The organism is Pseudomonas iranensis (assembly GCF_014268585.2).
Lineage (GTDB): Bacteria > Pseudomonadota > Gammaproteobacteria > Pseudomonadales > Pseudomonadaceae > Aquipseudomonas > Aquipseudomonas iranensis.
Window position 1 is genome coordinate 2115902 of the sequence record NZ_CP077092.1, and the last position, 115343, is coordinate 2231244.

Consider the following 115343-nt stretch of genomic DNA (forward strand, 5'->3'; position numbering starts at 1 on the left):
TAGAAAGATGGGCAGACGTTACCCACCGCCGCAGGCCAGGTAAAGCGCCGTGACTGACCTGTCAGTCACCGTTTTGCGCTTCGGCCAGCGCGCCACGCGTGTTGCCCCCTATAAGGAAGCGCGTCGATAACCTGAGATTGGCGGGTTTGCCATCGCTCCTCTCGGATGAAAGCATCGCGCTCTCTTAAGCGCATGAAAATTCTGAAAAAAAGTTTGCCATCGGAAAAGCTTTCGACTACATTAGCGCGCCTCGACAGACAGAACATGTCTGCAGAGATACGGTGAAGTGTCCGAGTGGCTTAAGGAGCACGCCTGGAAAGTGTGTATACAGGAAACTGTATCGAGAGTTCGAATCTCTCCTTCACCGCCAAATTTGAAACGACAAAACCCCTGAAAACGTTAAAGTTTTCAGGGGTTTTGTGTTTCTGGAAGCCAAAAAACGACTAATAAAACGAACCCGACTCAGTGTCGGTTTTTTTGTGTCTTGGATGGTGCGCCAAGAGCACAGCTCCCTCACCTTTTTCTCGCCAAAATATCTGTGCTATATCGCGGTTCCCCAATTCTGGTACTCGGAAAAGAACTCTGCCTGTCGGAAACGGAAAAGTCGCTCTTCCTCACACAACTCCGAGAATTTGCCTACAACCGCGCATTGAGTCTCTCGTTATCCTGATGCCGTACCAGTCTGCAGCGACTTCATCAGGAAATACGTTTCTCGCAGAAAGCAGGCTTTCTCCTCGTAATTGCGGTTTGCCCCAGTTGCCCTACCATCGCGGTATCATGATCTAATACCATGAACAACAAACAGCGCGGCACGCTCAAAGCTATTTTTTCAAGGCCGGTCCCGAATAACTTGGAGTGGGTGCGTATGGAATCGCTCTTCGGCGCAGTGGGCGCCCAGACCATTGAAGGCAATGGTTCAAGAGTGCGCTTTGAATTGAACGGTGTGGTGGTGACTTTTCACCGGCCCCACCCAGACAAAGAAGCAAAGCCCTATCAGGTGCGCGACGCTCGGGCTTTTCTTGAGCAAGCAGGAGTCATCCCGTGAACGTAATGAACTACAACGGCTATGCCGCCCGTATTGAATACAGTGACGAAGACGGCCTCTTCGTCGGCCATATCGCCGGTATCAAGGACGTCGTCGGATTCCATGGTGAGTCGGTCGCAGAGCTGCGGAACGCGTTCCAGGAGGCCGTGACTGATTATCTCGATACCTGCGCCAGGCTCGGTCGCGCACCGCAGAAACCCTATTCGGGGAATCTCAGCCTGCGCTTGGCGCCAGCGCTGCATGCGACGGTCGCTGTGAAGGCGCAGCTAGCCCATAAGAGCATCAATCAATGGGTTGCAGACGTGCTCGATCGTGAGGTCCACGCGTAGTGGCGAAATCTGACTCTCAGTAGAAGTTGTACAAAACCCTGTCACCCGTCGAAATCTCCTACACGCCTCATTGACCCCCCGAACCGTCCCGAGTTTACTGTATGTGCATACAGTAAATTCACTATCAGGTTCGTATCATGAGTGTCACCATCCTCGGCCCTTTGTCAGGCGCGGGCGAAAAGCTTGCGCTGTATTCGTTTCGGATTCCCGCCGGTTTTCCTTCGCCGGCGGCTGATCACATTGAAAAGCACATCTCTCTGGACGAGGTTTTTGATATTCGTGCACCGCACGTTTATCTGGCGAAGATCGAAGGCGAGAGCATGCAGGACGCGGGGATATTTTGCGGTGATCTGGTGATCGTCGATCGCAGCCTGAATGCCGAGCACGGCGATATTGTCATCGCCGGTCTCAACTCCGAACCCATCTGCAAGCGTCTGCACATGCGCGACAACACCATCATCCTTCTTTCGGCCAACAGCAAATATCCGCCTCGCTACGTGATGGAAGGGGATGAGTTGGTGATCTGGGGTGTGGTCACTTACAGCGTGCGCGACCATGGCAAATCGTGAGCAGGTGTTCGCGCTGATCGATTGCAACAGCTTCTATGCCAGCTGTGAGCGAGTGTTCCGGCCCGATCTGGCGAAGACGCCGATTGTCGTGCTGAGCAATAACGATGGCTGCGTGATTGCGCGCAGTTATGACGCCAAGCCCTTTGTGAAAATGGGCGCGCCGTACTTTCAGATTCGTGATGATCTGCGCCGCCACGGCATTCAGGTGTTCAGCAGTAATTACGCCTTGTACGGCGACATGAGCGAACGGGTGATGACGATCATCGAATCCATGGTGCCGGCCGTCGAGGTGTACAGCATTGATGAGGCGTTCGCCGATCTCAGCGGCATCCCTGGGGACCTGACCGCGTTTGGCCGCACCATCCGCTCTGCTGTTTATAAGCGCACCGGCATCCCTGTGGGCGTCGGCATCGCCCCCACGAAAACGCTGGCCAAGCTCGCCAACCACACTGCCAAACGCTTGCAAGCGCATACCGGCGGCGTGGTCGACATCTGCGATCCGTCCAAACGCGACTGGGTGCTGCGCAATACCGATGTCGGTGAAGTGTGGGGCGTCGGGCGGCGGATGAAAGCTCATCTGGAAAGCATGCAGATCAGAAGCGCGATGGACCTGGCGAAGGCCGATCCGTGGACACTGCGGCGCAAGTTCAGCGTGGTGATCGAGAAGACCGCGCGCGAACTGGGTGGCACATCCTGTCTGGAACTGTCGGAAACAGAACCGCCGAAGCAGGAAATTTGCAGCAGCCGCATGTTTGGCAACCGTTTGACTACCATCGAACCGATCAAGGAAGCCGTGGCGACTTATGTGCATCGAGCGGCGGAAAAGCTGCGTGCGCAGAATTCGCTGTGCAAGAAAATCCGCGTGAGTATCCGCACCGGCATGTTTAATCCCGAGGAGGCCAAGTACGCCAACGGCGCGCTGATCGAGCTGCCTTATCCGACCAATGATGTGCGATTGCTGAGCAAGGTCGCGAGCGAAGCGATCGATCGATTATTCCGGCCGGGGTTCAAGTACAGCAAGGCTGAGGTGCTGTTGATGGATCTGCGACAGCCCGGAGAATTTACCGAAGACCTGTTTGCTCAAACGCAACCCCAAGCGGCGGAGAGGGTGATGGTCGTGCTGGACCAGATCAATCAGCGCTGGGGGCATGGAACGTTGCGAGCGGGGAGCGTGCCGGCGGATCCTGCCTGGGGCATGCGGCGGGAGATGATGAGTTCGAGTTTTACAACGAAACTGGATCAATTGTGGGTGGTTAAATCTAATTGAGGCACGGGTGCCAGGCCTGGTGCCGCGTTACAATCGCCGCCTTCACTTTTGCAGTAAAAGGACGACTTTCATGATCATTTCCACCACTCATTCCGTCGAGGGGCGGCAGATCACGGCCTATCTGGACATTGTCAGCGCCGAGTCTGTGCAAGGGGTCAACGTGATCCGCGATATGTTCGCCGGCATGCGCGACTTTTTTGGCGGGCGCTCGCAGACGTTGGAGCGGGCTCTTAAAGAAGCACGCATTCAGGCAACCGACGAACTGAAAGATCGAGCGCGGGCATTGCAGGCTGACGCGGTGGTCGGCGTGGATTTTGAGATCAGCATGCCGGCAGGCAAGGGTGGCATGGTCGTGGTGTTTGTCACCGGAACGGCGGTGAAGCTGCGTTGATCATTGCTATGAAGACAAAGCCCACTCGCACGAGGAATGGGCTTTTTTCGCGTCAATCAGCCTTGAGGCTTGAGCAACACAGCGCCTCTTGAGTCATAGGTCAGCGGTGTATCGATGGCAACGAGGGGCGGTGTCCCGTCAGGCTGCGCCGATGGTGCGGGCTCGCTGGGATGGTAGACGACGCCCGGCTGCAGAAGCGGTTTGTCCGGGTATTTGATGGTGATTTCACCCGAGGCGATCTTTTCCTTGAGTTTTTCCGCACCGGCCTTGCCGGCAGCGATCTGCTCGTCCGTGAGTTTTACGACTGGCATGTTCGGGAATCCATTGATCTGCATGATCTCTCCTTGAGATTCATTGGTAGGAATAAGGGCAGCGGCCGTTCGATGGAAATCTTTAGCGAATGATCGCTCGCGACACTTTTTTCCATTCGTCGGTGATCAGCCTTTCTGGACGGCAAGTCCAGTAGTGACCAGCTAGTCTCAAAAACGCTGAGGGACGATATTTTCCAGGCAAAACTGTTTTGCCGGTGTCGGCCCGGTTGCGTAGGGGAGAGTCTATGTCAGGTCCATTTATCGAAGATGATGGCGCTGAGTTTTCATTCAACAACTGTGTGCGCTGCGGTCAGTCGGAGTATCAGTCGGGGTTTGGCGAGGATCCGGTCAGCATCGGAAAAATCAAATCTACAGCCCCGAAAGGGCCGAAAGCGAAATTCCTGCCCAAGGTCACGGCAAGGACCAGAAAGTGATTTCATCCAGTACCCCGTCACTGAACGGGGTTTTTTATGGGCGCAAGAATGAGGGGGCGGGCGTTGACATTAATGTCGGTTTTTTTTCACAAACTTTTCACGTTGGCCAACGTAGTGTGAAGCCATCCGTTAGAAAGCAAGTCTCCAGCCCGTCTCCCCAGCGGGCTTTTTTTTGCCCGGCATAAAACCTTTTCCCTGATCGCGGTCCAATCGACGCTGCCGCCGGCGTCTGGACTTTCCTGCGCCGAGGGCATTAAATCCCGCTCCTTTTCGTCATCCCGTTTATTTGAGGTTTTCGTCATGCGTTTAACACTGCCTGCTCTGGTTCTTGGCCTTCTGGTTGCTCAAGGTGCGATGGCTGCCGGTGATGGCACCGCGGCGCTGGGCGGTGGCCTGGGTGGCGCGCTGGGTAACGTGGTCGGTCAGAAAATGGGCGGCAGCACCGGTGCCGCCATTGGCGCTGGCGTCGCGGGCGCAGCGGGCAGCGCAGTCGCCGCACGCAAGGGCAGCCGCACCAAAGCGGCGATCGGCGGCGGTGTCGGTGCAGCCGGTGGCTCGGTGATCGGCAACAGCCTGGGCGGCCGCAACGGCGCCACCATCGGTGCAGGTCTGGGCGGCGCGGCCGGCGGTGCCGTCGGCAGCAACCTGGGCAAAGGTCACAAGCGCCACTGAGGCTGATGGCATGTCAGAAAAAGCCCGACTCGATGTCGGGCTTTTTCATGGCTGAACGTTTCGTGCGAAATCATCTCCAATCTGCATACGCCCCGCTTGGGCGGATTGTCCCGTTTCGGGAACTGCGAGGTTCATATGCGATTGTCATTATCTGCACTGTTTTTTGGCTTGGTCGTGGCGCAGGGCGCGATGGCGGCCGGAGATGGCACCGCTGCCGTAGGCGGTGGTCTCGGCGGTGCGCTGGGTAATGTGGTTGGCGGACAACTCGGCGGCAGCACGGGCGCAGCGGTCGGCGCAGGTGTTGGCGGCGCGGCGGGCAGTGCCGTCGGCGCGAACAAACGCAACCGCACCGAAGCCGCGATCGGCGGCGGTCTTGGCGCGGCAGGCGGCTCGGTCGTCGGCAACAGCCTCGGCGGCTCCACCGGCTCCGCCATCGGCGCGGGCCTGGGCGGTGCAGCAGGCGGCGCGGTAGGTAACAATCTTGGCGACGACGACGGCGGATCTCATTCCGGCGGCCACAAGCACAAGAACAAACACAAAAATAAACATCGCTGATTGATCAACGACAACCCGGCCTGGCGCCGGGTTTTTTGTGTCTGGCCGTCAGGCAGCGGAACGATTGGCGATAGGGCTTTTCGAACGTCATATATCCCACACGAGCAAGAGGTGCGCCATGACTCCTGAAACCGAAGGCAAAGAAGAGAAGGGCCCGAGTGGATTGCCATTTATCAATGATCCGGGGAATGAAGATCCCGGGTCGCTGATGGATGATGCGACGGTGCCGTTGAATGATGCGGATGAGGCGGATATGGAGTATGAGGAGGATGGGGATGAGCAGTGAGGGGAGTAGGGTGGATTGAAAGTTTCGATTTGGTTTTGAGGGCCTGAGTGAGCAGGCCCTTTTTGTGGTGAGGTCTAATCGATTTCTTTTGAGTCGGCTAATACATATAGGTTACTTATGGCTGACAATTTTTTTATTTTTTTTAGATTTATATATTCTTCTAACTCTTTTTCGATAATTTTTTTGTCGCAATATTTTTTATATTTTGATGGTCTCTCGCGAGCGAAGTTGTATAGCCGCCAAACATCAAATCCATTGATTTCACCATTGGGGCCATAGTTAAAATCTACACTTCCGGTCGATAAGTTGATTCGGCAGCCAATGCCATGCAATTCATATTTAACGCCTCGAGTGACCCTCCCGCATCGCTTTATTGCCTTGGTGCGCCAAAGCCTTCGAATATCTCGAGTGCCAAATTTTCTCTCAAATACCAGAGTGCTGGACTCAACCATAGCGATAAAATCATTTATCAGGATCTCCAAAGTTTCACTTTGTTCACTCATCTTCTTCTGCGATGCTCCAATCTGTCTAAACCTACGTTGTTTGCTGACTCTAGTACATCTTCAATGCTGTTTAGAGTTCTGTCGTATTTTATGAGATCGGTTATGAGTCTGATTGTCACATTGGTCGAAGTTTGCCGTGCAGCTGCTGCGCGATGGTGTCCGTCCAGAATGTATAAATTCCCGTCATGTTCTATGACGTCGATAGGTTCCACTGAGTCGTATCCGTTACGCATTTGGCTTTTATAGTCCTCGACTGTCTTGGTTGAGGTCTTTCCCTCGATTGTATGTACTCTCTTCAAAGTTTGTGGATCTATATCGTGAGCAATGGCCGGTAGGTCCGGCTCCCCCTCATCAACTTTAACCCCATCACTCGCCCCCGGCACCTCACACCCAGGCTTCTTCGGCGGCGGGCAATTGGACGTCAATCCCAACGGATCCACCCACCCCGTCGGATTCGGCACGTACTGGTACTGATTCAACCCACCCGCAAGCTTCACCGGATCCGGGGTCAGATACCGCCCTAGCCTCGGGTCGTAATACCGATGGCGGTTGTAATGCAGCCCACTTTCAACATCGAAGTACTGCCCCTGAAAACGCAACGGTTGGTCGAGGTAGTCTTCGCCGGCCAAGGTCACAGCAGCGACTTTGCCGTAGGCGTCGTATTGCGCGGACCAGACGATTTCGCCGCTGTAGTCGGTGAGTTCCTGCGGGGTGCCGAGGTGGTCGAGTTGGTAGTAGAACGGGCAGGCTTTTTTCGGGCCTTTGCCATCGAGCATCGCCAACGGGCGGAAGGTGCCGGGTTCGTAGAGGAAGCTGCGGTATTGCGTGGCGCTGCTTTCGGCGACGAGGTGTTCGCCTTGCCAGAAGAATTCAGTGACGGCGCCGTCGACGGTTTTGCGGATGCGCCGGCCGAAGGCGTCGTATTGATAAGTGGCGGTCTGGCCGTCGGGGCGGGTCAGGCCGATCAGGCGGTGCTGGCAGTCGTAGCGGTACTCGGTGACCAGGGTCTGGCCGTGGCCACGGCGTTCGCGGATCAGGTTGCCGAAGGCGTCGTAGTCGTAATGACGGTCACCCTGCATCAGCAGGCGATTGCCCTTGATCTGCGCAGGGCCGGGGCGGTCCTGCATCAGCAGGTTGCCGGCCGGGTCGTGGGCGAAGGATTCGGGCAGTTCGTCGCGTGAGTGACGTACGCGGATCAACCGGTCGAGGGCGTCGTAGCCATAGGTGCGCTGGCCGTGGCGGCTGTCGGCGATGTGCTCGAGATTGCCGTTGGCGCTGTAGGCATAATCGCGGCGGTACAGCGAAGCGTGGCGATGACCTACAGCGTGGGCAAGCAAGCGGCCCTGATCGTCGTAGGAGTATTCGCTGAGCAGCAGACCTTGCTGGCGTTGCTGCTCGCGACCGGACTGATACACATGCCGGGTCAGCGGCGTGCCATTAAGGTCGATGGCCGACAGCGCACCGCCCTTGGCGTAGTGATAATCGAGCTTGCTGTTGTCCGGCAGGCGCAGGCGTTTGAGCTGGCCGCACGCGTCATAGGCGTAGCGCAAGGTGCCCCAGCCCTGATGCTCGGTGATCAAGCGATCCTGACGGTCATACTCGAAGGCCAGCGGATGGTTCTGGCCGTCGTCAACGGCAACTAACCGGCCAAGGCGATCATAGTCATAACGTACCTTGATCCCATCGGGCAGGGTTTTGACCAGCAAACGCCCGGCCTTGTCGCGCTCGTACCGGGTGACCAGCGATAAACCCTGCTCGCCGAACTCGGTCTTCTCCAGCAGATGCCCGTTGGGGTCGTAGGCATAAGCCGTGCGCCGCCCATCAAACCCGATTTCCTGTCGGATCAATCCGGTCGGCGTGTAATCCAGTCGGTATTTTTCGCCCGATTCGTTTTCAATCTCGGTCAGCAACAGCCGCGCATGGTCATAGCGATACTGCACGCGGGTGCCGTCAGGATTGATCCGCCGCGAGACCAGGTGCAGGTCGTCGTCATATTCGTAGCGGGTGATGCGCCCGAGCTCGTCGCGCTCAGCGGTGATCTGGCCGTAGGCGCCGTAGCTGTAGGCGCGCGTGCTGCCCGTAGGAGAAGTCGTCAGGATCAGTCGGCCGGCCGCGTCCCACTGCTGACGACTGACAACACCAAATTCGTCCTGGGTGGTAATCCGCCGTCCCAGCGCATCGTAGGAAAAGCGCCGCACGCCGCCATCGGGCAGGGTTTCTTCGATGAGCTGACCCAGCTCGTTCCACACCCAGCGGTGGCGGCTGCTGTCCGGATAACGCAGCGACAGCAACTGCCCGCGCAGGTTGTAGTAGTAATGGGTGACCTGGCCGTCGGGATCGACTGCTTCAGTAACGGCGCCTTCAGCGTTGCGCCGGTAGATCCACACCGCATCACCACGGCAACGCTTGTAGAGAAAACCGTTGCGGTACTCGTAGGACGTTGGTGCATCGTCCGGTGGAATCAGCGCGATCAGCCGTCCGAGTTCGTCGTAGCGGTATTCGGTAACCGCGCCCAACGCATCCTGCTCAGCGATCAACCGGCCCTGCTGGTCATAGGCCTTGAGCTGCTCACCGCCATCGGCCGCGACCTGCCGCACCAGCCGCGCGCGCTCGTCGTGGACGTAGACTTCTTCGGTACCGTCGACGTAATGCACGGTCACGCTGGCGTCGTCATCGTTCCAGACGTAACGGGTGTTCATCTGCGAGAACGAAGCCCAGTGCCTCACGCAGCGGGCGGCTTTGCCCTCGCGCTGCCACTCCCAGAAGAAGCTCGCGCCGCCAGTCAACTGGCGCTGGAGGATGACGTGGTGGTCGTCATAGTCGTAGCGCTCGCTGTCGCCGACCGCGTTGGTCGCGACCAGCAGGCGTTGCCGCGCATCGAAGCTGTAGGTGGCAAGGTTTTGTTCGGTGGTCCACTCGCCCTGGACGAACACCTGATAATCGACCGCCACCAGTTGCGCGCGGTCATAGCGCAACAGCAGCGCGCGCCCGGCGCCGTTGTCCAGACGCTGTATGCGGTCGGAGCGATCGCGTTGCAGGGTCAGACGATTACCGTAGACATCGCTGATCGCGGTCAGTCGGCCGGCGCGAAAGTGATAGAACCGTGCGCTGTCACCGGCCAGGGCGAGGATCAGTTCTTCCGGCTCATCGCCGAGAAAGATCGCCGCCCGCGACAGGCTGTTGTGAATCGCTGGGCGCGTGACGTTGGGCAGGGGAAAGCGGGTGCGGCGGTTTTCGTGGTCGATCCAGATCACGCCATCGCCGTCGAAGGACAGGCGATGCGCGAGCGTATGGCTCCAGCCGAACCCCAGGCCGATGTCGATCTCGACCGCGCTGCTGCGGTACAAGCGGGTGAATTCGAAGGGCAACACGCCATCGAGCACGGCGTCGGTCAGGGTCAGCAGTTCTTCGCCGGTGACCATCGACACCGGGCAGCCGTTTTTGCAGGTATTGGGGACGCAGTCGGCGGCATCGCCGTTGGGGTTCTTTGCTTGGTCGGGGACGTCGTCGTGGGGCTCGTGGCGCTCAAGCCGTGCCATGCCTTGGGATTTTTCCCGCGCGAGTGGTGCCGGATTCGGCACGCTCAATACCACCGCGTCGGCCTGGCGAATGTTCAGCGGAATCGACGGCGTCGGCTTCAGCTCAACCTCGCGCGCATGAAACATCAGCGGCTTCAGTGTGCTGGCGTGCTGCGTGAGTTCCGGCGTTGAGGTCAGTTCCGCCAAGCGTAAAGCAGAAGCTGCCAGCCACTCCCGCGCCCGTGGCGACTTGACTTTCGCCAGGACATTGCTGCTCAAACGCAGCGATACGCCGGCACCGCCCGCCACGCGCATCAACAGGAAGCTGATCAGCAACTCGGTGCGAACTTCGGCCACCACCTCGGCGAGGTATTGCGGCGGCAGCATCTTCAGCCAACTGGTGAACGCGGCCAGATGAATGAACAGCAACGGCTCGTCGCTGAGCATCAACAAGGCGTTGGCGATCGCTTCGTTTGAAGCGGCAAGCAGCGCCTCGAGTTCGACTTCGCTCAGATATTCGAGGAGCTTTGCGCTGTGCTCCTGCAGGTCGGCGAGGAGGGCAAACAGCTGTTGAATGTCATCCCAGACGCCATTCAGGGCTTTTTCCAGACCGCGCCAATCGGCCCGTTGCAACTGCCCGTAACGATCAAGAAAACCGGCGCTGGAAAACTCCGTCCATTGCGGTTGGAAGCCTGTCCATTCGCTGCGCAGCCAACCTTCAAGACCGGCAATCACGCCTTCATATGAGGCATACAGGGTGCGGACATGGTCGGTAGAAACATCGGGAAAGAAGGTGACGCGATAGCGCTGGCCGCGCATGCAATCGGTCACCTCGAGGATCCCGCTCGGGCCAATGGTGTAGCGCTTTGGTTCGCCGAAGGTCTGTACGCCGTCGACGTCGCTGAGTAGCGGTTCGAGGGTCACCGGGGTGTCGCCGATCGGCACGAAACGCGCGGTTTCGAACAGATGCACCAGGGTCAGCGGCCCGTTGGCCGAACACATGACCACCGATGAACTGACAGGTGCGCGCGAGGTGATCGGCGCGCTCAGTTGTACGTCATTGCCAACCTTGAACACCTGCTCGATGTCCAGCGCGGTCCCGGTCCAGAACTGCTCGGCCCAGGCGTCGTAGTTATTCAGGCACAGGCGGAACTCATCGATCAGCGCTTCGAAATCGGGCTGCTGGGGATTCAGGGCGGCCACAACCAGCAGTCCGATGCTGTTGTTCAGGGCCAGGAGCTGATCGGGTTGAAACATTCGCAGTCGCTCGCGCATATGAAGAAACGGGAGCGCGGACTTTGCGGGGGATCAAAAAGGAAAGAAGTCGGGGAAGTAGGCAGTGTCTGTAGGAGTTTTCGCTAAATGCGAAAAGGCGTCGATGGCATTGCCCGTTGCTCAATGTCCACCGGCCTCGCTATGCTGCTGAACCCATTAATCAGATCCGCGTTGCGGCACGTAGCCTGTCGCCCGGGATGTCTTTGTTAACGGATCCGATGATGAATGCACCGCTGAAGACGTTCGGCCCGATCAAGGCCGTGATTTTCGATATGGACGGTTTGCTGCTCGACACCGAGGGCATTTACACCGAGGTCACCTCGCTGATTGCCGGGCGCTACGGGAAAACCTTCGACTGGAGCGTCAAGCAGAACATCATTGGTCGCGGTGCCAATGATCTGGCCAACTACGTGGTGCAGGCGCTGGAGTTACCGATCACTCCGGAAGAATTTCTGCAGATCCGCGAGCCGCTGATGCGCGAGCGTTTCCCCATAGCGCAGGCGATGCCGGGGGCCGAAGCGCTGGTGCGTCACCTCAAGGCGCACAACATCCCGATCGCGGTGGGCACCAGTTCGTCGCGCCAGTCGTTCGGGCAGAAAACCACTTTGCATCGCGACTGGTTTGCGCTGTTCGATTTCATCGTCACGGCGGACGATCCGGAAGTCGGCGCGGCCAAACCGGCGCCGGATATTTTCCTCACCGCTGCCAGGCGTTTGGGCGTCGCGCCCGGGGATTGTCTGGTGTTCGAGGATTCGCCCTTCGGCGTCACCGCCGCGAAAGCGGCAGGCATGACCGCAATCGCCATCCCCGACGCGGCGATGGCCGATGAGAAATATGCTCACGCTGACGGCATTATTCGTTCGCTGAAAGCATTTATGCCCAGCGCCTTTGGCTTGCCGACGCTGGAGCTGGCTTGACCGTTCACGCGAAAACGCCGCCCTTGCTATAAAGAAGGGCGGCGTTTTTTCTTGCCGGTCTGTCAGGCGCCGAAACCACCGTCGATGGTCAGGCTGGCACCGGTGATGTAACCGGCTTCCGGCCCGGCCAGGTAGGCGACGAAGCTGGCGATTTCTTCGGCGGTGCCGTAACGACCGACGGCCATCAGCGGGATCAGGCTGTCGGCGAATTCGCCGTGGGCCGGGTTCATGTCGGTGTCGACCGGGCCAGGTTGCACGTTGTTGATGGTGATGCCCCGTGGGCCGAGATCGCGGGCCAGGCCTTTGGTCAGGCCGACCAGTGCCGATTTGCTCATCGCGTACACGCCGCCACCGCCGAAGGGCATGCGGTCGGCGTTGGTGCTGCCGATGTTGATGATCCGCGAGCCTTCGCCCATGTGTTTCGCCGCTTCCTGCGAAGCAATGAACACGCTGCGCACGTTGATGGCCAAAGTCTGATCGAAGTCTTCCAGTTTGAAATCTTCCAGCGGCGCGATGGCCAGTACGCCGGCGTTGTTGACCAGAATGTCCAGCCGGCCAAACGCTTCGACGGTGGCGCTGACGGCGTGGCGAATCGCGCTGGCATCGGCGCTGTCAGCCTTGATCGCCAAGGCTTTGCCGCCGTTGCCGGTGATGCTGTTCTGCAGTTCTTCGGCTTTGGCGGCGGAGCTGACGTAAGTGAAAGCGACGGCGGCGCCTTCAGCGGCCAGGCGTTTGACGATGGCTGCGCCGATGCCGCGCGAACCGCCTTGAATCAGAGCGACTTTGCCGCTGAGGTGTTGAGTGGTCATGTTCGATCTCCAAGTGTTCAAGGCGGAATGCCTTGGTGTTGGTGCCGAGTATCGGCGTGGCATCGACAACCGGGTAGACCATGATTGCTATAGTCTGTGTAAACCAGAAGTTTATAGTGGCGACCATGGAAACATTCAGCAGTATCGAATGCTTTGTGCGCAGCGCCGAAGTCGGCAGCTTTGCCGAAGCCGCGCGACGCTTGAGCCTGACCCCGGCGGCGGTCGGCAAGAGCGTGGCGAAACTGGAGGCGCGGCTTGGCGTGCGGCTGTTCCAGCGTAGTACACGCAGCCTGACCCTGACCGAAGCGGGGCAGCTGTTTTTGAGTGAAGTCAGCGCCAGCCTGACCACCATCCAGAATGCCGTGGCCAATCTGGCCAGTGCCGGCGGGCAACCGGCTGGCACGCTGAAAGTCAGCATGGGTACGGTGTTCGGCCGTCTGTATATCGTGCCGCTGCTCGGTGAGTTTCTGCAGCGTTATCCAGCGATCAACCCGGACTGGCATTTCGATAACCGTCAGGTCGACCTGATCGGGCAGGGCTTCGACGCGGCGATTGGTGGCGGCTTTGAACTGCCACAAGGCGTGGTTGCGCGCAAGCTGACGCCGGCACATCGAGTGTTGGTGGCATCGGAGGACTATCTGCAAAAACATGCGCCGATCAGCCACCCCGATGACCTCAGGCAACACGACGGCATTCTGATTCGCTCACCGCAGACCGGGCGCGTGCGTTCCTGGCAACTGACTCACCGCGATCAGCAACACAGTCCGCTGACGTTGCGGGCGCGGATGACCATGAGTGATTCCGAGGCTGCCTGTGCAACGGCGATGCAAGGTTTGGGCATTGCGCTGGTGAGCATGCCGTTTGCGGTCGCGTATCTCCAGGCAGGGACGTTGCAGCGGGTGCTGCCGGACTGGTTTGTCGATGACGGCAACATTTCGATTTATTACGCCGAGCACAAATTATTGCCGGGGAAGACCCGGGCGTTTGTGGATTTCGTGATTGAACAGTTTGCTGAGCAGGGACTGGGGCGGCGGTTTAGTGCCATCTAAGTAAGGCTTGGGACCGAGTCGTTTGCATTCGCGAGCAGGCTCGCTCCCACAGGGAGACGCGGTGCAAATGTAGGAGCGAGCCTGCTCGCGAAAAGGGCAACTCGGTTTCGAATGGATAACTCAGCGAGCAAACCGCCCCGGCCAGCCAACAATATTCTTCGGCCGTGGCGTCGCATAAGTGCGCACCTTCGACGTCGATAACTTCAAGCGCACCAGCGATTCGGCAATTGTCACCGCCGCTGTCACGCCATCCACCACCGGCACGCCGGTGCGCCGACGGATCTGTTCATCCAGCCCGGCCATGCCGCCGCAGCCCAGGCAAATCACCTCGGCCTTGTCCTGGGTCACCGCCAGTTCGGCCTGCTGCACGATCGCTTCCAGTGCGCGCTGCGGTTCGTGTTCCAGCTCCAGAACCGCCAGACCGCTGGCGCGCACCGAGGCACAGCGATCCCACAGGCCGGACAATTTCAGCCGATCCTCGATCAGCGGCACGGTGCGATCCAGCGTGGTCACCACCGAGTAGGCATGGCCGAGAAACATCGCGGTGCTGGCCGCCGCATCGGTGATGTCCACCACCGGCACGTTGAGCAATTCCTGCAAGCCTTCGCGGCCATGTTCGCCGTAGCCGGCCTGAATCACGGCGTCGAAGGGTTGGTCGTAAGCCATCACCCGATCCATAACGGCGATGGCGGCCAGGTAACTTTCGAAATTGCCTTCAATCGATTCGGCGCCGAAGTACGGGGTCAGGCCGACGATTTCGGTACCGGGTGAAGCGACGGCCTGCGCCGAGCGGGCGATGGCGTCGGTGATGGATTCGGTGGTGTTGACGTTGACCACGAGAATACGCATGGAAAATCCTTATTGCGGGCAGTGGTGCGGCCCGAAAACCGGGCCGCGAAGGGATCAGTGGCTGACGTTATCCACAGCGATGCATTCGCCGCTGACTTCGGCGTAATGCGTCTGGCGTTTGGCGATGATCAGGTAAAGCATGCCGGCGATACCGGCACCGATCAGCCAGGAGAACGGCGAAACACTGTGGAAACCAGGTACCAGGGCCAGGACGATGGCGATCAGCGCTGCAGGAATAAACGCCGCCACCGCGCGGAAATTGATGCCACGGCTGTAGTAATAAGCGCCGTTGGGATCTTCGCTGTAGAGCTGCGGCACGTTGATCCGGCCTTTGCGGATCAGCCAGTAGTCGACCATGATCACCCCGTACAGCGGGCCGAGCAGGGCGCCGAGGCCCGACAGGAAATACACGATCACCAGCGGGCTGTTGTAGAGGTTCCACGGCAGAATCAGTACAGCGATGGTCGCGCTGATCAACCCGGCGCGGCGGAAGGTCAGGTACTTCGGCGCCAGGTTGCTGAGGACGAACGCCGGGGCGACGAAGTTGGCCATGATGTTCACCGCGACGGTGACGATCAGAAAAGCCAGGCAGCCGAGCACCAGAAAGAATGTGTTGGGGATCGAGGCGATGATTTCGGTCGGGCTTTCGATGATCCGCCCGTTGATCTGGAACTGCGCGCCACAGAGCAGCACGGTAATCGCGGCGAATACCAGAATATTCACCGGCAAACCCCAGAAATTTCCCACCTTGATGGTTTTGCGGCACGGCGAAGAACGGGCGAAATCGCAGAAGTTGAGGATCAGCGTGCCGTAGATCGCCAGCCACAACGCGCCGCCGGCGAAGATGTTGCGCCACATCTCGCCACCGGTCAGCGGCTCGCGGATCGACCAGGCAATGGTCGCGTTGGCCTGGAAGTACATCCACCCGGCGAGGGCAGCAACGGTCAGCAGAATCACCGGCCCGGCAAACGCCTCGTAACGGCGCACCATCTCCATGCCGTAGGCGAGGATCGCCAGTTGCACCAGCCAGATGGCAACGAAGCACACCCAGCCCAGAGTCGACAGGCCGAGAATCGAGTTGTGATCGTATTCGGCAAAGCCCGGATGCACGGCGGTCAGCAGGACGCGGAATACCACCGAGGCGAGGTACGTCTGAATACCGAACCAGGCGATGGCGATCACCGCCCTGATCAATGCAGGAATTTGCGCACCGTGAATGCCGAAACTGATCCGGCTGATCACCGGAAAAGGCACCCCGGTTTTCTGCCCCATGTACCCGGACAGGTTCATGAGGAAGTACACCAGCGCCGCGCCAATCCCCAGCGACAACAGAATCTGCCAGCCGCCCAGGCCCAACGCATACAGGCCGATGGCGAACGAGTAGTTGGCGATGTTGTGCACATCATTCGTCCACAGGGCGAAGATGCTGTACTGGCCCCAGCGTCGCCCTTCGGCTTTGGTCGGCGCCAGATCGCTGTTGTGCAGGCGCGGGCTTAGTTGCAGCGGCTCGCTCAGCCCGTCATCGGGCAGCGGTTGATCGAGCGTGGAGGAGGGCAGATTCAGCGCGATGTTATTCGAAAGACTTGTACGCATTCCGGCAGGCTCCTGACGTTCGCCACCGCGATGACTGTGCATGAGCGCTCAGGCTCGACAAATCTTCGTCGCGGCGGTGAAAACATCACTGGTTACGGGGCATCTGCAGCCTGTACGGGATAGGGCGCTTCAGGCTTGCGGATCGAAAGTGTGCATGTTTTGCAGTTTTGTATACAAAACATGTATGCGATAAAGCCAGATTTGTGCCAGTTGCCAATCTATATGCGGCAGGGCTCATTTCGAATAGTTATCAATGCGGCATAAGTGGCTGAAAAACAGGCGATATAAATTGATCGATTGGACAGGAATTTTTTTCAGGGGAGGGAATTTGCAGAGGGGCAAGCAGATGGGGATTCTGCTGGGGAGTGTAACTTTTTAGGGCGGCAGAACTGAAAGTGCACACATAAATGGCACCGATGGTGACAACCTTGTGTACACCTTTTGAGTGCCTGGCACATATCAATGTGGGAGCGAGCCTGCTCGCGAAAGCGGCGGATCAGGCAACTGAAACGTTGACTGGAACTGCGCTTTCGCGAGCAGGCTCGCTCCCACAGGTCTTTCTATAAATGGGGGATCAAACCTTGCTCTTGCTGATGATATTCCCGGCATGCAGTCCGCATTCTTTCTGCGTGGCTTCTTCCCACCACCAGCGGCCTTCGCGCTCGTGCTGGTTCGGCAGCACCGGGCGGGTGCAGGGTTCGCAGCCGATGCTGATGAAACCGCGCTCGTGCAGGCTGTTGTACGGCAGTTCGAGCATGCGGATGTAGCCCCAGATCTCCTCGCTGGTCATCTGCGCCAGCGGGTTGAACTTGTACAGGGTGCGTTCCGGTGTCGAGAAGGCTGTGTCGATTTCCAGCACCGCCACAGCGCTGCGGGTGCCCGGGCTCTGGTCGCGGCGCTGGCCGGTGGCCCAGGCTTTGACGTCGGACAGCTTGCGCCGCAGCGGCTCGATCTTGCGGATGCCGCAGCATTCGCCGTGGCCATCTTTATAGAAGCTGAACAGGCCTTTTTCCTTCACGAACGGCTCGAGTTTCGTGTAGTCCGGCGAGACAATTTCAATATCGATCTGGTAATGCTCGCGCACCTGCTCGATGAAGCGGTAGGTCTCCGGATGCAGGCGGCCGGTGTCGAGGCTGAACACTTTGACGTTCTTGTTCAGCTTCCACGCCATGTCCACCAGCACCACGTCCTCGGCGCCGCTGAAAGATATCCACAAGTCATCGCCGAACTCGGCGAAGGCGAGCTTGAGGATGTCCTGGGCGGATTTGTTGGCATAGGTCGTGGCGAGTTCCACGACGTCGAACGTTGGGCTCATCAGGGCGGCTTCCTACAGGTCAATGGCGCTCGGGCGCTCTATAGGGGGCCGATGGTAACAAAAAGCTGCCGCGCCCGGGGCGTCCTCTGCGTTGCGCGCCTCGGGTGCAAACGCTAGAGTTCGGCCTCGCTCGACTCAATAATCACTACAAACGGGAGTGTCTTGTGGAAATTGCTTGCCTGGATCTTGAAGGGGTACTGGTACCGGAAATCTGGATCGCCTTCGCCGAAAAAACCGGAATCGACTCCCTCAAGGCCACCACCCGGGACATTCCCGATTACGACGTATTGATGAAGCAGCGTTTGCGCATCCTCGATGAGCACGGCCTCAAGCTCTCGGACATTCAGGAAGTCATCGCCACACTGAAACCGCTGGATGGCGCGGTGGAGTTCGTCAACTGGCTGCGCGAGCGCTTTCAGGTGGTGATTCTCTCGGACACTTTTTATGAATTCTCGCAGCCGCTGATGCGCCAGCTGGGCTTCCCGACCTTGCTCTGCCATCGCTTGATCACTGACGAAAACGGTCGGGTGACGGGCTATCAACTGCGCCAGAAAGATCCCAAGCGTCAGTCGGTGCTGGCGTTCAAGAGCCTGTACTACCGGGTAATCGCGGCGGGGGATTCATACAACGACACGACCATGCTCGGCGAGGCGGACGCAGGGATTCTGTTCCATGCGCCGGACAACGTGATTCGCGAGTTTCCGCAGTTTCCGGCGGTGCATACCTTTGAAGAGCTGAAACAGGAATTTCTCAAGGCCTCTAATAGAGAGTTGAGTTTGTAGTCTGGAAGGACGTCTTCGCGAGCAGGCTCGCTCCCACATGATGATCGTTCCCACGCTCCGCGTGGGAATGCCTCAACGGACGCTCCGCGTTCGGCTTTGGATGGGACGCGGAGCGTCCCGGGCTGCATTCCCACGCAGGAGCGTGGGAACGATCGGTGTGGGAGGCTGCTCGCGATGCTTCAGAGGTTTTGCAGGGTATCGAGCAGGATCCGCACTTTGGTCATCGACTCCTGATACTCCGCCTGCCAGTCCGAATCGGCGACGATCCCGCCGCCGCCCCAGCAGCACACCTGACCATCCTTGACCAGCAGACTGCGAATGGCGATGGAGCTGTCCATCTCGCCGCGCACGTCCAGATACAGCAACGAGCCGCAATACAGACCGCGCCGGGTCGGCTCCAGCTCGTCGATGATCTGCATCGCCCGAATCTTTGGTGCGCCGGTGATCGAGCCGCCGGGGAAGCTGCCAGCGATCAGGTCCAGCGCATCACGATCCGCCGCCAGTTCACCGGTCACGCTGCTGACCAGGTGATGCACGTTCGGATAGCTCTCCAGACTGAACAACTCCGGCACCCGCACCGAGCCGATGCGGCAGGTGCGCCCGAGATCGTTGCGCAGCAGGTCGACGATCATCAGGTTTTCCGCGCGATCCTTGGGGCTGGCCAGCAGTTCGGCGGCGTTGGCCGCGTCCTCGGCTGGGGTGACGCCACGGGGGCGAGTGCCCTTGATCGGACGGGTTTCGACTTGGCGCTGGCTGACTCTGACGAAACGTTCCGGTGACAGGCTCAGCACTGCGCCGCCGTCGGGCAGGCTCTGGAACCCGGAGAACGGCGTCGGGCAGGCCTGACGCAAAGCGCAGTAAGCCAGCCACGGATCGCCCTCGCATTCAGCACGAAAGCGTTGCGCGAAGTTGACCTGATAGCAGTCGCCAGCCTGGATGTAGTCCTGAATGCGTACGAACGCCTGATGGTAATCGTCGGCCGAGAGGTCAGCGGCCATCGCGGCGTTCAGTTTGAATGGCGCCAGCGCGTCAACTTGAGGCTGAGTGAACAGCGCGACCAGTCGCTGCCGTTCACTGTCGACAAGCGATGGATGAAAGACCAATTGGCTGGTTTGCCCGTGGTGATCACTGATCAGCGCCCAGTCGTACAGGCCAAAACGCGCATCGGGCAGTTGCAGGTCATCCAGTGCCTGACTCGGCAGGTTTTCCAGATGCCGGCCGAAGTCGTAGCTCAAATAGCCGATCAATCCGCCGGCAAACGGCAATCCATACCCGGCAGGCAACTGCGCTTCGCCCAAGCGGCTGAGGTGGTCACGCAGGCGCTGCAGAAAGTGCGCACCGCTTTCCTCCGGCAACACCGCCAGTTGTTCCAGCGGCCAGGCGCTGAGCAAGTCATAACGGCCGCGTTCGGCGCTCGGCCGGCCGCTGTCGAGCAGTACGGCGCCGGGGGCATTGCGGATGGCCGCGAAGTAGTCGGCGGGATTGGCACGGTAGGGCAGTGGGTGTACGGAGCAGGTCAGCATGGGCGGGGCAGATCGGCCGTTGAGGCGGGGTGGGGATTGTAGTCCTCTGCGCTGCCAGATCAAAGTCAAAAGCCTACCCCCTCACCCCAGCCCTCTCCCCCAAGGGGGCGAGGGGGAAAGGGAGCCGATCTTCATGCTTTTGCAAGATCCGAGTTCCGCTCGTTATTTCGGGATAGGGAGCCGATTTTCATGCATTTCAAGGCCTGAGTTCGACCAGGTATTTCAGGTCGGCGTAGCTCTGGCATCCAACACGGTCAGTCCCCTCTCCCTCTGGGAGAGGGCTAGGGTGAGGGGCTTTTCAGCTTTTAGCCCTCAACCGCAGGAATATGCCCAAACATCTCCTGGGTAAACGCCACCCGCTCTTCTACCGATTCCTTAACGCCCCGCGCCTTCAGCTCTTCCAGCCGCGCTTCAACCGCGTGAGTGCGCAAGGTCAGGCCGCAATCGTTGGCGATCTGAATGTTCAGCCCCGGCCGCGCATTCAGTTCGAGAATCAACGGACCCTTTTCCTGATCGAGCACCATGTCCACGCCGATATAACCCAGCCCGCACAGCTCATAGCAGCCGGCGGCGAGTTTCATGAAACCGTCCCAATAGGGCAGTTGCACGCCGTCCACCGCGTTGGTGGTGTCGGGGTGTTTGGTGATGATGTTGTTCAGCCAAGTGCCGCGCAGCGTAAGGCCGGTCGCCAGATCGACGCCAACGCCAATGGCGCCCTGGTGCAGGTTGGCCTTGCCGCCTGACTGACGGGTCGGCAGACGCAACATTGCCATCACCGGGTAACCCATCAGCACGATGATGCGGATGTCCGGCACGCCTTCGTAGCTGATGCTTTTGAAGATCTGGTCCGGGGTTACGCGGTATTCGATCAGCGCGCGGTCGCGGTGGCCGCCCAGCGAGTACAGGCCGGTGAGGATGCTGGAGATGTGATGCTCCAACTCTTCGTGGGCGAGGATCTTGCCCGACACCGTGCGATAACGGCCTTCGAAGCGGTCGGCGATGACGATGATGCCATCGCCACCCGCGCCCTGCGCCGGTTTGATCACGAAGTCGCTGCGCCCGCCGATGATCTCGTCGAGCTTGTCGATTTCCTTCTCGGTGGAGATCACCCCGTACAGCTCCGGCACGTGAATGCCGGCGGCGATGGCGCGTTCCTTGGTGAGGATCTTGTCATCGACGATCGGGTACAGGCTGCGCTTGTTGTACTTGAGCACGTAGTCCGCGTTGCGGCGGTTGATACCCATGATGCCGCGCGCCTCGAGGGCCTTCCAGGTCTTCCAGAAACCGAACATCAGGCGTCAGCCTTCTTCAGGAAGGCCTTGAAACGCACCAGTTCGGTCAGGCGGTAGCCGCGATAGCGACCCATCGCCAGCATGAATCCGACCAGAATCAGCAGGATCGCCGGGAAGGTAAACACGAAGTACACCAGCTCTGGCACGGTCATGATCAGGTGCGCCAGGGAGGCGGCGAACAGCGTGCCGATCGCGACTTTCAGCGCATGGTTGGCGCCGCGTTCTTCCCAGGTGATCGACAGGCGTTCGATGGTCATGGTCAGAATCACCATCGGGAACAGCGCCACCGACAAGCCACGCTCAAGGCCGAGCTTGTGGCTGAACAGACTGATCGCCGCAATCAGCACCACCACGAACGTCAGCACCACCGACAGGCGCGGCAGCATTTGCAGCTTCAGATGTTCGAGATACGAGCGCAGCGACAGGCCCAGCGCGGTGATGACAGTGAACAGCAGAATGCCGAAGCCCAGCTGCGTTTCGCGGAAGGCGAGGGCGATCAGCACCGGGGTGAATGTGCCCAGGGTCTGTAGGCCGACGAGGTTGCGCAGGATCAGGATCACCAATACGCCGATCGGGATCATTACCATGATCATGAAGGTCTGCTGGGTCTGCAGCGGCAGGCCGTACAGCGAGTAATCGAGGAAGTTGGCGTCAGTGTTTTCGTCGGTCAGCTTGGCCAGACGAATCGCGTTCATCTCGCTGTTGTTCAGGCTGAAGGTCACGTTGGCTTTCTTGCCGCCGTCGACGGTGATCAGGTTTTCGTCACCGGTCCACCACAGCAGGCGGTCGGTTGGCAGGCCTTGCTCACCGGTTTCCGGGTTGAAGTACAGCCAGTCGTTGCCGTTGAAGCTGCGCAGCCACAGTTCGGGTGTCTGGGGCTGATCGGCGACGAGGCGGATGGTGTGGACTTTTTCTACCGGAACGTGGGCGATCGACAGCAGCAGTTCGACAATCTTGGCTTTGTGCGAGGTCGACGGATCGCCGGCCAGCAGCAACTTGACGTTGTCGTCGTTGACATTGTTGACGCGCTTGATCGCCTCGCCAATAAAGGTTTCGACGTCGGCCGAGTGTTGGCGGATCGGCGCGAGCAGGGCTTCGGCGGCGATTTTTTCCGGGCCTTCGATGACCATGCTGTCACGGAAGGTCGGGCCTTTGACCTTGGATTTTTCCGCGGTGTAGCGCTTGGTCAGCACCAGACGGTAATACAGCGTCTGGTTGCCCTTGGCGCGACGGGCCGACCAAGTCACCTTGCGGTTGCCGTCGATGCGGTTGACCGCGACGCCGTAGTTATTGGAGATGAAGCTTTCGTTGAGGCTCACATAATCGCGGCTCAGCGGCGGCACGAACATCTGGATCTTCACCGGGTCCTTGGTGCTGGCGACGAACTCGACCTTGGCGTCGATGTTCCACAGGTCGTCGGTGGCGTCTTCGGTCACCGGGATGCCGAGCACGAAAATCTGATAGGCCGTAACCGAAACGCCCAGCAGCACCAGCACGGCGATCAGGATTTTCAGGTGGAAGGTTAGAGAACGCATGGAAATTACTCGGCGGTATGAGCGGCGATGGTGCAGGCAGGTTTGCCGGCAGCGTATTTAAGACTGGGGTCGACCAGCGCGTCGAAGCGTTTCAGCGCCTCGGAGCCGATCAAAAGCGGGTATTGGAACGCACTTCGGTCGGTGAGGTTCACTTCGATGCTGCGCATTGCCGAACCCATGCAGATATCCAGCTCGATCACCGGACGGGCGGTGTACTGCTTGCCTTCTTCCGGATCGTAGTCGCCGGCGCGGCGCTTGATCTTGCTGACGCGAGCCAGCGGCCGTTCGATGGGGTGCGAATGCGCGGTGTCGATCGCCAGGTAGAAACGTACCCAGGATTCACCGTTGCGTTTGAAGCGTTTGATGTCGCGGGCGCTCAGCGAGGCGGTTTTCGCCCCGGTATCGAGTTTGGCCGCGACTTCGAGATTGATGCCGTCAAGCGAAGCGTATTCGTTGAGGCCGTACACGGTTTTTTCCCCCGCGGCGGCGAGGCCGGGCAGGCAAAACAGAGCAAAAAAGGTGGGGAAAGGCTTGAGTCTCATAAATCCTGGTGCGCAGCGTTCCGTTATCGGTTCAGGTGCCCGCACAACCGTGCGCAAGCCCCCGCGTGTGCCTGGCAGCTTTTTATGGCAAGCCGTACAAAGACCCGCAAATGCGGGCGGCATTCTAGCACGGTGGTTTTATGGCGCCAGCGCTTGCGCCGACCCATAGGCGTTGAGCAATTATCCTTGTGGCAGCCCCTATGGGAGCGAGCTTGCTCGCGAAGGCGGCGTGCCATTCGAAGCCACGTTGACTGACATTCCGCTTTCGCGAGCAAGCTCGCTCCCCTACTGGCTGAGTGCCCCGTAGATTGCGGTTATTAGACGATTGTCGACAATACCTATTTATCCTTTGACTCATCGGGCCAGATTGGCTAGTTTTTGCCGCATTGGATTTAAAGGTGTCGACAATCATGCTGGATCAACTCGATCCCCCGGTCATCAGCGGCGACGATTCCGAGACGCTGTCGGAAAACGTCTTCCGGCGCATTCAGGCGGCTATCGTCAAAGGCGAAATCGCCCCGGGCAGCAAGATCTCCGAACCGGAGCTGGCGCGCACCTATGGCATCAGTCGGGGTCCGCTGCGTGAGGCGATCCATCGTCTGGAAGGCCAGCGCCTGCTGGTGCGCGTGCCGCACGTCGGTGCGCGGGTGGTCTCGCTCAGCCATGCCGAATTGATTGAACTCTATGAAATCCGTGAATCCCTCGAAGGCATGGCCTGCCGCCTCGCCGCCGAGCGCATGAGCGTTGAGGAAATCGACGAACTGCGCCGGGTTCTGGAAACCCACGAGCGCGATGCGGCGTTTCAGGCCGGCGTCGGTTACTACCAGCAGGAAGGCGACTTCGACTTTCATTACCGGATCATCCAGGGCAGCGGCAATCGCACGCTGACGCAGATGCTCTGCGGCGAGCTGTATCAACTGGTGCGCATGTACCGCATCCAGTTTTCCACCACGCCGAACCGCCCGCACCAGGCCTTCGCCGAACACCACCGCATTCTCGATGCCATCGCCGACCGTGACGGCGAGCTCGCGGAATTGTTGATGCGCCGCCACATCGGCGCCTCTAAACGCAACATCGCCCGTCACTACGAGGACGGCGCCCACAACAAGACAGCCACTGAACGAGGTGATGCATGACTTCCAACCTGAACACGCCGGGCCAGCGCTTCCGCGATGCGGTCGCCAGCGAGCATCCTTTGCAAGTGGTCGGCGCGATCAACGCCAACCACGCGCTGCTGGCCAAGCGCGCCGGTTTCAAGGCGATCTACCTGTCCGGCGGCGGCGTGGCCGCAGGCTCGCTTGGCGTGCCGGATCTGGGCATCACCGGGCTGGATGATGTGCTGACCGACGTGCGCCGTATCACCGACGTTTGCGACCTGCCGCTGCTGGTGGATGTCGACACCGGTTTTGGCTCGTCGGCCTTCAACGTGGCGCGTACGGTCAAGTCGATGATCAAGTTCGGCGCGGCGGCGATTCACATTGAGGACCAAGTCGGCGCCAAGCGCTGCGGCCATCGCCCCAATAAAGAAATCGTCAGCCAGCAGGAAATGGTCGATCGTATCAAAGCCGCCGTCGATGCCCGTACCGATGACAGCTTCGTGATCATGGCGCGTACCGACGCACTGGCAGTGGAAGGTCTGGAATCGGCACTCGATCGTGCGGCGGCGTGCATCGAGGCCGGCGCCGACATGATCTTCCCGGAGGCGATTACCGAACTGGACATGTACAAGCTGTTCGCCAACCGTGTGAAAGCACCGATCCTGGCCAACATCACCGAGTTCGGCGCAACGCCGCTGTACACCACCGAACAACTTGCCGGCGCCGACGTCTCGCTGGTGCTGTATCCGCTGTCGGCGTTCCGCGCGATGAACAAGGCAGCGGAAAACGTCTACACCGCGATCCGCCGCGATGGCACGCAACAGAATGTCATCGACACCATGCAGACTCGCATGGAGCTCTACGATCGTATCGATTACCACACGTTCGAGCAGAAGCTCGATGCGTTGTTTGCACAGAAAAAAGGCTGAACAAAACCCTGTGGGAGCGAGCCTGCTCGCGAATGGGCGCCAACGATAACGCGGTGTCCCTGATGCACTCTTCGCGAGCAGGCTCGCTCCCACAAGTTTCCCCATACAAATTCAAGAAGATTGGAGAACACAATGGCCGAAGCAAAAGTACTCAGTGGCGCCGGGCTCCGTGGCCAGGTTGCCGGGCAAACCGCATTGTCCACCGTGGGCCAGGCCGGTGCCGGGCTGACCTATCGCGGCTACGACGTGCGTGAACTGGCCGCCGACGCGCAATTTGAAGAAGTCGCCTATCTGCTGCTGTACGGCGAACTGCCGACCAAAGCGCAACTGGCCGACTATCAAAGCAAACTGAGCAAGCTGCGCGACCTGCCGCAAGCTTTGAAAGAAGTGCTTGAACGCATTCCCGCCGACGCCCACCCGATGGACGTCATGCGCACCGGTTGCTCATTCCTCGGCAACATCGAACCGGAGAAAGACTTCTCCGAACAGCGCGACAAGACCGACCGTCTGCTCGCCGCGTTCCCGGCGATCATGTGCTACTGGTATCGCTTCAGCCACGACGGCAAGCGCATCGACTGCGTCAGCGACGAGCCAACCATAGGTGGCCACTTCCTGCACTTGCTGCACGGCAAGAAACCGAGTGAACTGCACGTCAAAGTGATGAACGTGTCGCTGATCCTCTACGCCGAACACGAATTCAATGCCTCGACCTTCACCGCACGGGTTTGCGCCTCGACGTTGTCGGATCTGTACTCGTGCGTGACGGCGGCGATCGGTTCGCTGCGCGGCCCGTTGCACGGCGGCGCCAACGAAGCGGCGATGGAAATGATCGAGCGCTTCGGTTCGCCGGAAGAGGCGATCAAAGGCACCCTCGGCATGCTCGAGCGCAAGGACAAGATCATGGGCTTCGGCCACGCGATCTATAAGGACAGCGACCCGCGCAACGAGGTGATCAAGGGCTGGGCGAAAAAACTCGCGGACGAGGTCGGTGACAAAGTGTTGTTCCCAGTCTCGGAAGCCATCGACAAGACCATGTGGGAGCAGAAGAAATTGTTCCCTAATGCCGACTTCTACCATGCCTCGGCGTACCACTTCATGGGCATCCCGACCAAGCTGTTCACGCCGATCTTCGTCTGCTCGCGCCTGACCGGCTGGGCCGCGCACGTGTTCGAACAACGCGCCAACAACCGCATCATCCGCCCAAGCGCCGAATACACCGGCGTCGAACAGCGCAAGTTCGTGCCAATCGAACGTCGCTGAATGGTGAGCTGACCCGGAACCAGAGAGCCCCGCTAGACCCTGTGGGAGCGAGCCTGCTCGCGAAGACGGACTGGCATCCACCAAGGATGTCGACTGATCTACCGCTTTCGCGAGCAGGCTCGCTCCCACAGTGGACGGTGTGCAACTCAGGTGTCTGGCCTCACCCTTTGCAACCACCGTGACCCGAGTCCTGACCCGATGAACACAGAATTCCGCAAGAACCTGCCCGGCACGCCGCTGGATTACTTCGACACCCGCGCGGCGGTCGAGGCGATTGCGCCTGGCAGCTACGACACCCTGCCGTACACCTCCCGCGTGCTGGCGGAAAACCTCGTGCGTCGCTGCGACCCGGCCACGCTCACCGATTCCCTCAAGCAACTGATCGAACGCAAGCGCGATCTGGATTTCCCGTGGTTCCCGGCGCGGGTGGTCTGCCATGACATCCTCGGCCAGACCGCGCTGGTCGACCTTGCCGGCCTGCGTGATGCCATCGCTTTGCAGGGCGGCGACCCGGCGCAGGTCAATCCGGTGGTGCCGACGCAGTTGATCGTCGACCACTCTCTGGCCGTTGAGGCGGGCGGTTTCGATGCCCAGGCCTTCGAGAAGAACCGCGCCATCGAAGATCGCCGCAACGAAGACCGTTTCCACTTCATCAACTGGACCAAAAAGGCCTTTAAGAACGTCGATGTGATCCCGCCGGGCAACGGCATCATGCACCAGATCAACCTGGAGAAAATGTCGCCGGTGATTCAGGTGCGCGAAGGCGTGGCGTTCCCCGACACCTGCGTCGGCACCGACAGCCACACGCCGCACGTCGATGCGCTCGGTGTGATCGCCATCGGCGTTGGCGGCCTCGAAGCCGAGAGCGTGATGCTCGGCCGTGCGTCGTGGATGCGTCTGCCGGAAAGCGTTGGCGTCGAACTGACCGGCAAGCTGCAACCGGGCATCACCGCCACCGACATGGTCCTGGCCCTGACCGAATACCTGCGCAAGCAGAAAGTCGTTGGCGCATGGCTGGAATTCTTCGGTGAAGGGGCGGCAGCGCTGACCCTCGGTGACCGCGCGACCATCTCCAACATGGCCCCGGAATACGGCGCCACGGCGGCGATGTTCTACATCGACCAGCAGACCATCGATTACCTGAAACTGACCGGCCGTGAAGACCAGCAGGTTCAATTGGTCGAGCAATACGCCAAGTTGACCGGGCTTTGGGCTGACAGCCTCAAAGGTGCGCAATACGAGCGCGGCCTGACCTTCGATTTGTCCTCGGTGGTGCGCAACATGGCCGGCCCGAGCAACCCGCACGCCCGCGTTGCGGTGTCCGATCTGGCGGCCAAAGGCATCTCCGGCCAGTGGGATGACGTGCCGGGGCAAATGCCCGACGGCGCGGTGATCATCGCCGCCATCACCAGTTGCACCAACACCAGCAACCCGCGCAACGTCATCGCCGCCGGCCTGTTGGCGCGCAATGCCAACAAGCTCGGCCTGGCCCGCAAGCCGTGGGTCAAATCTTCGCTGGCGCCGGGCTCGAAAACCGTGGCGCTGTACCTCGACGAAGCGGGGTTGACCACTGAGCTGGAACAACTCGGTTTCGGCGTCGTGGCGTTTGCCTGCACCACTTGCAACGGCATGTCCGGCGCCCTCGATCCGCTGATCCAGCAAGAGATCATCGACCGCGATCTGTACGCGACCGCTGTGCTTTCCGGCAACCGCAACTTCGACGGCCGCATTCACCCGTACGCCAAACAGGCATTCCTCGCCTCGCCGCCGCTGGTGGTTGCCTACGCGATCGCCGGGACCATCCGTTTCGATATCGAAAAGGATGTGCTGGGCGTGGTCGATGGTCGGGAAATTCGCCTGAAAGACATCTGGCCGAGCGATGAAGAAATCGATGCGGTGGTGAAGTCTTCGGTCAAGCCTGAGCAGTTCCGTCAGGTCTATATTCCGATGTTCGCCGTGCATGAAGACACCGGGCCGAAAGTCGCGCCGCTGTACGACTGGCGTGAGATGAGCACCTACATCCGCCGTCCGCCGTACTGGGAAGGCGCGCTGGCCGGCGCCCGTCCGCTGAAGGGCATGCGCCCGCTGGCGGTGCTGCCGGACAACATCACCACTGATCACCTGTCGCCATCGAACGCGATCATGCTCGACAGCGCCGCCGGCGAATACCTGGCGAAAATGGGCCTGCCGGAAGAGGACTTCAACTCCTACGCCACCCACCGTGGCGACCACCTGACCGCCCAGCGCGCGACCTTCGCCAACCCGAAACTGTTCAACGAAATGGTCGTGGAAAACGGCAAGGTCAAGCAGGGTTCGCTGGCGCGTGTCGAGCCGGAAGGCCAGGTCATGCGCATGTGGGAAGCCATCGAAACCTACATGCAGCGCAAGCAGCCGCTGATCATCATCGCTGGCGCTGACTACGGTCAGGGGTCGTCCCGCGACTGGGCGGCGAAAGGCGTGCGCCTGGCCGGCGTCGAGGCGATTGCCGCTGAAGGTTTCGAACGCATTCACCGCACCAACCTGGTGGGCATGGGCGTGTTGCCGCTGGAATTCAAACCCGGCACCAACCGCCACACTCTGGCCATCGATGGCAGCGAAACCTACGACGTGATCGGCGAGCGCAAGCCGCGTGCGGATCTGACGCTGGTGATCAATCGCAAGAATGGCGAGCGCGTCGCAGTGCCGGTGACCTGCCGTCTCGATACCGCTGAAGAAGTGTCGATCTACGAGGCCGGCGGCGTGTTGCAGCGCTTTGCTCAGGACTTCCTCGAAGGATCGGCGGTAGCCGTTTAAATCAACGTTTGGGCATGGGATTTCAAGTCCCATGCCTTCGGTAAGGAGCACCATGGCTCACGCACCACAAATCAGAATCCCTGCGACTTACATGCGCGGCGGCACCAGCAAAGGCGTGTTCTTCAGCCTCACCGATCTGCCCGAAGCAGCGCAGGTTCCAGGCCCGGCGCGCGACGCTTTGTTGCTGCGAGTGATCGGCAGCCCCGATGCCTACGACAAGCAGATCGACGGCATGGGCGGCGCGACGTCGAGCACCAGCAAAACCGTAATCCTGTCGAAAAGCACCCGCGCCGATCACGACGTCGATTACCTGTTCGGCCAGGTGTCGATCGACAAGCCGTTCGTCGACTGGAGCGGCAACTGCGGCAATCTCTCGGCGGCGGTCGGTTCGTTCGCCATCAGCAACGGTCTGGTCGACGCCAGCCGCATTCCGCACAACGGTGTGGCGGTGGTGCGCGTGTGGCAGGCCAACATCGGCAAGACCATCATCGCCCACGTGCCGATCACCAACGGCGAAGTGCAGGAAACCGGTGATTTCGAACTCGACGGCGTGACCTTTCCGGCGGCCGAAGTGCAGGTCGAATTCATGGATCCGGCGGCGGAAGAAGAGGGCGGCGGTGGCTCGATGTTCCCCACCGGCAATCTGGTCGATGAACTCGAAGTGCCGGGTGTCGGCACGTTCAAGGCGACCATGATCAACGCCGGGATCCCGACGATATTCGTCAACGCCGAAGACATCGGTTACACCGGCACCGAACTCCAGGGCGCGATCAACGGAGATCCAAAAGCGCTGCTGATGTTCGAGACGATCCGTGCCTACGGTGCGTTGCGCATGGGCCTGATCGCCAATCTGGAAGAAGCCGCCAAGCGGCAGCACACGCCGAAAGTAGCATTCGTCGCCAAGCCTGCGGATTACGTAGCGTCGAGTGGTAAAGCGATTGCCGCTGGTGATGTCGATCTGCTGGTGCGCGCGTTGTCGATGGGCAAGCTGCACCACGCAATGATGGGCACGGCGGCAGTGGCGATCGGCACGGCGGCAGCGATTTCCGGCACGTTGGTCAATCTTGCTGCTGGTGGGATTGAGCGCAATGCGGTGCGTTTCGGCCATCCGTCCGGGACGTTGCGCGTGGGCGCCGAGGCGACGCTGGAGAACGGCGAGTGGGTGGTGAAGAAAGCCATCATGAGCCGCAGTGCGCGGGTGCTCATGGAAGGTTACGTCCGCGTGCCTGCTGACTCGTTCTGACTCGACATTTTACCCTCACCCCAGCCCTCTCCCTGAGGGAGAGGGGGCTGACCGAGGTGTCTTGCGAGGTACATCGACCTGAGAGATCGAGACGATTATGGATTCAGCGATGGACTTTCAGGTCGGTGAACCTCCACGGCATCCCCCAATCGGTCCCCTCTCCCTCGGGAGAGGGCTAGGGTGAGGGGCTACCCTCTGACACAACACAAAGAAACCAGACACCACGAACCATAAACCAGCCAAGCCCCTGAGGAAGACCCAACCACTCATTTCCCCGAACAGGAGAACCACCGTGAGCGCCAACGTCGACCTGAACAACCGCCCCGATTACGACGCAGTCCTGCAGGACATCGCCGACTACGTCCTCACCTTCAAGCCCGAATCCGCCGAGGCGCTGAACACCGCGCGCAACTGCCTGATCGACACGCTGGGCTGCGGTCTGCTGGCCCTGCGTTTCCCCGAATGCACGAAACACCTCGGCCCGATCGTCGAGGGCACGGTTGTACCGTTCGGTGCACGAGTGCCAGGTACCCCTTATCGTCTCGATCCGGTCAAAGCCGCGTGGGATATCGGCTGCATTGTCCGCTGGCTCGACTACAACGACACCTGGCTCGCCGCCGAATGGGGCCATCCATCGGACAACCTCGGCGCCATCCTCGCCGTTGCCGATCACCTGTCGCAAAAACGCGTCGCCAACGGTGAGGCGCCGCTGACGGTCCGCGATGTGCTGGAAGCAATGATCATGGCCCACGAGATTCAAGGCGTGATCGCTCTGGAAAACTCCTTCAACCGGGTAGGACTGGATCACGTCATTCTGGTGAAAGTCGCATCAACTGCCGTCAGCGCCCGACTGATGGGCGCCAATCGCGAGCAGCTGTTGTCGGCACTGTCCCACGCCTTCGCCGACGGTCAGGCACTGCGCACTTATCGGCATGCGCCGAACGCCGGCTCGCGCAAATCCTGGGCGGCGGGGGATGCGGCGAGTCGCGGCGTGCGTCTGGCCGACATCGCCATGCGCGGTGAGATGGGCATTCCCGGTGTGTTGAGCGCGAAGCAGTGGGGGTTCTATGACGTATCGTTCAGCCACACCAACAACGATCTGGCGCTGAAGCCCGAGGACAAACGCGCTTTCAGCTTCTCCCGGCCGTTCGGCAGTTACGTGATGGAAAACGTGCTGTTCAAGATCAGTTTCCCCGCCGAATTCCATGCGCAGACGGCATGCGAGGCGGCGGTGACCTTGCATCCGCTGGTTCGCAATCGCCTGCATGAGATCGACCGCATCGTCATCACCACCCATGAATCGGCGATCCGCATCATTTCCAAGGTCGGCCCGCTGGCCAATGCCGCCGACCGCGACCACTGCCTGCAATACATGACCGCCGTGCCGCTGGCATTCGGCAATCTGGTGGCTGAGCACTACGAAGACGCCTTCCACAAGGCGCATCCGATCATCGACGTGCTGCGCGAAAAAATGGTCATCGTTGAAGAACCGCGCTTCACCCGCGAATACCTTGAGCCTGACAAACGCTCGATTGCCAACGCCGTGCAGGTGTTTTTCAAGGACGGCAGCAGCACCGACAACGTCGTGGTGGAGTACCCGATCGGCCATCGCCGCCGCCGCGCCGAAGGCATTCCGTTGCTGGAAGACAAGTTCAAGGCCAACCTGGCCACGCGGTTTGCCGGCCAGCGTTGCGCTGAGATATTTGCGCTCTGTGAGGATCAGGCGCGGCTGGAAGCCACAGCGGTGAATCGATTCATCGATCTGTTTGTGCTCTGACAGACCGCGTTATCGTTCTTCGCGGGCAGGCTCGCTCCCACAGTCGTTACGATGCAGGTCCACTGTGGGAGCGAGCTTGCTCGCGAAGGCGCCAGATCAGGCAACGCCGGACTACTTGAACCGCCGCTCAACGCCTTTTTCCACGAGAATCTTCGCCGAAATCTCTTCCACCGAGAAATGCGTGGAATTGATGTGCGGAATGTTCTCGCGGCGGAACAGGTTCTCCACTTCGCGCACTTCGAATTCGCACTGGGCGTAGCTCGAATAACGGCTGTTGGGCTTGCGCTCGTTGCGAATCGCAGTGAGGCGGTCGGGGTCGATGGTCAGGCCGAACAGCTTGTGCTGATGGGCGCGCAGGGCCGTCGGCAGGGTCAGGCGTTCCATGTCGTCTTCGGTCAGCGGATAGTTGGCCGCGCGGATGCCGAACTGCATGGCCATATACAGACACGTCGGCGTTTTGCCGCATCGCGACACGCCCACTAGTATCAGATCGGCTTTGTCGTAATAGTGGGTGCGCGCGCCGTCATCGTTGTCGAGGGCGAAGTTCACCGCCTCGATGCGCTCCATGTAATTGGAGTTGTGCCCGATGGAATGGGACTTGCCCACGGTATAGGAAGAATGCTCGGTGAGCTCCTGTTCGAGCGGCGCGAGGAAGGTCGAGAAAATGTCGATCATGAAACCATTGGACGTTGCGAGAATCTCACGAATGTCCTGATTGACGATGGTGTCGAAGATGATCGGGCGAAAGCCGTCGGTTTCAGCGGCTTTGTTGATTTGTTGTACCATGGCCCGCGCTTTTTCCACGCTGTCGATGTAGGGCCGCGTGAATTTGCTGAAGGTAATGTTTTCGAACTGCGCCAACAGGCTTTGACCCAGGGTTTCGGCGGTAATGCCGGTGCCATCGGAGATGAAGAAAGCAGATCGTTTCATTTGCACCTTGGGCCTTAAGCTAGTAACGAATCTTGGATATGATAGGCGCGATTTGCCGGCCGCCATTGGCCCGCATTCTCACTTATTTTCCAGGTCCAGGCCATACAACCGGCCAAGGCTCCCCCGGGCCGCCGGTTTCTGAGCTTTTCCAACACAGTTAGTGGAGAGATCACCTTGGTAGAGTACGTAGTTTCCCTCGATAAGCTCGGCAAACACGATGTTGAGCATGTGGGGGGCAAGAACGCATCCCTGGGCGAGATGATCAGTAACCTGGCAGGCGCCGGTGTTTCGGTCCCCGGCGGCTTCGCCACGACGGCTCAGGCCTATCGTGACTTCCTCGAACTGAGCGGCCTGAACGATCAGATCCACAAGGCCCTCGACGCGCTCGACGTCGACGACGTCAATGCCCTGGCCAAGACCGGTGCGCAGATCCGTCAATGGATCATGGACGCCGAATTCCCTGAAAAGCTCAACACCGAGATCCGCACCGCGTTCGCCGCGCTGTCGGCCGGCAACCCTGACGTGGCCGTGGCCGTGCGTTCTTCCGCCACCGCCGAAGACTTGCCGGACGCGTCCTTCGCCGGTCAGCAGGAAACCTTCCTGAACATCCGTGGTGTGGAAAACGTTATCCGCGCCGCCAAAGAGGTGTTCGCTTCGCTGTTCAACGACCGTGCGATTTCCTACCGCGTGCACCAGGGCTTCGACCACAAACTGGTCGCCCTGTCGGCTGGCGTGCAGCGCATGGTGCGTTCGGAAACCGGCACCGCCGGCGTGATGTTCACCCTCGATACCGAATCCGGTTTCCGTGACGTGGTGTTCATCACCGGCGCTTACGGCCTGGGCGAAACCGTCGTACAAGGCGCGGTCAACCCGGATGAGTTCTACGTACACAAAGGCACCCTGGAAGCCGGTCGTCCGGCCATCCTGCGTCGCAACCTGGGCAGCAAAGCCATCAAGATGATCTACGGCGACGAGGCCAAGGCCGGTCGTTCGGTCAAGACCGTCGATGTAGACAAGGCCGAGCGCGCGCGTTTCTGCCTGACCGACGCCGAAGTCAGCGAGCTGGCCAAGCAGGCGATGATCATCGAGAAGCACTACGGCTGCCCGATGGACATCGAGTGGGCCAAGGACGGTGACGACGGCAAGCTGTACATCGTTCAGGCGCGTCCGGAAACCGTGAAAAGCCGCACCCAGGCCAACGTGATGGAACGTTACCTGCTCAAGGAAACCGGCACCGTGCTGGTGGAAGGTCGGGCGATCGGCCAGCGCATCGGCGCCGGTAAAGTACGGATCATCAAAGACGTCTCGGAAATGGACAAAGTCCAGCCGGGCGACGTTCTGGTATCCGACATGACCGATCCGGACTGGGAACCAGTGATGAAGCGCGCCAGCGCCATCGTCACCAACCGTGGCGGGCGTACCTGCCACGCGGCGATCATCGCCCGTGAGTTGGGCATCCCGGCGGTGGTAGGTTGCGGCAACGCCACCCAGCTGCTGAAGGATGGCCAGGGCGTGACCGTGTCTTGCGCCGAAGGCGACACCGGCTACATCTTCGAAGGCGAACTGGGCTTCGACATCAAGAAGAACTCCGTCGACGCCATGCCGGAGCTGCCGTTCAAGATCATGATGAACGTCGGCAACCCGGACCGCGCCTTCGACTTCGCCCAATTGCCGAACGCCGGCGTCGGTCTGGCGCGTCTGGAATTCATCATCAACCGCATGATCGGCGTGCACCCGAAAGCGCTGTTGAACTACGACGGCCTGCCGCAGGAAATCAAGGACAGCGTCGACAAGCGTATTGCCGGTTACAGCGACCCGGTCGACTTCTACGTCGACAAGCTGGTTGAAGGCATCAGCACCCTGGCTGCAGCGTTCACGCCGAAAAAAGTCATCGTGCGTCTGTCGGACTTCAAGTCCAACGAATACGCCAACCTGATCGGCGGCAAGCTCTACGAGCCGGAAGAAGAGAACCCGATGCTGGGCTTTCGTGGTGCTTCGCGTTACATCAGCGAATCGTTCCGCGACTGCTTCGAACTCGAATGCCGCGCGCTGAAACGTGTGCGCAACGAGATGGGCCTGACCAACGTTGAAATCATGGTGCCGTTCGTCCGTACTCTCGGCGAAGCCAGCCAGGTCGTCGATCTGCTCGCCGAAAACGGCTTGAAACGCGGCGAGAATGGTCTGCGCGTGATCATGATGTGCGAACTGCCATCCAACGCGATTCTCGCTGAGGAATTCCTCGAATTCTTCGACGGTTTCTCGATTGGCTCCAACGACCTGACCCAGCTCACTTTGGGTCTGGACCGCGATTCGGGGATCATCGCTCACTTGTTCGACGAGCGTAATCCAGCGGTCAAGAAGCTGCTGTCGAACGCGATTCAGGCGTGCAACAAGGCCGGCAAGTACATCGGCATCTGCGGTCAGGGGCCTTCCGATCACCCGGATCTGGCCCGTTGGCTGATGGAACAGGGCATCGAAAGCGTGTCGTTGAACCCGGACACCGTGCTGGAAACCTGGTTCTTCCTCGCCGAAGGTCAGGCTTGATCAGTATGTAATTGGCCCGCGCCCCATGTGGGAGCGGGCCTTGAGATTGAAGTAGGGCGGGCTCCAGCGGATGCCGCCCTTTTTTGTGCAAGAGCATTATGCAAAGCAGCAGCAACCTGTTTCCTGTCGCGCTGATCAGCGCCGAGCGGCGCGGCGATCTGAGCGAAGACGTCTATCGATTGAAACCCGGCAATAGCCCGGACTGGTCCGTGGAGATCGCCGTCACCCGCCTGGGCATGGCCGATGACATGGCGCCACGCGGCGTGCCGGTGATTCTGTTGCACGGCAGCTTTTCCAATCGGCGCTTCTGGTTTTCCCCCAAAGGCCTCGGGCTCGGCGCGTATCTGACGCGGCTGGGCTTCGACGTGTGGATTCCGGAAATGCGCGGTCACGGCCTGTCCCAGCGCAATGAGGACTACCGGCGCAACCGCGTGGCCGACTACGCCCGCTACGATCTGCCGGCGATTGCCGCGTTCGTGCGTGAGCAGAGCGGACAGATCCCGCACTGGATCGGCCATTCCCTGGGCGGCATCACCTTGGCGGCGGCACTCGGCGGCGAATACCTCGGCGAACCGGCCGTGGCTTCGGCGGCGTTTTTCGGCACTCAGGTCAGCCGCACCTACTGGCCGTTGAAAATCCCACCGGTGGAGTGGGGCGGGCGCTTCATTCTCAAGCGGTTCGCGCAGCTGTCCGGCTCACGCCTCAAACGCGGTCCGGAAGACGAGCCGATCGGCCTGGCCATCGAAAGCATGCGCTGGTACGGCTTGTTCGGACGCTTCGGCGACAAGGACAAGGACTGGTGGGCCGGGCTTGCCGATGTTCAGCTGCCGGTGCTGGCCGTGACGGCGGCGGGCGATCATCAGGATCCGGCGTGGGCCTGCCGCAAGCTGTTCGAGCAGATCGGCTCCGAGCACAAGCAGTTCATCAACTTGGGCCGCGAGCAGGGCTTCTCGGATAATTTCGGCCATGTCGAAATGTTGGTGAGCAAAGCAGCGCAGGCTGAGGTATGGCCGCTGGTGGCGCGCTGGTTGAACGATCAGCAGACGCCATTGCTGGCGCAGACGACGGATCTGGCCGCTGCGGTGTGAGGGGCGTTCCGTTCAGCCTGGCTTGCGGCTAAGATATGACGCATTGTGCGGTTCTGGTCATATTTCGTGACTGTTTAGCGATAACGTTTCAGCCGCGGTTCAGGTTCGCTCAGCGACCATGGCATGGACTAAGGTAAACAGCGACCGCCGGAACTCGTCTCATCAGAATGCGGCATCCTTGATCGTCTTCCTTGTTACAGGAGTTTTTCGATGGAACATTACCTTACGCCTGACCTGTGCGACGCCTACCCGGAGCTGGTGCAGGTGCTGGAACCGATGTTCAGCAATTTCGGCGGCCGGGATTCCTTCGGCGGCGAAATCGTGACCATCAAGTGCTTCGAAGACAATTCGCTGGTCAAGGAGCAGGCCGAACTCAACGGCAAAGGCAAAGTGCTGGTGGTCGATGGCGGCGGTTCGCTGCGCCGCGCCCTGCTGGGCGACATGATCGCCGCCAAGGCTGCGCAGAACGGTTGGGAAGGGCTGGTGATCTACGGTTGCATCCGTGACGTCGACGTCATCGCCCAGACCGATCTCGGCGTGCAGGCGCTGGCCAGCCACCCGATGAAAACCGACAAGCGCGGCATTGGCGACCTCAACGTCCCGGTGACTTTCGCCGGCGTGACGTTCCACCCGGGCCAGTACATTTATGCGGACAACAACGGCGTGATCGTGTCGCCGAGCCCGCTGAAAATGCCTGAATAAGCTTTTCGACAAGGGATGCGGATGTTCGAGGAAGAAAACGCGCAATGGGGGCTGGTGCATGCCCTGGTGCTGGACGGCAAGGGCGGTGCGCGTTCGATAGCCCGGACTGAGCTCGACGATTTGCAGCTGCAGGCCCATGAAAGCCTGTGGCTGCACTGGGATCGCAGCCATCCGCAGACCCAGACCTGGCTGCGTAAATCCAGCGGGCTCAATGAATTCACCTGCGATCTATTGCTGGAAGAGAACACCCGCCCGCGTCTGTTGCCATTGCCCGACTTTGAGCTGTTGCTGTTTCTGCGCGGGGTCAATCTCAATCCCGGCGCCGAGCCGGAAGACATGGTCTCGGTGCGGATTTTCGCCTCCGCTCAGCGCGTGATTTCCCTGCGTTTGCGCCCGTTGCGGGCTACGGATGAGTTGCTGGCGCTGCTGGTTGAGGGCAAAGGGCCGAGAACTTCCTCGGAATTGATGCTGTATCTGGCGCAGTTCCTCACGAATAAAGTGCAGGATCTGGTCACATGCCTGTCGGAAGTGGTCGATGAGGAAGAAGAAAAGCTCGACGCCGACGAACGGTATACGCCCGAGCATGGGGCGATTTTGCACATCCGTCGCAGAGCGGCCGGGCTGAAGCGTTTTCTCGCCCCACAGCGGGATATTTTCGGCCAGCTGACGCGGATCAAACTGCCGTGGTTCGTCGAAGACGACGCCGACTACTGGAACGAGTTGAACAACAGCCTGACCCGTTATCTGGAAGAGCTCGAATTGACCCGAGAGCGCGTGGGGCTTGTGCTGGAGGCCGAAGACCGGCGTTTGAGCGTGCACATGAACCGCACCATGTACCGCTTCGGCATCATTACCTGCATCTTTTTGCCGATGAGTTTCATCACCGGTCTGCTCGGCATCAATGTCGGCGGTATTCCGTTCGCCGAAAGCCCGTATGGCTTCCTGATCGCCTGTCTGACGGTGCTCGCCCTGGCATTCGGCCAGTGGTGGTTGTTCCGTCGATTGCGCTGGGTGTGAACATGGCGCATGTGACCCGAGCAAATCTGCCCGCGTCTTTCACAGACATCACGAGAGGTGCGTATGCACGATCCGTTTGAACAGTCTTTGCGCGACATGCTCAACGCTTCGCCGTCCAGCCGCGACGACGATGCGTGCCTGGGCCGCGTACTCAAAACCGCCAACCGCCAGGTCGGCGCCGGTGATCTGTTCAGCCTGCTGGGCCGCTGGCTGCCCGCGCTGATGATCGCCCTGAACAATGGCTCGGCGCATGTCTCGCCGGTTTCCCGTCTCCGTAAAACCACTGCTCGCACTGCTGATAAGGCTGATTGAATATGGAACTTGATCTCTGGACTCAGAGCCTCGTCACTGCAATGACTGCGTTGTGGACCAAAGTCGCTAACTTCATTCCGAACCTGTTCGGCGCACTGGTTGTGCTGCTGTTGGGTTTCGTCGTGGCCAAGCTGCTCGACACCTTGCTCTCCAAATTGCTCGCCAAACTGGGCCTCGATCGCCTGATGGGCGGCACCGGGCTGACCAAGCTGATGTCGCGTGCCGGGCTGCAGGTGCCGATCTCGACGCTGATCGGTAAAATCGTCTACTGGTTCGTTCTGCTGATTTTTCTGGTATCTGCGGCAGAATCCCTTGGCCTTGAGCGAGTTTCAGCTACGCTGGACATGCTGGCGTTGTATCTGCCGAAAGTGTTCGGCGCCGCGCTGGTGCTGCTGGTCGGTGTCCTGCTGGCGCAACTGGCCAACGGGCTGGTGCGCGGCGCAGCAGAAGGCGTAGGCCTGGACTACGCTTCGGGGTTGGGGCGGATCGCGCAGGGGCTGGTGATCATCATCAGCATCTCGGTGGCGATCAGCCAGCTCGAGGTCAAGACCGACCTGCTGAACCATGTGATTGTCATCGTTTTGATTACCGTTGGTCTGGCAGTTGCGCTGGCCATGGGTTTGGGAAGCCGGGAAATCGCCGGTCAGATTCTTGCGGGAATCTATGTGCGTGAGCTGTATGAGGTTGGGCAACAAGTGCGTGTTGGCGAGGTCGAAGGCCAGATCGAAGAGATCGGCACGGTTAAAACCACATTGCTGACCGATGAGGGTGAGCTAGTCTCTCTCTCCAATCGGATCCTGCTGGAACAGCATGTGAGTAGCCGCTAAACCGGCAAACCCTGCTAATGTATGCCGCCGCAAAATGCCAGCCGAGGCTGGTTGTGGCGGACATTGACCTGACTGTCGGCACGACTTGTTTTGAATAAAGCCCAACCGCTATCCACGCGCTACGACCCCCGCGAGCTCTCTGATGAGGAGTTGGTCGCGCGCTCGCATACCGAGCTGTTTCACGTAACGCGCGCCTACGAAGAGTTGATGCGGCGTTACCAGCGAACATTATTTAACGTCTGCGCGAGATATCTTGGGAACGATCGCGACGCAGACGATGTCTGTCAGGAAGTGATGCTGAAGGTGCTGTACGGCCTGAAGAACTTCGAGGGGAAATCGAAGTTCAAAACCTGGCTTTACAGCATCACTTACAATGAATGCATCACGCAGTATCGGAAGGAACGGCGTAAGCGTCGCTTGATGGACGCTCTCAGTCTGGACCCTCTTGAAGAAGCGTCTGAAGAAAAGGCGCCGAAGCCGGAGGAGAAGGGTGGGCTTGATCGCTGGCTGGTGTATGTGAATCCGATTGACCGCGAAATTCTGGTGCTACGATTTGTCGCAGAGCTGGAGTTTCAGGAGATCGCAGACATCATGCACATGGGTTTGAGTGCGACAAAAATGCGTTACAAACGCGCTCTAGATAAATTGCGTGAGAAATTTGCAGGCATTGCTGAAACTTAGTTCAGCGCAAATATCTCTTACGTGTAGGCAAGTTCTGATAGACTTGCCGCCGAGTTGTCCCCCGGTTTGCGGGACTGCTTCACAATCACCAGATGGGGATTTAACGGATGAAACTGAAAAACACCTTGGGCTTGGCCATTGGTTCTCTGATTGCCGCCACTTCGATCGGCGCTCTGGCACAAGGCCAAGGCGCAGTTGAAATCGAAGGCTTCGCTAAGAAAGAACAATTCGACAGCGCTCGTAACTTCAAGAACAACGGCAACCTGTTCGGCGGTTCGATCGGTTACTTCCTGACCGACGACGTTGAACTGCGTCTGGGCTACGACGAAGTGCACAACGTACGTGCCGACGATGGCAAGAACGTCAAAGGCGCTAACACCGCTCTGGACGCTCTGTACCACTTCAACAACCCAGGCGACATGATTCGTCCATACGTTTCGGCCGGTTTCTCTGACCAGAGCATCGACCAGAACGGTTCGAACGGTCGTAACCGTTCCACCTTCGCCAACGTTGGCGGCGGTGCCAAGCTGTACTTCACCGAGAACTTCTACGCCCGTGCCGGCGTTGAAGCTCAGTACAACATCGACCAGGGCGACACCGAGTGGGCTCCTAGCGTCGGTATCGGTGTGAACTTCGGTGGCGGCTCCAAGCCAGCTGCTGCTCCAGTTCCAGCACCTGCTGAAGTCTGCTCCGACAGCGACAACGATGGCGTTTGCGACAACGTTGACAAGTGCCCGGACACCCCAGCCAACGTAACCGTTGACGCTGATGGCTGCCCAGCAGTTGCTGAAGTTGTTCGTGTTGAGCTGGACGTGAAATTCGACTTCGACAAGTCGGTAGTCAAGCCAAACAGCTACGGCGACATCAAGAACCTGGCTGACTTCATGAAGCAGTACCCATCCACCACCACTACTGTTGAAGGTCACACTGACTCCGTCGGTCCTGACGCTTACAACCAGAAACTGTCCGAGCGTCGTGCAAACGCCGTTAAGCAAGTTCTGACCAACCAGTACGGTGTTGAATCGTCCCGCGTTCAGTCTGTTGGCTACGGCGAATCCCGCCCAGTTGCTGACAACAAAACTGACGCTGGCCGCGCTGTAAACCGTCGCGTAGAAGCGCAGGTTGAAGCTCAAGCTAAGTAATTAGCTGCCGCTGATGGAAAAGCCCGGCTCAGGCCGGGCTTTTCTTTGTCTGCGATTTGGCTTCGCCGCTTAAAGCGCCTGCGCGTTGTACGCCGACCCGGAGCTACCGAAAGCTGCGATCTTTTGTTCTTGAGCAACGGCCGCCACCGCACCAATCACCAGAATCGCCGGGCTCTTCAATTCAAACGCCGAGGCATCCTCAGCCATCGCAGTCAAATCACTGCGACATTCACGCTGATGCGCCAAAGAGGCGTTTTCGATCATCGCCACCGGCGTATCCGCCGCCATCCCTCCGGCCAGCAGCTGATCACGAATCTCGCCCAGCTTGGCCACGCCCATGTAAACCACGAGCGTCGTCCCGCCTTGCGCCAACGCCTGCCAGTTCAACTGGCTGTCATCCTGCGTGTGCGCAGTCACCAGCGTCACCCCGCGCGCCACGCCACGCAGCGTCAGCGGAATATCGCACTGCGTCGCCCCGGCCAGCCCAGCGGTGATGCCATTGACCAATTCCACTTCAACCCCGCGCTCGCGCAACCACTGCGCTTCTTCGCCACCGCGGCCGAAAATGCACGGATCGCCGCCCTTCAGGCGCACCACGCATTTGCCCTGGCGGGCATAACGCAGCATCAGCCGATGGATAAACGCCTGCGGGGTCGAACGGCAGCCGCCGCGTTTGCCCACCGGGATCACCCGCGCAGCCGGGCAGTGCTCCAGCACGGCGTCATTGACCAGATCATCGATCATCACCACATCGGCCTCGCGCAATGCGCGCACCGCTTTGAGCGTCAGCAACTCCGGATCGCCAGGGCCTGCGCCCACCAGCCAGACTTTCGCATTCATGGTGTTGTCCTCGTTAAATGACCGCGACCGGCCGCGCTTCGGCAGCCAGCAGACGCTTGATTTCCGGCACGCAGGAGCCGCATTGCGTACCGCATCGGAGAGTTTTTTTCAGGCCTTGCAGATCCAGGCCTTGGCGAATGCCGGCGCAGACTGCGTTGAGGCTGACGTTTTCGCAATTGCACAAGGTCTTGTCGGTGGCGATCGCTCCGACAGTGCCCGGCGGCGCGCTCATCGGCGCGAGCAGCCAGCGCCGCAGTTGTTGGTCGGCGCGGCCCTCCAGCCACAGGCTCTGCAACCAGTGTTGCGCAAGGGTTTCCCCGGCCAGGCGAATCGCAGTGATACGGCCGTTTTCGATGCGCACCCGCTTGCCAATGGCGCGACGCGGATCGTCATAGGCCAGAACCGGGCCATCCAGCAGTGACAGACACTGGTCGATCTCACCCAGCAGCTGTGGATCCGGCGCCTGGCCGTGTTCAGCGCGTATCAGCAACGCTGGCCGCTCACGCCCGACAAGGCTGAGGCTAACGTAGGAAAACGCCTCGCACAGCGGTCGTAGCGTCTCGAAATGCCGTTGAACATCACCCTCGATCAAGGCGAACAGTTGCCAAGGCAGATTGACTGCCTCCAGACGCACGCCGCTGTGCTTGAGCTCCGGTTGTTTGGACAGCGGATCAAACGCCGGCAAGGTCAGCGTGTTGACGCCGCCCTTGAGATAGCGATCGCCCCAGTGCATCGGCAGGAACGCCTGGCCCGGACGCACGCTGTCGTCGCTGCCGACCGCAACAATCACCGCGCCACGGCGGCTTTTCAGATTGACCAGATCGCCGGGCTGCAAGCGATGCCGGCGCATCTCGTCCGGGTGCAGGCTCAGCACGGCTTCGCTGACGTGGCCGAACAATTGCGCGGCGGTGCCGGTGCGGCTCATGCCGTGCCACTGGTCACGCAGGCGACCGGTGATCAAAGTCAGCGGAAAGCGCGCGTCGCGTTGTTCCTTGGCGGCGCGGTACGGATCGGCAATGAACTGCGCGCGACCATTGGCTGTAGGGAAAATGCCGTCGCCGTACAAGCGTGGCGTGCCTTGGCGGGCGCCGGCAGGGAAGGGCCATTGCTGCGGACCGATCTCGTCGATCAAGGCATGACTGATCCCGGACAGATCCAGGTCTCGCCCACGGGTCAGCGCTTTGAATTCATCAAACAACTGCGAAGGTCGATCGAAAGCGAACAGACTTGGCTGCCGAGGACGCAGACGTTTCTCCAGACGCTGTGCGAAATCCACCGTGATTGCCCAGTCCGGCCGCGCTTCGCCCGGTGCGACAACCGCTTTGCGCACGTGGGAAATGCGCCGCTCGGAGTTGGTCACCGAACCTTCTTTCTCGCCCCAACTGGCGGCGGGTAACAGCAGGTCGGCAAATGCAGCGGTTTCGGTGGTGCGAAAAGCTTCCTGCAATACCACAAAAGGGCAGGCCTCAAGCGCTGCGCGGACTGCGCTCTGATCAGGCATCGATTGCGCCGGATTGGTACAGGCAATCCACAGTGCTTTGATTTTGCCGCTGCGCAGGTTTTCGAACAGTTCGATGGCGCTCAGGCCCGGCGCCTCGGGCAAGCTCTCCACGCCCCAATACGCCGCCACCTCGGCGCGATGCTCCGGGTTGGCGGCATCGCGGTGACCGGGCAGCAAATTGGACAGACTGCCGGTTTCCCGCCCGCCCATGGCGTTCGGCTGACCCGTCAGGGAGAAAGGTCCTGCACCGGGCCGGCCGATTTGCCCGGTGGCCAAGTGCAGATTGATCAGCGCGCTGTTTTTCGCGCTGCCGGCGCTGGACTGATTCAGGCCCATGCACCACAGCGACAGGAAGCTCGGCGCAGTGCCGACCCATTCTGCGCATTGCTGCAGTTGCTCGATGCTGATGCCGCACAGTTGCGAAACCATTTGCGGGGTGTAATCGCGGACCAGCGTCTTGAGTTCGGCGAGGCCTTCGGTGTGCGCCTTGATGAAATCGCGATCGATCCAGTCTTCCCACAACAGCAGATGCAAAATCCCATGGAACAAGGCGACATCGGTGCCCGGAAGAATCGCCAGATGCAGGTCAGCCAAATCGCAGGTGTCGGTGCGACGCGGGTCGATCACGATGACTTTCATCTGCGGGCGACGGGATTTGGCTTCCTCCAGTCGACGGAAAAGTACCGGATGGGCGTAGGCCATGTTACTGCCGACGATCATCACGCAGTCGCTGAGCTCCAGGTCTTCGTAACTGCACGGCGGCGCGTCGGCGCCGAGGCTGCGTTTGTAGCCGACCACCGCCGAGGACATGCACAGCCGCGAATTACTGTCGATGTTGTTGGTGCCCACCAGCGCCCGCGCCAGTTTGTTGAAGGCGTAGTAGTCCTCGGTGAGCAACTGCCCGGAGATGTAGAACGCCACGCTGTCCGGGCCGTGTTCGGCGATGGTTTCGGCAAACACGTTAGTCGCGTGGTCGAGGGCGGTATCCCAGTCAGTACGGCTGCGCGCCAGGCCTTTGCCCAGGCGCAGTTCCGGGTACAAGGCGCGGGCGGCGAGGTCGCCGGTCAGGTGCAGCGTCGAGCCTTTGCTGCACAGTTTGCCGAAGTTGGCCGGGTGCGCCGGATCGCCGCTGACGCCGAGGATGCGCTCGCCGTCATGCTCGATCAGCACGCCGCAGCCGACCCCGCAGTAACAGCAGGTCGAGGCGGTCGTCTGGCGGTTCATCAGATGGCGTCCCGCAGGGCCAGTTGCACCCGGCCATTCTCGACCCGCGCCGGATGGTGATGGGCACAGCCGATGTCCGGCGCCTGGGCTTCGCCGGTTTCCAGGTCGATCTGCCAGTTGTGCAGCGGGCAGGCCACGCGCTTGCCGTAGATCAGACCCTGCGATAGCGGCCCGCCCTTGTGCGGGCAGCGGTCATCGAGGGCGAAAACCTCGTCGTCGCTTGTACGAAAAATCGCGATGTCACCTTTCGGTCCGGCAATGATCCGCGAACCGAGGGCGTTGATCTCTTCCAGCGCACAGATATCGAGCCAGTTCATGCCGGCACCTCCAGGTTTTTCACGGGGATCACGTCGAATTCTTTCTTCAGTTGCGGCTGCGCCAGGCGTTCTTTCCATGGGTCCTGTTCGAACGACAGGGAGAATTGCAGCCGCTCGTTCAGGGCCTTGCGCCGCTCGGCGTCTTCGAGCACGTTCTTCTTGATGTGCTCCATGCCGACCCGTTGCAGGTAGTGCACGGTGCGTTCGAGGTAGAAGGCTTCTTCGCGGTAGAGCTGCAGGAACGCGCCGTTGTATTCACGGACTTCCTCGGCAGTCTTGAGCTTGACGAAGAACTCGGCGACTTCGGTCTTGATCCCGCCGTTGCCACCGATGTACATCTCCCAGCCGGAGTCGACGCCGATAATTCCTACGTCCTTGATGCCCGCTTCCGAGCAGTTGCGTGGGCAGCCGGACACGGCCAGCTTCACTTTGTGCGGCGACCACATGTTGAACAGGTCGTGCTCGAGTTCGATGCCCAGTTGCGTCGAGTTCTGCGTGCCGAAGCGGCAGAACTCGCTGCCGACGCAGGTTTTCACGGTGCGGATGGATTTGCCGTAGGCGTGGCCGGACGGCATGTCGAGGTCTTTCCAGACGCCGGGCAGATCCTGTTTCTTGATCCCCAGCAAGTCGATGCGCTGACCGCCAGTGACCTTGACCATCGGCACGTTGTACTTGTCGGCCACATCGGCGATACGCCGCAGTTCCGACGGATTGGTCACGCCGCCCCACATGCGCGGCACCACCGAATAGGTGCCGTCCTTCTGAATGTTGGCGTGGGCGCGTTCGTTGATCAGACGCGATTGCGGGTCGTCCTTGGCTTCGCCCGGCCAGGTGGAAATCAGGTAGTAGTTGAGCGCCGGGCGACAGGTCGCGCAGCCATTGGGCGTGCGCCAGTTCAGGTAACTCATGGTCTCGGCGATGGTCAGCAGGTGTTCCTGGCGGATCGCCTGACGAATCTGCCCGTGGTTGAGGTCGCTGCAACCGCAGATGGCTTTTTCGCTTTTCGGTTTGACGTCGGCCGCGCCACCCACCGTATTGATCAGGATCTGTTCAACAAGGCCGGCGCAGGAACCGCAGGAGCTGGCAGCCTTGGTGTGTTTCTTCACTTCATCGACGCTGAACAGGCCGTGTTCCTGAATCGCCTTGACGATGGTGCCCTTGCACACACCGTTGCAGCCACACACTTCGGCGCTGTCGGCCATGACCATGGCTTTGTCCTGGCCCTGATGTCCTACGTCGCCTAAAGCGTTTTCGCCGAACATGAGGTGATCGCGGATCTCGCCGATGGCGTGATTCTCACGAATCTGCCGGAAATACCAACCGCCATCTGCCGTATCGCCGTACAGACAGGCGCCGACCAGCACGTCATCCTTGATCACCAGTTTTTTGTACACGCCGCCGATCGGGTCGGAGAGGGTGATGGTCTCGGTGCCTTCGCCGCCCATGAAATCGCCGGCGGAGAACAGGTCGATGCCGGTGACTTTCAATTTGGTCGAAGTCACCGAGCCCTGATAGCGAGCGAAACCCAGTTGCGCGAGGTGATTGGCGCAGACCTTGGCTTGTTCGAACAGCGGCGCAACGAGGCCGTAGGCAATGCCGCGATGGCTGGCGCATTCGCCGATTGCGTAGATGCGCGGGTCGTAGGTTTGCAGGGTGTCGTTGACCAGAATCCCGCGATTGCACGGGATGCCGGCCTTTTCTGCCAGTTCGGTGTTGGGGCGGATGCCGGCGGCCATCACCACCAGATCGGCAGGAATGATGTCGCCGTTCTTGAACTGCACCGAGCCGACCCGGCCATTGCCGGCATCGTGCAGGGCTTGGGTCTGTTCGCATAGGCGGAAGTGCAGACCACGGGATTCCAGCGCCGATTGCAGAAGCTGGCCGCTGGTCTTGTCCAGTTGCCGCTCCAGCAGCCATTCGCCGAGGTGCACCACGGTCACGTGCATGCCGCGCAGCATCAGGCCATTGGCCGCTTCGAGGCCGAGCAGGCCGCCGCCGATGACTACGGCGTGCTTGTGGGTCCTGGCGGTGTCGATCATGGCCTGGGTGTCGGCGATGTCGCGATAGCCGATCACGCCCTGCAAAGTGTTGCCGGGGATTGGCAGGATGAACGGGGTCGAGCCGGTGGCGATCAGCAGGCGATCGTACTCGGCTTCGGTGCCGTCCTCGGCAATCACTCGGCGTTTGACCCGGTCGATCTCCACCACTTTGCGGTTGAGCAGCAGCTTGATGTTGTTTTGCAGGTACCAGTCGAGGTCGTTGAGGACGATCTCTTCGAAAGTCTGCTCACCGGCCAGCACCGGCGACAGCAGGATGCGGTTGTAGTTGGTGTGCGGTTCGGCGCCGAAGACGGTGATGTCGTAGAGCTCGTCGCTCAGCTTGAGCAGTTCTTCCAGGGTACGCACCCCGGCCATGCCATTGCCGATCATCACCAGTTTGAGTTTTTTCATCAGGTTCTCCGGGAGCTGCGGCTGGCCTCTGGTGGGCCGTCGGGCCTTGCTCGACAAATTTTGCGCAAACAAAAAAAGGCGTCCCGCTAGTTGCCTAGCGAGGACGCCTTTGTCCTTGTCCCGTTCTCTCGGGAAGCGCAGCCTTCGTCGTTGAAGGTTGGGCTTTATGTATGGTGAAAAGGGTAATGCAGTGGTTGTGCCAACTCGGAGGGGACGCGGATTTATTGGGGATTGGGGTTGTGACAGAAGATTTTTTTGCACCGAATCGAGGCGTGTTGCTCGTTCGTGGCGCGTTAATTCTTGGGGTTATGCGGTGTAACGCCGAATGCCTTCGCGAGCAGGCTCGCTCCCACAAGGTGTCTGCGAACGATACCAATCCCCTGTGGGAGCGAGTCTGCTCGCGAATGGCGCAACTCAATCTCAGCCATGAAACAACAAAACCAGCAGCACCACATTCCCCAGCAATGCCAGAAGCGCCATGGTCCGCCAGACCTTCAACGGCTCCCGTTCCAACAACGGCCGGGGTCGCACACTCAAACTTTGCCGCTCGCCCTGTTCCAGCACCAGCAACCACTCTTCAGCGGTTTCGAAGCGTTGCTGCGGATCGGCTGCAACGCCACGTTCCAGACTTTGCGCCAGCCAGTCCGGCAGGTCCGGGCGATAGCGACTGGCATTCACCGGTACGCCGAATCGGGGCCGCTGAAACGCTTCGATCTCGCCATAGGGGAAATGCCCGGTGAGCAGGTAATAAAAAGTGACGCCGACTGAATACAAATCCTGCTGCGCACTCGGTGGTTCGCCGCGAAACGCTTCCGGGGCGATGAAACCAGGCGTTCCCGGCAGGGTCGACGGCGCGTCCTCCGACAGTCCCGAGCAATAAGCCAAGCCGAAATCCAGCAGGCGCAGCTCGCCGTCGTCACCTAGCAGCAGGTTTTCCGGTTTGATGTCGCGGTGCAGAATCTGCCGTCGATGCAGCAGCCCGACCGCGCGCAACAGCCGCTCGGCGATGTCCTGCCACTGCGCCAAAGGCAACGGGCCGTTGTGTTGAAACACGTCGGCCAGCGTCGTCCCGGCGTATTCGCGCATCACGTAGTACAAATGCTGACGCTGAGTGCAGGCATGGATTTGCGGAAAATGCCGGCCGGCCACGCGCTTGAGGAACCATTCTTCCGACAGCAGCGCCTGCCCGGCCTGCGGGTCGTCGGCGAGCCGCGCCGGCAAGGTCTTCAATAGCCAAGGCTGGCCCTGACTATCGAGCACGCGATACAGCAATGATTGCTGGCTCTGGCCGATGATGCCTTGCACCTGCCAGCCTTCAAACGCTTGCCCGGGTTTCAGCGTTGGCGGCAGTGGCCATTGCTGCAATTGCACCAGCGCATCGCCGATGCTCGCTTCGCCCAGCGCATCGACGCGCACCAGCAGGGCACTGGCGTTGTCCTGACTGCCGGCCAGATGCGCGGCGTTGACCAAGGTTTGCGCCGCGCTGGGCAGATCCGCTTGATCGCGCAGAATCGCCGCGATCGCGGTATCGCCCAGGGTCGACCAGACGCCGTCGCTGAGCAGCACGAAGCTTTCGCCCTCACGCAGTTCGCCGTCGAGGAAATCCAGCACCAGATGCTGATCGAGCCCGAGCGCACGCTTGAGCACGTGTTGCATGCCCGGTTGCTCCCAGACGTGATCCTCGCTGATGCGCTGCAAGCGCTCGGCATCCCAGCGATAGACCCGGCAATCGCCGACGTGGGCGAGGGTGAAGCGTCGACCGCGCATCACCAGCGCGCTGACTGTGGTCAGCAGCGGTTGCCCGCCGCCGTTGGCCTGCAGCCAGCGATTTTGCGCGAGCAGCAGGCGATCCAGCGCCTGGGCCACGCTCCAGGTTTCCGGCGTCGCGTAGTAGTCCATTGCCAGCGCCTGCAAGGTCGAACGCGCGGCGAGGCCGCCATCGGCGCACTGGCTGACGCCGTCGGCGATGGCGAATAGAAAGCCCTTGCTCAGCGCCAGTGCCGGCGCCGGTGTCACCGAACGCAGGGCGTCCTGATTCTCCGCGCGCGGGCCGGTGGCGCTGGCTTCGGCGAAGCTCAGTTGCAGAGCCATTGAGGCCTCAGACCCGCGCCGCCGTCACCGCCGCCGAACCCCAGGTGGTTCTCCAGCGACGCTTGACGCCGTGCAGGCCAAACCACGCCAACACACCGAGGCTGGCGAACAACCACAGCGCCAGTTGATAACTGCCGGTGCTTTGCTTGATCGCGCCCATGCCGGCCGCGAGGGCGAAGCCGCCGATACCGCCGGCCATGCCGATCAGCCCGGTCATCACGCCGATCTCCAGACGAAAACGCTGCGGCACCAATTGGAAAACCGCGCCGTTGCCGGCGCCCAAGCCGAGCATGGTGCAGACGAACAGCGCCAGCGCCGCGTAGGAACTTGGCAGATTGAAGCCGACGGCGGCGATGCAGATGGCAGCGACGGTGTACATCGCCAGCAAGGTGCGGATGCCGCCGAAGCGATCGGCCAGCGCGCCACCCAACGGCCGCATCAGGCTGCCGCCGAACACGCAGGCAGCGGTGTAGTAGCCGGCGGTTACCGGGCTCAGACCGTATTGATCGTTGAAGTAACCGGGCAGGGCGCTGGCCAGGCCGATGAAGCCGCCGAAGGTGACGCTGTAGAAAAACATGAACCACCAGCTGTCGCGATCACCGAGGGCCTTGAAGTAGTCGGCCATGGCTTTCGGTTTCGGCCGCTGCGGGGCGTTTTTTGCCAACAGGGCGAACAGCACCAAGGTCAAAACCAGCGGGATCAGGGCGAAACCGAAAACATTGCTCCAGCCGAACGCGGCGGCAATCACTGGCGCCAGCAGCGCGGCGAACACGGTGCCGGAGTTGCCCGCACCGGCGATGCCCATGGCTTTGCCTTGGTGCTCTGGCGGGTACCACTGCGAGGTCAGCGGCAGCGCCACGGCAAACGACGCGCCGGCCATGCCGAGGAACAGGCCGAGGATCAGCGCCTGTTCATAACTGTGGATGCCGAGTTTCCACGCACCGAACAGCGCGCAGATGACGATGACCTGGCCGATCAGCCCGGCGGTCTTGGGCGACAAGCGATCAGCGAGCATGCCCATGGCGAAGCGCAACACCGCGCCGGCGAGAATCGGCGTGGCGACCACGAGACCGCGCTGCTGGGTGGTCAGGTGCAGGTCGGCGGCAATCTGCACCGCCAGCGGGCCGAGCAGGTACCAGACCATGAAGCTCAGGTCGAAATACAGGAAGGCCGCGAACAGGGTCGGGGTATGGCCGGATTTCCAGAAGCTTGAATTCATCGCGCACCTCGGCTGAAAAGATTCTCGAAAGGAGTCATGCACAGCAGGTGGAGCGCCTCACGGCCGCACCACCGGCCCCGCTCTGTGGGGCCAAAACGCAAAAACGCCGCTACCTGATTCGCCGAGGGGCGAACGGGGTGAGCGACGTCTTTGTCGTAGGTGGGGCAACCGCCGTTGGTTACCTGTGCGGTTCACTTTGCGAGATTTGTGCCAACAGCTGAAAAGCAAAAGCCCCTCACCCTAGCCCTCTCCCAGAGGGAGAGGGAACCGAGCGGGGGATGGCCGAGTCACTTGCCGATCTGAACGATTTCGAGTGAATCCATAATCGACTCGGTCGTTCAGGTCGGCGGACAGCGCAAGACAACGCGGTCGGTCCCCTCTCCCTCCGGGAGAGGGCTAGGGTGAGGGGGCTCTTGATTTGCAGCGAAGATTTCAGCCCAGCAACTCGCTCATGGCAATGATCTGCTCCGCCACCTGGATCAGCTTCTGCTGGCGGCTCATGGCCTGGCGGCGCATCAGCGTATAGGCCTCTTCCTCGTTGCAATCCTTCATCTTCATCAATAAACCCTTGGCCAGTTCAATGCGCTTGCGCTCGGCCAGTTGCTGGTCACGGGCCTGCAGTTGCGCGCGCAAAGCCTGGTCACTCTCGAAGCGCGCCATCGCCACGTCGAGAATCGGCTGTAACCGTTGTGCGTGAATGCCCTCGACGATGTAGGCACTGACCCCGGACTTGATCGCCTGACGCATCACCCCCGGGTCATGTTCGTCGGTAAACATCACGATCGGCCGGGGCTGGTCGCGGCTGACCAGCACCACTTGCTCCATGACATCGCGGCTCGGTGACTCGGTATCGATCAGGATCACGTCCGGGCGCACCGTTTCGACGCGCGCCGGCAGGTCGATGGTCAGGCCGGACTCGTCGATTACCTCGAAGCCGGCCTCGGTCAGCGCCGCTTTCAGGCGTCCGACTTTTTTTGCGGTGTCGTTGATCAGCAGAATGCGCAACATGTTCGCGGTCTCCTGTCAGCGGCGGGCGAGAAGGGGTGCATCGTCGTTCAACGCGTGCAGCTTGAAACTGCGCGCATAGCCCGCCGGATCGCTGCCGTCCCAGACCTTGCCATCGAGCAACTGGCTGCTGCGCAGGTCTGCGCAGGAAGACGCGACGCCAACAGCGCTCGCTGCCTCGCGATACAGATCCAGGCGCTGAACCTGGCGGGCGACGGCCAGATAATCCGGATCCTCGCGCAACAGACCCCAGCGACGGAACTGGGTCATGAACCACATGCCGTCGGAAAGGTAGGGCAGATTGACCTCGCCATCGCCATGAAAACGCAGCGCATGCGGATCCTGCCAGCGATTACCGAGGCCATCGGCGTAGTCACCCATAAAACGCGGCTCGATGCACGCGGCGGGGGTGTCGAGGTATTCGGCGGCGCTGAGCAATTGCGCAGTGCTGCGGCGGTTTTCCGGGCTTTCTTCGATGAAGCGGCTGGCCTCAAGAATGGCCATGACCAGCGCCCGCGCGGTGTTGGGATATTGCTCAACGAATTCGCGGGTGCAGCCGAGGACTTTTTCCGGGTGGTCGGGCCAGATGCTCTGGCTGGTCGCCAGGGTGAAGCCGAGATCCTGCTGCACGGCGCTCGCCGCCCACGGTTCGCCGACGCAAAAGCCGTCGATGCGCCCGGCTTGCAGGTGCGCAACCATTTGCGGCGGCGGCACCACCACACTGTCGACGTCCTGCAACGGATGAATGCCCTGGCTCGCCAGCCAGTAATAAAGCCACATCGCGTGGGTGCCGGTGGGAAAGGTCTGGGCGAAGGTCAGTTTTGCGCGGCTTTGGTGCACATACCGATCGAGCGCTTCAGGACTGTTCACGCCAGCCTGTTGCAAGCCATGGGACAGATTCAGGCTCTGGCCATTCTGGTTCAGGCCCATCAGCACCGCCATGTCGGTCGGCGCGACGCCGCCGATGCCCAGGTGCACCGCATAAATCAGCCCGTACAGGCTGTGCGCGGCATCCAGTTCGCCGCTGACCAGTTTGTCGCGCAAGTTGGCCCATGACGCCTGCCGCTTGAGGTTCAGGGTCAGGCCGTAGGGCTGGGCGAAGCCCTGGGTGGCGGCGACCACCACCGAGGCGCAGTCGCTCAGCGCCATGAAGCCTAGATCGATCGCGCTCTTTTCCGGCGCATCGCTGCCATTGACCCAGGCCAGAGGCCCCAAGGACGTTTCGTTCATACGCTACCTCAAAAAAAACGTCGTCCCGGATTCTGCGCAGGCAAAACCCGGGGACGACGCCATTGTCCTGGTCTGCGCGCCGTCATTGGTCGGCAGACTGATGAGCGGGGTGGTGCAAGGCATATGCCAGTCGCCTGATTCGCGCAGGCGCCTCGCGCCGGGGGACGATGCCCGGCTATAATCGCCGCCTCTTTTCGCCGCCCGAGTCATTGCCGCCCATGTACACCCTGGCCCGTCAGCTGTTGTTCAAACTTTCCCCGGAAACCTCCCACGATCTGTCGCTGGATCTGATCGGCGCGGGTGGACGTTTGGGCCTCAACGGCTTGCTGTGCAAGGCGCCGGCGAAAATGCCGGTGACCGTCATGGGGCTGGAGTTCCCGAACCCGGTGGGGCTGGCGGCAGGCCTGGACAAGAACGGCGCGGCTATCGATGGCTTTGCGCAACTGGGTTTCGGTTTTGTCGAAATCGGCACCGTGACCCCGCGTCCGCAGCCGGGTAACCCGAAACCACGGATCTTCCGCCTGCCGGAAGCCGAGGCGATCATCAACCGCATGGGCTTCAACAACCTCGGTGTGGATAACCTGCTGGCGCGGGTCGCTGCGGCAAAATACCAGGGCGTGCTGGGCATCAACATCGGCAAGAACTTCGACACTCCCGTCGAGCGTGCGGTCGACGATTACCTGATCTGCCTGGACAAGGTCTACGCCCACGCCAGCTACGTCACCGTCAACGTCAGCTCGCCAAACACCCCGGGCCTGCGCAGCCTGCAGTTCGGTGACTCGCTCAAGCAATTGCTCGCTGATCTGGCCACCCGTCGCGCCGAACTGGCCCTGCGTCACGGCAAGCATGTGCCGCTGGCGATCAAGATCGCGCCGGACATGACCGACGAAGAGACTGCGCAGGTTGCCCAGGCATTGATCGAAACCGGCATGGACGCGGTCATCGCCACCAATACGACTTTGAGCCGTGTCGGCGTCGAAGGCATGGAGCACGGCGACGAGGCGGGCGGTCTGTCCGGCGCGCCGGTGCGTGAGAAGAGCACCCATACCGTGAAAGTGCTGGCGGGCGAATTGGCCGGGCGTTTGCCGATCATTGCTGCGGGCGGGATTACCGAAGGCAAGCACGCGGCGGAGAAGATCACTGCCGGTGCAAGCCTGGTGCAGATCTATTCGGGCTTCATCTACAAAGGCCCGGCGCTGATTCGTGAATCGGTAGACGCCATCGCCGCGTTGCGCTGAGGATTGCCGAGGCGTTGGGGGGCCTTTGTGGCGAGGGGATTTATCCCCGCTGGGCTGCCCAGCAGCCCCAAACCTTGCACATTGATATGCCGGGTAAATTGAAGTTCGGACTTCGCGACTTCTGCGCAGCCGAGCGGGGATAAATCCCCTCGCCACGTGGAACCGGTTAACCCTTTTTGCAGGCATTAAAAAGGGCTCCTCGAAGGAGCCCCTGGGCCGTAGCCCGCCGTCCGGGAAGGACGTGCGTGGTTAATTCATTGCAAATTCAGATTGTCGTGTCGGAATAAATGCCCTGTGTCAGCCGACGGCGTGAAGTTCGTTGAGTCTGTGGATTCCCGCAGTGCCGGTCATACCGTCCCAGTTGTCGCCGCGTCCTTCTCGCCAGCCGTTGATCCAGGCTTGACGTACCGACGGTAGAGTAAATGGGCAAAGCTCACGGGATTTGCCACCAACGCCATATTGATATCCGCGCAAAAATGCTCTTTCCAACGGATCACGCTTAAGTCTTCTCATAGGGTGTTTCCCTCACTTGTTGACTGTAGTGTCGCGTTGACCTCAATTGAGGTCTGGCAGAAAAAACCTGCCATCGTGCGGCTCGCTGCCGGCGTGGCGAGCCAAGGTGTTGACGCCGTTGCGACGTCAACCTGTGCTCAGTTCTAACCAATGAGTCACATAGAGGGAATGATCGTTTTGTCATAAGCACGTAACGTAAAGGATGCTATGGCGATAAGTAACCGCGTATTTATTCAACGTTCAATGCGCAAACCCCGGTATGATCGGCGCCCCGCTGACTCAGGGGGTTAATCCTTTAGTGAGAATGACCCACGTTTGCGCTTGGGTAATATTCGACGAAGGGTCGCTTTCAGTCTTTTTGTTGCACCAACTTTTTTATCTGTCCCGGCATCTAAGCTCTTTTAACCCGAGCAGCGGGGATGGAACAGCACACCTTCGTGCCACGCGGGCGCTCTTTCAGAAAAGCGCCTGATTGAAAACCGGGTCGGCAATGCGTTGCCGGCCCACTAGCCAAAGGCTCTGGAATTACCATGTCCGATCGTTTCGAACTCTTCCTCACTTGCCCCAAAGGCCTTGAAGGCCTGCTCATCGAGGAAGCCGTCGGGCTTGGCCTTGAAGAAGCGCGCGAGCACACCTCCGCCGTGCGTGGCATGGCGACCATGGAAACCGCCTATCGCCTGTGCCTCTGGTCGCGTCTGGCCAACCGTGTGTTGCTGGTGCTCAAGCGTTTCCCGATGAAGGACGCCGAAGACCTCTACCACGGCGTGCTCGACATCGACTGGCAGGATCACATGCTCAGCGACGGCACCCTGGCCGTTGAATTCAGCGGCCACGGCTCGGGCATCGACAACACCCATTTCGGCGCGCTGAAAGTCAAAGACGCCATCGTCGACAAACTGCGCACGCCGCAGGGCGATCGTCCATCCATCGACAAACTCAACCCGGACCTGCGCATTCACCTGCGTCTGGATCGCGGCGAAGCGATTCTGTCCCTCGACCTCTCCGGCCACAGCCTGCACCAGCGCGGCTATCGCTTGCAGCAGGGCGCGGCGCCGCTGAAGGAAAACCTCGCGGCGGCAATCCTCATTCGTTCCGGCTGGCCGCGTATTGCTGCCGAAGGCGGCGCGCTGGCTGACCCGATGTGCGGTGTCGGTACGTTCCTCGTCGAAGCCGGGATGATTGCCGCCGACATGGCGCCGAACCTGCGTCGCGAGCAGTGGGGCTTTACCGCGTGGCTCGGTCACGTGCCGGCACTGTGGAAAAAACTCCATGAAGAAGCCGTCGAGCGTGCCGCCGCCGGTCTGGCCAAACCGCCGCTGTGGATTCGCGGTTACGAAGCCGATCCACGATTGATTCAGCCAGGCCGCAACAACGTTGAACGCGCCGGCCTCAGCGAGTGGATCAAGATCTACCAGGGCGAAGTGGCGACCTTCGAGCCGCGCCCGGATCAGAACCAGAAAGGTCTGGTGATCTGCAACCCGCCGTACGGCGAGCGTCTCGGTGACGAAGCCAGCCTGCTGTATCTCTATCAGAACCTCGGCGAGCGTCTGCGTCAGGCCTGCCTGAACTGGGAAGCGGCTGTGTTCACCGGCGCCCCGGATCTGGGCAAGCGCATGGGTATCCGCAGCCACAAACAGTATTCGTTCTGGAACGGCGCGCTGCCGTGCAAACTGCTGCTGATCAAGGTTCTGCCCGATCAGTTCGTCACTGGCGAACGTCGCACTCCGGAACAGCGTCAGGCCGAGCGCGAGCAAGCGGCTTACGATCAGACCCCGGACGAGCCGCAAGAGCGCAAGTTCAACAAGAACGGCAACCCGATCAAGCCGACGCCAGCCCCGGCGCCAGTGATTGAACAGCCGCGCTTGAGTGAAGGCGGGCAGATGTTTGCCAATCGCTTGCAGAAAAATCTCAAGGCGATGGGCAAGTGGGTCAAGCGCGAAGGCATCGATTGCTACCGCGTCTATGATGCCGACATGCCGGAATACGCGATGGCCATCGACCTGTACCACGACTGGGTGCACGTTCAGGAATACGCCGCGCCGAAATCCATCGACCCGGAAAAAGCCTCGGCGCGCATGTTCGATGCGCTGGCGGCCATTCCACAAGCGTTGAACGTCGGCAAGAACCGCGTGGTGGTCAAGCGCCGCGAGCGGCAGAGCGGCACCAAGCAGTACGAGCGTCAGGCTGCGCAGGGCAAGTTCGTCGAGGTCAATGAAGGTGGCGTGAAGTTGCTGGTCAACCTCACCGACTACCTCGACACCGGCCTGTTCCTCGATCACCGGCCGATGCGCATGCGCATTCAGAAAGAGGCGGCCGGCAAACGCTTCCTCAATCTGTTCTGCTACACCGCGACCGCCAGCGTGCACGCGGCCAAGGGCGGCGCGCGCAGCACCACCAGCGTCGACCTGTCGAAAACCTATCTGGACTGGGCGCGGCGCAACCTGTCGCTGAACGGCTTCTCGGACAAGAACCGTCTGGAGCAGGGCGATGTGATGGCGTGGCTGGAAAGCAGCCGTGACGAATACGACCTGATCTTCATCGACCCGCCGACGTTCTCCAACTCCAAGCGCATGGAAGGCATCTTCGATGTGCAGCGCGATCAGGTGCAGTTGATCGATCTAGCGATGGCGCGGCTGGCACCGGGTGGCGTGCTGTATTTCTCCAACAACTTCCGCAAGTTCCAGTTGGAGGAAAACCTCGCCGAGCGTTATGCGGTCGAGGAAATCAGTGCGCAGACCATTGATCCGGATTTCGCCCGCAATACCAAGATCCACCGCGCCTGGAAAATCACGGCTCGTTGACGCTTTCACTGGTTGGATCCACAGAGCGTTGATTTTTAACGGCTCGGTGGATCCAGCGGCGCTAGCTAAATTAGTGGCTAATAGCTATAACTCACACACCGCCAATGGGGTTTTTCCCGGGAATCTGGCGGAGTGAGTCGTGCTTATGCCGTTACACCCCGTGCGCCCGAAAATCCTCGGTTTCATCAGTGAAGACGTCTCAGCCTGGCTGGTCGCTTTGCTGGTGTTGCTTGCCGGCGGGATTCTCACCGGGCTGCTCGCATGGGGCACCTTCAACCAGTTTCAGCAACAATCGCGTCAGCGCTTTCAACTGCTGGCCAACGAACGCTACAGCCGCATCGCCGAACGTTTTCAGGACCAGGAGCAACGTCTCGATAGTCTGCGGCGGTTCTTCGCCAACTCCGAATCAGTGTCCCGCGCCGAATTCGACGGGTACTCCCGACCCTTATTGCTGCGCACCCAAGCCTATACCTACGCGCCGCGAGTCAGCGGTGCCGAACGGACCGCGTTCGAACAGCAGGTGCGTGATGAGGGCCTGAGCGAGTTCACCATTCGCGAACTGGACGCCAAGGGCGAGCTGCAACTGGCGGCGCCGCGCGAGGAATACGTGCCGGTGCTCTACACGCAAACCCAAAGCCGACTGGCGCCACCGCTGGGCTACGACTTGCTCGTCCAACCCTTGCGCCGCGAAACCCTGCAACGCGCCGACCAGCTCGGCAGCATGGCGGTGTCGCAACCGATGCATCTGGTCGGGATCGAGCCGTCGTATGCGCGTGGCGTGTTGCTGCTGGCGCCGGTCAGTCGCGCCGGAGAATCACGGCCATTCGGCTATGTGATGGCGGTGATCAGCATGCGTCAGTTGCTCGCCGACGGACTGCCCGATGCCCTGCACGATTATCTGTCGGTGCGCATTCTCGACCTGTCGACCCAGGATCAGCACGAGGCGCTGTTCGAATCGAGCAACGAAGCGGTGCCCGGCGATCTGGCGGCGACGCGTTTGCTGCGCATGGCCGATCACGACTATCAGGTCGATATCCTGCCAAGCTACGCCTTCATGCAGGCCAACCATTCGTCGGTGGGCAGCGTGATCATTCTTGGCGGCCTGCTCAGCGCACTGCTCAGCGCCTTGCTTTACGTGCTGGTCAGCCAGCGCCAGCGCGCGGTGCGCCTGGTCGAGGTGCGCACCCAGGAGTTGCACGAGCGCGAGCAGGAATTGCGCGGCACCCACGGTCAACTGCGCGGCGTTCTGAATGCCGCCACTCAGGTCGCGATCATTGCCACCGACCTGCGCGGGGTGATCAACACCTTCAACCCCGGCGCCGAGCAAATGCTCGGCTACAGCAGCGCCGAAGTCGTTGGGCGCATGACCCTGGAGAACCTGCATTTGCCACGGGAACTGGCGGCGCGTTCGGCCGAGTTGAGTGCGCGCTACGGCAAAAGCATTCCGACTTGCCACGCGATGCTGGTCGAGGGCGGCGAGGTCGGCGGCCACGAGGCACGCGAATGGACCCTGGTGCGCAGCGACGGCAGTCATCTGCCGGTGAACATGCTCGCCACCCCGGTGCTTGACGAGCAAGGCCTGTGGGTCGGTCATCTGGCGATCTGCATCGACATCACCGAACGCAAGCGCGTGCACGAGGTGCTGGCAGCACGCGACACATTGCTGAAGAAGCTCAGCGCCCATGTTCCCGGTGGCATCTACCAATTCAAGATGGAATTCGACGGACGCTTCAGCGTGATCTACGCCAGCGATGGCATCCGCGAGATCTACGAGCTGGAGCCGGATGTGCTGCTGCTCGACTCCGAGGCGATCTTCAGTCGTATCCACCCGCAGGATGCGATTCGCGTGCGCAGCTCGATCCGCGAATCGGCGGAAAACCTCAGTCCGTGGCGTGAGGAGTATCGAGTGCAACTGCCCGAGCGCGGTCTGCGCTGGGTGCGCGGCGAGGCGACACCGGAAGAGCTGCCGGGCGGCGGAGTGCTGTGGCACGGTTATATCTCGGATATCTCCGATCTCAAGCGCGTGGAAGAAGAATTGCGCGCGTTGTCGATCACCGATTCGCTGACCGGCATTCACAACCGCCGCTATTTCCAGGAACGCCTGACCACCGAAATGGCCCGGGTCGAGCGTGGCGGCGGTGAGCTGTCGGTGATCATGCTCGACATCGACCACTTCAAACGCATCAACGATCAGTTCGGCCACGCCGTCGGCGACCGCGTGCTGCAGGCAGTCTGCGAGCGGATCGGCCATCGCCTGCGCCGCACCGACGTGTTCTGCCGTTTGGGCGGTGAAGAGTTCATGGTGCTGTGCCCGGACATCGACGGCGAACACGCCTACATGCTGGCGATGGAGTTGTGGGAAGGTTTGCGCAGCGCGCCGGTGGACGTGGTCGGCTTGGTCACCGCGAGTTTCGGCATCGCCAGCTGGCGCCCGGGGGAGGGCGCAGATGCGCTGTTGCTGCGCGCTGATTCAGGGGTTTATGCAGCGAAGCAGAATGGCCGGGATCGGGTTGAGCGGGAGATGAGCTGATTCGAACCTGACACCTGACCCTGTGGGGCAGAGGGGATCTGGCGCTGATTTTCTGTGGGAGAGAGCCTGCTCGCGAAAGCGGTGTGACAGTCACTGAACATGCTGACTGAACTGACGCCTTCGCGAGCAGGCTCGCTCCCACAATTGCATCTGCTGCGCCTACAGCACCGAAGCGGTCTGCGGCAGTTTCGGCTGTTTGTACAGATCCAGCAGCACCTGATCGAGCACCGAGGAGGCGCCGAACGGGGCCTTGTCGTTGAGGATCGCCACTACCGCCCAGGTATTGCCATTCACATCACGGCTGAAACCGGCGATCGCGCGCACGGTGTTCAGGGTACCGGTCTTGACGTGGGCTTCGCCGCGCATCGCCGTGGTTTTCAGACGTTTGCGCATGGTGCCGTCGGTGCCGGCAATCGGCAGCGAGCTGATGTACTCGGCGGCGTACGGACTGTGCCAGGCGGCTTGCAGCATGTTGGCCATCTCACGTGCGCTGACCCGCTCGGCCCGCGACAGACCAGAGCCGTTTTCCATCACCAGATGCGGCGCGGTGATGCCTTTCTTCGCCAGCCACTGCCGCACCACGCGCTGCGCAGCCCGGGCGTCGTCACCATCGGCATCGTTGCGGAAACGCTGGCCAAGACTGAGGAACAGCTGCTGGGCCATGGTGTTGTTACTGTATTTGTTGATGTCGCGGATGATCTCGGCCAGATCCGGCGAGTACGCGCGGGCGAGCAGTTTGGCGCCGCTCGGCGTCGGTGCCAGACGATCCTTGCCCTGAATGCTGCCACCCAGCTCCTTCCAGATCGCCCTTACGGCGCCGGCGGTGTAGGTCGCATGGTCGAGCAGCGACAGGTAAGTCTGCGAGCTGCAGCCTTCGCCCAACTGGCCGCCGACGGTCACGGTCACGCTGCCATCGGCCTGCGGCACCGGGTTGTAGCGCACGCCGCCGGTGCATTGCTTGGACGGCAGCGCCTTGACGGTGTTTTCGATGCGGATGCTGGCAATCGGCGGCTCAACCGAAATCAGTACGCGGCCACCGTCATTGCGCGCAACAAAGCGCAGGGCCTTGAGGTTGACCAGCAATGAGTCGGGTTTGACCAGGAACGGCTTGTTGTCGTCGTTGCCGTCATCGTTGAATTCCGGCAATTGCGGCTGCACGAAGAAGTTGCGGTCGAGGATCAAATCGCCGGTGATCTGGGTCACGCCGTTGGCGCGCAAGTCACGCATCAACAGCCAGAGTTTCTCCATGTTCAGCTTCGGGTCACCGCCACCCTTGAGGTAGAGATTGCCGTTGAGAATGCCGCCGTTCAGGTCGCCGTCGGTGTAGAACTCGGTTTTCCACTGATGGTTGGGGCCGAGCATTTCCAGCGCCGCGTAAGTGGTGACCAGTTTCATTGTCGAGGCCGGATTGACCGAGACGTCGGCGTTGAACACGGTCGGCGTGCCCGGACCGTCGAGCGGCACCATCACCAGCGACAGCGCAGTGGGCTGCAACTTGCTGGCCTTGAGGGCTTTTTCGACGTTCGGGGTGAGGGAAGTGTTGATGGTGGCAGCGGAGACAGGCAGGGCCAGAGGCAGAAGAAGGCCGGCGAGAAACAGTGGACGCAACGATTTGATCATATGCAATAAAACCCTGCAAAAGAGGGGAAAAAAGACGAGGACATGGATGAAAAGGCCCTCAGTGGTCATGAAAGTGTCGGCATTATGCCCCAAGCTGTAACAGCTTGTGCCGTGTCGCGACCGGCCAATCGCTTATTTTTTTACAGGCGGTCGGCCGTGGTGGCCAGAGAGGCGGGCAATCGCCGGCTTAAACTGGTAAAGTGCCGGCCGTTATTACTTAAGAGGATTGTTCCAATGGCGACTAACCGTTCCCAGCGTCTGCGCAAAAAACTGTGCGTTGATGAATTTCAAGAGCTGGGTTTCGAACTGAACCTGGACTTCAAAGAAGACTTGTCCGAAGAAGCCATTGACGCTTTCCTCGAAGCATTCATCAAAGAAGCCATGGAAGCCAACGGTCTGGGTTATGTTGGCGGCGACGACTTCGGTCTGGTGTGCCTGCAGAAGCGTGGCTCGGTCAACGAAGAGCAGCGCGCTGCCGTTGAAGCCTGGCTGAAAAACCGCTCCGAGCTGACCAAGTACGAAGTCAGCCCGCTGCTGGACGTGTGGTATCCGGAAAAGCCGATCAACGCGGCCAAGTGATACTGAAAAAAACGGCGACCTGAGGGTCGCCGTTTTTTTTCGTCTGGGGTTTGGGTGGTACGGCTTGGGTTTGGCGGTGGATTCGCCCCTCACCCCAGCCCTCTCCCGAGGGAGAGGGGGCCGATTTGTGGGCTTTTCGGGATGTGAGTTCGACTTGGTATCCCTCGTCGGCGTATATCTTCCGAGCACCTGGGTCAGTCCCCTCTCCCTTTGGGAGAGGGTTAGGGTGAGGGGCTTTTGATCTTAAGCTCTGCGCCAATTCAAAATCACCAGCGTCAAAACCCCCGCCACAATCCCCCAAAACGCCGAACCAATGGAAAACAGCGTCAAACCCGACGCCGTGACCATGAAAGTGATCAACGCCGCTTCCCGTTCCTTCACCTCGTTCATGGCGATGCTCAAGCCATTGATGATCGAGCCGAACAGCGCCAGCGCGGCAATCGACAGCACCAGTTCTTTCGGCAACGCCGCAAACAATGCCGCCAACGTCGCGCCGAAGACCCCGGCAATCCCGTAGAACACCCCGCACCAGACCGCTGCGGTGTAGCGCTTGTTGCGATCTTCATGGGCATGCGGGCCGGTGCAGATCGCCGCGCTGATCGCCGCGAGGTTGATGCCGTGGGAGCCGAACGGCGCCAGCAGCAGCGAGGCGATGCCGGTGGTGGTGATCAGTGGCGAGGCCGGGACGTTATAGCCATCGGCGCGCAGCACGGCGATGCCGGGCATGTTCTGCGAGGTCATCGCCACCACGAACAGCGGAATGCCGATGCTGATGGTCGCGGCCAGGGAGAAGTGCGGCGTGGTCCAGACCGGGGTGGCCACTTCCAAGTGAAAACCGCTGAAATCAAGCAGCCCCATGAAGCCCGACAACGCGGTGCCGATCAGCAGCGCCGCGAGAACGGCATAGCGTGGAGACAGGCGTTTGACCAACAGGTAAGTGAAGAACATCCCCAACACGAGGCCGGTGCGGTGTTGCGCGGCGACGAAGATTTCGCTGCCGATCTTGAAGAGGATCCCTGCCAGCAGAGCTGCCGCCAAAGAGGCCGGGATCTTTTTCACCAGCCGTTCGAAGCTGCCGGTCAGGCCGCAGATCGTTACCAGTACCGCGCACGTGATGTAGGCGCCGATCGCCTCGCCGTAACTGACGCCGCCCAGGCTGGTGATCAGCAACGCCGCGCCAGGGGTCGACCAGGCGATGGTGATCGGTGTGCGATAGCGCAGCGACAGACCGATCGAACACACCGCCATGCCGATCGAAATCGCCCAGATCCACGAGGAAATCTGCCCGCTGCTCAGGCCGGCCGCTTGCCCGGCCTGGAACATCAGCACCAGCGAACTGGTGTAACCGGTCATCATCGCGATGAAGCCGGCGACGATGGCGGAAGGCGAAGTGTCGGCCAGAGGGCGCAAGCGGGCGTGGGTGGCGTCGGTCATGACGGCGGTGTTCCTTATACCAATGAAGATGTCCGCCACAACACAGAACCTCTGTGGGAGCGAGCCTGCTCGCGAAAGCGGTAGGTCAGTCAACATTCATAGTGAATGTGGAATGGCTTTCGCGAGCAGGCTCGCTCCCACGGGGGATTGTGGTCATGCAGCGGATTCTGTGATCAAGCCTAAACTCAAACGTAACTCAGCGTTGCAATACAGCCGCAGGCGCAAACAGCCGTACAGTCGTGTTGCCACCATTCATTGTGTACAATCGCGCTGTTTTTTACGCGATACTTGCCAGCGACCTACTGTGCCGTATTACAGTCACGGTCTATTCGCCGCAGTTTTCCCGACTCGAGTGCCCATGAACGAACAGTTGCAACCCCTCAAGAAACAACCGCGAGCAGGCAAAGCCGGCCGCAGCGGAACCCAGGACGATATTGTCTACGCGCATATCTTCGAGGCCATCCTCGAACAGCGTCTGGCGCCCGGCACCAAGTTGAGCGAAGAAGCGCTGGGGGAAATCTTCGGGGTCAGCCGCACCATCATTCGCCGCGCGCTGTCGCGTCTGGCCCATGAAGGCGTGGTGTTGTTGCGACCGAACCGCGGCGCCGTCGTCGCCAGCCCGAGCGTTGAAGAAGCGCGTCAAGTGTTCCTCGCCCGGCGTCTGGTCGAGCGGGCGATCACTGAACTGGCGGTTCAGCACGCAACTGCCGAACAGATCGCCGAACTGCGGCAGATGGTCAACGACGAGCGCGACAGCTTCTCCCGTGGCGATCGCGGCGCTGGTATCCGGCTGTCGGGCGAATTCCACTTGAAACTTGCCGAAGCGGCGATGAACGCACCGTTGATCAGCTTCCAGCGCAGCCTGGTGTCGCAGACCTCGCTGATCATCGCGCAGTACGAAAGCGGCAACCGCTCGCATTGTTCGTACGACGAACACACGCAGCTGATCGATGCCATCGAAAAGCGCGACGGCGAACTGGCGGTGAACCTGATGATGCATCACATGGATCACATCGACAGCAAGCTAAACCTCGACGAGGAAGGCGCGTCGGATGATCTGCATGCGGTGTTCTCGCATTTGTTGCAGACCAAGAAGCCGGGGCGTCCAGCGGCCAAGCTATAAGCTGAAACCGAGTCGCGGCTTTCGCGAGCAGGCTCGCTCCCACAGGGGAATGCATTTCAAAGGTGGGAGCGAGCCTGCTCGCGAAGACAACCTGACCGGCAACAAAAATCCCCCGGGGTAAACACCACCGGGGATGATCGTTCCCACGCTCCGCGTGGGAATGTCTCTAGGGACGCTCCGCGTCCAGTGACGCGGAGCGTCACGGGCTGCATTCCCACGCAGAGCGTGGGAACGATCAGTGCGAAGAGGTTAGCGCTGATGCACCAGCGCCCCCGCAGCGTAAGTCTGCTGCACCGTGCGGTCATCCCCCAGGGTCATCAGCACAAACAACGTCTCGGCGATGTTATTCGACTGTTTCAAGCGATAGCTCAGCAGCGGCGTGGCGTTGTAATCCAGCACCAGGAAGTCGGCATCCGAACCCGGTTGCAGGTTACCGATCTTGTCTTCCAGACGCAGCGCCCGCGCACCCCCGAGGGTCGCCAGATACAACGATTTGAACGGACTCAGGCGCGCGCCCTGCAGTTGCATGACCTTGTAGGCTTCGTTGAGGGTTTGCAGCAGGGAGAAACTGGTGCCGCCGCCGACGTCGGTGCCGAGGCCGACATTGAGCTTGTGTTTCTCGGCCATCGGCAGGTTGAACAGGCCGCTGCCGAGGAACAGGTTCGAGGTCGGGCAGAACGAGATCGCCGAGCCGGTTTCCGCCAGGCGCGCGCATTCTTCGTCACACAGGTGCACGCCGTGGGCGAATACCGAGCGTTCGCCGAGCAATTGGTAGTGATCGTAGACGTCGAGGTAGCCCTTGCGCTCCGGGAACAGCTCCTTGACCCACTCGATCTCCTTGAGGTTCTCGCTGATGTGGGTCTGCATGTACAGATCCGGATATTCCGTCAGCAATTGCCCGGCCAGGGTCAGTTGTTCCGGAGTGCTGGTCGGCGCAAAACGCGGCGTCACCGCATAGTGCAAGCGACCCTTGCCGTGCCAGCGCTCGATCAGCGCCTTGCTGTCGACGTAGCTGGATTCGGCGGTATCGACCAGATAATCCGGGGCATTGCGGTCCATCATCACCTTGCCGGCGATCATGCGCAGATCAAGCTTCTCGGCGGCCTCGAAAAACGAATTCACCGATTGCGGATGCACGCTGCCGAACACCAGCGCCGTGGTGGTGCCGTTGCGCAGCAGTTCCTTGATGAAAATATCGGCCACTTCGTCGGCGTGAGCCTTATCACCAAACTGGCTTTCGCAGGGAAAGGTGTAGGTGTTCAGCCAGTCGAGCAATTGCTCGCCGTAGGAGCCGACCATGCCGGTCTGCGGCAGGTGAATGTGTGTGTCGATAAAGCCCGGTGTGATCAGCGCATCCTGATAATGGTTGATCTCGATATCTGCCGGCAGGGTTGGCAGCAGTTCGCTGGCGTGGCCGAGGGCGCTGATCTTGCCATCGTCGATCACCAGCAGGCCGTCCTCGAAATATTCATAGGAGGCTTCGATACCGACTTCGGCAGGGTCGGCGATGCTGTGCAGGATGGCGGCGCGGTAGGCTTTGCGAGTCAGAGGCATGAGGGTTCTCTAATCAGTTTGAGGCTTTGAGTTTGGCGGCCTGACTGCGGCGCGAGGCGGGCAGCAGTCGGGCAATCGGTTCGGCGCGGGCGCTGTGCTGGCCGAAATTGGCGTTGTAAGTGGCGATGATTTCGCCGGCGATGGAGATGGCGATTTCCACAGGCAATTTGCCTTTGACTTCGCCGATGCCCATCGGGCAGCGCATGCGCTGCACCACGCTCGGGTCGAAACCACGATCGCGCAGGCGGTGTTCGAATTTGGCACGTTTGGTTTTCGAGCCGATCAGGCCGAACCAGGTAAAATCGTTGCGCTTGAGAATCGCCGCGGTCAGCTCCAGATCGAGCTGATGGTTGTGGGTCATGACGATGCAGTAACTGCCGGCAGGCAGATCATCGACTTCGTCCACTGGCTCTTCGCTGACGATTTTACGCACGCCGTGGGGGATGTGTTCAGGGAACTCGGCCTCGCGCGAATCGATCCAGCGCACCCGGCAGGGCAGGCTGGCCAGCAGCGGCACGAGGGCGCGACCGACATGCCCAGCACCGAATACGGCAATCTGTGCTTGCACCTGGCCCATGGGTTCGAACAGCAACACCGTGGCGCCACCGCAGCACTGGCCGAGGCTGGCACCGAGGCTGAAGCGCTCCAGATGGGTGTCCTGCTTGCCGCTGGCGAGCATCTCGCGGGCGATCTGCATGGCTTTGAATTCCAGATGCCCACCACCGATGGTGTCGAACATCCGGTCGGCACTGACGACCATTTTCGAGCCGGCGTTGCGTGGCGTCGAACCGAGTTCTTCGATGATCGTCACCAGCACACAGGGCTCGCCCTGATTCTGCAGGTCGGCGAGGGCGTCGATCCAGTTGTACATGTTCACCTCGACATCTTCGTTGTCTGTGCCGGCCTCTTCGCGAGCAGGCTCGCTCCCACATTGGCAATGCATTCCAAATGTGGGAGCGAGCCTGCTCGCGAATGGCCGCGCCTCGGTCCTAGAGCGGAGCCAGCTCGGTTTCAGCTTCGACAGCTTTCACCGCTTTGAGCTGGCGCATCTGCTCGCAGCCCCACAACACCCGCTCCGGCGTGGCCGGCGCATCGATCTTCGGCTGATGCTGATAATCACCGAGGCTCGCCACCGCGTCCTTGATTGCGCACCACGCGGCGATCCCGAGCATGAACGGCGGTTCACCGACAGCTTTGGAATGGAACACCGTGTCTTCCGGGTTCTTGCGGTTTTCCACCAGCTTCACCCGCAGATCCAGCGGCATGTCCGCCACCGCCGGGATCTTGTAGCTGGCCGGGCCGTTGGTCATCAGCTTGCCCTTGTTGTTCCAGACCAGCTCTTCCATGGTCAGCCAGCCCATGCCCTGGACGAAACCGCCCTCGACCTGACCGATGTCGATCGACGGGTTCAGCGAGGCGCCGACGTCATGCAGGATGTCGGTGCGCAGCATCTTGTACTCGCCGGTCAGGGTATCGACGATCACTTCGCAGCAGGCTGCGCCGAAAGCGAAGTAATAGAACGGACGCCCACGGGCCTGACTGCGGTCGTAGTAGATTTTCGGGGTCTTGTAGAAACCGGTGCTCGACAGCGAGACCTGATTGAAATACGCCTGCTGGATCAGCGCTTCGAAGGTCAGGATCTGCTCGCGCACACGCACGTGGCCGTTGCGGAACTCGACGTCTTCTTCGCTGACCTTGTAGTGCCGCGCGGCGAATTCGACCAGGCGTTGCTTGATGGTCTGTGCTGCGTTCTGCGCGGCTTTGCCGTTCAGGTCGGCGCCGCTGGAAGCAGCGGTCGGAGAGGTGTTCGGCACTTTGTCGGTGTTGGTCGCAGTGATCTGCACACGATCGATTTCGACCTGGAACACTTCCGCCACGACCTGGGCGACTTTGGTATTCAGGCCCTGACCCATTTCCGTGCCGCCGTGGTTCAGGTGGATGCTGCCATCGGTGTAGATGTGGATCAGCGCACCGGCCTGATTGAGGAAACTGGCGGTGAAGGAAATGCCGAATTTCACCGGGGTCAGCGCCAGGCCTTTTTTCAGGATCGGGCTGTTGGCGTTGTAGCGACGGATCGCTTCGCGGCGCTCGGCGTACTGGCTGCTTTCTTCCAGTTCGGCGGTCATCTCTTCGAGCATGTTGTGCTCGACGGTCTGGTAGTAGTGGGTGACGTTGCGCTCGGTCTTGCCGTAGTAGTTGGCCTTGCGCACCGCCAGCGGGTCGAGCTTCAGGTGCCGGGCAATCGCGTCCATCACTTCCTCGATGGCGACCATGCCTTGCGGGCCGCCGAAGCCGCGATAAGCAGTGTTCGAGGCGGTGTTGGTCTTGCAACGGTGACCGTTGATGGTGGCATCGCCGAGATAGTAGGAGTTGTCCGAGTGGAACATCGCCCGGTCAACGATCGAAGCAGACAAGTCCGGCGAGCAGCCGCAGTTGCCGGCCAGCTCCATGTTGATCCCGTGCAGACGGCCGCTGCTGTCGAAGCCGACGTCGTATTCAACGTAGAACGGGTGGCGCTTGCCGGTCATCAGCATGTCTTCGACGCGCGGCAGGCGCATCTTGGTCGGTTGGCCGGTGAGGTGCGCGACCACCGCGCACAGGCACGCCGGGCTCGCGGCCTGGGTTTCCTTGCCACCGAAACCACCGCCCATGCGGCGCATGTCGACGACGATCTTGTTCATCGACACGTCGAGCACTTCGGCGACCAGTTTCTGCACTTCGGTCGGGTTCTGCGTCGAGCAGTAGACGATCATGCCGCCATCTTCGGTAGGCATTACCGAGGAGATCTGTGTCTCCAGATAGAAGTGCTCCTGGCCGCCGATGTGCAGCGTGCCCTGAATACGATATTCAGCCGTGGCCAGTGCAGAGGCCGAGTCGCCGCGCTGGTGGGTGTGGCTGTCGAGCACGAAATGGCGCTTGCGCAGGGCTTCGACGACGTCGAGCACCGGTTCCAGATCTTCGTATTCGATGATCGCCGCCATCGCTGCTTTGCGCGCGGTTTCCAGATCTTTCGCCGCGACCGCCAGCACCGGCTGGCCGACGAACTGCACGTCATCGATGGCCAGGAGCGGGTCGCCCGGCATCAGCGGGCCGATGTCTTTCAGGCCCGGCACGTCTTCGTGGGTGATGACAATGCGCACGCCTTCGAAGGCGTAGCACGGCGACGTGTCGATGCTGAGGATTTTCGCGTGGGCGCGGTCCGACAGGCGCGCATACAGGTGCAACTGGTTGGGGAATTCCAGGCGATCATCGATGTACTGCGCTTCACCGGACACATGCTTGGCGGCGCTGTCGTGCTTGACGCTGCGACCGACACCGGTGGTCAGATTCTTGGCGAACAATTCGGCCAATTCAGCCTGGGTCTTCTCTACGGCGTGATGATTAGACATAAGCGGTCACCCGGGTCTCGATGTGCGGTGTTTGCAGTTCGATGAAGTATTTGCGCAGCAGGTTCTGCGCGCTGAGCAGGCGATATTCCTTGCTGGCGCGGAAGTCCGAGAGCGGTGTGAAGTCTTCGGCCAGCGCGGCGCAGGCGCTTTCGATCACGGCACTGTTGAACGGTGCATCTCGCAGCACGGCTTCGCAGTGCGCAGCGCGTTTCGGAATCGCCGCCATGCCGCCGAAGGCCACGCGCGCGTCGCTGATCACGCCATTTTCCACGCGCAGATTGAAGGCAGCGCAGACGGCGGAGATGTCGTCGTCCAGGCGCTTTGACACTTTATAGGCACGGAACAACTGCTCGGCGCTGGCGCGCGGGACGATGATTTTTTCGATGAACTCGCTTTCCTGGCGCGCGGTGACGCGGTAGTCGATGAAGTAATCTTCCAGGTTCAAGGTGCGGCGGGTTTCGCCTTTGCACAGCACGATCTGCGCGCCGAGGGCGATCAGCAGCGGTGGCGAGTCACCGATCGGCGAAGCGTTGCCGATGTTGCCGCCGAGGGTGCCTTGATTGCGGATCTGCAACGAGGCGAAGCGGTGCAGCAGTTCGCCGAAGTCCGGGTACTCGGCATTCAACGCCTCGTAGCAGTCGGAGAGGGCGGTGGCGGCGCCGATTTCGATGCGGTCATCGAAGGTTTCGATGCGCTTCATTTCGGCGACGTTGCCGACGTAGATCATCACCGGCAGAGTGCGGTGGAACTGCGTGACTTCCAGCGCCAGATCGGTGCCGCCGGCGAGCAGCCGCGCTTGTGGATAAGCGTCGTAGAGATCGGCCAGGTCAGCGACGGTCAGCGGCACCAGGCAGCGCTTGTCGCCGCTGTTGAGTTCGCCGATATCGGTCGGCGCGATGGCCTTGAGGCGGGCAATGGTTTCGGCTTCACGGGCGTCGAACTGATCCGCTGGCTTGCCGCAGCAGGATTGTTTGGCAGCGGCGAGAATAGGGCGGTAGCCGGTACAGCGGCAGAGGTTGCCGGCCAGCGCTTCGTGAGCCTTGGCCTGATCCGGCGCGTCGCTGTTCTTTTGCAGGGCGAACAACGACATGACGAAACCGGGGGTGCAGAAGCCGCACTGCGAACCGTGGCACTCGACCATGGCTTTCTGCACGCTGTGCAGTTCGCCCTTGTGCTTGAGGTCTTCAACGCTGATCAGTTGCTTGCCGTGTAATGACGAAACAAAGGTCAGGCACGAGTTGAGGCTGCGATAGCGAATATGCTCACGCCCGCTGTCATCGGTCTGCAACTCGCCAACCACCACGGTGCAGGCGCCGCAGTCGCCACTGGCGCAACCTTCTTTGGTGCCGGGCTTGCCTACGTGTTCACGCAGGTAATTGAGCACAGTCAGATTCGGGTCCAGGGCGTGCTCGCTACGGAGTTCCTGGTTAAGTAAAAACTGGATCACGGAAGGCCTCGCAGACTCATTATTGTTGTTAACCGACGTGAACCGAATTTAGCAGGTCTGACTTTTCGGTCAATGGTTTTCTGACTTAAGGGTCAGGAAAATCCGTTTCGTCGATCAACAGCGTGTCTATTCAGTATTGACCTTCATCGGTCACTGCGCTTTTTTGCGGGATTCGTGCCAAAAACCGCTGAGTGGGCACTCCGCCATGACCGCGCATTTGCGCTACACTGCGCCGCTTGTGCAGATCGATAGAGTTTGAAGGACAACCATGACGTTCAAGGCGCCGGACAGCCTCGCCGAGCAAATCGCTCACCACCTCGCCGAACGCATCATTCGTGGCGAAATGAAGCCGGGAGAGCGCATCCAGGAACAGAAGGTCACGCTGGCGCTCAACGTCAGCCGCGGTTCGGTCCGCGAAGCCTTGCTGATCCTCGAGCGCCGTCACCTGATCGCGATCCTGCCGCGTCGTGGCGCCCACGTTACCGAGCTGACGCCGCACAAGGTGCAGAGCCTGTGCACGCTGATGAGCGAGTTGTACATCCTGCTTGGCAATTCGGTGGCCAATGGCTGGCAAGTGCAGTCGGACATGGCGCCGTTCGTGCAGATCCAGCAGCGCCTGACCGCCAATTACGAACGCGGCGATATCCGCAGCTTCGTCGATGACAGCTTCGCGGTGATGCGCGCCGCCTATCCGTTTGCCAACAATCCGTACCTGCAAGAAACCGTCGAGAACCTCCAGCCGGCGATGAGTCGCGCGTATTTCCTCGCCCTCGAACAGCGCAAGGCGGAAATGAGCGAATTCCTCGAACTGTTCGAACGCTTGCTCGCCGCCGTACTCGCCCGTGATTTGCCGCAGATCCGCATCGTGCTCACGGCGTATGCCCAGCGCAGCTGCGATCTGGTGGTGTCTGCGCTGACGGTTGCCTGAGCGTGCGGCTGAAGTGCATCAAACTGGCGGGGTTCAAATCCTTCGTCGACCCGACCACGGTGAACTTCCCCAGTAACATGGCGGCGGTCGTCGGGCCGAACGGTTGCGGCAAGTCGAACATCATCGACGCCGTGCGCTGGGTGATGGGCGAAAGTTCGGCGAAGAACCTCCGTGGCGAGTCGATGACCGATGTCATCTTCAACGGCTCGACCAGCCGCAAACCGGTGAGCCAGGCGAGCATCGAACTGGTGTTCGACAACTCCGACGGCACGCTGCTCGGCGAATACGCCGCCTACGCGGAGATTTCCATCCGCCGCAAAGTTACCCGCGACAGCCAGACCACTTATTACCTCAACGGCACCAAATGCCGTCGGCGCGACATCACCGATATCTTCCTCGGCACCGGCCTCGGCCCGCGCAGCTACTCGATCATCGAACAGGGGATGATCTCCAAGCTGATCGAATCCAAGCCGGAAGACCTGCGCAATTTCATCGAAGAAGCGGCGGGCATCTCCAAGTACAAGGAGCGTCGCCGTGAGACTGAAAACCGCATCCGCCGTACCCACGAGAACCTCGCCCGCCTGACCGACCTGCGCGAAGAGCTGGAACGTCAGCTCGAACGTCTGCATCGTCAGGCCGAGGCGGCGAAAAAGTATCAGGAACTCAAGGCCGAAGAGCGTCAGCTCAAGGCGCAACTGTCGGCGCTGCGCTGGCAGGATCTTAACGAGCAGGTTGGCCAGCGCGAGTCGATCATCGGCAATCAGGAAGTCAGTTTCGAAGCGCTGGTCGCTGAACAGCGTAATGCTGATGCGGCCATCGAACGCCTGCGCGACGGTCACCACGACCTGTCCGAGCGCTTCAATCTGGTGCAGGGACGCTTCTATTCGGTCGGCGGCGACATCGCCCGGGTCGAGCAGAGCATTCAGCATGGCCAGCAGCGGTTACGCCAGTTGCAGGACGATCTGAAAGAAGCCGAGCGCGCGCGTCTGGAAACCGAATCGCACCTTGGCCACGACCGCACGTTGCTGCTGACCCTCGGCGAAGAGCTGGACATGCTCACCCCCGAGCAGGAAGTCACCAGCGCCGCCGCCGAGGAAGCCGCTGCGGCCCTCGAAGAAGCCGAAACCACTATGCACGGCTGGCAGGAGCAGTGGGATGCTTTCAACCTGACCGCTGCCGAACCGCGGCGTCAGGCTGAAGTCCAGCAATCGCGAATCCAGCAGCTGGAAAGCAGCATGGAGCGTCTGGCCGACCGGCAGAAACGTCTCGCTGAAGAGCGCGCGTTGCTGTCCGCCGGCCCGGAAGACGCGGCGATCATGGCGCTCAACGAGCAGCTCGCCGAGTCCGAAGCGACCCTCGAAGATTTGCAGACCAGCGAAGAAGCGCAAGTCGAAAAGCTTGAACAACTGCGTCAGGAATTACAGCAGGCGTTGACTGCGCAGCAGCAGGCGCAGGGCGATCTGCAGCGACTCAACGGTCGTTTGGCGTCGCTGGAAGCCTTGCAGCAAGCCGCGCTCGATCCGGGCACCGGCACCGCTGAATGGTTGAAGGAACACAATCTCGCCGAGCGTCCGCGTCTGGCCGAAGGCCTGAAGGTCGAGGCCGGTTGGGAGCTGGCGGTGGAAACCGTGCTCGGTGCCGATCTGCAAGCGGTGCTGGTCGACGATTTCAGCGGTTTTGATTTATCCGGCTTCACTCAAGGCGATCTGCGCCTGCTCAGCCCGGCCAGCGATGGCGTGCGGGTGGCCGGCAGTCTGCTGGACAAAGTCGAGGCGCAGATCGATCTGTCGCCGTGGCTTGGTCAGGTCAAACCGGTCGACAGCCTTGAACAGGCGCTGGCCTTGCGCGGCCAGTTGAGCTCTGGGCAAAGTCTGATCAGCCGCGACGGCTATTGGGTCGGTCGGCACTTCTTGCGTGTACGTCGCGCCAGCGAAGCGGAAAGCGGCATGCTCGCCCGTGGCCAGGAAATCGAAGACCTGCAACTGGAGCGTGAAGAGCGTGAAGCCACGGTCGAGGCCATGGAGACCCGCCTGCAAACCCTGCGCGCGCAACAGCGCCAGCAGGAAAACGGCCGCGAACATCTGCGCCGCTTGCTGCAGGACGAAGCGCGCCAGCAAGGCGAACTGAAAGCACAATTGTCCGCCGGCAAGGCCAAGGCCGAGCAACTGACATTGCGCCGCACCCGTCTCGATGAAGAACTGGTCGAACTCGCCGAACAGCGCGAGCTTGAGCACGAACAGGTCGGCGAAGCGCGCATGAATTTGCAGGAAGCGCTGGACGCCATGGCGCTCGACACCGAGCAGCGCGAGTTGCTGCTGGCCCAGCGCGACAGCCTGCGCGAACGCCTCGATCGCGTGCGTCAGGAAGCGCGGCAGCACAAGGATCACGCCCATCAATTGGCCGTGCGCCTCGGCTCGTTGCGCGCCCAGCATGACTCCACGCGCCAGGCGCTGGAGCGTCTGGAGATGCAGGCCGAGCGCCTCACGGAAAAGCGCGAACAGTTGAGTCTGAATCTGGAGGAGGGTGAGGCGCCGCTGGAAGAGCTGCGTCTGAAACTCGAAGAGTTGCTCGACAAGCGCATGACCGTCGATGAAGAGCTCAAGACCGCGCAGATCGCCCTGGAAGACGCCGATCGTGAATTGCGCGACGCGGAAAAACGCCGCACCCAGGCCGAGCAGCAATCGCAGTTGATTCGCGGCCAGCTCGAACAGCAACGCATGGAATGGCAGGCGCTGACCGTACGGCGCAAGGCTTTGCAGGATCAATTGCTCGAAGATGGCTACGATCTCAACGGCGTGCTCGCCACATTGACCGCACAAGCCAGTGAACGCGAAGCCGAAGAAGAACTCGAACGCATCAACGCGCGGATTCAGCGCCTGGGTGCGATCAACCTCGCGGCCATCGATGAATACACGCAACAATCGGAGCGTAAACGTTATCTGGATGCGCAGGACGCCGATCTGGTCGAAGCCCTGGAGACCCTGGAAAACGTCATCCGCAAGATCGATAAGGAAACCCGCAACCGTTTCAAAGATACCTTTGATCAGATCAACGGTGGTTTGCAGGCACTTTTCCCGAAAGTTTTCGGTGGCGGGCGCGCGTATTTGGAACTGACGGGCGAAGATCTACTCGATACAGGGGTGACGATCATGGCGCAGCCGCCCGGGAAGAAGAACAGCACCATCCATTTGCTCTCCGGCGGCGAAAAAGCCCTGACTGCACTGGCCCTGGTTTTTGCCATCTTCAAGTTGAACCCGGCGCCGTTCTGCATGCTCGATGAGGTTGACGCGCCACTGGATGACGCTAACGTTGGACGCTACGCACGCCTGGTCAAAGAGATGTCGCAGACCGTGCAGTTCATTTACATCACCCACAACAAGATCGCCATGGAAATGGCCGAGCAGTTGATGGGTGTGACGATGCATGAACCGGGCTGTTCGCGACTGGTGGCGGTGGATGTCGAGGAGGCGATGGCGATGGTGGATGCCTGAGTCGGTGTGGTGTCGGAATAGTTTTGGAGGTCTGTAGGACTTTTTACTGACACCGGCTGAATGGCCAATCGACATATTCGCGCAAGCCAAATGAGACAGACGGTGTAAAGTTGTCTTTGGTCGTGCTAGTTTAATGTCAATTTTTCGTATACGTGGGCAAAACGCCTGTCAGAACATAGAGTTGGCGCCACGTTTTAAAGCGGTTTACGCAGTGTAAACCCCTTATTTTTCAGCATTTTTTATAGAGGCACGGGATTACATGGAAATCGGTCTGCGCGAGTGGCTGATCGTCATCGGCATCATTGTGATAGCCGGTATTCTTTTCGATGGCTGGCGCCGTATGCGCGGCGGCAAGGGAAAGCTGAAATTCCGTCTCGACCGGAGCCTGTCCAATCTGCCGGACGAGGACACCAGCGCCGAGCTGTTGGGCCCGGCCCGCGTCCTGGATACGCACAAAGAGCCGCAATTGGACGAGCACGATCTGCCGTCGGTGAGCATGCCCAACCGCGAAGCCCGCGAGCCGCGTGAATCCGGTTCGAAACGTGGCAAGCGCGGCAGCAACGGCCCGGCGCAGGGCGACTTGAACCTCGACCTCGATCTGGACGGCGGTCCGAGCTTCAGCAGCCGCGATGACGATTTCGCCGAAGACAGCAAGCCGGCAGCGGCCGTGGCGGAAAAAGATCAGCCGCAAGCCGAGGAAGTCCTGGTGATCAGCGTGATCTGCCGCGACCCGGCCGGCTTCAAAGGCCCGGCGCTGCTGCAGAACATTCTCGAAAGCGGCCTGCGTTTCGGCGAGATGGACATTTTCCACCGCCACGAAAGCATGGCCGGCAACGGCGAAGTACTGTTCTCCATGGCCAATGCGGTCAAGCCGGGCATCTTTGATCTGGACGACATCGACCACTTCAGCACTCCAGCGGTGAGCTTCTTCCTCGGTCTGCCAGGCCCGCGTCATCCAAAGCAGGCTTTCGACGTGATGGTCGCGGCAGCCCGCAAGCTGTCCCAGGAACTGAACGGCGAGCTGAAAGACGACCAGCGCAGCGTACTGACCGCGCAGACGATTGAGCACTACCGTCAGCGCATCGTCGAATTCGAACGCCGTGCCCTGACCCAGAAGCGCTAAGGCCAAATCAAAAGATCGCAGCCTTCGGCAGCTCCTACAGAGGATCGCGATACTGTAGGAGCTGACGAGTGCAACGAGGCTGCGATCTTCTGGCACCGCCGCCGATAATGGAATAAAACTGGAGCAGCCTCGGCTGCTCTTTTGCTTTATGAGAGAACACCCATGACCGCCGCCAAAACCCGCATTCTAGAGCTGCGCGCTGAGCTGGACCAGCACAACTACCGCTACCACGTTCTCGACGAGCCGAGCATTCCCGATGCCGAGTACGATCGCTTGTTTCACGAGCTCAAGGCACTGGAAGCGGCCAACCCGGAACTGATCACCAGCGATTCGCCGACCCAGCGCGTCGGCAGCATGGCGTTGACCGCGTTCACTCAGGTGCGTCACGAAATTCCGATGCTCAGCCTCGGCAACGCCTTTGAAGAATCCGACATGCGCGAGTTCGATCGCCGCGTCACTGAAGGCCTCGACGTGCCGGCCGGCGATCTGTTTGGTGGCGGCGCGGCGGTGGAATACAGCTGCGAGCCGAAGCTCGATGGCCTGGCGGTCAGCTTGCTGTATCAGGATGGTCTGCTGGTGCGCGGCGCCACCCGGGGCGATGGCACCACCGGCGAAGATATCAGCGTCAACGTGCGCACCGTGCGCAATATTCCGCTGAAGCTGCACGGCGAAGGCTGGCCGGCGACGCTGGAAGTGCGCGGTGAAGTGTTCATGTCCAAGGCCGGTTTCGAGCGCCTCAATGCTTCGCAACTGGAAATCGGCGGCAAGACCTTCGCCAACCCGCGCAACGCGGCAGCAGGCAGCCTGCGCCAGCTCGACTCGAAGATCACCGCCAATCGTCCGCTGGAATTCTGCTGCTATGGCATCGGTCAGGTGTCTCACGATATCGCCGACACCCACATCGGTAACCTCAAGCAGTTGCAGAAGTGGGGCATGCCGATCAGTCACGAACTGAAGCTGGCCAAGGGCATTGATGAGTGCCTGGAGTATTACCGCGACATCGGCGAGCGCCGTAACTCGCTGGCCTATGAAATCGATGGCGTGGTGTTCAAGGTCAACAGCATTGCCGACCAGCGTGAACTGGGCTTCCGCGCCCGCGAGCCGCGTTGGGCGATTGCGCACAAATTCCCGGCGATGGAAGAACTTACCGAGCTGCTCGACGTGGAGTTCCAGGTCGGCCGCACCGGTGCGGTGACTCCGGTGGCGCGTCTGAAACCGGTGAAGGTCGCCGGCGTCACCGTGGCCAACGCCACGTTGCACAACATGGACGAAGTCGCGCGGCTGGGCCTGATGATCGGCGACACGGTGATCATCCGCCGCGCCGGTGATGTGATTCCGCAAGTGGTGCAGGTAGTCATCGAGCGTCGCCCCGATGACGCGCGCCCGGTGGCCATTCCTGAAAGCTGCCCGGTGTGCGGCTCCCACGTTGAACGCACGCAACTGGTCAAGCGCAGCAAGGGCAAGGAAACCTTCAGCGAAGGTGCGGTGTATCGCTGCGTCGGCCGACTGGCCTGTGGTGCGCAACTGAAACAGGCGATCATTCACTTCGTCTCGCGCCGGGCCATGGACATCGAAGGCTTGGGCGACAAGAGCGTCGAGCAACTGGTCGACGAAGGTCTGGTCAGCTCGCCAGCCGATCTGTATGCGCTGAAGTTCGACGACATCGTCGATCTGGAAGGCTTCGCCGAGGTATCGAGCAACAAGCTGCTCAAAGCCATTGAAGACAGCAAGCAACCGAGCCTGGCACGTTTCATCTATGCCCTCGGCATTCCCGATGTCGGCGAAGAGACGGCGAAGGTGCTGGCGCGTTCGCTGGGTTCGCTGGAACGCGTGCAACAGGCCTTGCCGCATGTGCTGACCTACCTGCCAGATGTCGGCCTGGAAGTGGCGCACGAGATCCACAGTTTCTTTGAGGATGCGCACAACCAGCAGGTCATCAGCGAATTGCTCGGCCATGGTTTGCAGATTCAGGATCAAGGCGAGTTGGGCGCCGAATTCGCCGCCAGTACCACCCTGGGCGGCTTGCTCGACAAACTGCACATTCCCTTCGTCGGCCCCGGTGGTGCGCAGAAACTCGCCGATCGCTTCGGTTCGCTGGAAGCGGTGATGAACGCTGACTGGCTGGACATGCGCCAGGCATTGCCGGAGAAGCAGGCCAACTCGGTGCGCGAGTTCTTCGCCTCGCCTGAGCATCGGCAACTGGCCGAGCGGGCCGAGCAGCAGCTGCGCGATTTCGGCATGCATTGGCAGAGCGAGAAAAAAGTCGTCGAAGGTCTGCCGCTGTCCGGCGAAACCTGGGTGCTGACCGGCAAGGTCGAGTTGATGAGCCGGGATGTGGCCAAGGAGCACCTGGAAAGCCTGGGTGCCAAGGTCGCCGGTTCGGTGTCGGCGAAAACCCATTGCGTGGTCGCAGGCCCGGGTGCCGGGTCGAAACTGACCAAGGCCAACGAGCTGGGCGTGAAGGTCATGGACGAAGAAGCGTTTATCGCCTTCCTCAAAACCCACGGCGTCGCTGTCTGACCGGATGAACACCTGTGGTGGGGAGATTTATCCCTGTCCGAATGGACACCTGTGGCGAGGGGATTTATCCCCGCTGGGTTGCGCAGCGACCCCAAAACCCTGCGACCGATCATTTCATCTGTATCGAGTGTAAGGTTTTTTGCGACTGCTGCGCAGTCGAGCGGGGATAAATCCCCTCACCACAACGGCGGTGTCACTCAGGAGCGGGCTATATTCGGGAACGATGTTGTCTTCCGGATGATCTAGTCTTGGCCAGTCCCAGGGAGAGATCGCCATGCACCGTTTTTTCGAGCAGCTCAGTTCCCGCATCATCGCGCCGTTCGTGGCCGGATCCTCGCGCAACAGCAAAGTCTGGCCGTGCCGTTGCGGCCAGTCGCTGTTCTTTCGCAACAGTCAGTGCCTGGCCTGTAACGCCTTGCTCGGCTATCAACCTGAAGAAAGTCGCCTGACCTCGCTGCAGCCGGGGCCGGAAGAGGGCACCTGGACACTCGACGCCGATCCCGACGCCGGACTGTTCCGCCGCTGCGCCAACCTCGACATGCCCGCCGCGTGCAACTGGCTGCTGCCGGCCAACGATCACGACACCTTGTGCATCGCTTGCAGCCTCAACCGCACCATTCCCGACCTGTCGGTCGCGGAAAATCCTGAACGCTGGCGCAAGGTCGAAATCGCCAAGCGCAGACTGGTCGCGCAACTGATCACCCTCGGCTTGCCGGTCATCCCGAAAACCACCGATGAAGAAACCGGGCTGGCGTTCGACTTCATCGGTGTTGACCTGGAAGGCAACGCGCCGATGACCGGCCACGCCAATGGCCTGATCACCCTCGACATCAAAGAGGCCGACGACGCTCACCGTGAGCAGGTCAGGGCGGCGATGCACGAACCTTACCGCACGCTGCTCGGGCATTTTCGTCATGAGGTCGGCCACTACTACTGGGATCGCCTCATCGCCAACGGCCCTTGGCTGGACGCGTTCCGCAATCTGTTCGGCGACGAGCGCGCCAGTTACGCCGAGGCGCTGGACCGGCATTACCAGCAAGGCGCACCGCTGGACTGGCCGCGGCACTACGTCAGTGCCTACGCGACCATGCACCCATGGGAAGACTGGGCGGAAACCTGGGCGCATTACCTGCACATGATGGATGCGGTCGACACGGCGCTGGGCTTCGGCATGAGCGCGCGGGAAATGGACTTCGACTATCAGCCGTTTCCGACTAGCACCCTGTACGACCCGGAGCACCCCGGCGGCACGGCATTCCTGTCGTTCGTCAATGCGTGGATCGAACTGGCGGGCATGCTCAACGAACTGTCGCGCAGCATGGGCCAGCCGGATTTCTATCCGTTCGTACTGCCGGCGGCGGCGATCGCCAAGCTGCACTTCATTCATCTGGTGATCCAGCAGGCGGGCGGCAGGGCGGATGAGGTGCTGGCCTTGTAGGTGCCGCAGGCCGTGATGTTTATGTCCTTGAAGCCGTTCAGGTTTTTTATCTGCAACCAATGGTTGTAAGTTCATCTCAGACAGGTACAATGGCGCGGCTCGCCGACAGGCAAGCGTCGTTATGGTGACCCCATCGGTCCCCCCGCAACGATTACCCGTGAACCTGGTCAGATCCGGAAGGAAGCAGCCACAGCGGGAACATTGTGTGCCGGGGTGTGGCTGGTGGGGGCACCACCTTAACGAACCTACCGAGAATTCAAAGAGAACTGCATGGGTTTCGCCCACTGCGGTTTTTTTATGCCTGCGATTTGGCTAGTGGCGTTGACCCGCCATCGGAAACGTGCGATCAGCCGCGCAGCGTCCCGGTGCCCGTGCGGCTGTCGACAGCGAACAGTGGCATACTCCCCCGCCTGGCATTGAGAGGTAAGGCAAGTGGGTGAAATCGACGATCTGACTCGTGAAAAACTGCGCGAATGGCAGATGCGGCGTCTGGAAGTCAAAGCGCAGATGCAGGATCAGCCCGAACGCACGCTGGAGCTGTCGCGAGTACTTGACCTGATGGATGAAGAACACGCTGCGATTCTGGCGGCTTCGACCGTGTTCAACGCGGCTGAAGAAACTGCGCAGCCGCTCGCGGTGCAGGACCAGCCCGTCATCACTGAATCGGTGGCCGGCCAGTACGACCTGCAACTGCACGCCAGCGCGCAAAACCCTGAACACCTGCGCAAACTGCTGGAAATGGCGCTCTACGAAGTGCAGGCGCAGATCGATGCAGCGGCGGTGGCCAGCGGCACTGAACGACGCGGCATGTCCGGCACGCTCGGCGGTTACTCCTTCGAGCTGCGGATCGGCCCCGAGTCCGGCAGTGAGAGAAACTTGCCGCAGTCCCATGAAATGCACGACGAGAATGACCAGGACTGATCTGGTGTTGTATTAAAGCCCAGGCGGCGAGGTTGTATGCACCCGGAACATTTTGATTTGGCCACCCCGGTATTTCTGCCCATCACCCATGATGCGTGTACGGCGCTGTTGCAGCCCGAGGGTGTCGCGACACTGGCCAGCCTGAGCGACCCGGAACTGGCGGCAGTGCTGGTCATTCAGAACCTCGCCCAGGCCACGGAACAGGATTTGAGCGCCAGCGCAGCGGAGAAGATTCTCGCCAGACTCATTGACTGGTCTGTCACCTCTCGGCGCACCGGATCGGCAGGACTGCTTGCAGAGGCGCGGCGTCTGTTCGATTCGCGCAAATTGTATTTCGGCCTCAATGCGCTCAAAGGCCTGAACCTGCGTTTTCTCATGGCCGATGAAGTCGCCGCGCAGGCATTTCTGTTGCCCAGCGGGCAGTGGGATCTGGACTACAAGATCCGCCATCAGCAACAGAACAACCCGTTTCGCCAGCAAATGGTCACGCCACGTGAGCGCGAGCACTGGTTAAGCGCAGCGCAGGACAAGCTGCTGCGAACCTTCCGTGCCAACCTCGACGAAGACCTGCACGTGCAGGGTTATGCGGGCATCGGCAAGAGCTACATGCTCAGCGCGCTGATCGAATGCCTGCGCTCGAAACGCACCCTGGTACTGGCGCGCACCCCGGCGAAACTGGCGACGCTGCGCAAGCACATCGTTCAGGTCCACGACACGGAAATTGGCCAGACCTTTTTCGATTTCGCCCAGGCTCAGCTGCTTGGTCCCCGGTTGCCTATGGCCAGGACGCCGGCGCGTCTGCCGAGCAAGCAGGCGCTGGCGCAGGAACTGAATATCTTCGGCTTTCGCCACCACGACGGGCCGGGCACCCTCGAAGTTTGTCTGCGCGTGCTCAAGTTGTACTGCGCCTCAAGAGATCACACGCTGTCCGCCAGGCACTTGCCGCATTTTCAGCAGCCCTTGACCGGCGCTGACTCGCAGGCGCTGCTGGAATACTCCAGTCGCCTGTGGGTGTATCTGGAAGCCAATCCGGCCTGGGCCAGCCAGAGCGGTTTTCCCACGTTGCTGATGATCAAACGCGCCAGTCTCGCCGGTTGCCGCGTCCCGCCGCGCTACATCCATGTGATCATCGACGAAAGCCAGGATGTGCCGGCGTCGTTGCTGCAAATCATCGAGCGCGGGCAGCAGGTGCTGATCACCCTCGGCGATGAGTATCAGCAGGCCACGGGCGAGGCGCCCAAGCGCAAGCGTGAAGTTCGTCAGAGCGATATCTGCTACTCGGTGCGCTCGGGGCGCAATGTCGAGCGCCTGGTCAATCCGCTGATCTCGCGCCACACGCACAAGAGCAAAGTGCCGTTCGAAGGCGCTCGTCACGCCGATGTCGATATCGAGTACTACCCGCAAGCCTTCGTGCCGCCCGAAGGTTGCGTGGTGCTGACCGCGTCCCCGTGGGACACGATGATGTGGGCCATCCACCTGCACGATTGCAATTGCGCCTTCAGTTTCCCCGACCGGGAAGCGCAGGACGACATCAAGCATTTCATGACCACCGCCATCGAGCTGTTCCGGCGCGATTTCTACAGCGCCGGGTCCGGCGAGAAAGGACCGCACCCGTATTTCAGCGACATGGCTGATTGGCAGCAGGTGCGTGAGGCCAACCGTTTCGACGAGGCGTTTTTGTGGATCGAAGCGCAACTGCAAAACGGCTTCATGATTGCCGACCTGACGCGACTGAGCCAAAAGATCATTGAACCCGGCAAAGCCTGTCTGTTGATGATGGCCGAGCGGGCTGGCGGCATGGAATTCAAGCGCGTGCTATTGACCCGGACGTTGCTCAGTAACGAGAAATTCAAGGATGCCTACGAGTTCGATCAGCGCATCTGCGCGGTGTACATCGCCGTGTCTCGTGCCCGGCAGCAGCTTTATCTGCCTTACGACGTGGTCGAGTGGATCGATTATCACCACAGCCGTGAGCCGAAATTCCGCGAATCGCACGGTTATTGACCCGGCCAACCCTGTGGGAGCGAGCTCGCTCGCGAAGGCGTCGGTGTGTTCAACAACTGTGTCGCCTGACATACCGCTTCCGCGAGCAGGCTCGCTCCCACAGGCGGTTAGGGTGTGGTTGAAGAGGCGCCGGTGTACAACCGGATAGTGTCGTCGATCTCGCCGGACATTTTCATCCGCAGCAACGTGCGCAGGATCCGCTGCACCGGCACGTTCGGGTCGTTCCTCACATAGCAGCCGATATTCTGTTCCTGCAGCACCGCGACCCCTTGCAACTGCTGCTCCGGCAACAGGCGCTGATTGATCCAGTCCAGCGTCCACTGATTGCTCACCGCAAAGCGATATCGCCCGGCTAGGAGCTTTTCCAGTACCTGTTCCTGATTGCGCGCGTCTTCGCGTTGCAACTGGTCAGCGTCGAACAGCGGCTGCAGGGTAGGGTAGCTGTAACCGAGGACGGTGCCGATGGCCTGGCGCGGCAGCCGGGCGGGGTTGATCTGCGCCGGTTGTTCCTTGCGGCTGATCAGCAGGTCGCGCTGGAACCACAACGGTATGCTCCAGATGTAATCGCCGGACTGATTCGGTAGCCACGACTGTGCGGCATAGCAGCGCACGTCGATGTCGCCGTGCTCCATGGCGCTCTGAACCCGCGCGCGCGGCAGGACGACGAATTGCGCTGGCGCGCCAACCTGGGTCGCCAGGCTGAGCAGGACGTCGTGCAGGATGCCCTGGGTCGGACTGCCGCCTTGCAGTTGCACCATCGGCATCGCCCAACTGTCCGGCACGGCGAAGCGCAACGGCGCTTGCGCTGCCATCGCGTTGAGGCTGATACCCAGCAATGCCGCCACGGCCCACCGCATAAACGCTCCGGTAATTCCCCATCCCGAGCTGATAAAAGCCTCTGCTGATGCAGCTTAGCCATATTAGACGAGGACACCGGATGCAATTTTGCCCTTGCTCCGCTAGCATTAGCCGCTTCTGCTTCCTTCGCTGCGACGGTTTTCGATGAGTTATCAGGTTCTTGCACGTAAATGGCGTCCACGCTCGTTCCGCGAAATGGTCGGCCAGACCCATGTGCTCAAGGCTCTGATCAATGCCTTGGACAGCCAACGGCTGCACCACGCCTACCTGTTCACCGGGACGCGCGGGGTCGGCAAGACCACCATCGCGCGGATCATTGCCAAGTGCCTGAACTGCGAGACAGGTATCACCTCCAGTCCCTGCGGCGAGTGCTCGGTGTGCCGCGAGATTGATGAGGGGCGTTTTGTCGACCTGATCGAGATCGACGCCGCCAGCCGCACCAAGGTCGAAGACACCCGCGAACTGCTCGATAACGTGCAGTACGCGCCAAGTCGTGGGCGCTTCAAGGTCTACCTGATCGACGAAGTGCACATGCTTTCCAGCCATTCCTTCAATGCGCTGTTGAAAACCCTCGAAGAGCCGCCGCCCTACGTCAAATTCATCCTGGCGACCACCGATCCGCAGAAACTTCCAGCAACGATTCTTTCGCGTTGCCTGCAGTTCTCCCTGAAAAACATGACGCCTGAGCGTGTGGTCGAGCATTTGACCCACGTGCTGACCGCAGAAAACGTACCGTTTGAAGACGATGCACTGTGGCTGCTTGGTCGCGCTGCTGACGGCTCGATGCGTGACGCCATGAGCCTGACCGATCAGGCCATCGCGTTCGGTGAAGGCAAAGTGCTCGCTACCGACGTGCGCGCGATGCTCGGCACGCTGGATCACGGTCAGGTCTATGACGTGCTGCATGCGCTGATCGAAGGCGATGCCAAGGCGCTGCTCGAAGCCGTGCGTCACTTGGCCGAGCAAGGCCCGGACTGGAACGGCGTGCTCTCGGAAATTCTTAACGTGCTGCACCGCGTGGCCATCGCTCAGGCGTTGCCGGAAGGGGTCGACAATGGCCACGGCGACCGTGATCGCGTATTGGCCCTGGCCCAGGCCCTGCCGGCCGAAGACGTGCAGTTCTATTACCAGATGGGCCTGATTGGTCGCCGCGATTTGCCGCTGGCGCCGGACCCGCGCGGCGGTTTCGAAATGGTCTTGCTGCGAATGCTCGCGTTCCGCCCGGCGGATACAGCGGATGCACCGAGGCAACCGCTAAAGCCAGTGGGGATCAGCCAGGCCACAGTTGATTCCGCTAACTCAGTGGCTGCCGCGCCGAAGCCTGCGCCGGTGGTCGCTGCGGCTGTTGCGCCGATACCTGCGCCGGTTGCCGAGCCAGAACCTGTGGCGCCGGTTGTCGAAGCACAACCGGAGCCTGAGCCAGTCGCCGTCGAAGCCGTGGTCGATCTGCCGTGGAACGACCCGGTGGAAGCCGAGGCCGAGCCTGCGCCCGTTCAGCAACCCGCTGTCGAACCAGTGCTGGAAACTGCTGGCGAGCAGCCCGAGCTGCCGCCGATGCCGCTGCCGACCCCGGACAGCGTGGTGCCGGATGCGCCGGAGTGGGCCGCTGCGCCAATTCCCGAGCCGTCCGTCGCCGACGTCGATGCCGCTACGCCGGGCATGGACATGGACGACGAACCGCCGCTGGATGAAGACTACATCGAGCCGGACATGGATTCGGCCTACAGCTACCTCGACGAACTGGCCAGCGAACACGCCGCCGATCCAGAACCTGAGCCCGAGCCGGAACCTGCCGCCGCGCCGGCCACCGGTCTGGCCCTGCAATGGCTGGAGCTGTTCCCGAAGCTGCCGATTTCCGGCATGACCGGCAGCATCGCCGCCAACTGCACGTTGATTGCGGTCGATGGCGATCACTGGCTGATGCACCTTGATCCGGCTCACAGTGCCCTGTTCAACGCCACGCAACAGCGTCGTCTCAACGACGCGTTGAACCAGTTCCACGGGCGCACGCTGACCCTGACCATCGAGCTGATCAAGCCTGAGCAGGAAACCCCGGCCCAGGCCGCCTCGCGCCGCCGCGCCAATCGCCAGCGTGAGGCGGAGGAATCGATCCACGGTGATCCGTTCATCCAGCAGATGGTTCAGCAGTTCGGCGCGGTGGTGCGAAGCGATACTATTGAACCTGTCGACGCCTTGGTCACCCAAGGCTAATAACTGAAGGTGCTCGGCCTCGATGGCCGGGCGCTGTTTTATCCAAGTACGTTTGAGGTGATTCCCATGATGAAAGGTGGCATGGCCGGCCTGATGAAGCAGGCGCAGCAGATGCAGGAAAAAATGGCCAAGATGCAGGAAGAACTGGCCAACGCCGAAGTCACCGGCAAGGCCGGCGGCGACATGGTCACCGTTGTGATGACCGGTCGTCACGACGTCAAGAGCGTGAGCATCGACCCAAGCCTGGTCGAAGGCCTGAGCGAAGACGACAAAGAAATGCTGGAAGCCGTGGTCGCCGCCGCCGTCAACGACGCCGTGCGCAAGATCGAAGCCAACAGCCAGGAAAAAATGGGCAGCATGACCGCTGGCATGAACCTGCCAGCGGGTATGAAACTGCCATTCTGATTCGCCTTTGGGCGGCAGATGAGCTACACAAAATGCCAGGCATTGTGCCTGGCATTTTTGTTTCTGCCTGACGGGCATGTGCCGGCAGACTGACGCTTTCGCGAGCAGGCTCGCTCCCACAGGGATTGCATTTCAAAGTGTGGGAGCGAGCCTGCTCGCGAAGGCGGCGCCTCGGTCAAAACTGCAGAAACATCGAACACACCACCGTTACCAAGGTCTGCTCCCTATACACCGAATTCCCCATTCACAGGAGACGCTGACATGTCCGACCCTCTCACCCTCAATCAACGCTTCGTCCTCGCCTCGCGCCCGACCGGCGCGCCGACCCCGGAGAACTTTCGTCTCGAGCGCGAGGCGCTGCCGGATCTGCAGGACGGTCAGGTGCTGCTGAAAACCCTGTACCTGTCGCTCGACCCGTACATGCGCGGGCGTATGAGCGACGCACCGTCCTACGCTGCGCCAGTGCAAATCGGCGAAGTCATGACTGGCGGCGCGGTCAGCCGGGTCGAGCAGTCCAATCACCCGAAATTCCACACCGGTGATCTGGTGGTTGGCGCCACCGGTTGGCAGAGCCACAGCATCAGCGACGGTCGCAACATCATGCCGATCCCGGCCGGCCTGCCGAGCCCGTCGATGGCCCTCGGCGTACTGGGCATGCCGGGCATGACCGCGTACATGGGCCTGATGGACATCGGCCAGCCGAAAGAAGGCGAAACCCTGGTGGTGGCTGCGGCGTCCGGCGCCGTCGGCTCGGTGGTCGGGCAAGTGGCGAAGATCAAAGGCCTGCGCGCGGTCGGCGTGGCCGGTGGGGCCGAGAAGTGCAAATACGTCGTTGAGGAGCTGGGTTTTGATGCCTGCATCGACCACAAGGCCGATGACTTCGCCGAACAGCTGGCCAAAGCCTGTCCGAACGGCATCGACATTTATTATGAGAACGTCGGCGGCCATGTTTTCGACGCAGTCTTGCCGTTGCTCAACCCCAAGGCGCGCATCCCGTTGTGCGGCCTGATCGCCGGCTACAACGCCGCCGAAGCGCCAACCGGCCCGGATCGTCTGCCAATGCTGCAACGCACGCTATTGACCAAGCGCGTGCGTATTCAGGGCTTCATCGTCTTCGATGACTATGGTGATCGTCAGCCGGAATTCATCAGCCACATGGTGCCGTGGGTACGCGACGGCAAGGTGAAATTCCGCGAGGACGTGGTCGAAGGCCTGGAGCAGGCGCCCGAGGCGTTCATCGGTCTGCTGGAAGGGCGCAACTTCGGCAAACTGGTGGTCCGGGTCGCCCAGGACTGAGATTTGACGCTGGCCAGAGGCGCGGGTATAAACCGCGTCTCGTTGTTTAGTCGGACTGTTTACCCATGAGCTTCAGCCCTTTGATTCGCCAACTGATCGACGCTCTGCGCACCTTGCCAGGCGTGGGTCAGAAAACCGCTCAGCGCATGGCGTTGCAGTTGCTCGAACGTGATCGCAGCGGCGGTACGCGTCTGGCCCAGGCCTTGAGCCAGGCCATGGAAGGCGTCGGCCATTGCCGCCAATGCCGTACGCTGACCGAAGACGATCTGTGCCCGCAATGCGCCGACCCGCGCCGCGATGACACGCTGCTTTGCGTAGTCGAAGGGCCGATGGACGTTTATGCGGTGGAGCAGACCGGCTTCCGTGGCCGCTATTTCGTGCTCAAGGGGCACTTGTCGCCGCTGGATGGCCTGGGGCCGGAAGCGATCGGGATTCCGCAACTGATGGCGCGGATAGAAGAGGCGGGGACCTTTACCGAAGTCATCCTCGCCACCAACCCGACCGTGGAAGGCGAGGCGACGGCGCACTACATCGCGCAGTTGCTCAACAACAAAGGCCTGGTCGCCTCGCGGATTGCCCACGGCGTACCACTGGGCGGTGAGCTGGAGCTGGTCGACGGCGGCACGCTGGCGCATTCGTTTGCCGGGCGTAAACCTATCTCCCTGTAAGTCTCTATCGCCCTTTCGGGCCACATCGCTGGCAAGCCAGCTCCCACAGTGTTGGATGTGACCCACAGCATATGTGTCCACACCGAACCCTGTGGGAGCTGGCTTGCCAGCGATGGCCGCGCCGCGGTCCATCTGATTCACACAATTTCATTGATAACCAAGCAAGCGCTCGGTTAACGTCGGCGAACCCTTCCGTGGAGCTCGCCCATGCCTGCCTTTCAGGAATACTTCGACCCCAGCCATCAATTGGTCCGCGACAGCGTCAGACGTTTCGTCGAACGCGAGATCCTGCCGGACATCGATCAGTGGGAAGAAGCCGAAAGCTTTCCCCGTGAGCTGTACCTCAAGGCCGGTGCGGCGGGCATTCTCGGTATCGGCTATCCCGAGGCGCTCGGCGGCAGCCATGAAGGCGATCTGTTCGCCAAGGTCGCTGCCAGTGAAGAGTTGATGCGCTGTGGCTCTGGTGGCCTGGTGGCGGGGCTGGGTTCGCTGGATATCGGCCTGCCGCCGATCGTCAAATGGGCGCGGCCGGAAGTGCGAGAGCGGGTGGTACCGCTGGTGCTCAGCGGCGAGAAAATCAGCGCGCTGGCAGTCACCGAGCCCGGCGGCGGCTCCGACGTCGCCAACTTGCAAACCCGCGCCGTGCGTGACGGTGACTTCTACCGGGTCAGTGGCAGCAAAACTTTCATCACCAGCGGTGTGCGCGCGGATTTCTACACCGTCGCGGTGCGCACCGGTGCGCCGGGGTTCGGCGGTATCAGCCTGTTGCTGATCGAGAAGGGCACGCCGGGTTTCAGTGTCGGTCGGCAATTGAAGAAAATGGGCTGGTGGGCGTCGGACACCGCTGAATTGTTCTTTGACGATTGCCGCGTGCCTGTAGGAAACCTCATTGGCGGAGAGAACATGGGCTTCGCCTGCATCATGGGCAATTTCCAGAGCGAACGGCTGGCGCTGGCGCTGATGGCCAACATGACTGCGCAATTGGCGCTGGAGGAGAGCCTGAAGTGGGCGCGCGAGCGTGAGGCGTTCGGCAAACCCATCGGCAAATTTCAAGTGATCAAACATCGCCTCGCCGAAATGGCCACGGCGCTGGAAGTGTCGCGCGAGTTCACTTATCGGCAAGCGGCAAAAATGGTGGCGGGGCACAGCGTAATCAAGGAAATTTCCATGGCGAAGAACTTCGCCACCGACACCTCGGACCGGATCACCACCGAAGCGGTGCAGATTCTTGGCGGGCTCGGTTGCATGCGTGAAAGCCTGGTGGAGCGGCTGTATCGGGATAACCGCATTCTGTCGATTGGCGGCGGGACGCGGGAAGTGATGAACGAAATCATCAGCAAGCAGATGGGGCTTTAAATCTTGCGGTGTAGCTGCCGGCCCCTTCGCGACCAGGCTCGCTCCCACAGTTGTAATGCATTGCCCTGTGGGAGCGAGCCTGCTCGCGAAAGCGGCCTGTCAGACGCTGCTTATTTATCGGTCAAAGCAAACTGCGTCAGGCAAAACGTCGGAATGCCCATGTCCTGCAAGCGCTGCGAGCCTTGCAGCTCTGGCAGATCAATGATGGCCGCCGCTTCATGCACCCGCGCGCCCATGCGGCGAATCAGGTTGGCTGCTGCGATCAGCGTGCCGCCGGTAGCGATCAGGTCATCGAACATCACCACCGAATCGCCTTCACACAGGCTGTCGGCGTGCACTTCCAGAAACGCTTCGCCGTACTCGGTCGCATAACCTTCGGCGAGCACGTCCGCCGGCAGTTTGCCTTGCTTGCGGAACAGCACCAGCGGCTTGTTCAACTGGTAGGCCAGTACCGAACCGATCAGAAAACCACGGGCATCCATGGCGCCGATGTGGGTGAAGTCGGCTTCGACATAGCGGTGGGCGAAGCTGTCCATCACCAGGCGCAGGGCCGTCGGCGACTGGAACAGCGGGGTGATGTCGCGAAAGATCACGCCCGGTTTCGGAAAGTCGATCACGGGGCGGATCAGGGATTTGATGTCGAAGGAGTCGAAGACCATCGGGGTGTCCTGGCAGGGCTGCAAACGGCGCAGTATACCCGCGGCTGAAACGATTCGCTCAACCGCGGGTCGTGATCAGCCTTCGATCGAACCGCCAGCCAGCGCGCACAACTGGATCGGGTCGAGAATGTGGATCTCCTTGCCCTCGGCGGCGATCAATTCGTTCTGCTGGAAACGGGTGAACACCCGCGACACGGTTTCCACCGCCAGGCCCAGGTAATTGCCGATTTCATTGCGCGACATGCTCAGGCGGAACTGGTTGGCCGAGAAGCCGCGAGCGCGGAAGCGGGCCGACAGGTTGACCAGGAAGGTAGCGATGCGCTCGTCGGCGGTCTTCTTCGACAGCAGCAGCATCATTTGCTGATCGTCGCGAATCTCGCGGCTCATCACCCGCATCAACTGGCGGCGCAATTGTGGCAATTGCAGCGCGAGTTCGTCGAGGCGTTCGAAGGGGATTTCGCAGACCGAAGTGGTTTCCAGCGCCTGGGCCGAGACCGGGTGTTTTTCGGTGTCCATGCCCGACAGGCCAACCAGTTCACTCGGCAGGTGGAAGCCGGTCAGTTGCTCTTCGCCGGCATCGCTCAGGCTGAAGGTTTTCAGCGCGCCGGAGCGGACTGCATAAACGGAATCGAAGGTGTCGCCCTGGCGGAACAGGAACTCGCCTTTCTTCAGCGGGCGGCCGCGTTTAACGATTTCGTCGAGCGCATCCATGTCTTCCAGATTCAGAGAAAGTGGCAGGCAGAGCGGGGCCAGGCTGCAATCCTTGCAGTGGGCCTGGTTGTGAGCGCGCAGTTTGACTGGCTCGGACATTTCTTCAATCCTTGTGGGAAAACACACATAAGCCGTAAGGGTAACCCACGGAAGGACATTCAGGCCAGCACGCGGCGGCGTTGTCCTACAGACATAAAGCCGCAGCACCGGCGGCCGATAACCCACTATCAGTACTCATCCAAGGAAGGCCCCGATGACCGCCATTGGCACGCTAAGCCCCGGTAGCAACGGCATTGCTGCTTCGCCGGAGGTAACCGGTCCCGACGCTGCAATCGACCGCGACGACGCTTTGTCGAATGCGGCAACCCCGACCTTGGTCGAGGGCGTCAAAGTGTCGCTGTCCGGCGCGGCCATCGCCAAATCCGCCGCTGTCGGCGGCGAAAACAGTGACATCGACAACAGTGGCTTGCCGGAGAACATCCAGCAGTTGCTGAAGATGATTCGCAAGATCCAAAAAGAAATCATCGAGAAAAAAGCGCGCATGGCGGCGGTCATGTCAGACAGAACCCTCTCCAACGAGGAAAAGATCAACAAGCTCGCCGCATTACGTGGCGCCATCGCCGCCCTCAACAGCGGCCTGATCACCGCCAACCTTTCCTTGTCGAAAGTCATGAACCAGTCGGCGCTCAACCCTGATCAGAACCTCAAGGTCGGCTCGTTGCTGACCAAGCCTTAAATCACTCGGGAGAAACGCTGGCGGTTCTGCTGCTCCAGGTACGCATCGAAAACCATGCACGCTGAGCGCACCAGCAATCGGCCAGCCGGCAGCACCTCAATGCGCTCGCGCTCGAGTCTGATCAGGCCATCCTCGGCCATACCTTGCAACTGCGGCCACAGCGCGCCGAAGTAACCTTGAAAATCGATGTTGAACTGCTGCTCGATCTCGGCGAATTCGAGTTTGAAATTGCAGATCAGCTGCTGAATCACTGCGCGGCGCAAGCGGTCGTCGGCGTTGCACACCAGGCCGCGACTGGTCGCCAGCTGCGCGCTGGCCAGGCTGTTCTGATAGGCAGTGAGGTCACTGCTGTTCTGGCAGTACAGATCGCCGATCTGGCTGATCGCCGACACGCCCAGACCAATCAGGTCGCAATGGCCGTGGGTGGTATAGCCCTGAAAGTTGCGTTGCAGGGTGTGTTCTTCCTGAGCGATGGCCAGTTCGTCATCGGGCAGGGCGAAGTGATCCATGCCGATGTAGCGGTAGCCGGCAGCGGTCAGTTGCTCGATGGTGCGCTGGAGCATTTCCAGCTTGTGCGCCGGGCTCGGCAAGTCGCTGCTGTTGATCCGCCGTTGCGGCATGAAGCGTTCCGGCAGGTGCGCATAGTTGAATACCGAGAGGCGATCCGGTTGCAGACTGATCACTTCCTCGACGGTGCGGGCGAAATTGTCCGGTGTCTGCTTCGGCAGGCCGTAGATCAGATCAATGTTGATCGAACGAAATTGCAGGGTTCGCGCCGCATCGATCACCGCGCGGGTTTCTTCCAGGCTTTGCAGGCGATTGACTGCGCGCTGCACCGCCGGGTCAAGATCCTGCAGGCCAATGCTGACCCGATTGAAACCCAGTTCGCGCAGCAGGCCCATGGTCGACCAGTCGGCCTCGCGCGGGTCGATTTCGATGCCGTAATCGCCCGAGTCATCGTTGAGCAGATTGAAATGCTTGCGCAGGTGCGCCATCAACTGACGCAACTCGTCGTGGCTGAGAAAGGTCGGTGTGCCGCCACCGAAATGCAGCTGCTCGACGGTTTGCGCCGGGTCGAGGTGGCAGGCAATCAACTGGATTTCCTGCTCGAGCCGTTGCAGATACGGCTGCGCACGGCCGCGATCCTTGGTGATGACCTTGTTGCAGGCGCAGTAGTAACAAATGTTCGCGCAGAACGGCACATGTACGTACAGCGACAACGGCCGCTGCGCCTTGCGGCTGTCGCGCAGGGCATGGAACAGGTCGAAAGTGCCGACCTGACCGTGAAATTGCACGGCGGTCGGGTACGAGGTGTAGCGTGGCCCCGCCAGATCGTAGCGGCGGATCAGATCAGAGTCCCAACGAATGGCGTCGAGCATGCGGGCATTCCCCCGGATAGGCTGGCAGTGTGGCGAGTCTAGGGGAGGGCGTTACAGGGCATCTTGATTTGCATCAACGGCGAGGATTTGTGTTGTTCGTGCGGGCGTCTTCGCGAGCAGGCTCGCTCCCACATTGGATTTGCAGCGTACTCAAGACCTGTGGGAGCGAGCCTGCTCGCGAAGGCCGCGCCACACATTTAATGGCCCATGAGCCAATGCTGATGCGGGCCGGGAAGGGTCCATAAGCCAAACAGAATCACCAACAAACCGCCGGCCATGCGCACGCTGCGTTTGCGCAAGATCGCCGTCACCCGCTCAGCCGCCAGTCCGGTGGCGAGCAGCACCGGCCAGGTGCCGAGGCCGAAAGCGAGCATCAGCAACGCACTGTCCAGCGCATTGCCCTGACTCGCGCTCCACAGCAAGGTGCTGTAAACCAGCCCGCACGGCAGCCAGCCCCACAGCGCACCGAGCAGCAAGGCGCGGGGCAGGCTGGAAACCGGCAGCAAGCGATTCGCCACCGGTTGAATGAAACGCCACAAGCCACGCCCGAGCGCTTCGATACGGGTGAGCCCGCTCCACCAACCGGCCAGGTACAAGCCCATGGCGATCAGCAGCAACCCGGCCAGTACGCGCATGAACAGCGCCGCCGGGCTGTTGGCGACGGCCCAGCCGGCGAGGCCGATGAGCAATCCCGCCGTGGCATAACTGAGAATCCGCCCGAGGTTATACGCCAGCAACAGACGAAAGCGCCGGCTGCGCTGCTCCTTGGGAATCGCCAGGGTCAGCGCGCCCATCAGGCCGCCGCACATGCCCAGGCAGTGGCCGCCTCCGAGCAGGCCGAGGATCAGCGCCGAGACCAGCAGGGGCGCCAGTTCAAGCATGGGGTGGCGCCTTGTCGTCCGGTTTGCCGGCGTTGGCTTCGTCCACTGCAGCGGTGTGGTTGGGATCCTGATCGTCAAACAGGATGCTGTGCGCCGGGCCGTCGAGGTCATCGTACTGGCCGCTGTCCACCGCCCAAAAGAAGATGTACACGGCGATGGCCACGATGAGCAAGGCAGCGGGAATCATCACGTAGAGAGCTGGCATCGGTAACTCCAGGCCCGCGCGGCTCAGGCCGGCAGCGGGCGGGTTTGGGTCGGGCTGCCGGCGGCCGGCGCGCTCGGCAGAAGAGTCAGGCGCAGGGCGTTGAGCACGACGGTCAGCGAACTGATCGACATGCCGACCGCCGCCCACACCGGAGTGATCCAGCCGAGGGCGGCGAACGGCAACATGAGGCCATTGTACAGCGCCGCCCACAGCAGGTTTTCGATGATTACCCGGCGCGTGCGTCGCGCCAGCGCGAAGGCCTGTACCAGGGCGTCGAGGCGGTTGGACAGCAACACCGCATCGGCGCTGGTTTTCGCCAGATCGGTGGCCGAGCCCATCGCCACGCTGATATCGGCCGCAGCCAGTACCGGCACGTCGTTGACGCCGTCACCAAGCATCAACACTTTGCGTCCTTCCGTGTGCAGTTGTTGCAGCACTTGCAGTTTGTCATCGGGGCGCAAGCCGCCACGAGCCTCGTCGATGCCCAGTTCGGCGGCGACACTGGCGACCATCGGCGAACTGTCGCCGGACAACAGCAAGGTGCGCCAGCCCCGCGCTTTGCAAGCCGCGAGCAGAGCGGGGGCATCGTCACGCAGGCGATCATCGAGCACCAGCCACGCCAGCGGCCCGTGGGTGTCAGCGAGCAGCAACCATTGTCCGGCTTCATCAGGCATTGACGGCAGTGCCGCGCCGCTCAGGGCGCAGGCAAATTCGGCCTGACCGATGCGCAAGCGTTGCTCACCGACCACGCCCTCCAGGCCAAGCCCCGGTGTGCTGTGTACGTCCTCAGCGGCCAGCGGCGCACGGCCGAAAGCGCGGGCAATCGGGTGTTCCGAACGGTTTTCCAGCGCAGCGGCAAGGCTCAGGCATTGCTCGCTGTCGAGCGCGCCGAGCGGGCGAATCGAGCGCAGCACCAAGCGGCCTTCAGTGAGCGTGCCGGTCTTGTCGAAGATCACTGTGTCGATCTGGTTCAAGCCTTCCAGCACATGGCCGCGTGTCAGCAGCAGGCCGAGTTTGTGCAGGGTGCCGGTGGCGGCAGTGAGGGCGGTCGGCGTCGCCAATGACAGCGCGCACGGGCAGGTCGCCACCAACATGGCGAGGACGATCCAGAACGCCCGCGCTGAGTCCAGCTGCCACCACAGCAGGCCGATCACTGCCGCAGCAATCAGCGACAGCAGCAAAAACCATTGCGCGGCGCGGTCGGCGATTTCCGCCAGACGCGGTTTCTGCGCCTGAGCGCGATCGAGCAGGCGCACGATCGCGGAGAGACGCGTGTCCTGTCCCAGCGCCTGCACTTGCACGGTCAATGCGCCTTCGACGTTGAGCGTGCCCGCAGTGACCGCATCACCGAGCGTGCGCGGCTGTGGCAGGTATTCGCCGGTCAGCAGCGATTCGTCGATGCTTGACTGGCCGTCGATGATCTTGCCGTCAGCCGGTAGAACCGAGCCCGGCTGCACCAGTATCCGCTCGCCCACACGCAACTCGCTGAGCAGGATGCGTTCGCTCTGGCCATCGCTATCCAGGCGCAGGCACGAGGCCGGCAACAGGTTGACCAGTTGCGCAGTGGCGGCAGCGGTGCGTTCGCGGGCGCGGCGTTCCAGATAGCGCCCGGCCAAAAGAAACAGGGCGAACATGCCGACCGCATCGAAGTACAGCTCGCCGACCCCGGTGATCGACGTCCAGATTCCGGCGATGTAAGCACTGCCGATCGCCAGTGAAACTGAAACGTCCATGGTCAGGTGGCGCGTACGCAAATCGCGCATCGCGCCTTTGAAGAACGGCGCGCAGCTGTAGAACACGATGGGTGTGGTGAGAAACAGCGCGACCCAGCGCAGGATCGTGTGCAGCTCGGGGCTGAGGTCGATGTTGAATTCCGGCCAGGTGGCCATGGTCGCCATCATCGCCTGAAACCACAGCAACCCGGCGACGCCGAGCTGGCGCAGGGCCAGGCGATTCTCGCTGGCCAATTGTTCGCTGGCGCGATCGGACTGGTACGGGTGGGCGGCGTAACCGATGTGGCGCAGCTCGGCGAGGATCTGGCTCAGCGGCAATTGCGCGTCGGCCCAACGCACGTGGAGGCGATGGTTGGACAGGTTCAACCGCGCTTCGGCGACGGCGGGCAGGGTGCGCAGGTGTTTCTCGATCAGCCAGCCGCAAGCGGCGCAACTGATGCCTTCCATCAACAAGGTGGTTTCGGCCAGATCGCCTTCGTGGCGCACGAAGGGTTGCTGCACGTCGGCGCGGTCGTACAGCGCCAGTTCATCAGTCAGTTGCACCGGCAGCGCTTCGGGATTGGCCGACGCTTCGCTGCGATGCTGGTAATAGCTTTCCAGACCACCGGCGACAATGGCTTCGGCCACGGCCTGACAGCCCGGGCAGCAGAATTCGCGGGATTGTCCGAGGACGACAGCGGTGAAGCGGCTGCCCGATGGGACGGGCAGGGCGCAGTGGTAGCAGGGAACTGGGGTGGTCATGGCATTGATGAGGGTGTGAGCCCTTGCATTGGGGGTGTTCGCTTGCCCTCACCCCAGCCCTCTCCCGGAGGGAGAGGGAGCCGATCGGTGTGAGCCTGAAGAGCGGCTTCAGTCGCCGACATTGTCACTGTCATACGCCCCGCTTCCAGGCAACCGAAATCAGTCCCCTCTCCCTCCGGGAGAGGGCTAGGGTGAGGGGCTCTTGATTTTGATTCACTTCTTCAGATCTTCCGCACCCTGCAATGGCTCATCACCCAGCAGTAGTTCCTTGTCATGGCTGACCAGCTCTTCTTCAAACATGCGCCACACGTGCTCATCCTGGCTGCCAAGCAACTCGACAAACCGTCGCCCTTCGACCTTGTCGCTTAACTGGCCAATGTAGCGCCCGCTGTCGCTGCCACTGCGGGTCAGCATGATCTTGCGATCCTTCTCCGGCTGGGTCGGCGAGATCAGGTTCAGTTCCAGGGTTTGCGGCTGGCTGTCACCGTTCAAGCGCAGATCGACTTCACCGGTCACATCATCCAGATGCACCGCTGCACGCAGCTTCAGGGTTTGCGCCAGCAGCTCGCGATCCAGTGAACGGTTGATGCCTTTGCCCGCTTCGTAATAGTTGTCGTTGACCAGGTTGTCCGGGTTGTTCACCGCGATGGTCACCATGGACAGGGTCAAGGCCACCGAGCAGGCCAGAATCGCGATGATGATCCACGGCCAGAGGTGCTTGTACCAGGGACTTGCGGCGTTTGCAGCGGGCATGTTCAAAATTCTCTCAACGGATTTGTGGGCCGATGAATCGGCTCTTGGCTTCAACGTGGACGCTGTCGTCATCGGCGTCCTTGAGGATGAATTTCACCTCGTTGGTGCTCGATGGCAGTTGTTCCGGCGCGCTCGACAACTCGACCGGCATGCTGACGATATCGCCGGCGGCAACCTTGATCTCGCGCTTGCCTTGCAGGCGCAGGTCCGGCAGGCCTTCGGCTTGCAGCAGGTAAGTGTGGTCGCGCTGATCCTTGTTCATGATCTTCAGGCTGTAGACGTTTTCGATCCGGCCTTCAGCGTTTTCGCGGTACAGCACGCGGTCTTTGCTGACGTCGAAACCGACCAGTGAGCGCATGAAGAACGCGGCGACCAACAGGCTGATCATCGCCAGCAGCACTACGGCATAGCCGATCAGGCGCGGACGCAGTTTATGGGTTTTCTGCCCGGAGAGGTTGTGTTCGGTGGTGTAGCTGATCAGCCCGCGTGGGTAATCCATCTTGTCCATGATGCTGTCGCAGGCATCGATGCACGCAGCGCAGCCGATGCACTCGATCTGCAGGCCATCGCGGATGTCGATGCCGGTCGGGCAGACCTGCACGCACATCGTGCAGTCGATGCAATCGCCCAGCCCCAGCGCCTTGTAGTCGATGCCTTTCTTGCGCGGCCCACGGCTTTCGCCACGGCGCGGGTCGTAGGAAACGATCAGCGTGTCCTTGTCGAACATCACACTCTGGAAGCGCGCATACGGGCACATGTAGATGCAAACCTGCTCACGCAACCAACCGGCATTGCCGTACGTGGCGAGGGTGAAAAAACCGACCCAGAAATACGACCAGCCATCGGCCTGGCCGGTGAAGAACTCAATGACCAGTTCGCGGATCGGCGAGAAGTAGCCGACAAAGGTCATGCCGGTGACAAAACCGATCAACAGCCACAGCGAATGCTTTGCCAGCTTGCGCAGGAATTTGTTGGCGCTCATCGGCGCCTTGTCGAGCTTGATGCGCTGGTTGCGGTCGCCTTCGGTGACCTTTTCGCACCACATGAAAATCCACGTCCACACGCTCTGCGGGCAGGTATAACCGCACCAGACGCGCCCGGCATAGACAGTGATGAAGAACAGGCCGAACGCGGCAATGATCAACAGGCCCGAGAGCAGGATGAAATCCTGTGGCCAGAAGGTCGCGCCGAAGATGAAGAACTTGCGCTCCGGCAGGTTCCACCACACTGCCTGGTGACCGCCCCAGTTCAGCCACACCGTGCCGAAATACAGCAGAAACAACGCCGCACCGCCGAGCATCCGCAGATTGCGGAACAGGCCGGTGAAGGCACGGGTGTAGATTTTTTCTCGTGAGGCATAAAGGTCGACGCTGTTGTTCGCGTTCTTGCTCGGCGGCGTGACGTCGTGTACCGGAATCTGATTGCTCATCATTGCATCCCACGGCAGTGGAAAAATGCCTCGGTCGATACGTGCCAACCGAAGTCAAAAAGGGCTGTTGCAGTAGCGTGATGATACGCCTGCCGCTCTGGCTCAAGGGTGCGACCTGTGGTCGCGTTGGGTAAAAAATGCGGATGGTGTAGCGATTGCGCAAAAGCCTGACGCAGATCAATTGACTTGTTGAGTATGGACGGTTTTGGTGGGCTGGCTGACTCATGGTTCCCAAGGGTTGAGCAGTGCGACGCCGCTGGCGTGAAAGTCGCTGACGTTGCGGGTGACGACGGTGAGGCCGTGGACCAGGGCCGTTGCGGCAATCAGCGCGTCGCTCTCGTTGGCGCGATCCGGGACGTGCAGCCCGGCACAGCGAATCGCCACTGCCGCATCAACCGGCAGGATCCTCGTGTCGAATGTTGGAAGTACGTGACGATTCAACCAGCTGCGCAAAACTTTGCCCTGCGTCGCATCGTGGCGTTCGGTGCGCAAAACGCCGATTTCCAGTTCATTCAAGGTGATGGCTGAAATGAACATGCGCGGGGCGATGACGCTTCTGGCCCAAGCGACCACGTTCCGGTCTGCCTGGGGTTTACGCAATTCCGATATGACATTGGTGTCGAGCAAATACATCAGGACAGATCCACAGGGCGATGAGTGATAACGGCACGCTCGGTTTCGAACTCGATATCAGCCGCTTCGGGCATGACCAGCAGGTCGACGATACTGGGGTTGGTGCCGGTGAGTTTCTGGTACTCCTCAATGCTTAGCAGTACGTGAGCAGGCCTGCCACGGTCGGTGATGATTACCGGCCCGTGAAGCGCGGCTTTTTTGGCACTACTTGTGTCCTGATTGAATTCGCGGCTGGATACAGTGGTAATGGCAATCATAACGACCTCCTGCTGGTGAAGAATGTAGGGACGTTACTACCACCCAGCGATGCTGGCAATCATTCAGTTACGCATCTGTATGACCACCCATCGCATCCCGCTGCCAAAGTTGATTTTTTCAATAAGATCTGAAGTTTTGAAATATAACTAATTGAATATTTTGTTATTGGCTTTTGAAGTTTGCCCGGTTTTCGAATAAGTTCTTTTTTCGCGAAAATCAATTCGCGCGTATAGATTGATCAAAGGGAATTAATAATATGGCTTTGAATAAAGTTGTAAGTGTCTCGCTGGGTGTTTGTCTAATGATCGCAATGGCGTCGGCGCAGGCAATAACGGGCACGCCGGTACATATGGTATTTGCCTCGGATACTCAGTATCCGTGGACTGACAAGACTGACAGCCGCACGCCGGAGTCGGATAAAGATTTCGAGGAGCGTTCCAAGTGGCTGGTTGAATCGCAACTGGCGAGCATCGCCGATTTCCGCCGCAGCAATGGCTCTAGTGTCCACGTTCCGTTGATGATCAATGGCGATATCACTGCCTTTGGGCATGGCTGGCAGCGGTCTTATATGAAAGCCACGTTGAGCAAGTATTTCGGTGATGATTATCTGTATGGGTTAGGTAATCACGATTATGAAAATAACGTCGATGATTGTTTCAGTAATAGTTGTGCTGCGGGTAGCATCGTCGAGTTCAAGGAGCATCACGAAGGTAAAGTGGATAGTTTTGATTTGAAGATTGCCAGTGGCTTTCTGAACAAGACTTATTCGGGCAGTCTCGCCTACTCGAAAAACATTGGCGAAGTGCATATGGTTCAACTCAATAATGAGCCGACCTATACCACTCGAATTGCCCATGCGCTGAACCCGACGACGTTCGAAATCAACGATGCGCTGGACTGGCTCGAGACGGATCTGCGACATGCGCGGATTCAGGGCTACGCAATCATCATCAATATGCACAAACCTTTGCGGCACCAGGGCAGCCGCGAGCAGTTGAAGCGTTTCCACGACATGGTCAACAAGTATCAAGTGACGGCCATTTTTGCCGGCCACCTGCACACCGAGGGCGGAGAGTCCTATTGGGAGGGCAGCGTCCCCATGTATCTCAGTGGCAGCACCTCTCAGCAAACCTACCTGACTGCGAGTTTCACCGAGGATCGCAGCCAATTGCAGGTCTACCTGGTGAAGAACAACCAATGGCGTGAGCGGACGCTGATCGATACCACGGCAGTGCACTCGATCTTTGCCAGGCGCCCATGAAAAAAAGGCCCCGCCAATCTCATTGGCAGGGCCTTTTGTGTTTCAGGCGTTGGCCTTACTCAGCGATCGCTTCTGGTGCTTTTTCACCATGGGACAAGCTGTAAACATACGCCGCCAGCAGGTGCACCTTGTCGTTGCCTTGCAGTTGCTCCTGCGCCGGCATCTGGCCCTGACGGCCGTAACGGATGGTCTGCTGCAGTTGCGCGAAGCTCGAGCCGTAGATGAACGCGCCCGGATGGGTCAGGTCAGGCGCGCCCATCGCTGGGGTGCCTTTGCCGGCAGGGCCGTGGCAGGCCACGCAGTTGGCAGCGAACAGTTTCTGGCCGTTGGCCGGGTCGGCCTTGGTACCTTCCGGCAGTTTGCGCCCGTCGAGGTTGGTCACGACGAATGCCGCTACGTCAGCCACGCCTTGCTCGCCGATCACTTCAGCCCACGCCGGCATCACCGCGTGGCGGCCGCCCATGATGGTGGTCTTGATGGTTTCCGGCTCACCGCCCCAGCGCCAGTCGGCGTCGGTCAGGTTGGGGAAGCCATAGGCGCCCTTGGCGTCGGAACCGTGGCACACCGAGCAGTTGGAGGCGAACAGACGGCCGCCCATCTTCAGTGCTTGCGGATCCTTGGCGACTTCTTCGATCGGCATCGCCGCGAACTTGGCGAAAATCGGACCGAAGCGCGCGTCCGAACGGGCCATTTCCTTTTCCCACTCGTGGACGCCGGTCCAGCCGGTCTGGCCGTTGGCGAACGCGGTCTGCTTTTCGGTATCCAGATAGTTGTAGCCCGGCAGCAGACCTTTCCAGTTGCCCAGACCCGGGTACAGCACCAGATAACCCAGGGCAAAAATGATGGTGCCAACGAACAGCATGAACCACCATTTCGGCAGCGGGTTGTCGTACTCCTCGATCCCGTCGAAGGAGTGGCCGACCGTCTCGTCCGTCTGTTCGCTGCGCTGGCCCTTGCGGGTCGACAGCAGCAGCCAGGTCAGGGCGAAGATCGTACCGAGACTGAGGACTGTGACGTACAGACTCCAGAATGTAGTCATTCTTTGTTACTCCTAGAAGCTTGCTCGACGTGCTTGATGGCTTCGGGATCATCGGCAAAAGGCAGCATGGTCGCGTCGTCGAATTCCGACTTGCGCTTGGGGCTGAACACCCACAAGGCCAGACCGATGAAGGCCACCATCACGACCACGGTGCCCAGGCCTCGAATCATCCCGATATCCATCAGATTCACCGTTTGCTTTTGATGATGGTGCCCAGGCCTTGCAGATAGGCCACCAGCGCGTCCATTTCGGTTTTGCCCTTCACGGCATCCTGTGCACCGGCGATGTCTTCGTCGGTGTACGGCACGCCGAGGGTGCGCAAGACTTCCATTTTTTTCGCGGTTTCCTTGCCGTCGAGCTTGTTTTCCACGAGGAACGGGTAAGCCGGCATTTTCGACTCGGGGACCACGTTGCGCGGGTTGTACAAGTGCGCACGTTGCCAGTCATCGGAGTAACGACCGCCCACACGGGCCAGGTCCGGACCGGTACGTTTGGAACCCCACAGGAACGGGTGATCCCAGACGCTTTCACCGGCAACCGAATAGTGGCCATAGCGTTCGGTTTCAGCGCGGAACGGGCGGATCATCTGCGAGTGGCAGCCGACACAACCGTTGGCGATGTACACGTCGCGGCCTTCCAGTTCCAGCGCCGAGCGCGGCTTCATGCCCTCGACCGGCTTGTTGGTGACGTCCTGGAAGAACAGCGGAACGATTTGGGTCAAGCCACCGACGCTGACGGCGATGACCATGAAGAAGGCCAGCAGGCCAATATTCTTCTCGACAGCTTCATGCTTCATCAGTGAGCTCCAACGACGGCAATCTTGGCGGCGGCTTCGGCTTCAACCGGATCCGACGCACGAACGGTGCGGTACACGTTGTAAGCCATCAGCAGCATGCCGCTGGCAAAGAAAGCACCGCCCAGCGCACGGACGATGAAGCCCGGGTGGCTGGCCTGCAGCGCTTCGACGAACGAGTAGGTGAGGGTGCCGTCATCGTTGATTGCACGCCACATCAGGCCCTGGGTGATGCCGTTGACCCACATCGAGGCGATGTAGAGCACGGTGCCGATAGTGGCAAGCCAGAAGTGCGCATTGATCAGCCCGGTGCTGTGCATCTGCGCCCGGCCGAACAGTTTCGGGATCATGTGGTAGATCGCGCCGATCGAGATCATCGCTACCCAACCGAGGGCGCCGGCGTGTACGTGGCCGATGGTCCAGTCGGTGTAGTGCGAGAGCGAGTTGACGGTCTTGATCGCCATCATCGGCCCTTCGAAGGTCGACATGCCGTAGAACGCCAGCGATACCACGAGGAAGCGCAGGATCGGGTCGGTGCGCAACTTATGCCAGGCGCCCGACAGGGTCATCATGCCGTTGATCATGCCGCCCCAGCTTGGCGCCAGCAGAATGATCGACATCGCCATGCCCAGCGATTGTGCCCAGTCCGGCAGGGCGGTGTAGTGCAGGTGGTGCGGGCCGGCCCAGATGTACAGGGTGATCAGCGCCCAGAAGTGCACGATCGACAGACGATAGGAATAGATCGGGCGTTCGGCCTGTTTCGGCACGAAGTAGTACATCATCCCGAGGAAACCGGTGGTCAGGAAGAAACCCACCGCGTTGTGGCCGTACCACCACTGGATCATCGCGTCAGTGGCACCGGAGTAGGCCGAATACGATTTGAACAGGCTGACCGGCAGCGACATGTGGTTGACGATGTGCAGCATCGCGGTGACCACGATGAACGCGCCGTAGAACCAGTTGCCGACATAGATGTGCTTGGTTTTGCGCTTGGTGATGGTGCCGAAGAACACCAGACCGTAAGTGACCCAGACAATCGCCAGCAGAATCGCGATCGGCCATTCCAGTTCGGCGTATTCCTTGGTGGTGGTGTAACCCAGCGGCAAGGTGATGATTGCGCCGACGATGACCGCTTGCCAGCCCCAGAAGGTGAAGGCTGCGAGGCTGTCGGAAATCAGTCGCGTCTGGCAGGTTCGCTGCACGACATAGTAGGAAGTGGCAAACAGTGCACAACCGCCGAAGGCGAAAATCACCAGGTTTGTGTGCAACGGGCGCAAGCGTCCAAAGCTCGTCCACGGCAGACCGAAGTTCAGTTCCGGCCAGACCAGTTGCGAGGCGATGAAGACACCGAGCCCCATGCCAAGGATCCCCCAGACCACCGTCATGATGGCGAACTGGCGGACTACCTTATAGTTATAAGCAGTCGGACTGATTGCTGTGCTCATTCTAAGGTTCCACGGTTTGGGTATTTTTATAGGGATAAAATCGGCCGCAAGTATGTATAAAGCAGGGGGTCATTGCAACGCGCCATGACCTGGGTCAATGCTTTCCAACGCTGATTCTGCGGCCTTTCCATACGCCGCGTAGGGTCAAAAATGGCCTCTGACAAAATGTCGCCGTGAGTGAAAAAAACGCCGGGTCCGGATCGCCGTCAACGATGCCCGCTGACAGGTCTTGATCGGGTTTCACAAGGCAATCGGCGTAACAGCCGTTAACTGCCTGCCTTTGCGGCAAATCCATCGGCCGGTTTATCGGACGCATCGCTTGAGAGTCATCGGAAACCGTCACGCACCGGTCCGCTTTCGAACAAGCGTAGACCCGAATCAGGCGAACCGAAAGGTGAGGTGGCAAGGGGTGCGACAATGCGTCGCAAGAAGGCGGGAAACTGCCGCGACGAAAAAGTCGCGGCAGTTGTGTACGCAAGATTTATTTGGCTGTGTCTTCAGTTGCCAGTTTTTCTGTATTCAAACTGTTGCTCAAGCTGTACACATAAGCGGCAAGCAATTGCACTTTATCGTTGCCCAGCAATTCGTTCTGCGCTGGCATATGCCCCTGACGACCATGGCGAATGGTCTGTTCCAGTTGGGTCAGGCTGGTGCCATAAATGAAGCCGGCCGGATGGGTCAGGTTTGGCGCGCCCATCGCCGCAGTGCCCTGGCCGGTGGCGCCATGACAGGCAACGCAAGTGGTACTGAACGCTTGCTGCCCGGCTTGCAGATCTGCCTTGCTGTCGGCGGGTAGCGGCAGGCCGGCCAGTTCGTGGCGCACGTAGGCGGCAACGTTTTTCACCCCGGCCTCACCGAGCACTTCGCCCCAGGCCGGCATCGCCGCCATGCGGCCGCCCATGATGGTGGTCTTGATCGTCTCGGCATCGCCGCCCCAGCGCCAGTCGCTGTCAGCAAGGTTAGGGAAGCCGAACGCGCCCTTGGCATCCGAACCGTGGCACACCGAGCAATTGGAGGCGAACAGACGACCGCCCATTTTCAGCGCCTGCGGATCCTTGGCCACTTCTTCCAGGGGCATGGCGGCGAATTTGGCGAAGATCGGACCGAACCGGGCGTCCGCCTTGTTCATTTCCTTTTCCCACTCATGCACGCCGGTCCAGCCATCCTCGTAACCGGGCAGGATGCCTTTCCAGTTGCCCAGGCCCGGATAGAGAATCAGATAACCCACCGAGAACACCAACGTGCCGGCGAACAGCATGAACCACCACTGCGGCAGCGGGTTGTCGTACTCCTCGATGCCGTCGAAGCTGTGGCCCATGGTCTGGTCGACGCTGCCCTTGGTCTCGCCCCGGCGGGTGCCGATCAGCAGCCAGGTCAGTCCGATCAGGCTGCCAATGGTCAGTACGCAGATCCACGTACTCCAGAAGGTGGTCATGGCCGGGTACTCCTTGTTTCAGGGGCTGAAATTGTTTCGGGTAGTGGTTCGTCGGCGAACGGCAGCAGGCGTGCTTCGGCGAATTCCGGGGTGCGCTTGCGGTTGAACACCCACAAGGTCAAACCGACGAAGGCGACGAACACCACGACCGTGCCGAGGCCGCGGATCAGGCCTGCACTCATTTCAATGACCATGGCTCACCTCTTGCTCTTGATCGCAGTGCCGAGCACTTGCAGATAGGAAACGAGGGCGTCCATTTCGGTCTTGCCCTTGAGGCTGGCGACCGCGCCGCTGATGTCGTCGTCGGTATACGGCACGCCGAGGGTGCGCATGGTTTTCAGCTTGGTTTCGGTGTGGCTGCTGTCGACCGCTTGGGTGACCAGCCACGGATAGGCCGGCATCTTCGACTCCGGCACGACGTTGCGCGGGTTGTACAAGTGCGCGCGGTGCCAGTCATCCGAGTAGCGCGCGCCGACCCGGGCGAGGTCAGGACCGGTACGTTTCGAACCCCACAGGAACGGGTGGTCCCAAACGCTTTCGCCCGCAACCGAGTAGTGCCCGTAGCGTTCGGTTTCGGCGCGGAACGGGCGGATCATCTGCGAGTGGCAACCGACGCAGCCTTCGCGGATGTAGATGTCGCGGCCTTCCAGTTGCAGCGCGGTGTAGGGCTTCATGCCTTCCACCGGTTTGTTGGTGACGTCCTGGAAGAACAGCGGGACGATCTGGGTCAGGCCGCCGATGCTCACGGCGAACACCATCAGCAGCATCAGCAGGCCGACGTTCTTTTCAATCGTTTCGTGTTTCATGGCGGACTCCTCAGGCCATCTGCGCGGCAGCAACGACATCAGCAGGCTGCGAGGCCCGCACGGTGCGCCAGGTGTTGTAAGCCATCAGCAACATGCCGCTGAGGAAAATCGCCCCGCCGATCAGGCGCACGACAAAGCCCGGATGGCTGGCCACCAGGGTTTCGACGAATGAGTAAGTCAGCGTGCCGTCCTCGTTCACCGCGCGCCACATCAGACCCTGGGCGATGCCGTTGACCCACATCGAAGCGATGTAGAGCACGGTGCCGATGGTCGCCAGCCAGAAGTGCGCGTTGATCAAACCGACGCTGTGCATCTGCGCTTTGCCGAAGATTTTCGGGATCATGTGATACAGCGCGCCGATGGAAATCATCGCCACCCAGCCGAGGGCGCCGGCGTGAACGTGGCCTATGGTCCAGTCGGTGTAGTGGGAGAGGGCGTTGACGGTCTTGATGGCCATCATCGGCCCTTCGAAGGTCGACATGCCGTAGAACGCCAGCGACACGACGAGGAAGCGCAGGATCGGGTCGCTGCGCAACTTATGCCAGGCGCCCGAGAGGGTCATCATGCCGTTGATCATGCCGCCCCAGCTCGGTGCCAGCAGGATCAGCGACATCACCATGCCCAGCGATTGCGCCCAGTCCGGCAGCGCGGTGTAGTGCAGGTGGTGCGGGCCGGCCCAGATGTACAGGGTGATCAAGGCCCAGAAGTGCACGATCGACAGGCGATACGAATACACCGGACGCTCGGCCTGTTTCGGCACGAAGTAATACATCATGCCGAGGAAGCCGGCGGTGAGGAAAAAGCCTACGGCGTTGTGGCCGTACCACCACTGCACCATGGCGTCGGTTGCACCGGCGTACACCGAGTAGGACTTGGTGAAACTCACCGGCAACTCAAGGTTGTTGACGATGTGCAGAATCGCCACGGTGATGATGAACGCGCCGAAGAACCAGTTGCCCACATAGATGTGCTTGGTCTTGCGCTGCATGATCGTGCCGAAGAAAACGATCGCGTAGGCGACCCAGACGATGGTGATCAGGATGTCGATCGGCCATTCCAGTTCGGCGTATTCCTTGGAGCTGGTGTAACCCAGCGGCAGGCTGATCGCCGCCAACAGGATCACCAGCTGCCAGCCCCAGAAGCAGAACGCGGCGATTTGCGGCGCGAACAATTGGGTCTGGCAGGTGCGTTGCACCGAATAAAAAGAGCTGGCGAACAGCGCGCAGCCACCGAAGGCGAAGATCACCGCGTTGGTGTGCAGCGGGCGCAGACGGCCGAAACTGGTCCAGGGCAAATTGAAGTTGAGTTCCGGCCAGACCAATTGCGCCGCGAGAAAAACCCCGAGGCCCATGCCGACGATGCCCCACACCACCGTCATAATGGCGAATTGGCGGACCACCTTGTAGTTGTAGGCGGTACTGATAGAAGTGTTCATGGTTCCCCATCCACGGTTCAGCCGAAGTGAGCGCGCGCAAACGACGCGAATCCTTCGCCTGGAGTTATAGGCAGACTAAAAGCGAGGCAAGCATGGACAAACAGCACAAGGCCAGTATTGACGGGGATCAATGGGCGCAGTGTGTGCTCGATCATGGATGGTTGTGGGATGCCGCTGTTGGTGAGGCTTCGGCAACGCTGATTCTGGCGCACGGGGCGGGGGCGCCGATGGATAGCGAGTGGATGAACGACATGGCTGGGCGCCTTGCCGGGCTTGGGGTCAACGTGTTGCGGTTTGAGTTTCCGTATATGGCGCAGCGGCGGGTGGATGGGGTGAAGCGGCCGCCGAATCCTGCGCCGAAACTGTTGGATTGCTGGCGGGAGGTGTTTGCGCTTGTGCGGCGTCATGTCGCTGGGCCGTTGGCGATTGGCGGTAAGTCGATGGGGGGGCGGATGGCGAGTCTGGTGGCGGATGAGTTGGGGGTGGATGGGTTGGTGTGTCTGGGGTATCCGTTTTATGCGGTGGGGAAGCCGGAGAAGCCGCGGGTTGAGCATTTGGCTGGGTTGAAGACGCGGACGTTGATTGTGCAGGGGGAGCGGGATGCGCTGGGGAATCGCGAGGCGGTTGCGGCTTACAGCTTGTCACCGAGTATTGAGGTGACTTGGCTGGCGGCAGGGGATCATGATTTGAAGCCGCTGAAGGTTTCTGGGTTTACGCATGAACAGCATTTGGCCAGCGCCGCGCAGAAAGTATCCGAGTTTCTCAAGGGTTGACCGAGATTCTGTTTTCCATGGAGATCGGCTCCCTTTCCCCCTCGCCCCTTGGGGGCGGTCCGACGTTTCGGGAGGGTTGGGGTGAGGGTGTAGCTTTTGATCTTGCTCTTGGGGGCATATCCGTTGCTGCGGTAACGGCTGCTCAGGGTTCCGCCCTTACGGCGGGTCACCTTTTTCAAACGCCGGAGTGCCGGCCCAGCAAAAAGGTAACCCAAAAGGCTTGCTCCTACGTTCGGCCCTCGCAAGCTCGGGTTCCTTCGCTCCGGGATCGATCCGGGCGCAGCGGCTCCGGTTTGCTTCGCTGCACCTCCTTGCGCTGTGTCTGGCTGCGCCAGACGGTCGCTGCGCTCCCACGCCCGGATCAATCCCTCCACTCAGCCTTCCGACGTCGCCGGTGGATCAAGATCAAAAGCACTCGAGCTTGCGCTCATTGTTGAGTGGGGCGGCTTCGCCGCGGGCAGCTGCGCTGCTTTGCTTTTCTGCTTTTTGTGGGAGCGAGCCTGCTCGCGAAGGCGGCCTGACAGCCGACCAATCTCTACCTTTTGGACCAAATCCCTGTGGGAGCTGGCTTGCCAGCGATGGCGACCTCCAAGCCGACCAATCCCTCACTGACGTACCCGATCCAAATGTGGGAGCGAGCCTGCTCGCGAAAGCTCTCTTCCAGACGACCTCAAACCACCTGACTGTCAGAGGCAATCCCTGCACTTAAACATCATCAAATTCCCACGTTTAAACTACACGACCCGTTACGCCATCCCGGCTACAACTCCTTGCGCCATTGCCTACGCCTACGCCAGAATCCGCCGGCTTACGCGCCATGAGGTTGGCTATATCGTTTCTCGGTCACTGACAAAAAGCAGTGATCGGGTTTGGTAGCCCGTCTCTAAGCGTCATGACGCCATATGCAGTCTCTGTAGAGACTCGATTTATGGTGGCCATGCGTGGGGCTCCTTCGGGAGCGCCGGGTTTCCTGCTTAGACCGGTCTACCAACCTGCGTATGGTCGCCACCCTCGTTTGGTAGCGAGAGTGATGACTCCTTATTTTCTAAGTAGGAGCTTCATCTATGTTCAAAGTAACCCCCAACCCGCCAACCCCCCACGACCGCACATTCGACCCGCAAAAAATCCAGTAAGCCACCGACCGCGCCCTCGATTACTACCTCAAACCTGAAGACCTGGCAGCTCCGCCAAGTTCGCCAAAATATCGCCCGGTCTATGTTGTGGACCCCACGCTGGATGACGAAACGCTGTTGGTCGAGGCCTGCGAGTCGCTTTCATACGCACATGCCATGGCCGGTAACATCGCCAACTCAATAGGCGGCCCGGAGCGCAAACCGCTGCTGGCGCTGCAACAGGTGATCATGCTCAATGAACTGTTGGTCAATCGGTTACTGGACAAACTGAAGCTGCCTCAATAAGTCCGCTGGCTTTTATGGCCTCTTCGCGAGCAGGCTCGCTCCCACAGGGGAATGGTGTCGGGCACATAATCTGTGATCACCACAGATCCAGTGTAGGAGTGAGCCTGTTCGCGATGGCGGTCTTCGAGCCGACCAATTCCTCACGGATGTACCTCATCCAATGTGGGAGCGAGCCTGCTCGCGAAAGCGCTCTACCGGACACCGTCATTTTCAGCAGGTAACAAAAAACCCGGAAGGCTCACGCCATCCGGGTTTTTTCATTCCAGCCATCCAATCAGCGGTTAAACCGCGCCACCAACGAATACTGCGTGTTGGCCGTCTTCGTCAGTTCTTCACTGAGCAACGCCGAGTTGTGCGCTTGTTCCGAGGTCTGATCCGCCAACTCCGAGATATTGCTGATGTTACGGCTGATCTCTTCAGCCACGGCACTTTGCTCTTCGGTCGCGGCGGCGATCTGGGTGGTCATGTCGGTGATGTTGGCCACTGCTTCGCTGATGCCGACCAGTGCCTGATCCGCTTCCAGTACCCGCGCCACGCCTTCTTCAGCCTGGCGATGGCCGGCTTCCATGGTCTGCACGGCGCTGGAGGCGGTCTGTTGCAACTTGGCGATCAGGGCATGGATCTGCCCGGTGGATTCGCTGGTGCGTTGCGCCAGTTGGCGGACTTCGTCAGCCACGACCGCAAAACCACGGCCCATTTCACCGGCACGCGCTGCTTCAATTGCAGCGTTGAGGGCGAGCAGGTTGGTCTGGTCGGCGATGCCTTTGATCACGTCGACCACGCCGCCGATTTCGTCGCTGTCCTTGGCCAGTTGCGTCACGGTCAGGCCGGTTTCGCCGACGACCACCGACAGGCGCTGGATCGCTTCGCGGGTTTCCCCGGCGATGTCGCGGCCGCGGCCGGTCAGGCGGTTGGCTTCCTGGGTGGCGTCAGCGGTGCGCTGTACGTGGCTGGCGACTTCCTGGGTGGTGGCGGCCATCTGGTTGACGGCGGTGGCGACCTGTTCGGTTTCCACGCGCTGGCGTTCCAGGCCGGTCGAGCTGTTGTGCGCCAGGGCGTCGGACTGCTTGGCCTGATCGGTCAAGTGCTCGGCGGTGTCCTGCAGGCGGGTCAGGCAGGTTTTCAGGCGTGCTTCCTGGCTGAGGATCGACATTTCCAGGCGCGCCTGGGCGCCACGGCTGTCGGTGTACATCTGCGCGATCAGCGGGTCGGAGGTGGTCTGCTCGGCCAGGCGGAGCAGGCGCTTGAGCCCGCGTTGCTGCCACTGCAGGCCCATCAGGCCCAACGGCACCGAAAGACCGGCGGCGAGGGCGAAGCCCCAATGCGAGTTCAGCGTCGCGCCGATCATGAAGCTCAGCTGGCTGACCAGAATGAACGGCAGCCAGTCCTGCAGGAGCGGCAGCCATTTGTCCGTCGAAGGAATCGCCGACTTGCCCTGGTTGATGCGTTGGTAGAGCGCTTCGGCGCGGCGGATCTGTTCGGCGGTGGGCTTGACGCGCACCGACTCGTAACCGATCACCTGATTGCCGTCGAACACCGGTGTGACATAGGCGTTAACCCAATAGTGGTCACCGGATTTGCAGCGATTCTTGACGATGCCCATCCATGGCAAGCCTTGTTTCAATGTGCCCCACATGTGCGTGAACACCGCCGACGGCACGTCAGGGTGGCGGACCAGATTGTGCGGTGCACGGATCAGTTCCTCCCGCGAAAACCCGCTGATCTCGACAAAGTCGTCGTTGCAGTAGGTGATCACGCCCTTGGCATCGGTGGTGGAAATCAACCGTTGCTGAGCTGGAAAGGTCCGCTCGCGTTGTGTAATGGGCTGGTTGTTACGCATGGTTTTTCAATCCGCAAGGCTTTGAATGGTTGTCGGCGCCGACAGGTTTTTATTGAAGTTTTTTTTCAGATTTAAGTACGCCGTCGCAAAACCGCGCTTGCGTCAACTGGCCAGCATCGGATAAGTGAACAGGCCGAAGTGCAACAGGTTCAGGCCGAAATGGGTGGCGATCGCCGCGCCCAGTCCGCCGAAACGGTAGGCCAGACCATAGCCGACCCCGGCCAGTCCCGCCAGCAACACCCAGGTCCAGCCAGCACCGGCATGCACCAGACCAAACAGCAGCGAGGCCAACAGCAGCGCGAGGTTGTCGCCGTAGGGCAGGTGCTTGAAGCGACGGCTCAGCCCGCCCTGTAGATAGCCGCGAAACAGCGCTTCCTCGACCAGCGTCACCAGCAGCAGATTGTTCAGCACCCACAGCCAGGCCTGATCCGGCCACTTCGGCGCCCAGGCGATTACGCCGAGCAACAATGCGCCGCCAAGGGCGAGAATCGCACACAGCGTCAGGGCGAGGGCGGTGGCATAGACCGTCAGGCGCAACGAACGCCGCGCGACGATCCACGGACAAACCAGCAGCAACCAGAAGCCCACCAGCGGTTTGTCGAGATTGAGGTACATCGCGAACGGCACGGCGTTGTCAGTGAAACGTTGCGGATTGATCACCCGGCCGTTGGCGAAGCCCGGCAGCCAGTGCATCGCCAGTGCCACGGCCAGAACGATGAACAGGCCATGGCCGAGCCAACGCGCGACCTGCACCTCTTGCTGACGCACGGCGAATGCGGCGAACAGCAAAAGCCCCACGGAGATCAATGCCAGCCAACCGAGCTGGCCGTAACTCAGGGCCAATCCGTAACCGAGACCGAGCAGCGCGAGATAAAGCCAGGGCAGCGCCTTCATCGAAAGTCCTTGTGCGAGATTTCTGGAAGGGGCTTTCTACACGGGCGAGGGAGGTGGGACAAGTGAAGGTGTGGCAGTCATGCCCGACACAAATCAAATGTGGGAGCGAGCCTGCTCGCGAAAGCGGTTTTCCAGATGACGTCACTGGCGACTGACACTCCGCCTTCGCGAGCAGGCTCGCTCCCACAGGTTTTGCATTCGGCTGGATATCAGCGCAGGCCCAGTTTGGCCGCCGCGCGCTCGGTAATTTCCGTACGCAGCTTCAACGAAGGCGCCGCGCGCAACCGCGCCTCATCGACCACCGCACTTGGCGCCACCTCCGGACTGCCGGCGTTGAACGGCGGTGCCGGGGCATATTCCAGTTGCAACTGCACCAGTTGCGCCGTATCGGCATCGACCAGTTCCGCCGCCAGCACCAAGGCGAAATCGATGCCAGCAGTGATCCCGCCGCCGGTAAACAGATTGCCGTCGCGTACCACCCGATCCTTCACCGCAACCGCGCCCAGGGTCGGCAGCAACTGGTGATACGCCCAATGCGTGGTCGCGCGCTTGCCCTGCAACAGACCCGCCGCGCCAAGCACCAGCGAGCCGGTGCACACCGAGGTCACGTAACGTGCCTGCGCGGCTTGGCGTTTGATGAAATCCAGCGTCTGCTGATCCTCCATCAGCGGCCCGACGCCACTGCCGCCGGGCACGCAGATCACATCCAGATCCGGACAATCCTCGAAAGTAGTAGTCGGTTTCAGCAGCAGGCCGGTGCTGGACGTCACCGGCATCAGGTCCTTCCAGATCAGGTGCACCTGCACGCCGGGCAACGAGGCGAGTACGTCGTAAGGGCCGGTCAGGTCGAGTTGCTGAACCTGCGGGAATAACAGAAAACCGATCTGCAGCGGCATCGTTCTTGCTCCGTTGAAAGAAGTGGACGACTGCACTGTAGGCGCGTAGGTTCTGGCGCATACGCCAATCACCCCACGAATTACGCCAAATGCCTAAAGCCATTCACGTCCTCGCGTTCGCCAACATGCAGATTCTCGATGTTACCGGGCCGTTGCAGGTGTT

The 115343-nt window shown here is 60.6% G+C and carries 96 protein-coding genes, 1 tRNA gene, 1 other RNA gene and 1 pseudogene (1 of these 99 cut by a window edge); 50 read left to right on the forward strand and 49 right to left on the reverse strand.

What is annotated here, in order from left to right; all coding sequences use genetic code 11:
• Nucleotides 1–280 precede the first annotated feature (280 nt).
• The 6 genes from HU724_RS09445 (at nucleotide 281) to HU724_RS09470 (ending at nucleotide 3601) form a co-directional block, all read left to right on the forward strand.
• Nucleotides 281–370 (forward strand) — tRNA-Ser (locus HU724_RS09445).
• A 420-nt stretch (nucleotides 371–790) separates the two neighbouring features.
• Complete coding sequence (locus HU724_RS09450; protein WP_071171559.1) at nucleotides 791–1045, forward strand: type II toxin-antitoxin system HicA family toxin; 255 nt, start codon at nucleotides 791–793, stop codon at nucleotides 1043–1045.
• Nucleotides 1042–1374: a type II toxin-antitoxin system HicB family antitoxin gene (locus HU724_RS09455; protein ID WP_071171560.1), complete on the forward strand. Its 333-nt coding sequence runs from the start codon at nucleotides 1042–1044 to the stop codon at nucleotides 1372–1374. The genes HU724_RS09450 and HU724_RS09455 overlap by 4 nt, the downstream gene beginning before the upstream one ends.
• Nucleotides 1375–1511: 137 nt before the next feature.
• On the forward strand, nucleotides 1512–1943 hold the full coding sequence (locus HU724_RS09460) for a LexA family protein (protein ID WP_016773799.1): 432 nt from the start codon (nucleotides 1512–1514) through the stop codon (nucleotides 1941–1943).
• On the forward strand, nucleotides 1930–3210 hold the full coding sequence (locus tag HU724_RS09465; RefSeq protein WP_186565806.1) for a Y-family DNA polymerase: 1281 nt from the start codon (nucleotides 1930–1932) through the stop codon (nucleotides 3208–3210). The genes HU724_RS09460 and HU724_RS09465 overlap by 14 nt, the downstream gene beginning before the upstream one ends.
• A 70-nt stretch (nucleotides 3211–3280) precedes the next feature.
• Nucleotides 3281–3601: a YbjQ family protein gene (locus tag HU724_RS09470; RefSeq protein ID WP_016773801.1), complete on the forward strand. Its 321-nt coding sequence runs from the start codon at nucleotides 3281–3283 to the stop codon at nucleotides 3599–3601.
• 56 nt (nucleotides 3602–3657) lie between these two features.
• Here HU724_RS09470 and HU724_RS09475 read toward each other — a convergent pair whose 3' ends face one another.
• Nucleotides 3658–3936 carry a hypothetical protein gene (locus HU724_RS09475; RefSeq protein WP_056784095.1) on the reverse strand — a complete coding sequence of 93 codons (279 nt, stop codon included), beginning with the start codon at nucleotides 3934–3936 and terminating at the stop codon, nucleotides 3658–3660.
• Nucleotides 3937–4157: 221 nt separating this feature from the next.
• On the opposite strand from HU724_RS09475, the gene HU724_RS09480 reads away from it, so the two are divergent.
• The 4 genes from HU724_RS09480 to HU724_RS09495 all read left to right on the forward strand — a co-directional run bounded on the left by HU724_RS09480 (nucleotide 4158) and on the right by HU724_RS09495 (nucleotide 5859).
• A complete protein-coding gene (locus tag HU724_RS09480) occupies nucleotides 4158–4346 on the forward strand; it encodes a hypothetical protein (protein ID WP_024012286.1) in 189 nt (62 codons plus the stop codon).
• A 300-nt stretch (nucleotides 4347–4646) separates the two neighbouring features.
• Nucleotides 4647–5018: a hypothetical protein gene (locus HU724_RS09485; RefSeq protein WP_016773803.1), complete on the forward strand. Its 372-nt coding sequence runs from the start codon at nucleotides 4647–4649 to the stop codon at nucleotides 5016–5018.
• A gap of 135 nt (nucleotides 5019–5153) precedes the next feature.
• Nucleotides 5154–5573, forward strand: coding sequence for a glycine zipper domain-containing protein (locus HU724_RS09490; protein ID WP_024012287.1), 420 nt, complete (start codon nucleotides 5154–5156; stop codon nucleotides 5571–5573).
• A gap of 118 nt (nucleotides 5574–5691) precedes the next feature.
• Nucleotides 5692–5859, forward strand: coding sequence for a hypothetical protein (locus tag HU724_RS09495; protein WP_016773805.1), 168 nt, complete (start codon nucleotides 5692–5694; stop codon nucleotides 5857–5859).
• A gap of 74 nt (nucleotides 5860–5933) precedes the next feature.
• Here the strand turns inward: HU724_RS09495 and HU724_RS09500 are convergent, their stop codons facing one another.
• Nucleotides 5934–6362, reverse strand: a complete 429-nt coding sequence (locus tag HU724_RS09500; RefSeq protein WP_076566856.1) for a DUF6896 domain-containing protein — start codon at nucleotides 6360–6362, stop codon at nucleotides 5934–5936.
• Nucleotides 6359–11137: an RHS repeat-associated core domain-containing protein gene (locus HU724_RS27810; protein WP_186565804.1), complete on the reverse strand. Its 4779-nt coding sequence runs from the start codon at nucleotides 11135–11137 to the stop codon at nucleotides 6359–6361. The genes HU724_RS09500 and HU724_RS27810 overlap by 4 nt, the downstream gene beginning before the upstream one ends.
• Nucleotides 11138–11376: 239 nt before the next feature.
• Here HU724_RS27810 and HU724_RS09510 point away from each other — a divergent pair, with 239 nt between their 5' ends.
• On the forward strand, nucleotides 11377–12072 hold the full coding sequence (locus HU724_RS09510) for an HAD-IA family hydrolase (RefSeq protein WP_186565802.1): 696 nt from the start codon (nucleotides 11377–11379) through the stop codon (nucleotides 12070–12072).
• Between the two features lie 62 nt (nucleotides 12073–12134).
• Here the strand turns inward: HU724_RS09510 and HU724_RS09515 are convergent, their stop codons facing one another.
• Nucleotides 12135–12881: a 3-oxoacyl-ACP reductase family protein gene (locus HU724_RS09515; RefSeq protein ID WP_073473945.1), complete on the reverse strand. Its 747-nt coding sequence runs from the start codon at nucleotides 12879–12881 to the stop codon at nucleotides 12135–12137.
• A 125-nt stretch (nucleotides 12882–13006) separates the two neighbouring features.
• Between HU724_RS09515 and HU724_RS09520 the strand changes: the two genes are divergently transcribed.
• A complete protein-coding gene (locus HU724_RS09520) occupies nucleotides 13007–13930 on the forward strand; it encodes a LysR family transcriptional regulator (RefSeq protein WP_186565800.1) in 924 nt (307 codons plus the stop codon).
• Between the two features lie 120 nt (nucleotides 13931–14050).
• On the opposite strand, the gene HU724_RS09525 is transcribed toward HU724_RS09520, so the two are convergent.
• The 3 genes from HU724_RS09525 to HU724_RS09535 all read right to left on the reverse strand — a co-directional run bounded on the left by HU724_RS09525 (nucleotide 14051) and on the right by HU724_RS09535 (nucleotide 17687).
• Nucleotides 14051–14779 (reverse strand): aspartate/glutamate racemase family protein, encoded by a 729-nt coding sequence (locus HU724_RS09525; protein ID WP_186565798.1) that lies wholly within the window; start codon nucleotides 14777–14779, stop codon nucleotides 14051–14053.
• Between the two features lie 54 nt (nucleotides 14780–14833).
• Nucleotides 14834–16372 (reverse strand): NCS1 family nucleobase:cation symporter-1, encoded by a 1539-nt coding sequence (locus HU724_RS09530; RefSeq protein WP_186565796.1) that lies wholly within the window; start codon nucleotides 16370–16372, stop codon nucleotides 14834–14836.
• Nucleotides 16373–16946: 574 nt separating this feature from the next.
• Nucleotides 16947–17687, reverse strand: a complete 741-nt coding sequence (locus HU724_RS09535) for a phosphoadenylyl-sulfate reductase (RefSeq protein ID WP_073473953.1) — start codon at nucleotides 17685–17687, stop codon at nucleotides 16947–16949.
• A gap of 164 nt (nucleotides 17688–17851) precedes the next feature.
• On the opposite strand from HU724_RS09535, the gene thrH reads away from it, so the two are divergent.
• The gene (gene thrH / locus HU724_RS09540) at nucleotides 17852–18469 is read left to right on the forward strand and encodes a bifunctional phosphoserine phosphatase/homoserine phosphotransferase ThrH (protein ID WP_186565794.1); all 618 of its coding nucleotides are present in this window, start codon (nucleotides 17852–17854) and stop codon (nucleotides 18467–18469) included.
• 179 nt (nucleotides 18470–18648) lie between these two features.
• Here thrH and pabB read toward each other — a convergent pair whose 3' ends face one another.
• From pabB to rloA, 4 genes are all read right to left on the reverse strand, one after another.
• The gene (pabB, locus tag HU724_RS09545; protein ID WP_186565792.1) at nucleotides 18649–19992 is read right to left on the reverse strand and encodes an aminodeoxychorismate synthase component I; all 1344 of its coding nucleotides are present in this window, start codon (nucleotides 19990–19992) and stop codon (nucleotides 18649–18651) included.
• Nucleotides 19993–20297: 305 nt separating this feature from the next.
• Nucleotides 20298–21284 carry an alpha-L-glutamate ligase-like protein gene (locus HU724_RS09550; protein ID WP_016773817.1) on the reverse strand — a complete coding sequence of 329 codons (987 nt, stop codon included), beginning with the start codon at nucleotides 21282–21284 and terminating at the stop codon, nucleotides 20298–20300.
• A complete protein-coding gene (gene rloB / locus HU724_RS09555; protein WP_024012295.1) occupies nucleotides 21284–22819 on the reverse strand; it encodes an osmotic stress tolerance membrane protein RloB in 1536 nt (511 codons plus the stop codon). The genes HU724_RS09550 and rloB overlap by 1 nt, the downstream gene beginning before the upstream one ends.
• Before the next feature lie 5 nt (nucleotides 22820–22824).
• Nucleotides 22825–23361 (reverse strand): retropepsin-like aspartic peptidase RloA, encoded by a 537-nt coding sequence (gene rloA / locus HU724_RS09560; RefSeq protein ID WP_016773819.1) that lies wholly within the window; start codon nucleotides 23359–23361, stop codon nucleotides 22825–22827.
• Nucleotides 23362–23774: 413 nt separating this feature from the next.
• On the opposite strand from rloA, the gene HU724_RS09565 reads away from it, so the two are divergent.
• From HU724_RS09565 to prpD, 6 genes are all read left to right on the forward strand, one after another.
• A complete protein-coding gene (locus tag HU724_RS09565; RefSeq protein WP_177180867.1) occupies nucleotides 23775–24497 on the forward strand; it encodes a GntR family transcriptional regulator in 723 nt (240 codons plus the stop codon).
• Nucleotides 24494–25387 (forward strand): methylisocitrate lyase, encoded by an 894-nt coding sequence (gene prpB / locus HU724_RS09570; RefSeq protein WP_024012298.1) that lies wholly within the window; start codon nucleotides 24494–24496, stop codon nucleotides 25385–25387. Before HU724_RS09565 ends, prpB begins: the two co-directional genes overlap by 4 nt.
• Nucleotides 25388–25519: 132 nt before the next feature.
• Nucleotides 25520–26647: a bifunctional 2-methylcitrate synthase/citrate synthase gene (gene prpC / locus HU724_RS09575; RefSeq protein ID WP_130900793.1), complete on the forward strand. Its 1128-nt coding sequence runs from the start codon at nucleotides 25520–25522 to the stop codon at nucleotides 26645–26647.
• 198 nt (nucleotides 26648–26845) lie between these two features.
• Entirely contained in the window at nucleotides 26846–29440 is a 2595-nt protein-coding gene (gene acnD / locus HU724_RS09580; RefSeq protein ID WP_186565789.1) for a Fe/S-dependent 2-methylisocitrate dehydratase AcnD, read from the forward strand.
• Between the two features lie 52 nt (nucleotides 29441–29492).
• The gene (prpF, locus tag HU724_RS09585) at nucleotides 29493–30683 is read left to right on the forward strand and encodes a 2-methylaconitate cis-trans isomerase PrpF (protein ID WP_186565787.1); all 1191 of its coding nucleotides are present in this window, start codon (nucleotides 29493–29495) and stop codon (nucleotides 30681–30683) included.
• A gap of 292 nt (nucleotides 30684–30975) precedes the next feature.
• A complete protein-coding gene (gene prpD / locus HU724_RS09590) occupies nucleotides 30976–32460 on the forward strand; it encodes a 2-methylcitrate dehydratase (protein ID WP_186565785.1) in 1485 nt (494 codons plus the stop codon).
• Nucleotides 32461–32571: 111 nt separating this feature from the next.
• Here the strand turns inward: prpD and ppsR are convergent, their stop codons facing one another.
• Nucleotides 32572–33390, reverse strand: a complete 819-nt coding sequence (gene ppsR / locus HU724_RS09595; RefSeq protein WP_016773826.1) for a posphoenolpyruvate synthetase regulatory kinase/phosphorylase PpsR — start codon at nucleotides 33388–33390, stop codon at nucleotides 32572–32574.
• 174 nt (nucleotides 33391–33564) lie between these two features.
• Between ppsR and ppsA the strand changes: the two genes are divergently transcribed.
• The 8 genes from ppsA (at nucleotide 33565) to HU724_RS09635 (ending at nucleotide 41703) form a co-directional block, all read left to right on the forward strand.
• Nucleotides 33565–35934: a phosphoenolpyruvate synthase gene (ppsA, locus tag HU724_RS09600; protein WP_186565783.1), complete on the forward strand. Its 2370-nt coding sequence runs from the start codon at nucleotides 33565–33567 to the stop codon at nucleotides 35932–35934.
• Between the two features lie 98 nt (nucleotides 35935–36032).
• Entirely contained in the window at nucleotides 36033–37022 is a 990-nt protein-coding gene (locus HU724_RS09605; protein ID WP_186565781.1) for an alpha/beta fold hydrolase, read from the forward strand.
• Between the two features lie 210 nt (nucleotides 37023–37232).
• A complete protein-coding gene (gene rraA / locus HU724_RS09610) occupies nucleotides 37233–37724 on the forward strand; it encodes a ribonuclease E activity regulator RraA (protein ID WP_016773829.1) in 492 nt (163 codons plus the stop codon).
• Nucleotides 37725–37745: 21 nt separating this feature from the next.
• Nucleotides 37746–38741: a divalent cation transporter CmaX gene (gene cmaX / locus HU724_RS09615; protein ID WP_186565779.1), complete on the forward strand. Its 996-nt coding sequence runs from the start codon at nucleotides 37746–37748 to the stop codon at nucleotides 38739–38741.
• A gap of 63 nt (nucleotides 38742–38804) precedes the next feature.
• Entirely contained in the window at nucleotides 38805–39053 is a 249-nt protein-coding gene (locus tag HU724_RS09620; RefSeq protein ID WP_003223293.1) for a hypothetical protein, read from the forward strand.
• A gap of 2 nt (nucleotides 39054–39055) precedes the next feature.
• The gene (locus tag HU724_RS09625) at nucleotides 39056–39880 is read left to right on the forward strand and encodes a mechanosensitive ion channel family protein (protein WP_016773831.1); all 825 of its coding nucleotides are present in this window, start codon (nucleotides 39056–39058) and stop codon (nucleotides 39878–39880) included.
• Nucleotides 39881–39970: 90 nt separating this feature from the next.
• Nucleotides 39971–40561, forward strand: a complete 591-nt coding sequence (gene sigX, locus HU724_RS09630; RefSeq protein ID WP_016773832.1) for an RNA polymerase sigma factor SigX — start codon at nucleotides 39971–39973, stop codon at nucleotides 40559–40561.
• Between the two features lie 107 nt (nucleotides 40562–40668).
• Nucleotides 40669–41703: an OmpA family protein gene (locus HU724_RS09635; RefSeq protein ID WP_071171582.1), complete on the forward strand. Its 1035-nt coding sequence runs from the start codon at nucleotides 40669–40671 to the stop codon at nucleotides 41701–41703.
• A 69-nt stretch (nucleotides 41704–41772) separates the two neighbouring features.
• Here HU724_RS09635 and cobA read toward each other — a convergent pair whose 3' ends face one another.
• From cobA to HU724_RS09675, 8 genes are all read right to left on the reverse strand, one after another.
• Nucleotides 41773–42543 carry a uroporphyrinogen-III C-methyltransferase gene (gene cobA / locus HU724_RS09640; protein WP_186565777.1) on the reverse strand — a complete coding sequence of 257 codons (771 nt, stop codon included), beginning with the start codon at nucleotides 42541–42543 and terminating at the stop codon, nucleotides 41773–41775.
• Nucleotides 42544–42556: 13 nt separating this feature from the next.
• Nucleotides 42557–45268, reverse strand: a complete 2712-nt coding sequence (locus HU724_RS09645) for a nitrate reductase (RefSeq protein WP_186565775.1) — start codon at nucleotides 45266–45268, stop codon at nucleotides 42557–42559.
• Nucleotides 45268–45585 (reverse strand): nitrite reductase small subunit NirD, encoded by a 318-nt coding sequence (gene nirD / locus HU724_RS09650; RefSeq protein ID WP_016773836.1) that lies wholly within the window; start codon nucleotides 45583–45585, stop codon nucleotides 45268–45270. Before nirD ends, HU724_RS09645 begins: the two co-directional genes overlap by 1 nt.
• Nucleotides 45582–48035: a nitrite reductase large subunit NirB gene (gene nirB, locus HU724_RS09655; protein WP_151551279.1), complete on the reverse strand. Its 2454-nt coding sequence runs from the start codon at nucleotides 48033–48035 to the stop codon at nucleotides 45582–45584. The genes nirD and nirB overlap by 4 nt, the downstream gene beginning before the upstream one ends.
• Nucleotides 48036–48455: 420 nt before the next feature.
• Nucleotides 48456–50126, reverse strand: a complete 1671-nt coding sequence (locus HU724_RS09660) for a bifunctional protein-serine/threonine kinase/phosphatase (RefSeq protein WP_186565773.1) — start codon at nucleotides 50124–50126, stop codon at nucleotides 48456–48458.
• Between the two features lie 7 nt (nucleotides 50127–50133).
• Nucleotides 50134–51345: a nitrate/nitrite transporter gene (locus HU724_RS09665; protein WP_186565771.1), complete on the reverse strand. Its 1212-nt coding sequence runs from the start codon at nucleotides 51343–51345 to the stop codon at nucleotides 50134–50136.
• Nucleotides 51346–51777: 432 nt separating this feature from the next.
• Nucleotides 51778–52353: an ANTAR domain-containing response regulator gene (locus HU724_RS09670; protein ID WP_007916390.1), complete on the reverse strand. Its 576-nt coding sequence runs from the start codon at nucleotides 52351–52353 to the stop codon at nucleotides 51778–51780.
• Between the two features lie 15 nt (nucleotides 52354–52368).
• Nucleotides 52369–53580, reverse strand: a complete 1212-nt coding sequence (locus tag HU724_RS09675; RefSeq protein WP_186565769.1) for a CmpA/NrtA family ABC transporter substrate-binding protein — start codon at nucleotides 53578–53580, stop codon at nucleotides 52369–52371.
• A 218-nt stretch (nucleotides 53581–53798) separates the two neighbouring features.
• Here HU724_RS09675 and HU724_RS09680 point away from each other — a divergent pair, with 218 nt between their 5' ends.
• On the forward strand, nucleotides 53799–54818 hold the full coding sequence (locus tag HU724_RS09680; RefSeq protein WP_071171588.1) for a quinone-dependent dihydroorotate dehydrogenase: 1020 nt from the start codon (nucleotides 53799–53801) through the stop codon (nucleotides 54816–54818).
• A gap of 297 nt (nucleotides 54819–55115) precedes the next feature.
• Here HU724_RS09680 and rmf read toward each other — a convergent pair whose 3' ends face one another.
• Nucleotides 55116–55331 carry a ribosome modulation factor gene (gene rmf, locus HU724_RS09685; protein ID WP_003223300.1) on the reverse strand — a complete coding sequence of 72 codons (216 nt, stop codon included), beginning with the start codon at nucleotides 55329–55331 and terminating at the stop codon, nucleotides 55116–55118.
• 530 nt (nucleotides 55332–55861) lie between these two features.
• On the opposite strand from rmf, the gene rlmKL reads away from it, so the two are divergent.
• Nucleotides 55862–58132, forward strand: coding sequence for a bifunctional 23S rRNA (guanine(2069)-N(7))-methyltransferase RlmK/23S rRNA (guanine(2445)-N(2))-methyltransferase RlmL (rlmKL, locus tag HU724_RS09690; RefSeq protein ID WP_186565767.1), 2271 nt, complete (start codon nucleotides 55862–55864; stop codon nucleotides 58130–58132).
• 145 nt (nucleotides 58133–58277) lie between these two features.
• Nucleotides 58278–60662, forward strand: a complete 2385-nt coding sequence (locus HU724_RS09695; protein WP_186565765.1) for a sensor domain-containing diguanylate cyclase — start codon at nucleotides 58278–58280, stop codon at nucleotides 60660–60662.
• 159 nt (nucleotides 60663–60821) lie between these two features.
• Here the strand turns inward: HU724_RS09695 and dacB are convergent, their stop codons facing one another.
• Nucleotides 60822–62282 (reverse strand): D-alanyl-D-alanine carboxypeptidase/D-alanyl-D-alanine endopeptidase, encoded by a 1461-nt coding sequence (gene dacB / locus HU724_RS09700; protein ID WP_073473982.1) that lies wholly within the window; start codon nucleotides 62280–62282, stop codon nucleotides 60822–60824.
• A 234-nt stretch (nucleotides 62283–62516) separates the two neighbouring features.
• Here dacB and HU724_RS09705 point away from each other — a divergent pair, with 234 nt between their 5' ends.
• Nucleotides 62517–62861, forward strand: a complete 345-nt coding sequence (locus HU724_RS09705) for a YggL family protein (protein ID WP_016773843.1) — start codon at nucleotides 62517–62519, stop codon at nucleotides 62859–62861.
• A 243-nt stretch (nucleotides 62862–63104) separates the two neighbouring features.
• Here the strand turns inward: HU724_RS09705 and HU724_RS09710 are convergent, their stop codons facing one another.
• The gene (locus tag HU724_RS09710; protein WP_186565763.1) at nucleotides 63105–64295 is read right to left on the reverse strand and encodes a benzoate/H(+) symporter BenE family transporter; all 1191 of its coding nucleotides are present in this window, start codon (nucleotides 64293–64295) and stop codon (nucleotides 63105–63107) included.
• Between the two features lie 358 nt (nucleotides 64296–64653).
• Between HU724_RS09710 and HU724_RS09715 the strand changes: the two genes are divergently transcribed.
• Entirely contained in the window at nucleotides 64654–65418 is a 765-nt protein-coding gene (locus HU724_RS09715; protein ID WP_007918375.1) for a GntR family transcriptional regulator, read from the forward strand.
• Between the two features lie 249 nt (nucleotides 65419–65667).
• On the opposite strand, the gene guaD is transcribed toward HU724_RS09715, so the two are convergent.
• The 4 genes from guaD to xdhA all read right to left on the reverse strand — a co-directional run bounded on the left by guaD (nucleotide 65668) and on the right by xdhA (nucleotide 71808).
• The gene (gene guaD, locus HU724_RS09720) at nucleotides 65668–66972 is read right to left on the reverse strand and encodes a guanine deaminase (RefSeq protein WP_125918507.1); all 1305 of its coding nucleotides are present in this window, start codon (nucleotides 66970–66972) and stop codon (nucleotides 65668–65670) included.
• Between the two features lie 13 nt (nucleotides 66973–66985).
• On the reverse strand, nucleotides 66986–67843 hold the full coding sequence (gene xdhC, locus HU724_RS09725; protein ID WP_186565761.1) for a xanthine dehydrogenase accessory protein XdhC: 858 nt from the start codon (nucleotides 67841–67843) through the stop codon (nucleotides 66986–66988).
• 118 nt (nucleotides 67844–67961) lie between these two features.
• Nucleotides 67962–70361 carry a xanthine dehydrogenase molybdopterin binding subunit gene (gene xdhB / locus HU724_RS09730; protein WP_186565758.1) on the reverse strand — a complete coding sequence of 800 codons (2400 nt, stop codon included), beginning with the start codon at nucleotides 70359–70361 and terminating at the stop codon, nucleotides 67962–67964.
• Nucleotides 70354–71808, reverse strand: a complete 1455-nt coding sequence (xdhA, locus tag HU724_RS09735; protein ID WP_186565756.1) for a xanthine dehydrogenase small subunit — start codon at nucleotides 71806–71808, stop codon at nucleotides 70354–70356. Before xdhA ends, xdhB begins: the two co-directional genes overlap by 8 nt.
• Before the next feature lie 268 nt (nucleotides 71809–72076).
• Between xdhA and HU724_RS09740 the strand changes: the two genes are divergently transcribed.
• From HU724_RS09740 to HU724_RS09775, 8 genes are all read left to right on the forward strand, one after another.
• Nucleotides 72077–72736 carry a GntR family transcriptional regulator gene (locus HU724_RS09740; protein WP_039763015.1) on the forward strand — a complete coding sequence of 220 codons (660 nt, stop codon included), beginning with the start codon at nucleotides 72077–72079 and terminating at the stop codon, nucleotides 72734–72736.
• A 2-nt stretch (nucleotides 72737–72738) separates the two neighbouring features.
• Nucleotides 72739–76227 carry a chromosome segregation protein SMC gene (gene smc / locus HU724_RS09745; RefSeq protein ID WP_186565755.1) on the forward strand — a complete coding sequence of 1163 codons (3489 nt, stop codon included), beginning with the start codon at nucleotides 72739–72741 and terminating at the stop codon, nucleotides 76225–76227.
• Nucleotides 76228–76486: 259 nt separating this feature from the next.
• Complete coding sequence (zipA, locus tag HU724_RS09750; RefSeq protein WP_016773851.1) at nucleotides 76487–77350, forward strand: cell division protein ZipA; 864 nt, start codon at nucleotides 76487–76489, stop codon at nucleotides 77348–77350.
• Between the two features lie 162 nt (nucleotides 77351–77512).
• Entirely contained in the window at nucleotides 77513–79870 is a 2358-nt protein-coding gene (ligA, locus tag HU724_RS09755; protein WP_186565753.1) for an NAD-dependent DNA ligase LigA, read from the forward strand.
• Nucleotides 79871–80144: 274 nt separating this feature from the next.
• The gene (locus tag HU724_RS09760) at nucleotides 80145–81308 is read left to right on the forward strand and encodes a zinc-binding metallopeptidase family protein (protein ID WP_186565751.1); all 1164 of its coding nucleotides are present in this window, start codon (nucleotides 80145–80147) and stop codon (nucleotides 81306–81308) included.
• Between the two features lie 131 nt (nucleotides 81309–81439).
• Nucleotides 81440–81536: signal recognition particle sRNA small type (ffs, locus tag HU724_RS09765), an RNA gene on the forward strand.
• Between the two features lie 204 nt (nucleotides 81537–81740).
• Nucleotides 81741–82229, forward strand: a complete 489-nt coding sequence (locus tag HU724_RS09770; protein WP_186565749.1) for a hypothetical protein — start codon at nucleotides 81741–81743, stop codon at nucleotides 82227–82229.
• Between the two features lie 36 nt (nucleotides 82230–82265).
• Nucleotides 82266–84233 carry a hypothetical protein gene (locus HU724_RS09775; protein ID WP_186565747.1) on the forward strand — a complete coding sequence of 656 codons (1968 nt, stop codon included), beginning with the start codon at nucleotides 82266–82268 and terminating at the stop codon, nucleotides 84231–84233.
• A gap of 107 nt (nucleotides 84234–84340) precedes the next feature.
• Here HU724_RS09775 and HU724_RS09780 read toward each other — a convergent pair whose 3' ends face one another.
• On the reverse strand, nucleotides 84341–85090 hold the full coding sequence (locus HU724_RS09780) for a substrate-binding periplasmic protein (RefSeq protein ID WP_186565744.1): 750 nt from the start codon (nucleotides 85088–85090) through the stop codon (nucleotides 84341–84343).
• 145 nt (nucleotides 85091–85235) lie between these two features.
• On the opposite strand from HU724_RS09780, the gene dnaX reads away from it, so the two are divergent.
• The 5 genes from dnaX to HU724_RS09805 all read left to right on the forward strand — a co-directional run bounded on the left by dnaX (nucleotide 85236) and on the right by HU724_RS09805 (nucleotide 91027).
• Entirely contained in the window at nucleotides 85236–87302 is a 2067-nt protein-coding gene (gene dnaX / locus HU724_RS09785) for a DNA polymerase III subunit gamma/tau (protein WP_186565742.1), read from the forward strand.
• A 66-nt stretch (nucleotides 87303–87368) separates the two neighbouring features.
• Entirely contained in the window at nucleotides 87369–87707 is a 339-nt protein-coding gene (locus HU724_RS09790; RefSeq protein ID WP_003223337.1) for a YbaB/EbfC family nucleoid-associated protein, read from the forward strand.
• A 261-nt stretch (nucleotides 87708–87968) separates the two neighbouring features.
• Nucleotides 87969–89003 (forward strand): NADPH-dependent curcumin/dihydrocurcumin reductase, encoded by a 1035-nt coding sequence (curA, locus tag HU724_RS09795; RefSeq protein ID WP_024012324.1) that lies wholly within the window; start codon nucleotides 87969–87971, stop codon nucleotides 89001–89003.
• Nucleotides 89004–89068: 65 nt separating this feature from the next.
• Nucleotides 89069–89671: a recombination mediator RecR gene (recR, locus tag HU724_RS09800; protein WP_016773861.1), complete on the forward strand. Its 603-nt coding sequence runs from the start codon at nucleotides 89069–89071 to the stop codon at nucleotides 89669–89671.
• A gap of 207 nt (nucleotides 89672–89878) precedes the next feature.
• Nucleotides 89879–91027, forward strand: a complete 1149-nt coding sequence (locus tag HU724_RS09805; RefSeq protein WP_186565740.1) for an acyl-CoA dehydrogenase family protein — start codon at nucleotides 89879–89881, stop codon at nucleotides 91025–91027.
• A gap of 110 nt (nucleotides 91028–91137) precedes the next feature.
• On the opposite strand, the gene HU724_RS09810 is transcribed toward HU724_RS09805, so the two are convergent.
• Both HU724_RS09810 and fnr read right to left on the reverse strand, forming a co-directional pair.
• On the reverse strand, nucleotides 91138–91686 hold the full coding sequence (locus HU724_RS09810) for an adenine phosphoribosyltransferase (RefSeq protein WP_024012326.1): 549 nt from the start codon (nucleotides 91684–91686) through the stop codon (nucleotides 91138–91140).
• A 75-nt stretch (nucleotides 91687–91761) separates the two neighbouring features.
• Complete coding sequence (gene fnr / locus HU724_RS09815) at nucleotides 91762–92496, reverse strand: fumarate/nitrate reduction transcriptional regulator Fnr (protein ID WP_016773865.1); 735 nt, start codon at nucleotides 92494–92496, stop codon at nucleotides 91762–91764.
• A 154-nt stretch (nucleotides 92497–92650) separates the two neighbouring features.
• Here fnr and HU724_RS09820 point away from each other — a divergent pair, with 154 nt between their 5' ends.
• Nucleotides 92651–93133 carry a hypothetical protein gene (locus HU724_RS09820; RefSeq protein WP_186565738.1) on the forward strand — a complete coding sequence of 161 codons (483 nt, stop codon included), beginning with the start codon at nucleotides 92651–92653 and terminating at the stop codon, nucleotides 93131–93133.
• Here HU724_RS09820 and hemN read toward each other — a convergent pair.
• The 8 genes from hemN to HU724_RS09860 form a co-directional block, all read right to left on the reverse strand.
• Nucleotides 93130–94512: an oxygen-independent coproporphyrinogen III oxidase gene (gene hemN, locus HU724_RS09825; protein WP_186565736.1), complete on the reverse strand. Its 1383-nt coding sequence runs from the start codon at nucleotides 94510–94512 to the stop codon at nucleotides 93130–93132. The genes HU724_RS09820 and hemN overlap by 4 nt on opposite strands.
• 197 nt (nucleotides 94513–94709) lie before the next feature.
• Nucleotides 94710–95393, reverse strand: a complete 684-nt coding sequence (locus tag HU724_RS09830) for a sulfite exporter TauE/SafE family protein (RefSeq protein ID WP_041479091.1) — start codon at nucleotides 95391–95393, stop codon at nucleotides 94710–94712.
• Complete coding sequence (gene ccoS / locus HU724_RS09835) at nucleotides 95386–95598, reverse strand: cbb3-type cytochrome oxidase assembly protein CcoS (protein WP_039763029.1); 213 nt, start codon at nucleotides 95596–95598, stop codon at nucleotides 95386–95388. The genes HU724_RS09830 and ccoS overlap by 8 nt, the downstream gene beginning before the upstream one ends.
• 23 nt (nucleotides 95599–95621) lie before the next feature.
• Nucleotides 95622–98072 carry a heavy metal translocating P-type ATPase gene (locus tag HU724_RS09840; RefSeq protein ID WP_186565734.1) on the reverse strand — a complete coding sequence of 817 codons (2451 nt, stop codon included), beginning with the start codon at nucleotides 98070–98072 and terminating at the stop codon, nucleotides 95622–95624.
• A 213-nt stretch (nucleotides 98073–98285) separates the two neighbouring features.
• On the reverse strand, nucleotides 98286–98825 hold the full coding sequence (locus HU724_RS09845; RefSeq protein ID WP_186565732.1) for a FixH family protein: 540 nt from the start codon (nucleotides 98823–98825) through the stop codon (nucleotides 98286–98288).
• 13 nt (nucleotides 98826–98838) lie between these two features.
• Nucleotides 98839–100254: a cytochrome c oxidase accessory protein CcoG gene (ccoG, locus tag HU724_RS09850; RefSeq protein ID WP_073474016.1), complete on the reverse strand. Its 1416-nt coding sequence runs from the start codon at nucleotides 100252–100254 to the stop codon at nucleotides 98839–98841.
• A gap of 222 nt (nucleotides 100255–100476) precedes the next feature.
• Nucleotides 100477–100887: a type II toxin-antitoxin system VapC family toxin gene (locus tag HU724_RS09855; RefSeq protein WP_186565730.1), complete on the reverse strand. Its 411-nt coding sequence runs from the start codon at nucleotides 100885–100887 to the stop codon at nucleotides 100477–100479.
• A complete protein-coding gene (locus HU724_RS09860; RefSeq protein ID WP_186565728.1) occupies nucleotides 100887–101144 on the reverse strand; it encodes a type II toxin-antitoxin system Phd/YefM family antitoxin in 258 nt (85 codons plus the stop codon). The genes HU724_RS09855 and HU724_RS09860 overlap by 1 nt, the downstream gene beginning before the upstream one ends.
• Before the next feature lie 257 nt (nucleotides 101145–101401).
• Between HU724_RS09860 and HU724_RS09865 the strand changes: the two genes are divergently transcribed.
• Nucleotides 101402–102406 carry a metallophosphoesterase family protein gene (locus HU724_RS09865; RefSeq protein ID WP_133338910.1) on the forward strand — a complete coding sequence of 335 codons (1005 nt, stop codon included), beginning with the start codon at nucleotides 101402–101404 and terminating at the stop codon, nucleotides 102404–102406.
• A gap of 55 nt (nucleotides 102407–102461) precedes the next feature.
• On the opposite strand, the gene ccoP (HU724_RS09870) is transcribed toward HU724_RS09865, so the two are convergent.
• The 8 genes from ccoP (HU724_RS09870) to ccoN (HU724_RS09905) all read right to left on the reverse strand — a co-directional run bounded on the left by ccoP (HU724_RS09870) (nucleotide 102462) and on the right by ccoN (HU724_RS09905) (nucleotide 109359).
• On the reverse strand, nucleotides 102462–103445 hold the full coding sequence (ccoP, locus tag HU724_RS09870; protein WP_186565726.1) for a cytochrome-c oxidase, cbb3-type subunit III: 984 nt from the start codon (nucleotides 103443–103445) through the stop codon (nucleotides 102462–102464).
• Nucleotides 103442–103627, reverse strand: a complete 186-nt coding sequence (locus tag HU724_RS09875; RefSeq protein ID WP_016775513.1) for a CcoQ/FixQ family Cbb3-type cytochrome c oxidase assembly chaperone — start codon at nucleotides 103625–103627, stop codon at nucleotides 103442–103444. Before HU724_RS09875 ends, ccoP (HU724_RS09870) begins: the two co-directional genes overlap by 4 nt.
• 5 nt (nucleotides 103628–103632) lie before the next feature.
• Nucleotides 103633–104241 carry a cytochrome-c oxidase, cbb3-type subunit II gene (ccoO, locus tag HU724_RS09880; RefSeq protein ID WP_007917161.1) on the reverse strand — a complete coding sequence of 203 codons (609 nt, stop codon included), beginning with the start codon at nucleotides 104239–104241 and terminating at the stop codon, nucleotides 103633–103635.
• A complete protein-coding gene (ccoN, locus tag HU724_RS09885; protein ID WP_024012334.1) occupies nucleotides 104241–105683 on the reverse strand; it encodes a cytochrome-c oxidase, cbb3-type subunit I in 1443 nt (480 codons plus the stop codon). Before ccoN (HU724_RS09885) ends, ccoO (HU724_RS09880) begins: the two co-directional genes overlap by 1 nt.
• A gap of 481 nt (nucleotides 105684–106164) precedes the next feature.
• Entirely contained in the window at nucleotides 106165–107118 is a 954-nt protein-coding gene (gene ccoP, locus HU724_RS09890) for a cytochrome-c oxidase, cbb3-type subunit III (RefSeq protein WP_186565724.1), read from the reverse strand.
• Nucleotides 107115–107312, reverse strand: coding sequence for a cbb3-type cytochrome oxidase subunit 3 (locus HU724_RS09895; RefSeq protein ID WP_016773878.1), 198 nt, complete (start codon nucleotides 107310–107312; stop codon nucleotides 107115–107117). The genes ccoP (HU724_RS09890) and HU724_RS09895 overlap by 4 nt, the downstream gene beginning before the upstream one ends.
• Before the next feature lie 3 nt (nucleotides 107313–107315).
• Nucleotides 107316–107924, reverse strand: coding sequence for a cytochrome-c oxidase, cbb3-type subunit II (gene ccoO, locus HU724_RS09900; RefSeq protein ID WP_003223389.1), 609 nt, complete (start codon nucleotides 107922–107924; stop codon nucleotides 107316–107318).
• A gap of 10 nt (nucleotides 107925–107934) precedes the next feature.
• Nucleotides 107935–109359 (reverse strand): cytochrome-c oxidase, cbb3-type subunit I, encoded by a 1425-nt coding sequence (ccoN, locus tag HU724_RS09905; protein ID WP_024012337.1) that lies wholly within the window; start codon nucleotides 109357–109359, stop codon nucleotides 107935–107937.
• A gap of 92 nt (nucleotides 109360–109451) precedes the next feature.
• Between ccoN (HU724_RS09905) and HU724_RS09910 the strand changes: the two genes are divergently transcribed.
• Nucleotides 109452–110132 carry an alpha/beta family hydrolase gene (locus tag HU724_RS09910; protein WP_186565722.1) on the forward strand — a complete coding sequence of 227 codons (681 nt, stop codon included), beginning with the start codon at nucleotides 109452–109454 and terminating at the stop codon, nucleotides 110130–110132.
• Between the two features lie 1064 nt (nucleotides 110133–111196).
• Nucleotides 111197–111550, forward strand: a pseudogene (locus HU724_RS09915) (DUF6124 family protein).
• 274 nt (nucleotides 111551–111824) lie between these two features.
• On the opposite strand, the gene HU724_RS09920 reads toward HU724_RS09915, so the two are convergent.
• The 3 genes from HU724_RS09920 to inhA all read right to left on the reverse strand — a co-directional run bounded on the left by HU724_RS09920 (nucleotide 111825) and on the right by inhA (nucleotide 115180).
• Nucleotides 111825–113390, reverse strand: a complete 1566-nt coding sequence (locus HU724_RS09920; protein ID WP_186565720.1) for a methyl-accepting chemotaxis protein — start codon at nucleotides 113388–113390, stop codon at nucleotides 111825–111827.
• Nucleotides 113391–113492: 102 nt separating this feature from the next.
• Nucleotides 113493–114284 (reverse strand): CPBP family intramembrane glutamic endopeptidase, encoded by a 792-nt coding sequence (locus HU724_RS09925; protein ID WP_186565719.1) that lies wholly within the window; start codon nucleotides 114282–114284, stop codon nucleotides 113493–113495.
• A 209-nt stretch (nucleotides 114285–114493) separates the two neighbouring features.
• Nucleotides 114494–115180 (reverse strand): isonitrile hydratase, encoded by a 687-nt coding sequence (gene inhA / locus HU724_RS09930; RefSeq protein ID WP_186565717.1) that lies wholly within the window; start codon nucleotides 115178–115180, stop codon nucleotides 114494–114496.
• 89 nt (nucleotides 115181–115269) lie between these two features.
• Between inhA and HU724_RS09935 the strand changes: the two genes are divergently transcribed.
• Nucleotides 115270–115343, forward strand: partial view of a GlxA family transcriptional regulator gene (locus HU724_RS09935; protein WP_186565714.1) — the 5' portion only. It continues 949 nt past the right edge of the window; 74 of the gene's 1023 nt are visible here — the first part of the coding sequence; the start codon lies at nucleotides 115270–115272; its stop codon lies beyond the right edge, outside the window.

Bases quoted from the DNA above. Each gene is read 5' to 3' on its own strand.
- HU724_RS09450 (WP_071171559.1), top strand. From the start codon at position 791: ATGAACAACAAACAGCGCGGCACGCTCAAAGCTATTTTTTCAAGGCCG.
- HU724_RS09460 (WP_016773799.1), top strand. From the start codon at position 1,512: ATGAGTGTCACCATCCTCGGCCCTTTGTCAGGCGCGGGCGAAAAGCTT.
- HU724_RS09465 (WP_186565806.1), top strand. From the start codon at position 1,930: ATGGCAAATCGTGAGCAGGTGTTCGCGCTGATCGATTGCAACAGCTTC.
- HU724_RS09470 (WP_016773801.1), top strand. From the start codon at position 3,281: ATGATCATTTCCACCACTCATTCCGTCGAGGGGCGGCAGATCACGGCC.
- HU724_RS09475 (WP_056784095.1), bottom strand. From the start codon at position 3,936: ATGCAGATCAATGGATTCCCGAACATGCCAGTCGTAAAACTCACGGAC.
- HU724_RS09480 (WP_024012286.1), top strand. From the start codon at position 4,158: ATGTCAGGTCCATTTATCGAAGATGATGGCGCTGAGTTTTCATTCAAC.
- HU724_RS09485 (WP_016773803.1), top strand. From the start codon at position 4,647: ATGCGTTTAACACTGCCTGCTCTGGTTCTTGGCCTTCTGGTTGCTCAA.
- HU724_RS09490 (WP_024012287.1), top strand. From the start codon at position 5,154: ATGCGATTGTCATTATCTGCACTGTTTTTTGGCTTGGTCGTGGCGCAG.
- HU724_RS09495 (WP_016773805.1), top strand. From the start codon at position 5,692: ATGACTCCTGAAACCGAAGGCAAAGAAGAGAAGGGCCCGAGTGGATTG.
- HU724_RS09500 (WP_076566856.1), bottom strand. From the start codon at position 6,362: ATGAGTGAACAAAGTGAAACTTTGGAGATCCTGATAAATGATTTTATC.
- HU724_RS27810 (WP_186565804.1), bottom strand. From the start codon at position 11,137: ATGTTTCAACCCGATCAGCTCCTGGCCCTGAACAACAGCATCGGACTG.
- HU724_RS09510 (WP_186565802.1), top strand. From the start codon at position 11,377: ATGAATGCACCGCTGAAGACGTTCGGCCCGATCAAGGCCGTGATTTTC.
- HU724_RS09515 (WP_073473945.1), bottom strand. From the start codon at position 12,881: ATGACCACTCAACACCTCAGCGGCAAAGTCGCTCTGATTCAAGGCGGT.
- HU724_RS09520 (WP_186565800.1), top strand. From the start codon at position 13,007: ATGGAAACATTCAGCAGTATCGAATGCTTTGTGCGCAGCGCCGAAGTC.
- HU724_RS09525 (WP_186565798.1), bottom strand. From the start codon at position 14,779: ATGCGTATTCTCGTGGTCAACGTCAACACCACCGAATCCATCACCGAC.
- HU724_RS09530 (WP_186565796.1), bottom strand. From the start codon at position 16,372: ATGCGTACAAGTCTTTCGAATAACATCGCGCTGAATCTGCCCTCCTCC.
- HU724_RS09535 (WP_073473953.1), bottom strand. From the start codon at position 17,687: ATGAGCCCAACGTTCGACGTCGTGGAACTCGCCACGACCTATGCCAAC.
- pabB (WP_186565792.1), bottom strand. From the start codon at position 19,992: ATGCTGACCTGCTCCGTACACCCACTGCCCTACCGTGCCAATCCCGCC.
- HU724_RS09550 (WP_016773817.1), bottom strand. From the start codon at position 21,284: ATGTTCGGTTTCTGGAAGACCTGGAAGGCCCTCGAGGCGCGCGGCATC.
- rloB (WP_024012295.1), bottom strand. From the start codon at position 22,819: ATGCGTTCTCTAACCTTCCACCTGAAAATCCTGATCGCCGTGCTGGTG.
- rloA (WP_016773819.1), bottom strand. From the start codon at position 23,361: ATGAGACTCAAGCCTTTCCCCACCTTTTTTGCTCTGTTTTGCCTGCCC.
- prpB (WP_024012298.1), top strand. From the start codon at position 24,494: ATGACTTCCAACCTGAACACGCCGGGCCAGCGCTTCCGCGATGCGGTC.
- prpC (WP_130900793.1), top strand. From the start codon at position 25,520: ATGGCCGAAGCAAAAGTACTCAGTGGCGCCGGGCTCCGTGGCCAGGTT.
- acnD (WP_186565789.1), top strand. From the start codon at position 26,846: ATGAACACAGAATTCCGCAAGAACCTGCCCGGCACGCCGCTGGATTAC.
- prpF (WP_186565787.1), top strand. From the start codon at position 29,493: ATGGCTCACGCACCACAAATCAGAATCCCTGCGACTTACATGCGCGGC.
- ppsR (WP_016773826.1), bottom strand. From the start codon at position 33,390: ATGAAACGATCTGCTTTCTTCATCTCCGATGGCACCGGCATTACCGCC.
- HU724_RS09605 (WP_186565781.1), top strand. From the start codon at position 36,033: ATGCAAAGCAGCAGCAACCTGTTTCCTGTCGCGCTGATCAGCGCCGAG.
- rraA (WP_016773829.1), top strand. From the start codon at position 37,233: ATGGAACATTACCTTACGCCTGACCTGTGCGACGCCTACCCGGAGCTG.
- cmaX (WP_186565779.1), top strand. From the start codon at position 37,746: ATGTTCGAGGAAGAAAACGCGCAATGGGGGCTGGTGCATGCCCTGGTG.
- HU724_RS09620 (WP_003223293.1), top strand. From the start codon at position 38,805: ATGCACGATCCGTTTGAACAGTCTTTGCGCGACATGCTCAACGCTTCG.
- HU724_RS09625 (WP_016773831.1), top strand. From the start codon at position 39,056: ATGGAACTTGATCTCTGGACTCAGAGCCTCGTCACTGCAATGACTGCG.
- HU724_RS09635 (WP_071171582.1), top strand. From the start codon at position 40,669: ATGAAACTGAAAAACACCTTGGGCTTGGCCATTGGTTCTCTGATTGCC.
- cobA (WP_186565777.1), bottom strand. From the start codon at position 42,543: ATGAATGCGAAAGTCTGGCTGGTGGGCGCAGGCCCTGGCGATCCGGAG.
- HU724_RS09645 (WP_186565775.1), bottom strand. From the start codon at position 45,268: ATGAACCGCCAGACGACCGCCTCGACCTGCTGTTACTGCGGGGTCGGC.
- nirD (WP_016773836.1), bottom strand. From the start codon at position 45,585: ATGAACTGGCTCGATATCTGTGCGCTGGAAGAGATCAACGCCCTCGGT.
- nirB (WP_151551279.1), bottom strand. From the start codon at position 48,035: ATGAAAAAACTCAAACTGGTGATGATCGGCAATGGCATGGCCGGGGTG.
- HU724_RS09660 (WP_186565773.1), bottom strand. From the start codon at position 50,126: ATGGCTCTGCAACTGAGCTTCGCCGAAGCCAGCGCCACCGGCCCGCGC.
- HU724_RS09665 (WP_186565771.1), bottom strand. From the start codon at position 51,345: ATGAATTCAAGCTTCTGGAAATCCGGCCATACCCCGACCCTGTTCGCG.
- HU724_RS09670 (WP_007916390.1), bottom strand. From the start codon at position 52,353: ATGTTGCGCATTCTGCTGATCAACGACACCGCAAAAAAAGTCGGACGC.
- HU724_RS09675 (WP_186565769.1), bottom strand. From the start codon at position 53,580: ATGAACGAAACGTCCTTGGGGCCTCTGGCCTGGGTCAATGGCAGCGAT.
- HU724_RS09680 (WP_071171588.1), top strand. From the start codon at position 53,799: ATGTACACCCTGGCCCGTCAGCTGTTGTTCAAACTTTCCCCGGAAACC.
- rmf (WP_003223300.1), bottom strand. From the start codon at position 55,331: ATGAGAAGACTTAAGCGTGATCCGTTGGAAAGAGCATTTTTGCGCGGA.
- rlmKL (WP_186565767.1), top strand. From the start codon at position 55,862: ATGTCCGATCGTTTCGAACTCTTCCTCACTTGCCCCAAAGGCCTTGAA.
- HU724_RS09695 (WP_186565765.1), top strand. From the start codon at position 58,278: ATGCCGTTACACCCCGTGCGCCCGAAAATCCTCGGTTTCATCAGTGAA.
- dacB (WP_073473982.1), bottom strand. From the start codon at position 62,282: ATGATCAAATCGTTGCGTCCACTGTTTCTCGCCGGCCTTCTTCTGCCT.
- HU724_RS09705 (WP_016773843.1), top strand. From the start codon at position 62,517: ATGGCGACTAACCGTTCCCAGCGTCTGCGCAAAAAACTGTGCGTTGAT.
- HU724_RS09710 (WP_186565763.1), bottom strand. From the start codon at position 64,295: ATGACCGACGCCACCCACGCCCGCTTGCGCCCTCTGGCCGACACTTCG.
- HU724_RS09715 (WP_007918375.1), top strand. From the start codon at position 64,654: ATGAACGAACAGTTGCAACCCCTCAAGAAACAACCGCGAGCAGGCAAA.
- guaD (WP_125918507.1), bottom strand. From the start codon at position 66,972: ATGCCTCTGACTCGCAAAGCCTACCGCGCCGCCATCCTGCACAGCATC.
- xdhC (WP_186565761.1), bottom strand. From the start codon at position 67,843: ATGTACAACTGGATCGACGCCCTCGCCGACCTGCAGAATCAGGGCGAG.
- xdhB (WP_186565758.1), bottom strand. From the start codon at position 70,361: ATGTCTAATCATCACGCCGTAGAGAAGACCCAGGCTGAATTGGCCGAA.
- HU724_RS09740 (WP_039763015.1), top strand. From the start codon at position 72,077: ATGACGTTCAAGGCGCCGGACAGCCTCGCCGAGCAAATCGCTCACCAC.
- zipA (WP_016773851.1), top strand. From the start codon at position 76,487: ATGGAAATCGGTCTGCGCGAGTGGCTGATCGTCATCGGCATCATTGTG.
- ligA (WP_186565753.1), top strand. From the start codon at position 77,513: ATGACCGCCGCCAAAACCCGCATTCTAGAGCTGCGCGCTGAGCTGGAC.
- HU724_RS09760 (WP_186565751.1), top strand. From the start codon at position 80,145: ATGCACCGTTTTTTCGAGCAGCTCAGTTCCCGCATCATCGCGCCGTTC.
- HU724_RS09775 (WP_186565747.1), top strand. From the start codon at position 82,266: ATGCACCCGGAACATTTTGATTTGGCCACCCCGGTATTTCTGCCCATC.
- HU724_RS09780 (WP_186565744.1), bottom strand. From the start codon at position 85,090: ATGCGGTGGGCCGTGGCGGCATTGCTGGGTATCAGCCTCAACGCGATG.
- dnaX (WP_186565742.1), top strand. From the start codon at position 85,236: ATGAGTTATCAGGTTCTTGCACGTAAATGGCGTCCACGCTCGTTCCGC.
- HU724_RS09790 (WP_003223337.1), top strand. From the start codon at position 87,369: ATGATGAAAGGTGGCATGGCCGGCCTGATGAAGCAGGCGCAGCAGATG.
- curA (WP_024012324.1), top strand. From the start codon at position 87,969: ATGTCCGACCCTCTCACCCTCAATCAACGCTTCGTCCTCGCCTCGCGC.
- recR (WP_016773861.1), top strand. From the start codon at position 89,069: ATGAGCTTCAGCCCTTTGATTCGCCAACTGATCGACGCTCTGCGCACC.
- HU724_RS09805 (WP_186565740.1), top strand. From the start codon at position 89,879: ATGCCTGCCTTTCAGGAATACTTCGACCCCAGCCATCAATTGGTCCGC.
- HU724_RS09810 (WP_024012326.1), bottom strand. From the start codon at position 91,686: ATGGTCTTCGACTCCTTCGACATCAAATCCCTGATCCGCCCCGTGATC.
- fnr (WP_016773865.1), bottom strand. From the start codon at position 92,496: ATGTCCGAGCCAGTCAAACTGCGCGCTCACAACCAGGCCCACTGCAAG.
- HU724_RS09820 (WP_186565738.1), top strand. From the start codon at position 92,651: ATGACCGCCATTGGCACGCTAAGCCCCGGTAGCAACGGCATTGCTGCT.
- hemN (WP_186565736.1), bottom strand. From the start codon at position 94,512: ATGCTCGACGCCATTCGTTGGGACTCTGATCTGATCCGCCGCTACGAT.
- HU724_RS09830 (WP_041479091.1), bottom strand. From the start codon at position 95,393: ATGCTTGAACTGGCGCCCCTGCTGGTCTCGGCGCTGATCCTCGGCCTG.
- ccoS (WP_039763029.1), bottom strand. From the start codon at position 95,598: ATGCCAGCTCTCTACGTGATGATTCCCGCTGCCTTGCTCATCGTGGCC.
- HU724_RS09840 (WP_186565734.1), bottom strand. From the start codon at position 98,072: ATGACCACCCCAGTTCCCTGCTACCACTGCGCCCTGCCCGTCCCATCG.
- HU724_RS09845 (WP_186565732.1), bottom strand. From the start codon at position 98,825: ATGCCCGCTGCAAACGCCGCAAGTCCCTGGTACAAGCACCTCTGGCCG.
- ccoG (WP_073474016.1), bottom strand. From the start codon at position 100,254: ATGAGCAATCAGATTCCGGTACACGACGTCACGCCGCCGAGCAAGAAC.
- HU724_RS09855 (WP_186565730.1), bottom strand. From the start codon at position 100,887: ATGTATTTGCTCGACACCAATGTCATATCGGAATTGCGTAAACCCCAG.
- HU724_RS09860 (WP_186565728.1), bottom strand. From the start codon at position 101,144: ATGATTGCCATTACCACTGTATCCAGCCGCGAATTCAATCAGGACACA.
- HU724_RS09865 (WP_133338910.1), top strand. From the start codon at position 101,402: ATGGCTTTGAATAAAGTTGTAAGTGTCTCGCTGGGTGTTTGTCTAATG.
- ccoP (WP_186565726.1), bottom strand. From the start codon at position 103,445: ATGACTACATTCTGGAGTCTGTACGTCACAGTCCTCAGTCTCGGTACG.
- HU724_RS09875 (WP_016775513.1), bottom strand. From the start codon at position 103,627: ATGGATATCGGGATGATTCGAGGCCTGGGCACCGTGGTCGTGATGGTG.
- ccoO (WP_007917161.1), bottom strand. From the start codon at position 104,241: ATGAAGCATGAAGCTGTCGAGAAGAATATTGGCCTGCTGGCCTTCTTC.
- ccoN (WP_024012334.1), bottom strand. From the start codon at position 105,683: ATGAGCACAGCAATCAGTCCGACTGCTTATAACTATAAGGTAGTCCGC.
- ccoP (WP_186565724.1), bottom strand. From the start codon at position 107,118: ATGACCACCTTCTGGAGTACGTGGATCTGCGTACTGACCATTGGCAGC.
- HU724_RS09895 (WP_016773878.1), bottom strand. From the start codon at position 107,312: ATGGTCATTGAAATGAGTGCAGGCCTGATCCGCGGCCTCGGCACGGTC.
- ccoO (WP_003223389.1), bottom strand. From the start codon at position 107,924: ATGAAACACGAAACGATTGAAAAGAACGTCGGCCTGCTGATGCTGCTG.
- ccoN (WP_024012337.1), bottom strand. From the start codon at position 109,359: ATGAACACTTCTATCAGTACCGCCTACAACTACAAGGTGGTCCGCCAA.
- HU724_RS09910 (WP_186565722.1), top strand. From the start codon at position 109,452: ATGGACAAACAGCACAAGGCCAGTATTGACGGGGATCAATGGGCGCAG.
- HU724_RS09920 (WP_186565720.1), bottom strand. From the start codon at position 113,390: ATGCGTAACAACCAGCCCATTACACAACGCGAGCGGACCTTTCCAGCT.
- HU724_RS09925 (WP_186565719.1), bottom strand. From the start codon at position 114,284: ATGAAGGCGCTGCCCTGGCTTTATCTCGCGCTGCTCGGTCTCGGTTAC.
- inhA (WP_186565717.1), bottom strand. From the start codon at position 115,180: ATGCCGCTGCAGATCGGTTTTCTGTTATTCCCGCAGGTTCAGCAACTC.